This window comes from Actinomadura sp. NPDC023710 (genome assembly GCF_040639875.1).
GTDB classification, from domain to species: domain Bacteria; phylum Actinomycetota; class Actinomycetes; order Streptosporangiales; family Streptosporangiaceae; genus Spirillospora; species Spirillospora citrea.
Genome location: NZ_JBFAGB010000018.1, coordinates 1 through 115343 on the forward strand (window position 1 = coordinate 1; position 115343 = coordinate 115343).

Annotated in this window: 91 protein-coding genes (1 of these 91 running past the window's edge); 49 read left to right on the forward strand and 42 right to left on the reverse strand. The window is 74.5% G+C overall.

The window, feature by feature from the left end; all coding sequences use genetic code 11:
- From AB0H37_RS21570 to AB0H37_RS21600, 7 genes are all read left to right on the forward strand, one after another.
- Positions 1–471 (forward strand): thiamine pyrophosphate-dependent enzyme (locus tag AB0H37_RS21570; protein ID WP_360614641.1); only part of this gene is annotated, 471 nt, incomplete at its 5' end.
- A 45-nt stretch (positions 472–516) separates the two neighbouring features.
- The gene (locus AB0H37_RS21575; RefSeq protein ID WP_360614642.1) at positions 517–1506 is read left to right on the forward strand and encodes a sugar ABC transporter substrate-binding protein; all 990 of its coding nucleotides are present in this window, start codon (positions 517–519) and stop codon (positions 1504–1506) included.
- Complete coding sequence (locus AB0H37_RS21580) at positions 1503–2555, forward strand: ABC transporter permease (protein WP_179836139.1); 1053 nt, start codon at positions 1503–1505, stop codon at positions 2553–2555. The genes AB0H37_RS21575 and AB0H37_RS21580 overlap by 4 nt, the downstream gene beginning before the upstream one ends.
- Positions 2552–3394 carry an ATP-binding cassette domain-containing protein gene (locus tag AB0H37_RS21585; RefSeq protein WP_329088369.1) on the forward strand — a complete coding sequence of 281 codons (843 nt, stop codon included), beginning with the start codon at positions 2552–2554 and terminating at the stop codon, positions 3392–3394. Before AB0H37_RS21580 ends, AB0H37_RS21585 begins: the two co-directional genes overlap by 4 nt.
- Positions 3395–3538: 144 nt before the next feature.
- Positions 3539–6028 carry a LuxR C-terminal-related transcriptional regulator gene (locus tag AB0H37_RS21590; protein WP_360614645.1) on the forward strand — a complete coding sequence of 830 codons (2490 nt, stop codon included), beginning with the start codon at positions 3539–3541 and terminating at the stop codon, positions 6026–6028.
- 111 nt (positions 6029–6139) lie between these two features.
- The gene (locus AB0H37_RS21595) at positions 6140–7609 is read left to right on the forward strand and encodes an AMP-binding protein (RefSeq protein WP_360614646.1); all 1470 of its coding nucleotides are present in this window, start codon (positions 6140–6142) and stop codon (positions 7607–7609) included.
- 65 nt (positions 7610–7674) lie between these two features.
- Positions 7675–8607: an AMP-binding protein gene (locus tag AB0H37_RS21600; protein WP_360614648.1), complete on the forward strand. Its 933-nt coding sequence runs from the start codon at positions 7675–7677 to the stop codon at positions 8605–8607.
- Positions 8608–8652: 45 nt separating this feature from the next.
- Here the strand turns inward: AB0H37_RS21600 and AB0H37_RS21605 are convergent, their stop codons facing one another.
- Positions 8653–10095, reverse strand: a complete 1443-nt coding sequence (locus tag AB0H37_RS21605) for an aldehyde dehydrogenase (protein ID WP_179836135.1) — start codon at positions 10093–10095, stop codon at positions 8653–8655.
- A gap of 130 nt (positions 10096–10225) precedes the next feature.
- Between AB0H37_RS21605 and AB0H37_RS21610 the strand changes: the two genes are divergently transcribed.
- Entirely contained in the window at positions 10226–10822 is a 597-nt protein-coding gene (locus tag AB0H37_RS21610) for a disulfide bond formation protein DsbA (protein WP_329088378.1), read from the forward strand.
- Here AB0H37_RS21610 and AB0H37_RS21615 read toward each other — a convergent pair.
- A complete protein-coding gene (locus tag AB0H37_RS21615) occupies positions 10819–11247 on the reverse strand; it encodes a dCMP deaminase (RefSeq protein ID WP_329088381.1) in 429 nt (142 codons plus the stop codon). The genes AB0H37_RS21610 and AB0H37_RS21615 overlap by 4 nt on opposite strands.
- Positions 11240–11926 (reverse strand): dihydrofolate reductase family protein, encoded by a 687-nt coding sequence (locus tag AB0H37_RS21620; RefSeq protein ID WP_179836132.1) that lies wholly within the window; start codon positions 11924–11926, stop codon positions 11240–11242. The genes AB0H37_RS21615 and AB0H37_RS21620 overlap by 8 nt, the downstream gene beginning before the upstream one ends.
- 116 nt (positions 11927–12042) lie before the next feature.
- Between AB0H37_RS21620 and AB0H37_RS21625 the strand changes: the two genes are divergently transcribed.
- Together AB0H37_RS21625 and AB0H37_RS21630 are read left to right on the forward strand one after the other, a co-directional pair.
- Entirely contained in the window at positions 12043–13170 is a 1128-nt protein-coding gene (locus tag AB0H37_RS21625; RefSeq protein WP_360614651.1) for an exonuclease SbcCD subunit D, read from the forward strand.
- On the forward strand, positions 13167–16190 hold the full coding sequence (locus tag AB0H37_RS21630; protein WP_360614653.1) for an SMC family ATPase: 3024 nt from the start codon (positions 13167–13169) through the stop codon (positions 16188–16190). Before AB0H37_RS21625 ends, AB0H37_RS21630 begins: the two co-directional genes overlap by 4 nt.
- A gap of 26 nt (positions 16191–16216) precedes the next feature.
- Here the strand turns inward: AB0H37_RS21630 and AB0H37_RS21635 are convergent, their stop codons facing one another.
- Positions 16217–16585 carry a PH domain-containing protein gene (locus AB0H37_RS21635; RefSeq protein WP_179836129.1) on the reverse strand — a complete coding sequence of 123 codons (369 nt, stop codon included), beginning with the start codon at positions 16583–16585 and terminating at the stop codon, positions 16217–16219.
- Between the two features lie 47 nt (positions 16586–16632).
- Entirely contained in the window at positions 16633–17085 is a 453-nt protein-coding gene (locus AB0H37_RS21640; RefSeq protein ID WP_179836128.1) for a MarR family transcriptional regulator, read from the reverse strand.
- Positions 17086–17188: 103 nt separating this feature from the next.
- Here AB0H37_RS21640 and AB0H37_RS21645 point away from each other — a divergent pair, with 103 nt between their 5' ends.
- Positions 17189–18211: an SMP-30/gluconolactonase/LRE family protein gene (locus tag AB0H37_RS21645; protein ID WP_360614655.1), complete on the forward strand. Its 1023-nt coding sequence runs from the start codon at positions 17189–17191 to the stop codon at positions 18209–18211.
- Between the two features lie 22 nt (positions 18212–18233).
- Here AB0H37_RS21645 and AB0H37_RS21650 read toward each other — a convergent pair whose 3' ends face one another.
- The 3 genes from AB0H37_RS21650 to pdhA are packed head-to-tail and all read right to left on the reverse strand — an operon-like array spanning position 18234 to position 21716.
- On the reverse strand, positions 18234–19595 hold the full coding sequence (locus tag AB0H37_RS21650) for a dihydrolipoamide acetyltransferase family protein (protein ID WP_360614657.1): 1362 nt from the start codon (positions 19593–19595) through the stop codon (positions 18234–18236).
- Entirely contained in the window at positions 19592–20608 is a 1017-nt protein-coding gene (locus AB0H37_RS21655) for an alpha-ketoacid dehydrogenase subunit beta (RefSeq protein WP_360614659.1), read from the reverse strand. Before AB0H37_RS21655 ends, AB0H37_RS21650 begins: the two co-directional genes overlap by 4 nt.
- Before the next feature lies 1 nt (position 20609).
- On the reverse strand, positions 20610–21716 hold the full coding sequence (gene pdhA, locus AB0H37_RS21660) for a pyruvate dehydrogenase (acetyl-transferring) E1 component subunit alpha (protein WP_360614661.1): 1107 nt from the start codon (positions 21714–21716) through the stop codon (positions 20610–20612).
- Positions 21717–21836: 120 nt separating this feature from the next.
- Between pdhA and AB0H37_RS21665 the strand changes: the two genes are divergently transcribed.
- The 6 genes from AB0H37_RS21665 to paaE all read left to right on the forward strand — a co-directional run bounded on the left by AB0H37_RS21665 (position 21837) and on the right by paaE (position 26252).
- Complete coding sequence (locus tag AB0H37_RS21665; protein WP_179836123.1) at positions 21837–22346, forward strand: Lrp/AsnC family transcriptional regulator; 510 nt, start codon at positions 21837–21839, stop codon at positions 22344–22346.
- A 130-nt stretch (positions 22347–22476) separates the two neighbouring features.
- Complete coding sequence (gene paaA, locus AB0H37_RS21670; RefSeq protein ID WP_360614663.1) at positions 22477–23475, forward strand: 1,2-phenylacetyl-CoA epoxidase subunit PaaA; 999 nt, start codon at positions 22477–22479, stop codon at positions 23473–23475.
- Complete coding sequence (gene paaB / locus AB0H37_RS21675; protein ID WP_089315753.1) at positions 23472–23753, forward strand: 1,2-phenylacetyl-CoA epoxidase subunit PaaB; 282 nt, start codon at positions 23472–23474, stop codon at positions 23751–23753. Before paaA ends, paaB begins: the two co-directional genes overlap by 4 nt.
- An 8-nt stretch (positions 23754–23761) precedes the next feature.
- Complete coding sequence (gene paaC, locus AB0H37_RS21680; RefSeq protein ID WP_360614665.1) at positions 23762–24679, forward strand: 1,2-phenylacetyl-CoA epoxidase subunit PaaC; 918 nt, start codon at positions 23762–23764, stop codon at positions 24677–24679.
- A 5-nt stretch (positions 24680–24684) separates the two neighbouring features.
- A complete protein-coding gene (gene paaD, locus AB0H37_RS21685; protein WP_329098632.1) occupies positions 24685–25191 on the forward strand; it encodes a 1,2-phenylacetyl-CoA epoxidase subunit PaaD in 507 nt (168 codons plus the stop codon).
- Positions 25192–25193: 2 nt separating this feature from the next.
- Complete coding sequence (gene paaE, locus AB0H37_RS21690; protein ID WP_360614667.1) at positions 25194–26252, forward strand: 1,2-phenylacetyl-CoA epoxidase subunit PaaE; 1059 nt, start codon at positions 25194–25196, stop codon at positions 26250–26252.
- Between the two features lie 11 nt (positions 26253–26263).
- On the opposite strand, the gene AB0H37_RS21695 is transcribed toward paaE, so the two are convergent.
- Entirely contained in the window at positions 26264–26893 is a 630-nt protein-coding gene (locus tag AB0H37_RS21695; protein ID WP_360614669.1) for a TetR/AcrR family transcriptional regulator, read from the reverse strand.
- 538 nt (positions 26894–27431) lie between these two features.
- Here AB0H37_RS21695 and AB0H37_RS21700 point away from each other — a divergent pair.
- Together AB0H37_RS21700 and AB0H37_RS21705 are read left to right on the forward strand one after the other, a co-directional pair.
- Positions 27432–28814: an OFA family MFS transporter gene (locus tag AB0H37_RS21700; RefSeq protein ID WP_179836118.1), complete on the forward strand. Its 1383-nt coding sequence runs from the start codon at positions 27432–27434 to the stop codon at positions 28812–28814.
- 24 nt (positions 28815–28838) lie between these two features.
- On the forward strand, positions 28839–28997 hold the full coding sequence (locus AB0H37_RS21705) for a hypothetical protein (protein WP_360614671.1): 159 nt from the start codon (positions 28839–28841) through the stop codon (positions 28995–28997).
- Here the strand turns inward: AB0H37_RS21705 and AB0H37_RS21710 are convergent.
- Positions 28966–30408 carry a PLP-dependent aminotransferase family protein gene (locus AB0H37_RS21710; protein ID WP_360614673.1) on the reverse strand — a complete coding sequence of 481 codons (1443 nt, stop codon included), beginning with the start codon at positions 30406–30408 and terminating at the stop codon, positions 28966–28968. The genes AB0H37_RS21705 and AB0H37_RS21710 overlap by 32 nt on opposite strands.
- An 81-nt stretch (positions 30409–30489) precedes the next feature.
- Here AB0H37_RS21710 and AB0H37_RS21715 point away from each other — a divergent pair, with 81 nt between their 5' ends.
- Together AB0H37_RS21715 and AB0H37_RS21720 are read left to right on the forward strand one after the other, a co-directional pair.
- A complete protein-coding gene (locus tag AB0H37_RS21715) occupies positions 30490–31785 on the forward strand; it encodes an FAD-binding oxidoreductase (RefSeq protein ID WP_360614675.1) in 1296 nt (431 codons plus the stop codon).
- 451 nt (positions 31786–32236) lie between these two features.
- Positions 32237–32560: an Lsr2 family protein gene (locus AB0H37_RS21720; protein ID WP_179836115.1), complete on the forward strand. Its 324-nt coding sequence runs from the start codon at positions 32237–32239 to the stop codon at positions 32558–32560.
- A 33-nt stretch (positions 32561–32593) separates the two neighbouring features.
- On the opposite strand, the gene AB0H37_RS21725 is transcribed toward AB0H37_RS21720, so the two are convergent.
- From AB0H37_RS21725 to AB0H37_RS21755, 7 genes are all read right to left on the reverse strand, one after another.
- Positions 32594–33169 (reverse strand): helix-turn-helix transcriptional regulator, encoded by a 576-nt coding sequence (locus tag AB0H37_RS21725; RefSeq protein WP_179836114.1) that lies wholly within the window; start codon positions 33167–33169, stop codon positions 32594–32596.
- Positions 33170–33299: 130 nt separating this feature from the next.
- Positions 33300–36272 carry a BTAD domain-containing putative transcriptional regulator gene (locus AB0H37_RS21730; protein ID WP_360614678.1) on the reverse strand — a complete coding sequence of 991 codons (2973 nt, stop codon included), beginning with the start codon at positions 36270–36272 and terminating at the stop codon, positions 33300–33302.
- Between the two features lie 143 nt (positions 36273–36415).
- Entirely contained in the window at positions 36416–37711 is a 1296-nt protein-coding gene (locus AB0H37_RS21735) for an MFS transporter (protein WP_360614680.1), read from the reverse strand.
- A gap of 263 nt (positions 37712–37974) precedes the next feature.
- A complete protein-coding gene (gene fabG, locus AB0H37_RS21740; protein ID WP_360614682.1) occupies positions 37975–38679 on the reverse strand; it encodes a 3-oxoacyl-ACP reductase FabG in 705 nt (234 codons plus the stop codon).
- Positions 38676–41057: a beta-ketoacyl synthase N-terminal-like domain-containing protein gene (locus AB0H37_RS21745; protein WP_360614684.1), complete on the reverse strand. Its 2382-nt coding sequence runs from the start codon at positions 41055–41057 to the stop codon at positions 38676–38678. Before AB0H37_RS21745 ends, fabG begins: the two co-directional genes overlap by 4 nt.
- Positions 41054–42088 carry a beta-ketoacyl synthase N-terminal-like domain-containing protein gene (locus tag AB0H37_RS21750; protein ID WP_360614686.1) on the reverse strand — a complete coding sequence of 345 codons (1035 nt, stop codon included), beginning with the start codon at positions 42086–42088 and terminating at the stop codon, positions 41054–41056. Before AB0H37_RS21750 ends, AB0H37_RS21745 begins: the two co-directional genes overlap by 4 nt.
- Positions 42085–43443: a beta-ketoacyl-[acyl-carrier-protein] synthase family protein gene (locus AB0H37_RS21755; RefSeq protein ID WP_329088414.1), complete on the reverse strand. Its 1359-nt coding sequence runs from the start codon at positions 43441–43443 to the stop codon at positions 42085–42087. The genes AB0H37_RS21750 and AB0H37_RS21755 overlap by 4 nt, the downstream gene beginning before the upstream one ends.
- Before the next feature lie 245 nt (positions 43444–43688).
- On the opposite strand from AB0H37_RS21755, the gene AB0H37_RS21760 reads away from it, so the two are divergent.
- Together AB0H37_RS21760 and AB0H37_RS21765 are read left to right on the forward strand one after the other, a co-directional pair.
- Positions 43689–45464 carry an AMP-binding protein gene (locus AB0H37_RS21760; protein WP_179836108.1) on the forward strand — a complete coding sequence of 592 codons (1776 nt, stop codon included), beginning with the start codon at positions 43689–43691 and terminating at the stop codon, positions 45462–45464.
- Between the two features lie 186 nt (positions 45465–45650).
- Positions 45651–47246 carry an aromatic amino acid ammonia-lyase gene (locus AB0H37_RS21765; protein ID WP_360614689.1) on the forward strand — a complete coding sequence of 532 codons (1596 nt, stop codon included), beginning with the start codon at positions 45651–45653 and terminating at the stop codon, positions 47244–47246.
- A 124-nt stretch (positions 47247–47370) separates the two neighbouring features.
- On the opposite strand, the gene AB0H37_RS21770 is transcribed toward AB0H37_RS21765, so the two are convergent.
- From AB0H37_RS21770 to AB0H37_RS21785, 4 genes are all read right to left on the reverse strand, one after another.
- A complete protein-coding gene (locus AB0H37_RS21770) occupies positions 47371–48465 on the reverse strand; it encodes an acyltransferase domain-containing protein (RefSeq protein WP_360614691.1) in 1095 nt (364 codons plus the stop codon).
- 100 nt (positions 48466–48565) lie between these two features.
- The gene (locus AB0H37_RS21775) at positions 48566–49672 is read right to left on the reverse strand and encodes an inositol-3-phosphate synthase (protein WP_179836105.1); all 1107 of its coding nucleotides are present in this window, start codon (positions 49670–49672) and stop codon (positions 48566–48568) included.
- Position 49673: 1 nt separating this feature from the next.
- Complete coding sequence (locus AB0H37_RS21780; RefSeq protein ID WP_360614693.1) at positions 49674–50771, reverse strand: DegT/DnrJ/EryC1/StrS family aminotransferase; 1098 nt, start codon at positions 50769–50771, stop codon at positions 49674–49676.
- Between the two features lie 31 nt (positions 50772–50802).
- On the reverse strand, positions 50803–51081 hold the full coding sequence (locus tag AB0H37_RS21785) for an acyl carrier protein (protein WP_179836103.1): 279 nt from the start codon (positions 51079–51081) through the stop codon (positions 50803–50805).
- Between the two features lie 238 nt (positions 51082–51319).
- On the opposite strand from AB0H37_RS21785, the gene AB0H37_RS21790 reads away from it, so the two are divergent.
- The 13 genes from AB0H37_RS21790 (at position 51320) to AB0H37_RS21850 (ending at position 66290) form a co-directional block, all read left to right on the forward strand.
- On the forward strand, positions 51320–52183 hold the full coding sequence (locus tag AB0H37_RS21790; protein ID WP_360614695.1) for an inositol monophosphatase: 864 nt from the start codon (positions 51320–51322) through the stop codon (positions 52181–52183).
- 78 nt (positions 52184–52261) lie between these two features.
- Positions 52262–52918: a response regulator transcription factor gene (locus AB0H37_RS21795; protein WP_179836101.1), complete on the forward strand. Its 657-nt coding sequence runs from the start codon at positions 52262–52264 to the stop codon at positions 52916–52918.
- A 140-nt stretch (positions 52919–53058) separates the two neighbouring features.
- Complete coding sequence (locus AB0H37_RS21800; protein WP_360614698.1) at positions 53059–54639, forward strand: arylsulfotransferase family protein; 1581 nt, start codon at positions 53059–53061, stop codon at positions 54637–54639.
- A complete protein-coding gene (locus AB0H37_RS21805) occupies positions 54636–55706 on the forward strand; it encodes a hypothetical protein (protein ID WP_360614700.1) in 1071 nt (356 codons plus the stop codon). Before AB0H37_RS21800 ends, AB0H37_RS21805 begins: the two co-directional genes overlap by 4 nt.
- Positions 55696–56328: a hypothetical protein gene (locus AB0H37_RS21810; RefSeq protein ID WP_360614702.1), complete on the forward strand. Its 633-nt coding sequence runs from the start codon at positions 55696–55698 to the stop codon at positions 56326–56328. The genes AB0H37_RS21805 and AB0H37_RS21810 overlap by 11 nt, the downstream gene beginning before the upstream one ends.
- Positions 56329–57687 carry a condensation domain-containing protein gene (locus tag AB0H37_RS21815; RefSeq protein ID WP_360614704.1) on the forward strand — a complete coding sequence of 453 codons (1359 nt, stop codon included), beginning with the start codon at positions 56329–56331 and terminating at the stop codon, positions 57685–57687. It abuts the gene before it with no gap.
- A gap of 43 nt (positions 57688–57730) precedes the next feature.
- Positions 57731–58771 (forward strand): 3-oxoacyl-[acyl-carrier-protein] synthase III C-terminal domain-containing protein, encoded by a 1041-nt coding sequence (locus AB0H37_RS21820; RefSeq protein ID WP_329088436.1) that lies wholly within the window; start codon positions 57731–57733, stop codon positions 58769–58771.
- Between the two features lie 68 nt (positions 58772–58839).
- Positions 58840–59499, forward strand: a complete 660-nt coding sequence (locus tag AB0H37_RS21825; protein ID WP_179836095.1) for a sulfotransferase family protein — start codon at positions 58840–58842, stop codon at positions 59497–59499.
- A gap of 3 nt (positions 59500–59502) precedes the next feature.
- Positions 59503–60252, forward strand: a complete 750-nt coding sequence (locus AB0H37_RS21830; RefSeq protein WP_329088439.1) for an alpha/beta fold hydrolase — start codon at positions 59503–59505, stop codon at positions 60250–60252.
- 205 nt (positions 60253–60457) lie between these two features.
- Positions 60458–62263, forward strand: coding sequence for a glycoside hydrolase family 3 N-terminal domain-containing protein (locus AB0H37_RS21835; RefSeq protein ID WP_360614707.1), 1806 nt, complete (start codon positions 60458–60460; stop codon positions 62261–62263).
- Complete coding sequence (locus AB0H37_RS21840; protein WP_360614709.1) at positions 62260–63654, forward strand: MATE family efflux transporter; 1395 nt, start codon at positions 62260–62262, stop codon at positions 63652–63654. The genes AB0H37_RS21835 and AB0H37_RS21840 overlap by 4 nt, the downstream gene beginning before the upstream one ends.
- A 146-nt stretch (positions 63655–63800) precedes the next feature.
- The gene (locus tag AB0H37_RS21845) at positions 63801–65180 is read left to right on the forward strand and encodes an arylsulfotransferase family protein (RefSeq protein ID WP_329088445.1); all 1380 of its coding nucleotides are present in this window, start codon (positions 63801–63803) and stop codon (positions 65178–65180) included.
- Between the two features lie 21 nt (positions 65181–65201).
- Positions 65202–66290: a glycosyltransferase family 2 protein gene (locus tag AB0H37_RS21850; RefSeq protein WP_360614711.1), complete on the forward strand. Its 1089-nt coding sequence runs from the start codon at positions 65202–65204 to the stop codon at positions 66288–66290.
- Positions 66291–66339: 49 nt separating this feature from the next.
- Here AB0H37_RS21850 and AB0H37_RS21855 read toward each other — a convergent pair whose 3' ends face one another.
- From AB0H37_RS21855 to AB0H37_RS21900, 10 genes are all read right to left on the reverse strand, one after another.
- Positions 66340–67194: a hypothetical protein gene (locus AB0H37_RS21855; RefSeq protein WP_360614713.1), complete on the reverse strand. Its 855-nt coding sequence runs from the start codon at positions 67192–67194 to the stop codon at positions 66340–66342.
- Between the two features lie 241 nt (positions 67195–67435).
- The gene (locus tag AB0H37_RS21860) at positions 67436–69748 is read right to left on the reverse strand and encodes a thioester reductase domain-containing protein (protein ID WP_360614715.1); all 2313 of its coding nucleotides are present in this window, start codon (positions 69746–69748) and stop codon (positions 67436–67438) included.
- 22 nt (positions 69749–69770) lie between these two features.
- Positions 69771–78110, reverse strand: coding sequence for an SDR family NAD(P)-dependent oxidoreductase (locus AB0H37_RS21865; protein ID WP_360614717.1), 8340 nt, complete (start codon positions 78108–78110; stop codon positions 69771–69773).
- A gap of 48 nt (positions 78111–78158) precedes the next feature.
- Positions 78159–79535, reverse strand: coding sequence for an arylsulfotransferase family protein (locus AB0H37_RS21870; RefSeq protein WP_360614719.1), 1377 nt, complete (start codon positions 79533–79535; stop codon positions 78159–78161).
- A 21-nt stretch (positions 79536–79556) separates the two neighbouring features.
- Complete coding sequence (locus AB0H37_RS21875) at positions 79557–80852, reverse strand: glycosyltransferase (RefSeq protein ID WP_360614721.1); 1296 nt, start codon at positions 80850–80852, stop codon at positions 79557–79559.
- Positions 80853–81685: 833 nt separating this feature from the next.
- A complete protein-coding gene (locus tag AB0H37_RS21880; RefSeq protein WP_179836086.1) occupies positions 81686–82006 on the reverse strand; it encodes a co-chaperone GroES in 321 nt (106 codons plus the stop codon).
- Between the two features lie 57 nt (positions 82007–82063).
- Positions 82064–82819, reverse strand: coding sequence for a serine protease (locus AB0H37_RS21885; RefSeq protein ID WP_360614723.1), 756 nt, complete (start codon positions 82817–82819; stop codon positions 82064–82066).
- 17 nt (positions 82820–82836) lie between these two features.
- The gene (locus AB0H37_RS21890) at positions 82837–83784 is read right to left on the reverse strand and encodes a DMT family transporter (protein WP_360614725.1); all 948 of its coding nucleotides are present in this window, start codon (positions 83782–83784) and stop codon (positions 82837–82839) included.
- Positions 83785–83906: 122 nt separating this feature from the next.
- Complete coding sequence (locus tag AB0H37_RS21895; protein WP_360614727.1) at positions 83907–84674, reverse strand: SDR family oxidoreductase; 768 nt, start codon at positions 84672–84674, stop codon at positions 83907–83909.
- Between the two features lie 24 nt (positions 84675–84698).
- The gene (locus AB0H37_RS21900) at positions 84699–86174 is read right to left on the reverse strand and encodes an NAD(P)/FAD-dependent oxidoreductase (protein WP_360614729.1); all 1476 of its coding nucleotides are present in this window, start codon (positions 86172–86174) and stop codon (positions 84699–84701) included.
- Positions 86175–86270: 96 nt separating this feature from the next.
- Between AB0H37_RS21900 and AB0H37_RS21905 the strand changes: the two genes are divergently transcribed.
- From AB0H37_RS21905 to AB0H37_RS21920, 4 genes are read left to right on the forward strand one after another with little or no spacing between them, the layout of a single operon-like run.
- Positions 86271–88451, forward strand: a complete 2181-nt coding sequence (locus AB0H37_RS21905; protein WP_360614730.1) for a DUF4132 domain-containing protein — start codon at positions 86271–86273, stop codon at positions 88449–88451.
- Between the two features lie 49 nt (positions 88452–88500).
- Complete coding sequence (locus AB0H37_RS21910; RefSeq protein ID WP_329088469.1) at positions 88501–89736, forward strand: DUF4132 domain-containing protein; 1236 nt, start codon at positions 88501–88503, stop codon at positions 89734–89736.
- Complete coding sequence (locus tag AB0H37_RS21915; protein ID WP_360614732.1) at positions 89736–92069, forward strand: DUF4132 domain-containing protein; 2334 nt, start codon at positions 89736–89738, stop codon at positions 92067–92069. Before AB0H37_RS21910 ends, AB0H37_RS21915 begins: the two co-directional genes overlap by 1 nt.
- Complete coding sequence (locus AB0H37_RS21920; protein WP_089315791.1) at positions 92069–92461, forward strand: hypothetical protein; 393 nt, start codon at positions 92069–92071, stop codon at positions 92459–92461. The genes AB0H37_RS21915 and AB0H37_RS21920 overlap by 1 nt, the downstream gene beginning before the upstream one ends.
- A gap of 37 nt (positions 92462–92498) precedes the next feature.
- Here the strand turns inward: AB0H37_RS21920 and AB0H37_RS21925 are convergent, their stop codons facing one another.
- The gene (locus AB0H37_RS21925; RefSeq protein ID WP_329088473.1) at positions 92499–93164 is read right to left on the reverse strand and encodes a DNA-binding response regulator; all 666 of its coding nucleotides are present in this window, start codon (positions 93162–93164) and stop codon (positions 92499–92501) included.
- Positions 93165–93258: 94 nt separating this feature from the next.
- On the opposite strand from AB0H37_RS21925, the gene AB0H37_RS21930 reads away from it, so the two are divergent.
- Positions 93259–94113, forward strand: a complete 855-nt coding sequence (locus AB0H37_RS21930; RefSeq protein ID WP_360614734.1) for an aldo/keto reductase — start codon at positions 93259–93261, stop codon at positions 94111–94113.
- Between the two features lie 61 nt (positions 94114–94174).
- The gene (locus AB0H37_RS21935; protein ID WP_179836077.1) at positions 94175–94732 is read left to right on the forward strand and encodes a PadR family transcriptional regulator; all 558 of its coding nucleotides are present in this window, start codon (positions 94175–94177) and stop codon (positions 94730–94732) included.
- An 18-nt stretch (positions 94733–94750) separates the two neighbouring features.
- On the opposite strand, the gene AB0H37_RS21940 is transcribed toward AB0H37_RS21935, so the two are convergent.
- Positions 94751–95737: a diacylglycerol kinase family protein gene (locus AB0H37_RS21940; RefSeq protein ID WP_179836076.1), complete on the reverse strand. Its 987-nt coding sequence runs from the start codon at positions 95735–95737 to the stop codon at positions 94751–94753.
- A gap of 171 nt (positions 95738–95908) precedes the next feature.
- Between AB0H37_RS21940 and AB0H37_RS21945 the strand changes: the two genes are divergently transcribed.
- From AB0H37_RS21945 to AB0H37_RS21965, 5 genes are all read left to right on the forward strand, one after another.
- Positions 95909–96928, forward strand: a complete 1020-nt coding sequence (locus tag AB0H37_RS21945) for an alpha/beta hydrolase family protein (protein WP_360614737.1) — start codon at positions 95909–95911, stop codon at positions 96926–96928.
- Between the two features lie 20 nt (positions 96929–96948).
- Entirely contained in the window at positions 96949–97836 is an 888-nt protein-coding gene (locus AB0H37_RS21950) for an amidohydrolase family protein (protein ID WP_179836074.1), read from the forward strand.
- Positions 97837–97946: 110 nt separating this feature from the next.
- Positions 97947–98087 carry a hypothetical protein gene (locus tag AB0H37_RS21955; protein ID WP_179836073.1) on the forward strand — a complete coding sequence of 47 codons (141 nt, stop codon included), beginning with the start codon at positions 97947–97949 and terminating at the stop codon, positions 98085–98087.
- A 177-nt stretch (positions 98088–98264) separates the two neighbouring features.
- Positions 98265–99779: a cellulase family glycosylhydrolase gene (locus AB0H37_RS21960; RefSeq protein WP_360614739.1), complete on the forward strand. Its 1515-nt coding sequence runs from the start codon at positions 98265–98267 to the stop codon at positions 99777–99779.
- Position 99780: 1 nt separating this feature from the next.
- Positions 99781–101769, forward strand: coding sequence for a glycoside hydrolase family 44 protein (locus AB0H37_RS21965; protein ID WP_360614741.1), 1989 nt, complete (start codon positions 99781–99783; stop codon positions 101767–101769).
- 26 nt (positions 101770–101795) lie between these two features.
- Here the strand turns inward: AB0H37_RS21965 and AB0H37_RS21970 are convergent, their stop codons facing one another.
- From AB0H37_RS21970 to AB0H37_RS21980, 3 genes are read right to left on the reverse strand one after another with little or no spacing between them, the layout of a single operon-like run.
- Entirely contained in the window at positions 101796–102818 is a 1023-nt protein-coding gene (locus AB0H37_RS21970; protein WP_360614743.1) for a cation diffusion facilitator family transporter, read from the reverse strand.
- Positions 102815–103204 carry a metalloregulator ArsR/SmtB family transcription factor gene (locus tag AB0H37_RS21975; RefSeq protein WP_089315800.1) on the reverse strand — a complete coding sequence of 130 codons (390 nt, stop codon included), beginning with the start codon at positions 103202–103204 and terminating at the stop codon, positions 102815–102817. The genes AB0H37_RS21970 and AB0H37_RS21975 overlap by 4 nt, the downstream gene beginning before the upstream one ends.
- A 23-nt stretch (positions 103205–103227) precedes the next feature.
- Positions 103228–104301: a DUF6777 domain-containing protein gene (locus tag AB0H37_RS21980; RefSeq protein ID WP_360614745.1), complete on the reverse strand. Its 1074-nt coding sequence runs from the start codon at positions 104299–104301 to the stop codon at positions 103228–103230.
- A gap of 101 nt (positions 104302–104402) precedes the next feature.
- Here AB0H37_RS21980 and AB0H37_RS21985 point away from each other — a divergent pair, with 101 nt between their 5' ends.
- Positions 104403–105956 (forward strand): serine/threonine-protein kinase, encoded by a 1554-nt coding sequence (locus AB0H37_RS21985; RefSeq protein WP_360614747.1) that lies wholly within the window; start codon positions 104403–104405, stop codon positions 105954–105956.
- Between the two features lie 5 nt (positions 105957–105961).
- On the opposite strand, the gene AB0H37_RS21990 is transcribed toward AB0H37_RS21985, so the two are convergent.
- The 6 genes from AB0H37_RS21990 to AB0H37_RS22015 form a co-directional block, all read right to left on the reverse strand.
- Positions 105962–107098: a VWA domain-containing protein gene (locus tag AB0H37_RS21990; protein WP_360614819.1), complete on the reverse strand. Its 1137-nt coding sequence runs from the start codon at positions 107096–107098 to the stop codon at positions 105962–105964.
- A gap of 53 nt (positions 107099–107151) precedes the next feature.
- A complete protein-coding gene (locus tag AB0H37_RS21995; RefSeq protein WP_360614749.1) occupies positions 107152–109350 on the reverse strand; it encodes a DUF5682 family protein in 2199 nt (732 codons plus the stop codon).
- A complete protein-coding gene (locus AB0H37_RS22000) occupies positions 109347–110417 on the reverse strand; it encodes an AAA family ATPase (RefSeq protein ID WP_179838876.1) in 1071 nt (356 codons plus the stop codon). The genes AB0H37_RS21995 and AB0H37_RS22000 overlap by 4 nt, the downstream gene beginning before the upstream one ends.
- 59 nt (positions 110418–110476) lie before the next feature.
- Entirely contained in the window at positions 110477–111997 is a 1521-nt protein-coding gene (locus AB0H37_RS22005) for a DUF5691 domain-containing protein (RefSeq protein WP_360614751.1), read from the reverse strand.
- Complete coding sequence (locus AB0H37_RS22010; protein ID WP_360614752.1) at positions 111994–113286, reverse strand: SWIM zinc finger family protein; 1293 nt, start codon at positions 113284–113286, stop codon at positions 111994–111996. The genes AB0H37_RS22005 and AB0H37_RS22010 overlap by 4 nt, the downstream gene beginning before the upstream one ends.
- Before the next feature lie 84 nt (positions 113287–113370).
- Complete coding sequence (locus AB0H37_RS22015) at positions 113371–114138, reverse strand: M50 family metallopeptidase (protein ID WP_229810596.1); 768 nt, start codon at positions 114136–114138, stop codon at positions 113371–113373.
- Positions 114139–114407: 269 nt separating this feature from the next.
- On the opposite strand from AB0H37_RS22015, the gene AB0H37_RS22020 reads away from it, so the two are divergent.
- A protein-coding gene (locus AB0H37_RS22020) for a fibronectin type III domain-containing protein (protein ID WP_360614754.1) crosses the window boundary here: on the forward strand, positions 114408–115343 show its 5' end (the start). 1206 nt of this gene lie beyond the right edge of the window; only the first 936 of its 2142 coding nucleotides appear in the window; its start codon is at positions 114408–114410; the stop codon falls past the right edge of the window.

The window sequence follows — 115343 nt, forward strand, 5'->3', positions numbered from 1 at the left end:
TTCGTCCTGGTCGGTGACGGCTCCTACCTGATGATGGCCCAGGAGTTGACCACCGCCGCCGCCGAAGGGATCAAACTCGTCGTGGTCCTGGTGCAAAACCACGGCTACGCCTCCATCGGCAACCTGTCGGAGTCCGTCGGCGCCCAGCGCTTCGGCACCCGCCACCGCCTGCGCACCCCCACCGGCCTGGACGGCGACCCCATCCCCCTCGACCTCGCCGCCAACGCCGCCAGCCTCGGCGCCGACGTCATCCGCGCGGCCACGTCCACCGACCTGCGGGACGCGCTCCAGCAGGCGCGCAAGTCCCCCAGGACCACGGTCGTCCACATTGAGACGGACCCCTTGGCGGGCACCCCCGACAGTGCGGCATGGTGGGACGTCCCGGTCGCGGAGGTGTCGGCGCTGGACTCCACCCGGGAGGCTCGCGCCCGATATGAGAGGGATAGGGGTACGCGCCGTCATCATCTGTGATCAACTCCTCAGACCGACCAATCGGGGAGAAACGGAGAGCAGCCGATGAGAGGCGTTTTCGCGCGTCGGACGTCCAGGGGTCTCGCGGTGCTGGCCGCCGCGGGGCTGCTGGCGCTGAGCGCCTGCAGCAGCTCGGGCGGCAAGAAGTCCGAGGAGACGCCGGAGGGCGCCGGCCCCCGGTTGAAGATCGCGATGGTCACGCACTCCGGCGCGGGCGACACCTTCTGGGACATCGTCCAGAAGGGGGCCAAGGCCGCCGCCGCCAAGGACAACGTCGAGTTCCTCTACTCCGCCGACCCGGACGGCGGCAAGCAGGCCCAGCTCGTCCAGGCCGCGCTCGACAAGAAGGTCGACGGCATCATCGTCACCCTCGCCAAGCCGGACGCGATGAAGGACGTGCTGGCCCGCGCCGCGGCCGCGAAGGTGCCGGTCGTGTCGATCAACTCCGGCGCCGAGGAGTCGGCCGAGCTCGGCGCGGTGGCGCACTTCGGGCAGGACGAGTCGATCGCCGGTGAGGCGGCCGGCACGGAGCTGGCGAAGATCGGCGCCAAGAAGGCGCTGTGCGTCGTCCACGAGCAGGGCAACGTCGGCCTGGAGGACCGCTGCGCCGGAGCGAAGAAGACGTTCGGCGGCGACCTGCAGAACCTGTTCGTCCAGGGCACCAACATGCCGGAGGTGAAGTCGTCCATCACGGCCAAGCTCCAGGCCGACAAGAGCATCGACGGGATCCTCACGCTCGGCGCCCCGTTCGCCGCGACCGCGGTCGACGCGGTCAAGGAGACCGGGAGCAAGGCCAAGATCGGTACGTTCGACCTGAACAAGGACCTCATCGCCTCGATCAACTCCGGCGCGATCGAGTTCGCCGTCGACCAGCAGCCCTACCTGCAGGGCTACGGGGCCGTCGACGAGCTGTGGCTGCTGAAGAACAACGGCAACGTGCTCGGCGGCGGGCGCCCCGTGCTGACCGGGCCCGCGATCGTGACCAAGCAGAACGCGGCTCAGCTGGAGGCGTTCGCGAACCGGGGGACGCGATGACCCAGGCGGTGGCCGGGCCGCCCGCGGCCCGCCCCGACGAGCGCCTGGCCCGGCGGTCGCCGCTGCGGCGGCTGCTGGGCCGCCCGGAGCTCGGCGCGCTGCTCGGCGCGGTGGCGCTGTTCGCGTTCTTCTCGATCGTCGCGGACGCGTTCCTGCGCGCCGGGTCGTTCTCCACCGTGCTGTACGCGGCCTCGACCTTCGGGATCATGGCGGTCGGGGTGTCGCTGCTGATGATCGGCGGCGAGTTCGACCTGTCCGCCGGGGTGATGGTGACGTCCTCGGCGCTGATCGCCGCGCTGACCGCCTACCAGCTCACGCTGAACGTGTGGGCGGGCGTGGTGATCTCGCTGGTGCTGACGCTGGCGCTCGGCATGGTGAACGGCGTCCTGTACGTCCGGACGCGGCTGCCGAGCTTCATCATCACGCTCGCCACGTTCTTCATGCTCGCGGGCCTGAACCTCGGCGTGACGAAGGCGCTCACCGGCAACGTCGCCAGCGACTCCGTCCGCGACATGGACGGCTTCGCCTCCGCCCGCGCGGTCTTCGCCTCCGACGTGGACGTGCTCGGCGTCAACGTCAAGATCACGGTGTTCTGGTGGCTGCTGTTCACGGCGATCGCCACCTGGCTCCTGCTGCGCACCCGCGTCGGCAACTGGATCTTCGCGGTGGGCGGGGCCGCCGGCAGCGCCCGCGCGGTCGGCGTGCCCGTCGACCGCGTGAAGATCGGCCTGTTCATGGGCGTGGCGCTGTGCGCGTGGTTCTCCGGGATGCACCTGGTGTTCGCGTTCGCGACCGTCCAGTCGGGGGAGGGCGTCGGCAACGAGTTCCTCTACATCATCTGCGCGGTCATCGGCGGATGCCTGCTCACGGGCGGCTACGGGTCGGCGATCGGCGCGGCCATCGGCGCGTTCATCTTCGGCATGACGAACAAGGGCATCGTGTACGCCGAGTGGAACCCCGACTGGTTCCGGTTCTTCCTCGGCGCGATGCTGCTGATCGCCACCGTGGTCAACCTGGTCGTGCGGCGCAGAGTGGAGCGGTCGCCATGACGGACGCGAAGGGGGCGCCGCTCATCAGGCTCAGCGGCGTCGGCAAGAACTACGGCAACGTCATCGCGTTGCGCGACGTGGACCTGGAGGCCTCCGCAGGGGAGGTCACCTGCGTCCTCGGCGACAACGGCGCCGGCAAGTCCACGCTCATCAAGGTCGTCGCGGGCCTGCACCGCCACGACACCGGCACCTACGAGGTGCGGGGCGAGGAGGTGAGCTTCGGTTCGCCCCGCGACGCCCTCGACCGCGGCATCGCGACCGTCTACCAGGACCTCGCGGTCGTCCCGCTCATGCCGGTCTGGCGCAACTTCTTCCTCGGCTCGGAGAAGCGGGGGCGCTTCGGACGCCTGGACGTCGGGTCCATGCGCGCGACCACCCACCGGGAGATGGCCGCGATGGGCATCGACCTGCGCGACGTGGACCAGCCCATCGGGACCCTGTCGGGCGGCGAGCGGCAGTGCGTGGCCATCGCCCGCGCCGTCCACTTCGGCGCCGAGGCCCTCGTCCTGGACGAGCCCACCGCCGCCCTCGGCGTCAAGCAGGCCGGGGTGGTGCTGCGCTACATCGTGCAGGCGCGGGAACGGGGCCTCGCGGTCGTCTTCATCACCCACAACCCGCACCACGCCTACCCGGTCGGCGACCGCTTCCTGATCCTCAACCGGGGGCGCGGCATCGGATACCACACCAAGGAGGAGATCACCCGCGAGGAGCTCACCGGCCTCATGGCGGGCGGCGGCGAACTGGAGGAGCTCGCCCACGAACTCGACGCGGCGGGCTCTTCGGCGGCCGCCGCGCAGCTGACCAAGGAGGCCGAGAGCCTGGGCCTCACCGACGACTGACGGCCCCCCGGGCCACCTCCCGTGGCCCGGGGCGGTCCTCACCCGGACCCGGGCGGCGCCGGTCCGGGGCGGACGCGCGGCTCCCCAGACCGAGACCGCGAAACCGTGGCGGATCACGCAGCGCGATGCGACACTCACAGAGCCGTGAAGACCAACCTCCCCGCCGAGCCCAACGCCTTCGTCGGCCGCGAACGCGACGCCGCCGACCTCGGCAGGCTGCTGGAGGGCATGCGCGCCGTCACCTTGTGCGGGGCGGGTGGGATCGGCAAGACGCGGCTCGCGCTGCATGTCGCGCACGCGGTCCTCGACGGGCCCCGGGCGGCCGACGCGCATGACGGGGGCGTCTGGTTCGTGGAACTGGCCGACGTCCGCCCGGACGGGACGACCGGGCCCGTCGCGCGGCGCGTCGCCGCGGTCCTCGACGTGGCCGAGGAGGACGGCCGGCCGCTCACCGAGACCCTCGCCGACGCGCTGCGCGCGCCCGCGGTCCTGCTCGTCCTGGACAACTGCGAGCATGTCGTCGAGGAGTGCGCGAAGCTCACCGGCCTGCTGCTGGCCCGCTGTCCGCGACTGCGGATCCTCGCCACCAGCCGGGAGCCGCTGCGGATGGCGGGGGAGAACGTGTGGCGGGTGCCGCCCCTGGAGCCGGGCGAGGCGGTCCGGCTGTTCCTGGAGCGCGCCAGGGCGGCGCGGCCCGGCTTCGCCGCGTCCGAGGCCGTGCACGAGGTCACCCGGGCCCTCGACGGGATGCCGCTGGCGGTGGAGCTCGCCGCCGCCCGGGTCCGGGTGCTGTCGGCCGAGCAGATCGCGCGCCGCCTCGCCGACCGGTTCCGGCTGCTCAGCGCCGGGGACCGCACCGCCCCCGCCCGGCAGCGGACGCTGCGCGCCGCGATCGACTGGAGCCACGAGCTGCTGGACGGGCCGGAGCGCGTCCTCCTGCGTCGCCTGTCGGTCTTCGCGGGCTGGACGCTGGAGCAGGCCGAGCACGTCTGCGCCGACCCCGCGCCGTCCGGTGCCGCCCCGTCCGGTGCCGCCCTGCCCGCCGACGACGTCCTGGACGCGCTCACCGCCCTCGTCGACAAGTCCCTCGCGACGGTGACCGGGGAGGCGGGCGGGGAGGTCCGGTTCCGGCTGCTCGACAGCATCCGCGAGTACGCGGCCGAGCGGCTCGCGGGCGCCGGTGAGGAGGCGGTGTTCCGCGGGCGGCACCGCGACGCCGTCCTCGCCGACGCCGAACGCGACGGCCGGATCGGGCTCGGCGTCGAGCCCGCGCCCTGGGCCGACCGGGTGGCGCTGTTCCACCGGTACGACACCGAGCTCGGCAACGTGGAGGCCGCGCTGACCTGGTCGCTCGACCACGGCGACATCGCCGAGGGGCTGCGGCTGTGCACCGCGCTGCGGACCTTCTGGATCGCGCGCGGCCGCGTCGCCGAGTGGGCCGACCGGACCGACCGCTTCCTGTCCGCCGCCCGCGATCCCGACCGGCGCGGTCTCGACCCGCGCGTCCTCGGCCCGGCGCTCGCCGGCCGCGCCCAGCTCGCCATGGGGGGCCGCGACTTCGCCCAGGCCGCCCGGCACGCCGACGAGGCGCTCGTCCTCTGCCGCGAGGCCGGGAACGAGTTCATGACCGCGACCGCGCTGATCACCGGGGCCGAGTGCCTCGCCCGCGCCGGCCGCTTCGCCGACGCCGCCCGCCGCCTGGACGAGGCCGACGCCCTCGTCCGCGGGCCCGGCCGGGAGTGGACCCGCGCCTACGCGTGCGCGGCCCGCGGCTACCTGCTGATCCGGGAGTCGCGCCTGCGCGAGGCCCGCGAGCGGCTCGACACGGCCGCGGCCGTCATGCGGGACATCGGCCAGCTGTGGGGCGCCTCCCACGCCATGATCGGCCTCGGCAGGCTCGCCGAGCTGCGCGGCGACCCGGCCGCGGCCCGCGGCCACTACGCCGCGGTCCTGCCGATCCTCACCGAGATCGGCGCGCGGCCGGAGATGGCGAGGGCCCTCGCCGGGCTCGGCCGCGTCGCGCTCGCCCGGGGCGACCTGGCCTCGGCCCGCGCGTCCCTCGCGGAGAGCCTCGCGCTGAGCCGCTCGTCCGGCATCCGGCTGGACATGGCCCGCGCCCTGGACGCGTTCGCCGAGCTGGTCGCGTCCGAGGGCGACGCGCGCGGCGCGGTGAGGCTCGCCGGCGCGGCGTCCGCGCTGCGCGAGGCGACCGGCCGCGAGCCCGGCGCCGGCGCCCGCCGCGAGCGCACCCTCGAACCGATCCGCCGCAGGATCGGGGAACCCCTCGTCGCCCAGTACTGGGGCGAGGGCCGCGCGATGCCCGCCGACGAGGCGATCGCCCACGCGCTCCGCGCCCCCGAGACCGTCCCGCCGCCCCGGCGGCCGGTCTCGGACGCCCCGGTGAAGGACGTCGCCGAACCGGTCACGCCGCCGAGCGGCCTGACGGCCCGCGAACGGGAGATCGCCCGCCTCGTCTCCCGCGGACTCAGCAACCGCGGGATCGCCGACGAGCTGGTCATCAGCCCCGCCACCGTCGCCCGCCACGTCACCAACATCCTGACCAAGCTCGGCTTCTCCTCCCGCGCCCAGATCGCCGCCTGGGCCGTGGACAACATCCCCGCGGAGGATTCCTGACCCCCGCGGTGTGTACACACCGCGTACGCTCCCCGGGCGCCCGTCGAATACGACGGTGGTTGCGCACTTCGGAGCATGCGCGGACGGACTCGCCGACCTAGCGTCGGCGCCATGCTCTCCAGAGGTGCGGACCCCGCCTACCCGGCGGTCACGGTGACCCGCGCGGTCTTCGGCGCGGCACCCGACCCCGGGAAGACCGCGGTGCTGGACGCGTCCTCCGGGCGCTCGCTGTCCCACGGGGGATTCTCCGCCCTGGTCGAGACCGCGGCCTCCGCCCTGGCGCGCGCCGGGGCGGCGCCGGGGGACGTGATCGGCCTGCGCCTGCGCGAGCCCCTGGACCTCGCCGTCGCCCTGCACGCGGTGATCGCGGCCGGCGCCGTCCCCTTTCCCCTCACCGCCTCGGACACGTCCCGCCTCCTCGAAGAGACCGGTGCCCGCTCCGTCATCACCGACGGCCCCCGCGGCGACGACGGCCCCCGCACCGGTGAGGCGGCCCTGCCCCCGCTCACCGATCTGCTCGCCACCGCGGCCCCCGCGGGCGAGGCCCTGCCCGCGGCCGGCGTCCGCACCTGCGGCGACATCGCGCTGCTGGCGTGCACGCGGGGGACCGGCAGGGGGCCCGCCCGGACGGTGCGGCTGACGCACGCGGAGGTCGTGGCGGGCCTGCTGAGGGTCGCGGAGTCGGCCATGTTCGGCGGGGCGGACACGGTGCTGAGCGCGCTGCCGTTCAGCACCGTCCTCGGGCTGAACGGGGTGCTCAACCCGGCGCTGCGGCTCGGCGCCACCGTCGTCGCGTTCTCCGGGGCGGGACGCCACGACCTGCTCCGCGCGCTGCGGGACCACCGGGTGACCGTCGCGGTGCTGCCGCCGGAGCTCCTGGAGGCCCTCGCCCACGAGCGCGCCGTCTGCCGCTACGACCTGCGGGCGCTGCGCGCCGTCGTGGTCGCCGGCGGACCGCTCGCGGCGGAGGAGGCGCGCGCCGCCGCGTCCCGGCTGGGCTGCCCGGTGCGGCAGGCGTACGGGCTGGCCGAGGCCGGCGGGTTCACCCACCTCAACCTGCGCGCGGCCGAGGAGGGGACGCTCGACTCGGTCGGGCGCGGCCTGCCGGGCGTGGCGTGGCAGGTCGTGGACCCGCGCACGGGGGCGGTGCAGCCGTCCTACCAGCCGGGCGAGATGTGCGTGCGGCTCCCGGCGGCGCGGGACGCCGCGGGGCCCGTGCGGTGGCTGCCCACCGGGGACTCGGCGTTCGCCGACGAGCACGGGCGGGTCTTCATCCTCGGACGGCTCGGCGGCGCGCACCGCGAACCGCCCGGCGACCCGGAGGCGGTGCTGGCCGCGCATCCGTCCGTGGGGGACGCCGTCGTGGCGCCCGCCCCCGACCACGATCTCGGGCTCGCGCCCCACGCGTTCGCCGTGCTGGCCGAACCGGTGTCCGAGGCCGACCTCCTCGCCTACGTCAACGGGCGCGTGCCGAGGACCCGGGAGGTGTCGGCGGTGCACGTCGTGGACGAGATCCCCCGCACGCCCGACGGCCGGGTCAGGCGCCGGCAGCTTCTGGAGCGCGCCGGTTTCGGCCCATGACGTACACATACGGCTACACCGTTCTTCGGATGCGGCCCCGGACGCGCGCGACGTACCTTCGCGGCATGCCCGAGGCGAGCACTCCGGTCCACGACGCCACGATCACCGACGTGGTGCTGGAGGCGGCCAGGGACGTCGCGAAGAGAGCCGCCGCCTCCCGGCACGGGGAGCGCCCCGCCCTCGTCGATCCCGCGGGCGGGCTCGGGTACGCGGACTTCGCGCGGGCCGTCCCGGCCGCCGCCGCCGGCCTGCGCCGCCACGGGGTCAGGCACGGCGACGTCGGTGCGGTGCACGTCTCCGGCGTCCGCGAACTGGCCGTCGCCGCCCACACGGTCACCGCCGCCGGGGCCGTGCCGGTCCTGCTCCCGCCCGGCGGCGCCCCCGCCGGGCTCGCGGCGCTGATGAACGACACCGGCGCCCGTTTCCTGCTGACCGGCGAGGAGACCGCGGCCCTGTCGATGGCCGCCGTGGAGCGTTCGTACGTCAGGCAGGTCTTCGCCTTCGGGGACGTCCCCGGCGCCACGCCGTTCCGCCGGCTCCTGGAACCCGGGGCCGCCCCGGCCGGCAGGCCGGCCGACCCGCTCCGGGACGCGGCGCTGCGCGTGCCGGCCCCGCCGGAGGACATCACCCACGCCGCCCGCCTCGCCGACCTCCACCGCCTGTGCGGGACGCTGGACATCTCGGACGGCGACGTGCTCGCCCTGTGCGGCCAGGACGTTTCCGCGCTCACCCGGATGGGGCTGGTGGACCTGTGTCTCATGCAGGGCGCCACGCTCGTGGGCGTCCCCGGCCGCGAGGCGAAGGATCTGCTCGAAGCGATCCTCGACCACCGGGCCACCGCCGCCGTCGTCACGCCGGCCAAGCTCCGCGCCATCGCCTTCGACCACGGCAGCGTCCCCGTCGCGGGGGTCCGCCTCCTGGTGACGGGCGCGCCGTCCGCCGGGGCCGTCCACGCCTGCCGCGCCCGGCACCGCTGGCCGGTCACCCCGCTGTGCTGACGGGCCGTGCCCGAGCGTCCGGGGGACGCGCGGGAACGGCGGGCGTCACCCCGCGGGGGCGGGGTGGGGGATGGACTTGTGCTCCAGGTAGGCGTGCAGGCCCTCGGGGCCGAGCTCGCGGCCGAGGCCGCTGTTCTTGTAGCCGCCGAACGGGGTGTTCGGGTCGAGGGTGTACATGTTGACGCCGCAGCTCCCGGTGCGGATGCGGCGGGCGACGTCGACGCCGTGGTCGACGTCGGAGGTCCAGACCGAGCCGCCGAGCCCGTAGTCGCTGTCGTTGGCGATCCTGATGGCGTCGGCCTCGTCCTCGTAGGGGATGAGGACCAGCACGGGGCCGAAGATCTCCTCGCGGGCGATGCGCATGTCGTTGCCCACGTCGCCGAAGACGGTGGGCGCGACGTACCAGCCGCGGTCGTGCGGGCGGTTCAGCCCGCCGGTGATCAGCTTGGCGCCCTCGTCCTGGCCGATCCGGATGTAGTTCTCCACGCGCTCCTGCTGCCGCCTGGCGACCAGCGGGCCGATCTCGCAGCCGTAGTCGGCGGGGTCGCCGACGGCGAGGCCGCCCACCATGGTCGCGAGGGCGTCGGCGACCTCGTCGTAGCGGCGGCGGGACGCCAGGATGCGGGTCTGCGCGGCGCACGCCTCGCCGTTGTTCATCAGCGAGGCGAGCTTGAAGCCCTCGATGGTGGAGGCCAGGTCCGCGTCGTCCAGGATGATCGCGGCGGACTTGCCGCCGAGTTCGAGGGTGACCCGCTTGAGCTGCTCGCCGCAGACCGCGCCGATCTTGCGCCCGGCGGCGGTGGAGCCGGTGAAGGACACCTTGTCGACGTCGGGGTGCGCGACGAGGTAGGCGCCGACCTCGCGTCCGGCCGGGACGAAGTTGACGACGCCCTCGGGGATGCCCGCCTCGCGGATCCACTCGGCGAGCAGGTAGGAGTCGAGGGGGGTCTCGGGGGAGGGCTTGGCCACGACCGTGCAGCCGGCGATGAGCGCGGGCGCGAGCTTGAGCATCAGCGTGAACTGCGGGACGTTCCACGGGACGATCGCCGCGACGACGCCGACCGGCTCCTGGGTGACCGTGACCGGGCCCAGCATGCCCTGCCGCTCCTCCTCCCAGGTGTAGGAGGCGGCGAGGTCCACGTAGTACTGCAGCACCATCTGCGGGATGGCCGACTGCCCGAACACCGAGAACATGATGGGCGATCCCATCTCGGCGGTCACGAGGTCGGCCATCTCCTGCTGCCGCTCGGCGTAGATCGCCGAGAGCCGGCCGACGACCTCCGCGCGCTCGGCGGGGGTCATCCGCGGCCAGGGGCCCTCGTCGAAGGCGCGCCGGGCCGCCGCGACGGCCGCGTCGATGTCGCCCTCGGTGCCCTCGGGGACCCGCCCGATGACCTCCTCGGTGTGCGGGGAGACGACGTCGATCACGTCGGTCCCGGCCGGTGCGGCCCACTCGCCTCCGATGAACAGCCGATCGTGCTCGCGCATGCTGCTGTGCCTCCCCTGCCCGAGGGCCGACGCGGGTAACCGAATGCTTGCTTGGCCACAGCATCGCATGACGTCCCGGGGCGTTGGCAAGAGGGATGAGACTGGAGTCTCATTTGATAGAACGGGGGCCATGTCCGAGATCGCCGACGTCTGGTTCGACCCCTCCTGCCCCTACACCTGGATCACGTCGCGGTGGCTGCTGGAGGCCGCGAGGGTCCGGCCCGTCGAGCCGCGCTGGCACCTGCTGAGCCTGGCGGCGCTGAACGAGGGCCGGGACGACGATCCCGAGAACGACCCCGAGGGCTACCTGTGGCTGCCCGCCCGGGTCTGCGCCGCCGTCGCCGGCGAGGCCGGGCAGGCGGCGCTCGGCCGCTTCTACACCGCGTTCGGCACCCGCGTCCACGATCGCGGGGAGATGGAGCCGCGGACGATCCCCGACGCGCTGGACGAGGCCGGCCTGCCGGAGGAGTTCGCCGCCGCGGCCCTGGAGGACCGGTACGACGACGCGGTCCGCGCCTCGACCGCCGAAGGGCTCGCGCGGGTCGGGCCGCACGTCGGCACGCCCGTCGTCGCGGTCGGCGAGCGGGCGTTCTTCGGGCCGGTGCTGTCCCGGATCCCGCGCGGCGAGGAGGCCGGGCGGCTGTGGGACGGGACGCTCCTCGTCGCCGGGACGGCCGGCTTCCACGAGCTGAAGGGACGCCCCCACGCCGCCCCCGACCTCTCCTAGAGCAGGTGCGCGTTCGGGCGGCGGGCGCGCCCGGCGAGCTCGGGCAGCTCGACCGCCTCGACGCCCGCGGCCGCGAGGATCTCCGCGCCCGTGCCCGCGGCGAACAGGGCCGGCTCGCGCCAGGCGAACACCACGCGGCGGGCGCCCGAGGCGACGATCAGCTCCGCGCACGTGCGGGGGCGCGACGCGCGGTGCCCGCAGGGTTCGAGCGAGCTGTAGACGGTCGCGCCGGCCAGGCCGCCGCCGGTCCGGGCGAGCGCGGCCTCCTCGGCGTGGTCGTGCGGGTCGTCCTCGCGGGAGAAGCCGCGCGCGACCTCCCGCCCGTCCACCCCGACGATGACCGCGCCCACCGAGAACGCGGTGCGCGAGGGCGGGCACAGGGCCGCGAGGTCGCAGGCCAGGGCCAGCCAGCCGAGGTCATCCACGCGCGCCGCCGACCAGGTAGCGCAGCAGGGCGAGATCGCCGATGCGGGTGGACTCCTCCAGCCGCATGGGGCGCGCCGGCGACTGCGGGAACACCCCGGACCGCACGAAGCGCGGCGCGGACGGGTCGCCGACGAAGAACGGCGCCACCACGAGCTGCAGCTCGTCCACCGCGTCGGCGGTGAGGAACAGCGTGTGGATCCCGCCGCCGCCCTCGACCATCAGCCGCCGGACGCCCCGGGACGCGAGGTCGCCGAGCACCGCGCCCAGCGCGAGCGGGTCGCCGGCGTCCACGACCTCGGCGAGGCCGGCCAGCCGGGCCGCCAGCCCGCCCGCCGTGCCGGTCGGGGCGTACACGAGCTTCGGGGACCCGCCCGTGGTGAAGAACCGCGCGCCGGGGTCCAGGTCGCCGCTCCAGGTCAGCGTCACCTTGGTGAGGTCGGGCGGCAGCCCCCGCGCGACCCGCTGCTCCCGCCGCGCCGCCGACCGGACGAGCAGCCGCGGGTCGTCCGCCCGGACGGTGCCCGCGCCGACGAGGATCGCGTCACAGCCGGCGCGCACCGCGTCGACCCGGTCCCAGTCCGCCGTGCTGGACAGCCGCAGCCGCTCCGGAGTCGCGTCGTCGATGTAGCCGTCGGCGGACATCGCGCAGCTCAGCAGCACATAGGGACGGTCGCTCACGCCGACACCCTACGGGAGCGCCGCGTCCTTGATCGCATCGCTCGCGCAGATCGTTTGAGGCGACTCGGCGTTTCTGCGCCGGATGTGTCGGAGGGGGTGCCTATGGTTGCTGCGACATGCGAATCCTGCACACCTCCGACTGGCATCTCGGCAGATCGTTCCACCGCGAGGACCTGCTGGCCGCGCAGGCGGCGTTCGTCGACCACCTGGTCGAGACCGTCGCGGCGGAGCGGGTCGAGTGCGTGCTGGTCTCCGGGGACGTCTACGACCGGGCCCTGCCCGCCGTCGACGCCGTCCGGCTGTGCAACGAGGCCCTGGAGCGGCTCGCCGCCCACACCCGGGTCGTGCTCATCGCGGGCAACCACGACTCCGCGCGCCGCCTCGGGTTCGGGTCGGCGCTGATGGACGCCGCCGGCGTGCACGTCCGCACCGACTTCGCGACCGTGGGGGAGCCCGTCGTCGTGGGCGACGCCGCGATCTACGGCGTCCCCTACCTGGAGCCCGAGCTCGTCCGCCACCCGTGGGAGCTGGACGAGCGCAGCCACGCCGCCGCGCTCACCGAGGCCATGCGCCGCGTCCGCGACGACGCCGCGCGCCACGACCGGCTCTCGGTCGTGCTCGCGCACGCGTTCGTCACCGGCGGCGAGTCCAGCGAGAGCGAGCGCGACATCTCGGTCGGCGGCTCCTCGCAGGTGTCGGCGTCGGTGTTCGACGGCGTCGACTACGCGGCGCTCGGCCACCTGCACGGCGCCTGGCGCATCGGCGAACGCGTCCGCTACTCGGGCTCGCCGCTCGCGTACTCCTTCTCCGAGGAGAGGCACGTCAAGGGCTCGTGGCTGATCGACCTGCGCGCCGACGGCGTCGCGGCGGAGTTCGTGGAGGCCCCCGTCCCGCGGCGCCTGGCCCGGGTCCGCGGCCGCATCGACGACCTGCTCTCCGACCCGTCTTTCGACGAGGTCGAGGACCGCTGGCTCCAGATCACGCTCACCGACGCGCGCCGCCCGTCCGCCGCGATGGAGCGGCTGCGCCGCCGCTTCCCGCACACGCTCGTCCTCGGCTTCGAGCCCGAGGGCGGCGGCGCGGACGGCGGCCGCACCTGGTCCGAGCGCGTCCGCGAGCGCTCCGCCCTCGACATCGCGGGCGACTTCGTCGCCGAGGTCACCGACGGGCCGGCCACCGGCGCCGAACGCGCCCTGCTCCACGAGGCCTTCGAGGCCTTCCGCCGGAAGGAGGCCATGGCGTGAGGCTGCACCGGCTGGAGATCGCGGCGTTCGGGCCCTTCTCGGGGACGGAGGTCATCGACTTCGACGCGCTGTCCGACGCCGGGCTGTTCCTCATCCAGGGCCGGACGGGCGCGGGCAAGACGAGCATCCTCGACGCGGTGTGCTTCGCGCTCTACGGGCAGGTGCCCGGCGTCCGCAAGGCGGTGAAGGGGCTGCGCAGCGACCACGCGCCGCCTGGCGCCGGGCCGCGCGTGGTGCTGGAGACGACCATCCGGGGCCGCCGGCTTCGCGTCACGCGCTCGCCCGCCTGGGAGCGGCCGAAGCTGCGCGGGTCCGGGACGACGACCGAGCACGCCAAGGTCGTCCTCGAGGAGTTCGAGCACGGCTCGTGGGTCGGGCTCAGCACCCGGCTGGACGAGGCTGGCGACCTCGTGTCGCAGATGCTCGGGATGGACGCGACCCAGTTCTGCCAGGTGGCGATGCTGCCGCAGGGGGAGTTCGCCGGGTTCCTGCGCGCCGGCGTCGACGACCGGCGCAAGGTGCTGGAGCGGCTGTTCGCCGCCGAGGTGTTCGCGCAGGTCGAGAAGTGGCTCGCCGAGCGGCGTGCCGCGACCGGCCGGGAGGCCGCCGAGCTCGGGGCGCGGGCGGTCTCGATCGCTGACCGGATCTGCGAGACGACCGGCGCCGCCCCGCCGCGCGCGCCTCGCCCGGCCGTCCCGGCGCCGCGTCGCGGGGAGCCGGCCGTGGAGCCGTTCGCCGAGGTGGAGGCGCTGCCCGCGTGGGCCGCCGAGCTGGCGGGCGGTCAGGAGGACGTCCGCGCCGTCGTCGAGGAGCTGCGCGCGGGCGTGGCGTCGGCGCTGGGCGCGGCCCGCGAGGAACTGCAGGACGCGCGGGCGCTCGCCGACCGGCGGCGCCGCCACGCCGAGGCGCTCGCCAGGCGCGACGCGCTGGCCGAGCGCGCGGAGGAGAAGTCGGGGCTGGCCTCGCGGCTGGACGCCGCCGCCCGCGCCGACCGGGTCGTCCCGCTGGTCAGGGATGTCCAGGCCCGGTACGGGGAGGCGAGCCGCGCCCGCCGCTGGGCCGAGGAGACCCGGGCCCGGGCCGCCGCCCTGCTGCCGCCGAAGGCGCCGCAGGACGTCCTCGCCAAGGCCGAGCGCGACCGCCGCGACGAGGTCGCGGCGCTGGAGGGCCGCAGGGCCGCCGCCGCCCGGCTCCGGCGGATCGGCCGCGAGCGGGAGGCGCTGGCCGCGGAACTGCTGCGGCTGGAGCCGGAGGACGCGCGGATCCGCGCCGCGCTCGCCGAACTTCCCGCGCTCGTCGAGGGGCGCCGCGCCGAGCTGGACGAGGCCAGGATCGCCGCCGCCGGACGCTCCGGCGCCGCGGCCGCCGTCCGGGACGCCGGGCGCCGCCTCGACGCGGCGCAGCGCCGCGACCAGGTGGAGCAACGGCTCGCCGAGGCGGAGGCCGGGTACCGGACGGCGGTCGACGCGGCCCAGGACGCCCGGCAGCACGTCCTCGACCTCCGGCAGGCGCGGCTGGACGGCATGGCCGCCGTCCTCGCCGAGGAGCTCGCGGACGGCGAGCCCTGCCGGGTCTGCGGCTCCACCGAGCACCCGGCCCCGGTGGCCTCGCTCGCGCTGATCCCGACCGAGGAGCAGGTGGAGGGGGCGCAGGCCGAGGCCGACGAGGCCCAGGACGTCCGGGAGCGGGCCGGGACCGCGGCCGGGGAGCTGCGCACCGAGCGCGACAAGCTGCTGGAGATCGCCGGGGAGGCCGACGCGGACGCCCTCGCCGCCGAGCTCGCCGAGGCGGAGACGGCGCTGGCGGCCGCGGAGGCCCGCGCGGCGGAGGCCGAACGGCTGGAGGCCGCGCTCCACCGGCACGAGCAGGAGCTCGACCAGGTCCGCTCCGCGCGGGAGGAGACCGGCCGCGCCCTCACCGAGAACCGCACCCACGACCGGGAACTGGCCGCCGAGCAGACCCGCCTGTCCGCCGAGCTGGACGAGGCGCGCGGCGGCGACCCGACGCTGGAGGCCCGCATCGCCAGGCTCGCCGGGGAGGCCGACGCGCTCGCCGCGGCGGTCGAGGCGGCCCGCGCGTACGGGCGCGCCGACGAGGAGCTGGCCGCCGCCCGCGCCAAGGCCGCGCAGGAGGCCGAGGAGCAGGGGTTCCGGACGCCGGAGGAGGTCCTCGAAGCCGCGCTGCCGGACGAGGACCAGGGCGTCCTGCGCGACCGGATCCGCAGGCTCGACGACGAGGAGGCCGAGGTCCGCGCCCTGCTCGGCGACCCGGAGCTGGTCGCGGCCGCCGCCGCGCCCGCGCCCGACCTGCCCGCCCTGGAGGCGGCGGTGGCCGCGGCGGACGCGGCGCACACCGGGGCCGCGAACGCCGCCGACCGCGCGCGGCACCGCTGCGAGCGCCTCGCCGAGCTGCGCATGGACCTCGCCGCCGCCGTCGGCGCGTGGCGACCCGCCGCCGGGCGGCACGAGGTCGCCGAGCGCGTGGCCGGGCTCGCCTCGGGCAAGCACGCCGCGAACCGGCACGCCATGTCGCTGTCGGCGTACGTGCTGGCCGCCCGCCTCGAACAGGTCGTCGCCGCCGCGAACGAGCGGCTGCACCGCATGTCCGGGGGCCGCTACGCCCTCGTCCACACCACCGACAAGGCGGCGGGCGACCGCACCAAGGGCGCCGGGGGCCTCGGCCTGCGCGTCGCCGACTCCTGGACGGGCCTGATGCGCGACCCGGTCACCCTGTCGGGCGGCGAGTCGTTCATCACCTCGCTGGCGCTGGCCCTCGGCCTCGCCGACGTCGTCACCGCCGAGGCGGGCGGCACCGAGATCGGCACGCTGTTCGTCGACGAGGGATTCGGCACCCTCGACGAGGAGACCCTCGACGAGGTCATGGACGTCCTGGACGGCCTGCGCGACGGCGGCCGGGCGGTCGGCATCGTCAGCCACGTCGCCGAGCTGCGCGCCCGCATCCCCGCCCAGCTCCGCGTCACCAAGGACCGCGCGGGCTCCACCGCCGCCGTCGTCGTCTGACGCGGCCGAAGGCGCCGGGGCGCCGGTCAGCCGGAGATGTACTGCAGGATCACGTTGTGCACGTGGTGGCTCTTGTCGGCGCCGCGGAACTCGACCTCGTAGGTGTGCGTGCCGACGTTGATCGCGATGGAGCCGGTGGAGAAGTAGGACCCGGCCCACGACTTGTTGCTGACCACGCTCACCGAGGTGACCCTGGAGTAGGGCACGCTGGTGATCGCGTACTTCTTGCCGGCGAAACTGCGGTCCTGGATGATCACCCTGCGGTCGGTGAGCCCGATGAACCCGGTGCCGGCGCCGACCGCGTCGTAGACGGCGATGATCTGCTCGCCGGGCAGCAGCCCGCTCTCGATCTGCTTGAGCTGGCCCGACCTGTCGTGCTGGACCCCGTCGCCCATGGCTCCTCCGGTGCTCGCGGCGTTCGTCCCGTTCCGTAGGGAGTGTCTCAGCCGCCGGGCGCGGACCGGGCGGCTTCCAGGAAGCCGACGCACCGGCCGAGCAGGTCGACCAGCGTCCGCCGTTCGGCGTCGGTGAACTCGGCGGCGAGCCCGCGCTCGACCTTGACCGCGCGGGCGTCGGCGCTCTCCAGGACGGCCGCGCCCTCGGCGGTGAGCCGGGTCTCCAGGATGTTGCGGTGCCACTGGTGCGGGGTGCGCTCGATCAGCCCGCGCTCCTGGAGGTTCTTCAGGACGGTGTTCATCGTCGGCGGGGTGACCGCGCACGCCCGGGCCAGTGCGGCGGCCGACATGCCCGGGTTGTCGTCGAGGTGGAGCAGGGCCGAGTACTGCGGGACCGTGAGCCCGCTCGGCTTCAGTGCCGCCTGCTTGGCGCCGTTGAGCGCCTGCTCGGCGCGCTTGAGGTGCGAGCCGAGCCGCTCCGGGACGGGCAACGAGGTCATCTCCGCATGGTATCGAGCCTTTGAAGAGAAGACCGTTGACGAGTATTAGGGTTCTAACTATCGTATGTGTGCGTACTAATGATGTAACTCGAACGGAGATGTCATGTCGCGCATCCAGCGCTCCACCACGGCGGCCGTGGCGGGCCTCGCCGCCGCCGCTCTCGCCGTCTCCGCCGCGTCCGCGTCCACGGCGGCCGGCCCGCCCGCCGGCGCCGCCGCGGCCCCGGCGGCCGCGTCGCGGATCTCCACGGCCTACGTCCTGCCGGGCGACCGCGTGTACCCCGAGGGCATCGCCGCGGACCCGCGCACGGGCACGATGTACGCCGGGTCCTTCGAGGACGGCACGGTCTACCGCATGCGTCCGGGCCACCGCACGGCCGAGGTGTTCCTGCCCGCGGGCGCCGACGGCCGCCACACCGCCAACGGTCTGAAGACCGACCGGGCCGGACGGCTGTGGGTGATCGACTCCTCGTCCGGCGTCGCGGTCTACGACGTCCGGAGCCGCGCCCTGCTGGCGCGGTTCGTCGTCCCCGGCGCCGGCGCCCGGTTCGTCAACGACCTCGCCGTCGCACCCGACGGCGGCGTCTACCTGACCGACAGCTCCCGCGCCGTCGTCTACCGGGTCACGCCGCGCGATCTGGACGCGGCCCGGGGCGGGATCGGCACGCTGTCGCCCCGGTTCGACCTGGGCGGCCTTCTTGAACCGCATAAGCCGGGCGATTTCACCCTGAACGGGATCGTCGCCGACCCCACGGGGCGGTTCCTGCTGACCGACGACATGCTCGGCGGCGACCTCTACCGGCTGGACCTCGCCACCGGTGCCATCCGCAAGGTCGCTCTGAGCGGCGGCGACATGCACAACGCGGACGGCCTCGAACTCCAGGACGGGCGCCTCTGGACGGCCGACAACATCGACAACGCCCTCACCCGCTGGCGTGTCGCGCCCGACGGGACGCGGGCCCGCCTGGAGCGCACGCTGGTGGACCCGTCCCTCCAGGTCCCGACGACGCTCGTCCGCCGCCACGGGACGCTCTACGTGGTCCGCTCGCAGTTCGACAAGGGCGGTCCGCTCGGCGACGGCACTCCGGAGATCCCCTTCACCGTCGCCGCCGTCCGGGGCCTCTGACCGCCGAACCCGGCCCCTGCCGTCACAGGTTCGTGAGCAGGACGGCGGGGTTCTCCACGCAGTCGGCGACGAACCGCAGGAACCCGCCCGCCGCGCCGCCGTCGCAGACCCGGTGGTCGAACGTCAGGGAGAGCTGGGTCATCTTGCGCGGCACGACCGTGCCGTCCACCACCCAGGGGCGGTCGATGATCCGGCCGACGCCGACCAGCGCCGCCTCGGGATGGTTGATGATCGGGGTGGAGCCGTCCACGCCGAACACGCCGTAGTTGTTGAGGGTGAACGTGCCGCCCGTCAGCGCCTCGGGCGGCAGCCCGCCCGAGCGCGCGAGCCCGGTGAGCCCTGCCAGCTCCGCGGCGATCTGCGCGGTCGTCATCAGGTGCGCGTCCCGCACGACCGGCACGACGAGGCCGCGGTCGGTCTGCGCGGCGAAACCGAGGTTGACATGCCCGTACCGGACGATCTCCTGCCGGTCGGCGTCGACCGAGGAGTTCAGTTCGGGGAACTCCCGCAGAGCGGCCACGCAGATGCGGGCCAGCAGGGCCAGCAGCCCGATGCCGAGTTCGGGGCGGGACCTCCGCAGCGCGTCCCTGGCCTCGACCAGGGCGGTCGCGTCGGCGTCCACCCAGGTCGTCGCGTCCGGGATCTCGGTGCGGCTGCGGGTGAGCTTGTCGGCCACCGCCCGGCGGATCCCGCGCAGCGGGATCCGCTCGGGCATCGGACGGGCCGGTGCCGGCGTCGCGGCGACCGGGGCGCCGGCCGTCTCGGCGGCCGTGCCCGCGGAGGCGACGGCCTGTTCGACGTCCCGCCGCAGGATCACGCCGCGCGGCCCGGTGGGGGTGACGGCGGCGAGGTCGAGGCCGTGCTCGCGCGCGATCCTGCGGACGAGCGGGGAGATCACGCGGGGGGCTTCCGCGCGGCGGGGCGCCGGAGCGGGGGCCACCGGAGCGGGGGCCACCGGAGCGGGGGCCACCGCCGGGGCCTTCGGGCCGCCGGCGCGGCGGCGTCCGCGCCGGCCCGGCCCGTGCCCGGTGCCGTAGCCGATCAGGACGTTGCCGGATCCGGCCTGCTCCTCCTCGCGGTAGCGGGCCGCCTCCGGATGCACGTCCGCGACGGGCGCGGGTCCGGTCGCGGCGCCGGCGGGGCCGACCTCGATGAGCGGCTCGCCGACCGCGAGGATCGCGCCCGCCTCCGCGTGCAGCCTCAGGACGGTCCCCGCGTAGGGGACGGGGACCTCCACCGCCGCCTTGGCGGTCTCGACCTCCACCACGACCTGGTCGACCTCGACGGTGTCGCCCGCGGCGACCTTCCATTCGACGATCTCGGCCTCGGTCAGGCCCTCGCCGAGGTCGGGCAGGCGGAACACCTGCCGGGTGGCGGCGGTCACGACGCCTCCCTGTCCAGGTGCAGGACGTCGGGGGCGTCGTCGAACTGGAGCCGGTCGACGGCGTCCAGGACGCGGTCGGCGTCCGGCAGGTGCGCGTGCTCCAGCTTCGGCGGCGGGTAGGGGATGTCGAACCCGGAGACCCGCAGCACCGGCGCGGCCAGCGAATGGAAGCAGCGCTCCTGCACGCGGGCCGCGATCTCCGCCCCCACGCCCGCGAAGCCCTGGGCCTCCTGGACGACCACGCACCGGCCCGTCTTGCGCACCGAGGCGGCGACGGTGCCGTCGTCGAACGGGACGATGGTGCGCAGGTCCACCACCTCCAGGTCGCGTCCCTCCCGCGCGGCGGCCTCGGCGGCCTCCAGCGCCACCGGGACGCTCGGCCCGTAGGCGACCAGCGTCGCGTCCCGCCCCTCGCGGCGCACCGCGGCCCGCCCGAACCCGGCGGCGCGCCGGTTCTCGCGGGTGACGTCGCCCTTGGCCCAGTACAGCCGCTTCGGCTCCATGAAGATGACCGGGTCGGGGTCGGTGACGGCGTCGCGCAGCAGCCAGTACGCGTCGTCGGCGGTGGCGGGCGTGACGACCTTCAGTCCCGGCGTGTGGGCGTAGTAGGCCTCGCTGGAGTCGCAGTGGTGCTCGACGCCGCCGATCCCTCCCGCGTAGGGGATGCGGATCACCATCGGCAGCGACACGCGGCCGCGGGTGCGGTTGCGGAACTTGGCCACGTGCGAGGCGATCTGCTCGAAGGCCGGGTAGGCGAAGGCGTCGAACTGCATCTCCACCACGGGGCGGAAGCCGCCCATCGCCATGCCCACGGCCAGGCCGACGATCCCCGCCTCGGCCAGCGGGGTGTCGAAGCAGCGGTCCTCGCCGAAGTCCCGGGTCAGCCCGTCGGTGATGCGGAAGACCCCGCCGAGGGGTCCCACGTCCTCGCCGAAGACCAGCACCCGCTCGTCCTCGGTCAGCGCGTCCCGGAGCGCGGCGTTCAGCGCCTGCGCCATCGTCGTCGCGGGCATGTCAGTCCTCCCCGGGGAGCATTTCGGACGCCAGCAGGGCGCGCTGCTCGCGCAGCTGCGGCGTGGGTTCGGCGAAGACGTGGTCGAACAGCTCGAACGGGTCGGTCTCCGGGTCGGCGGCCATCCGGTCGCGCAGGCGGGCCGCGTACTCCTCGGCGGCCTCCTGCGCCGACGCGACGTCCTCCTCCGAGAGCAGTCCCCGCCCCCGCAGGTGGGTCTCCAGCCGCGCGAGGGGGTCGGCCGCCTCCCACCGCGCGACCTCCTCGTCCTCGCGGTACCGGGAGGCGTCGTCGGCGTTGGTGTGGGAGTCCATGCGGTAGGTGTGCGCCTCGACCAGGAACGGGCCGTTCCCGGAGCGGGCGTGCTCGGTCGCGGCGGTCAGGACCGACAGGACCGCGACGAGGTCGTTGCCGTCGACCTGCTCGGACCGGATGCCGTAGCCGATCCCCTTGTAGGCCAGCGCGGGCGCGGCGGTCTGCTTGGCCAGCGGCACCGAGATCGCGTACTTGTTGTTCTGGACGAAGAAGACCACGGGCGCGCGCAGGACCCCGGCGTAGTTGAGCGCCTCGTGGAAGTCGCCCTCGCTGGTCCCGCCGTCGCCGACGAACGCCATCACCACGCCGTCCTCGCCCTTGCGGCGCATCGCGTCGGCCATGCCCACGGCGTGGATCGTCTGGGTGGCCAGCGGCGTGCACTGGGGCGCGACGCGCGTGGCCGCCGGGTCGTAGCCGCAGTGCCAGCCGCCGCGCAGGAGCGTGAGCACCTCGACGGGGTCCATGCCGCGGGCGACCAGCGCCACCGAGTCGCGGTAGGTCGGGAACAGCCAGTCGTCCTCGCGCAGCGCGAGCACCCCGGCGATCTGGCAGGCCTCCTGCCCGCGGCTGGACGGGTAGACCGCCAGCCGGCCCTGCTTGGTCAGCGCGGTGGCCTGCCGGTCGAACCGGCGGCCCAGCACCATCCGGCGGTAGGCCTCGACCAGCGCCCCGTCCTCCGGAGCACGGTATCCGGCCGGGCGTCCGGCGTCCGTCCCGTCCTCGGCGACGAAGCGCACCGGGACGGCGGAGGGGAGAAGGCCCTCGACCTCCTGATGAGGTGTCCGCATGGACATGGCGCCGCTCCCTTCCCGTGGACGGTTGTCGGTTCGATCGTCCGCTCGGACGACGATCTGCTCAAGACATGGGGCACAATGAGCGACAGATGGCTCGTTCAGTGGCTTTGGGGGCACTAAATGTCATCCGATGCGGGCACTGAGGGCGTCCGGCCCGGACGTTCTGCCGCACGGTTGGACGCCGTGGACCGCGCGATCATCGTCGAGCTGCTGCGCGACGGCCGGCTCTCGGTACGGGCGCTGGCCGAGCGCGTGCACGTCTCGCGCGCCAACGCCTACGCGCGGCTCACCCGCCTGATGGACGAGGGCGTCATCACCGGCTTCACCGCCGAGCTCGCCCCGCACAAGGCCGGCCTCGGCACCAGCGCGTACGTCTCGGTCACGATCGAGCAGAACTCCTGGCGCTCGGTCTCCGCCCGGCTCCAGGACACCCCCTACGTCGAGCACTTCGCGATGGTCGGCGGCGACTACGACGTCCTGGCCCTGGTCAGGGCTCCGGACAACGAGGCGCTCCGGCACGTGGTGCTGGAGCGCATCCAGGACATCCCCGGCGTCCGGGCGACCCGCACCTGGCTGGTCTTCGACGAGGCGCGGGGCAGGGGAGCGCAGTGGGAGACCTGGGACGACTGAGGCTTCGGTGAGCCCGCGAGCAGGGCGTTCCTCCGTTCTTGCACGCTCGCGCGGCCTGTGTCACTCTGAATACAGACCGCTCGGTCAGTAAATAGGCCGAGTCCAGCCGGGTCCCCAGCGGGAGGAGCCCATGACGACGCCGCAGGCCGCGCCCCAGCCGGCGCCCGCCGAGCAGTTCGAGGCGACGATCGCGCGCAACGACCGGATCGAGCCGCGCGACTGGATGCCCGAGGCCTACCGCAGGACGCTGGTCCGGCAGATCGCCCAGCACGCGCACTCGGAGATCATCGGGATGCAGCCGGAGGGCAACTGGATCACCCGGGCGCCCTCGCTGCGCCGCAGGTCGATCCTGCTGGCCAAGGTCCAGGACGAGGCCGGGCACGGCCTGTACCTGTACTCGGCGTGCGAGACCCTCGGCGTGTCCCGCGCCGAGCTGACCGAGATGCTCCTCACCGGCCGGCAGAAGTACTCCTCGATCTTCAACTACCCCACGCTCTCCTACGCCGACGTCGGCACGATCGGATGGCTGGTGGACGGCGCGGCGATCTGCAACCAGGTCCCGCTGTGCCGGACGTCCTACGGCCCCTACGGCCGCGCGATGATCCGCATCTGCAAGGAGGAGTCGTTCCACCAGCGGCAGGGCTACGAGCTGCTGATGACGATGATGCGCGGCACCGCCGAGCAGCGCCGGATGGTGCAGGAGTCGGTGGACCGGTTCTGGTGGCCCTCGCTGATGATGTTCGGCCCGCCCGACGCGAACTCGCCGAACTCCGAGCGGTCCCTGGCATGGGGCATCAAGCGCAACGGCAACGACGAGCTGCGCCAGCGCTTCGTCGACATGACCGTCCCGCAGGCCGAGGCCCTCGGCGTCACGCTCCCGGACCCGGACCTGCGCTGGAACGAGGAACGCCAGGCCCACGACTTCGGCGAGCCGGACTGGTCGGAGCTCTCGGCCGTCATCAGGGGCGAGGGCCCCTGCAACGCCCAGCGGCTGGCGCATCGCCGCCGGGCCCACGAGGACGGCGCCTGGGTCCGCGAGGCCGCGACCGCCTTCGCGCGCGGGCAGGCGGCCCGAAGCGAGGAAGCCGGGGGCAACGAAGCAGGGCGCGAGGAAGGAGCCGGGGCATGAGCGAATGGCCGCTCTACGAGGTGTTCGTGCGCGGCAAGCGCGGCCTCAACCACGTGCACGTCGGGTCGCTGCACGCTCCCGACGACGAGATGGCCGTCCGGCACGCGCGCGACGTGTACACGCGCCGCAACGAGGGCGTCAGCATCTGGGTGGTGCGGTCGGACGCGATCACCGCCTCCAGCCCGGACGAGAAGGACCCGCTGTTCGCCCCCAGCGGCGACAAGGTCTACCGGCACCCGACGTTCTACGAGATCCCCGAGAACGTCCCCCACATGTGAAGGCCGCCATGGAAAGTCAGCACGGCTCGGTGTACGACGGGCTCCTGGACGGCGACAGCTCCCAGTGGGCGTTCGGCACCGACTTCGAGGACCCGCTGGCCGGCGTCGACACGACCGTCCCCGACGGCGTCGACCCGCACGCGCTCGCGACGTACTGCCTGATGCTCGCCGACGACGCCCTCGTCCTGTCGCACCGGCTGTCGGAGTGGTGCAGCAACGCGCCCGACCTCGAAGAGGACATCGCCCTCGCCAACATCGCGCTGGACCTGCTCGGCCAGGCGCGGCTGCTGCTCGCCCGCGCCGCCACCGCCGACCCTTCGGTCGTCCCGGCGCTGCCGGAGGGCTCGCCGGTCCCGGCCGAGGACGCGCTGGCGTTCTTCCGGGACGCGGACGCCTACCGCAACGTGCGTCTCGCCGAACTGCCGAACGGCGACTTCGGGCACACCATGGCCCGCGTCCTCGTGTTCGCGACCGCCCGGCTGGCCCTGTTCGAGCGGCTCACCGGCAGCCGCGACGCCGTCCTCGCCGCCGTCGCGGCCAAGGGGGCCAAGGAACTGGCCTACCACCGCGACTTCGCGGGCCGGTGGTTCCTCACCCTCGCCCAGGGCACCGAGGAGTCGCGGCGACGCGTCCTCGCCGGGCTCGACGAGGTGTGGCGCCACCACGACGAGCTGTTCCGCACCCACCCGGTAGAGCGGGCGCTCGCCGAGGCGGGCGTCGCCGTGGACCCGGCCTCCACCGCCGCCGACGCCGGCGCCGTCCTCGCGCAGGTCTTCACCGCGAGCGGCGTCGAGCGGCCCGAGGTGCCGCAGACCGGCCTGCTCGGCGGGCGCGCCGGACGCGACGGCGTCCACACCGAGGCGCTGGGCCTGATGCTGGCCGAGATGCAGGTCGTCGCCCGCGCCCACCCGCTGGGAAGGTGGTGACCGCCGTGCCCGGAACCGCGCACGACAGCACCGCCCGCGCCGTCGCCGCGTCCGTCCGGGACCCGGAGATGCCGATGCTGACCCTGGAGGACCTCGGCGTGCTGCGCCGCGTCGAGGAGCACGGCTCCGCCGTCACCGTGGCGATCACCCCGACGTACTCGGGCTGCCCCGCGCTCGCCACGATGCGCGACGACCTGGTGCACCGGCTCACCGACGCCGGATACGCCGACGTGCGCGTCGAGATCGAGCTGTCCCCGCCCTGGTCCAGCGACTGGATCAGCGAGCGGGGCCGCGCGGCCCTCGCCGCCGCCGGGATCTCGCCGCCCGGCCCGGCGCCGGCGCCCTCCGGGCCCGTCGCGCTCACCCTGGCGCCCACCCGCCGGAGGCTGCGCTGCCCGCGCTGCGGGTCGCCGTCGGTCGAGCTGACCTCGGAGTTCGGCTCCACCTCCTGCAAGGCGCTGTACCGCTGCACCGGCTGCCTTGAACCGTTCGAGCACGTGAAGGAGATCTAGCGGTGGCGCCTGCGACGTTCCACCCACTGAGGGTCGCCGCGGTCGACCGGCTGACCGACGACTCCGCGGCGGTGACGTTCGACGTCCCGCCCGAACTCGCCGGCGACTACGCGTTCGCGGCCGGCCAGAGCCTCACGCTGCGCAGGGTGATCGACGGGCGGGAGCACCGCCGGTCCTACTCGATCTGCGCGCCCGCGGGCGCCCGGCCCCGGATCGGCGTCCGCGAGATCCCCGAAGGCATGTTCTCCTCCTGGCTCGTGCGGGAGGTCCGCCCGGGCACCGAGATCGACGTCCAGGTCCCGTCCGGCAGCCTGCGGGCCGACCCCGCCGAGCCCGGCCGGCACCTGCTGATCGCGGCGGGCTCCGGCATCACCCCGATGATCTCGATCGCCGCCACCGTGCTCGCCCACCCGGACACCCACGTGCGGCTGCTGTACGGAAACCGCACGAGCGGGACGGTGATGTTCGCCGAGGAGCTCGGCGACCTGAAGAACCGCTACGGCCCGCGGTTCCAGCTCGTCCACGTGCTGAGCCGCGAGCCCCGCGACGTCGAGCTGTTCTCCGGCCGCCTCGACGCCGACCGCCTGCGCCGCCTGATCAGCGCCGTGACGCCCGTCGACGACGTCGACCACGTCTGGCTGTGCGGCCCGCTGACCATGGTCACCGGCGCCCGCGACGTCCTCGCCGAATTCGGCGTCCCCCGCGAGAAGGTGCACGTCGAGCTGTTCTACGTCGACGAGCCGCCCCCCGAGGTGCGCCGTGACGGCCCGACCGTCACCGGCGAGACCAGCGAGGTCACCGTCGTCCTGGACGGCCGGTCGAGCACCGCGCCGATGCCGCGCGACCAGCGCGTCCTGGACGCCGCCCAGGCCACCCGCGCCGACCTGCCGTTCGCCTGCAAGGGCGGCGTCTGCGGCACCTGCCGCGCCCGGGTCACCGAGGGCGAGGTCGACATGGTCCGCAACTACGCCCTGGAACCCGCCGAGGTCGCCGCCGGGTTCGTGCTCACCTGCCAGTCCCACCCGGTCAGCGCCGCCGTCACCGTCGACTTCGACGCCTGAGCCGCCCCGGCTCAGGACGGCCGCGCCGCCAGACCGTCGAACGCGATCGCGGTGATGGCGTCCGACAGGGCGTCCGCGCTCACCTCGCCGCCCGGCCGGTACCACTCGACCAGCGAGTTGACCATCCCGAACAGCAGCCGGCTCACCAGCTCCGGCGGCACGTCGCCGCGCACCGCCCCCTCCGCGGCCGCCGCCCGCACCAGCTCCGCCAGCTTCGCATCGATCCACCGCCGCCGCTGGAGCGCCGCCAGCTCCACCTCGCTGTTGCCGCGCACCCGCAGCAGCAGCGTCACCGCCGGCTGGTGGGCCACCAGCACCCGCACGCTCTCCCGCACCACCGACCGCAGCCGCTCGTACGCGCTGCCCCTCGACTCGTCCTGCGCCTCGCGGATCACCGCCGTCAACTCGTCGAGCGCCTCGTCGAGCGCCAGCGCGAGCAGATACGTCTTGCCCGGCACGTGATGGTAGATCGCCGACTTGCTGAACCCGAGCTCCTCCGCGAGGTCACCCATACTGGACCCCTCGTAGCCCTTCCGATTGAAAAGCTCGATGGCCCGGCGCAACACGGTCGCCTGGTCATAACCGGGACGGCCTCTTTTCATTTGCTTTTTTCTCCTCCTTCGGGCCTGGCGGCCCTCCATCGTCGATAAAAGCGGGCGATCGCTGGCATCGCTCCGGCTCGCCTTGCGGCTCGCTGCGCGATCAGATTCTTGCTTCGCTTGAATCTGCCTTCGGACGCGATCGCGGCTGTTGGGGTTGTCGCGGGGTTGCGGTGCGGGCTGAGGTTGTCGAGGTCGTGGGTTCGGTCGGTGTGGTGGTTCGGTCGGTGTGGTGGTTCGGGTGGTGTGGTGGGGTCGGGTGGTGGGGTACGGCTGTGTTTACTGCAGTGCCTCCCCCCTTCGGGCCTGGCGGCCCTCGGTCGTTGGGGGCCGCGGCGGTCGCTGGGATCGCTTCGGCTCGCCTGGCGGCTCGCTCGCGATCAGATTCTCGCAAGCTCGAATCTGCCTTCGGACGCGATCGCGGCTGTTGGGGTGGGGCGGGCCGCTTGCCGGGGGCTTCTTGTGGTCGGTTGACGGGTTGGTGGTGTTGAGGGGTTTTCATGTAGCACGTTTGTGTTTATGGTCGTGGTGTCGGGGGTGCATCAGCTGTCCGGATACGCTCCCGAACCGGAGGCCCGCTGTGGCGCTCTCCTTCCTCGATCTGCGGCACACCGTCGCGAAACCGGGCTACAACCGCTGGCTGATCCCGCCTGCCGCGCTCGCCGTTCACCTCTGCATCGGGCAGGCGTACGCCACCAGCGTCTACAAGACCGCACTCGTCGCGCATTTCGACGTCGGCCTCACCGCGGTCGGCGTCGTCTTCTCCATCGCGATCGTGATGCTCGGCGCGTCCGCGGCGGTCATGGGCACGTGGGTCGACCGCGTCGGGCCGCGCCGGGCGATGTTCACCGCCGCCTGCTTCTGGGCGTCGGGCTTCCTGGTCGCGGCGCTCGGCATCGCCGCCGGGCAGCTCTGGCTGGTCTACCTCGGCTACGGCGTCATCGGCGGCATCGGCCTCGGCATCGGCTACATCTCGCCGGTCTCCACCCTGATCAGATGGTTCCCCGACCGGCCGGGCCTGGCGACCGGCATGGCCATCATGGGCTTCGGCGGGGGCGCGCTGGTCGCCTCGCCGCTGTCGCGCCGGCTGCTGTCGCTGTACGACCCGGGCGGCGACCCCGCGTCCGGCGCCGCCGTCGCCCTGCTGTTCGTCACGCTGGGCCTCGCCTACTTCGTGGTGATGATGTTCGGAGTGTTCACCGTGCGGGTCCCGGCGCCGGGATGGCGGCCCGCAGGGGCCGCCCCCGCGGCGGAACGTTCCCGGGCGCCCGCCGCGCCGCGCGGTGTCTCGGCGGCGTCCGCAATCAGGACGCCGCAGTTCTGGCTGCTCTGGACGGTGCTGTTCTGCAACGTCACCGCCGGAATCGGGATCCTGGAGCAGGCGGGTCCGATGATCGGCGACTTCTTCCGCTCCGGCGGCTCGACCTCGGTGTCGGCGACCGAGGCGGCCGGGTTCGTCGGGCTCCTGTCGATGTTCAACATGGCCGGGCGGTTCGTCTGGTCCTCGACCTCGGACTACATCGGCCGCAAGCCCGCCTACGTGGGTTATCTCGGCGTCGGCATGGCCGCCTACGTCCTGCTCGCGCTCTTCGGGGACGCCTCGACGGCGTTCTTCGTCGCCCTCGCCGCACTGATCATCTCCTTCTACGGCGGCGGGTTCGCCACCGTCCCGGCCTACCTGCGCGACCTGTTCGGCACCTACCAGGTCGGCGCGATCCACGGCCGGCTGCTGACCGCCTGGTCGGCGGCGGGCATCGCCGGGCCGCTGATCGTGAACCGGTTCCTGGACGCCCGCGGCGAGCCGGGCGCGCTCGTGGCCGCCGACTACCGGCCCGCGCTGTTCACCATGGTCGGGGTCCTCGCGATCGGGTTCGCCGCGAACCTGCTCATCCGCCCGGTGGCGGAGCGGCACCACGTGGCGGACGCCGAGCCCCGCGTGTCCGACGCCAGCCCGGCCGCCTGACCCCGACAGCGAAGGAGGAGCACCATGGCCCCAACGCCGGGCCCCGCCCCCGACGAGAGCCGGTCCGCAGACCTCGACAGGGCCGTGCCGCGCCTCGTCTTCTCCTGGTCCGTCGTCGGCATCCCGCTGATCTACGGCGTGGTGGAGACGGTCAGGGCGATCCTGCCCCTCTTCGGCGGCTGACCTCGGGCCGCCGGAGGACCCGCACGAGCGCCTGCAGTGCAGCCCCGAAGGCGTGGTCCGGGGGTGTCGCGTAGCCGACCACCAGGCCGTCCTCGCGCGGGAGGCGGGCGGCGGGGTGGCGGAACGCCGACAGGGCGTCGACCGCCACTCCGGCACGCGTCGCGGCGTGCACGGTGGCGTGCTCGGTGCCGGGCGGCAGGCGCAGGACGGCGTGCAGGCCGGCGGCGATCCCGGTCGCGTGGACGTGGGGCGCGTGCTCGGCCAGGGCGGTGACGAAGCGGTCGCGGCGGTCGCGGTAGCGCTGGCGCATGCGCCGGACGTGGCGGTCGTAGGAGCCCGAGTCCAGGAAGTCGGCCAGAGTCAGCTGGTCGAGCACGCCCGCCCACGCTTCGCGCTCGCCCTTGGCCGTGAGGACGTCGTCCATCAGGCGGTCGGGCAGGACCATCCAGCCGAGCCGGATGGCGGGGGACAGGCTCTTGCTGACGGACCCGATGTACAGGACCCGATCGGGGGCCAGGCCCTGCACCGCCCCTACCGGCTGTCGGTCGTAGCGGAACTCGCCGTCGTAGTCGTCTTCGAGGATGAGCCCCTCTGACGAGGCCGCCCACTCGGCGACCGCCGTGCGCCTGCGCGAATGGAGCGGCCCGCCTGTGGGGAACTGGTGCGCGGGCGTCAGCAGTACGGTGCGCTCGGCTTCGGAGAGCTCGTCGATCCGCGCGCCGTCGTCGTCGACGGTGAGCGGACGGGTGAACGTACCGGCCTGCTTCAGCAGGGCCCGGTGGAAGGGCAGCCCGTATCCCTCGACCGCCAGCGGGCCGTGCAGCACCCCGCCGCCGAACAGCAGGCGCAGGGCGTGGGCGAAGCCGGAGCAGACCACGATGTGGTCGGCGTCGGTCCGCACGCCGCGCGTGCGGGCCAGGTAAGCGGCGAGTGCGCGACGCAGTTCGGGGCGGCCGCGCGGGTCGCCGGGGCCGAAGGCCTCGTTCGGCGCCGCCGTGACCGCCCGGCGCGCCGACGCCAGCCAGGCGGCGCGGGGGAAGGACGCGGCGTCCGGCTGGCCCTGCCGCAGGTCGTGCAGCGGTTCGGGCGGACGGTCCGCGCCGGGCCGCGGCGTGGGGCGTGCCGGGGGCGGCTGCGCGCCGAGCGCCACCCGCGTCCCGGAGCCCTGGCGGGCGGTCAGCCAGCCCTCGGCGACGAGTTCGGCGTAGGCGTCGGCGACGGTGTTGCGGGCCAGGCCAAGGTCGGCGGCCAGTGAACGGTAGGGCGGGAGCCGGGTGCCGGGGGCCAGCCGCCCGGAGCGGACCGCCGCGCGCAGCGCGCGGGTCAGGGCCGCCCGGCGCCCGCCGCCCGGCAGCTCCAGGTGGAGGTCGGCTCCGAGCCCCTCAGCAAGATTGACCCAGTTTTCCGTCATGAGATTGCACCCTATCGCCGGTCTTCTTCCCTCCTAGATTGTGGTGCAGAGCCTGATCGACCTGCTGTTTCGGAGGAAATGATGAACGACTTGCGCGCTGCCGTCCGCGGCCGGGTCCTGCTGCCCGGCGACGCCGGATTCGACGCTGCCCGGCGCCCCTGGAACCTGGCCGTGGAGCAGCCGGTCGAGGCCGTGGTCGAGGCCGCCGACGCCGACGACGTCGCCGCGCTCGTCCGGTACGCCCGTTCCGCCGGGGTGGCCATCGCCACGCAGCCCAACGGGCACGGCGCCACGGGCCGCACCGGGGGCGCGATCCTGCTGCGCACCCGGCGGCTGGACGGCCTGGAGATCGACCCCGCGGCCCGCCGCGCCCGGGTCGGTGCGGGCGTCGCCTCGGGACGGCTCCAGGCGGCGGCCGCGCCGCACGGCCTGACCGGGCTGCCCGGGAGCTCTCCCGTGGTCAGCGTCGCCGGGGTCGCCCTCGGCGGCGGGCTGAGCTGGTTCGGCCGCGCCCACGGCTGGGTCGCCGACAGCGTCACCGCCTTCGAGATCGTCGACGCCGAGGGCCGCCGCCGGCGCGTCGCCGCGGACGCCGATCCCGACCTGTTCTGGGCGCTGCGCGGCGGGGGCGGCGACATCGCCGTCGTGACGTCCCTCGACCTGGCGCTGCATCCGGCGCCGCACCTGTACGGCGGCCGGATGCTGTGGCCGGCCGTGCACGCGCCCGAGGTGATGGACGCCTACCGGCAGATCACCGCCGCGGCCCCGGACGAGCTGACGGTCTGGCTGGACCTGCTGCACTTCCCCGGAGCCGACCCGATGGTCGCCGTGGACGTCACCTACCTCGGCCCGGCGGCCGAGGCGCGCGACCTGCTGCGCCCCCTGGACCGGCTCGCCCGGCCGCTGTCCGACGGCAGGGCGGTCATGCCGGTCTCCGAGCTGGGCGCCATCACGGCCGAACCCACCGACCCCGGCGCCGGCCGCTCGCGTGCCGAACTGCTCACGGAACTGGACGACGGCGCGGTCAAGGCGCTGCTGGCCGACCCCATCGCCCCCTTGCTGAGCGTGCAGATCCGGCATCTGGAAGGCGCGTTCACCCGTCCCTCCGACAGCCCGCACGGCCCGCTCACCGAGCCCTACGCGCTCTACATGTTCGGCATCCCGACCGACCCGGAGACCGCCGATGCGGTTAAGGGCAAACAGGCCACGCTCGCCGACGCGCTTCCCATCAGCGGGCGCAAGCCCTTCACGTTCCTCAACCCCGAGGAGACCGCCGCGAACGCTTTCACCCCCGACGCGCTGGCCCGCCTCCGCCGTATCAAGGCCCACAACGACCCGCACAACACCATCCGCAGCAACTTCCCCGCCAATCCGTGAAGACCATCACCAGACCCCCCGCGCCGACCTCAGCCCGCACAGTAACCCCGTGACGACCTGGGGGACGCGATCGCGTCCGAAGGCAGATTCGAGCGAAGCAAGAATCTGATCGCGACGTGAGCCGCAAGGCGAGCCGGAGCGATGCCGGCGATCGCCCGCAGTGCCCGACGATGGAGGGCCGCCAGGCCCGAAGGAGGAGGGCGCCGCAATAAACACAGCAGGGCCTTCAGGCCCGAAGGAGGAGAAAAAGCAATAAGTTCGCCAAGACAGGGTTCGAATTGCAGAAGCCTCGTGTCCGTGCCGGTCTGCTGCCTTTATACCGGACATGGGGGCGGTGCCTTGCCCGGACGCGGCCATGGCCGGCGCGGCTTCGATGACCTGGCCTGTTCCCCGGCGGCCTAGTATGAACTCGGGACCGTCATTCGTCACTGAACGAGGGGGAAGGCAATTCATGGCGCAGCAGGTCAAGGTTCGCCTGGTCGACGACATCAGCGGCGGGGAGGCGGTGGAAACCGTGTCGTTCTCGCTCGACGGTAAGGCCTATGAGATCGACCTGAACAAGAAGAACGCCTCCAAACTGCGCAAGGTCATCGAGCCTTACCGGGAGCACGGCCGCAAGGCGCGCCGTGTCGCGGTGAGGAGCGCCGCGCGCACGGCGGGCAGCCGCGAGCGCAGCGCCGAGATCCGCCGATGGGCGAGGTCGGCGGGAATCCCCGTCAACGACCGCGGGCGCATTCCCGCCGATGTGATCCAGAAGTTCGAGGCCGCGCACTGACCCGGCGCTCAGGGAGGCGCCGGGGGTGCCGGGTCAGACCAGGTCGGTGGAAGCCAGGCAGATGCCCAGTTCCAGTCGGCTGCGGGCCCCGAGTTGCTCCATCACGTCGTGCACCTGGCGCTGGACGGTGCGCGACGAGATCTTCAGAGCGTTGGCGGCCGCCTGGTCGGTCATGCCCACGGCCAGCTTGCGCAGGATGTTGAGCTGGAGTTCGCTCATCGGCCGCGCCGGGACGGGGGCGATGGGGAACGCCTGCTCCCAGTGGCTCTCGAAGAAGGCGACCAGCCGGTCGATCTCGGCGGGCTGGACGACCCCGGGAGCGAGGTAGGGACCGTTGCGCCTGACCAGGGCGGTCCGGCGGTCCACCACCAGGAGGAAGGCCGGCAGGGTGCCGCCGAGCCGGATCTCGGACGGCCCGGGCCCGGAGGCCGCCTGGAGGCGGCAGGAGCGGGAGACGACGATGCGGGAGCGGGGGCCGGCCGTGGTGCGGCGGCGCAGGTAGGCGTTGCGCAGCGAGGCCGGCCACGCCGGGACGAGCGAGAGGATCTCGTGCCGGGCAGTCGCGAGCAGACGTATGACCTGCTTTTGATCATGTACCGAAAGGTGCATGCGTACCCTCGTTCGATCGGTGTGCGTATCACCAACTTCGGCATTGCCAGTGGGCGGGGGGTGCAATGCGCTTCGACGGTATAACCGCGGCCCTTACCGGACGCTAACCGGCGCGGTGGAGTATTTCTCGTTATTGTCTACCTGTTTGCTGGGAAACCTTTCCCGTCAGGTCGTCCGCCTCGGCTCGCACGATCCCGGCGGCGTCGTGGTCGCCCGCCGCTGCGTAGGCGTCGCCCAGCCGGCGCAGCGTCCGGGCGAGGAACGGGAGCCAGCCGCGGGTGCGCCAGACGTCCACGGACTCCTCCAGGCAGCCGACGGCTGCGGCGGTGTCGCCCGCGGCCAGGTTCAGCTCGCCGAGGATGGCGAGGGCCTCGGCGAGGTGGTGCCCGAAGTTGCCCGCCCGGCTGTAGGCGAGCGCGAGGTCCGCGGTGGCCCTGGCCCGCGCGTCCCCGATCGCGGTGAACAGCTTCGCGAGGTAGATGAGGGAGAACGTCTCGAGGTACCGGTCGTCCAGCTCGCGGGCCATCGTGATCGACCTGTTGAGCATGTCCTGCCCGGTGCCGAGATCGCCCGCGAAGGCGTGGCCCACCCCGAGGAACTGGACGACCGTGGCCTTGAGGCGGGGATTGCCGAGCCGCTCGGCGATCTCCAGGGCGCGCTCCAGGCAGGGCACGGCCCGCAGCGGGTCCTCCTCGCCGTGCGCCACCGCCTGGACCTGGAGGGCCCGCGCCTGCCCGCCCAGGTAGCCGCACGGCTCGGCGAGCCGCAGGGCCCGCGCCGCCGTGGCCAGGGCCTCCTCCTTGGCGCCCTGGGCCACCAGGCCCCAGCTGATCTGGATGAGGGCGTCCGCCATCCCCCGCTCGTCGCCCAGCTCGGTGAACAGCCGCAGCAGCCGTTCCGCCGTCTCCCGCATCACCACCATCGCGGGCTTGGTCCGGCCCTCCGAGGTCCAGGTGATGACCTCCAGGAGGCCCCGCAGCAGGACGGCCTCGCCCCGCTTGTTCCGCGCCGCCCGGCAGAGCCGCAGCGCCCGCTCGTTGGTGTGCCTCCAGTCGTCGTAGGCCCCTCTGATGTCGCAGAACTTCTCCAGGGAGGCGGCGAGGTCCCAGGCCAGCTCGTCGAGTTTGAGGTCGCACGCCTGCCGGGCGGCGGCCGTCAGCGCGGGCAGCTCGGCGGCGAACCACTGCAGCGGGTCGGCGAGCAGGCGCGCGGCGGTGGCGGGGGAGAGGGGCCAGCGCGCCGCGGTGCCGTGCATGGAGGCGTAGGCGGGGCCGGGGATGCGCTCGGCGGCGTTCTCGGCGAGCCACAGCCAGGCCCCGAGCGCCCGGGCGAGGGCGGCGGTGCGCTGGCGGGGGGCGTCCTCCGCCTCCGCGCACTCGCGCGCGTACAGCCGGATCAGCTCGTGCATGCGGTGCCGTAACCCGCCGGTGGCGTCGGTGCCGGTCACGTTCACGAGCTGGGCGTCGATCAGCCTCTCCAGGTGCGGCCGGGCCTCGTTCAGCGGGACGCCGAGGAGCGCGGCGACCGTCCACAGGGTGAAGTCCGGCGCGTCCAGCAGCCCGATCATCCGGAACGCCCGCCGGGTCGCGGGCGGCAGCGGCCGGTAGCTCATCCGGAAGCTCGCCCGGACCGCCAGGTCGCCGACCGACAGCTCGTCCAGCCGCCCGCGCTCGTCGCGCAGCACCTCGGCGAGGTGGGCCAGGGTCCAGTTCGGGCGGCCGGCCAGCCGCCCCGCGGCGATCCGGACGGCCAGCGGGATGTGCCCGCACAGCCGCACGATCTCCACCGCGCCCTCGGGCTCGGCCGCGACGCGGCGCGGGCCGATGACGCGGGTGAGCAGGTCGACGGCCTGCGGCGGCGACAGGACCTCCAGGTCCAGCAGCGTCGCGCCCTCCAGCCCCGTGAGGCGGTTGCGGCTGGTGACGAGCACGGCCGTGCCGGGCGAGCCCGGTAACAGGGGCCGCACCTGCTCCTCGTTCAGGGCGCCGTCGAGGACGACGAGCACCCTGCGCCCGGCGACCCGGCTGCGGAACAGGGCCCCGCGCTCCGCCGGCGCCGGGGGGACGCCCGAGCCGCTCACCCCGAGCGCGCGCAGGAACCGGTCGAGGACTTCCGAGGGCTTGGGCCTGGCGTCGGCGTCGCCGTTCAGGTTCGCGTAGAGCTGGCCGTCGGGGAACGTGTCGGTCAGCAGGTGCGCCACGTGCACGGCGAGGGCCGTCTTGCCGATGCCGCCCATGCCCGCGATCGTGGTGACCGCCACCGTCCGCGCCCGCCCGTCCGCCGGGCTCGTCAGGCTTTCGGCGATGAGCGCCGCCTCGTCGAGGCGGCCGGTGAAGTCGGGGATGCCCGGCGGCAGCTGCGCCGGGACCGGGACGGCGGCGCGGGTGCCGGCGGCCGGCTCCGGCGCGGCGGCGAACGGCCGGTCGCGGTCGAGGACGCGCAGGTAGGCGTCCTGGACCTGGCTGCTCGGCTCGACGCCGAGCTCGTCGGCGAGCCGTTCGCCGAGCCGCCGGTAGACGTTCAGCGCCTCGGCGGGCTGGCCGCCGGCGGCGAGCAGGTCGATGAGCGCCGCGTGCAGCGGTTCGTCGAAGGGCAGGTCGCCGGCCAGGGCGCGCACGGCGGCGATCGCGGGCTCGGGGTCGTCGACGCGCTGGGCCGCGGTCGCCAGGTCCATCACCGCCTCGCGCACGCGCTGCTCGACCGAGCGCAGCAGGACGTCGGCGCGGTCCAGGTACTCCATCCCGGTGAGGACGGGCCCGCGCCGCAGCCGCAGGGCGGACACGAGCACGGCGGCGCGCGGCTCCGGCTCCTCCACCGCGCGGGCCCGTTCGATCAGCGCCCGGAAGCGGTGCAGGTCCAGGTCGTCGCCGGGCACGGCCAGGCGGTAGCCGTCCTCGTAGTCGATCGACGGCCCGCCGTCGCCCAGCTGCCTGAGCCACTTGCGCAGCCGGGAGATCCCGACGTGCACCGACTCCCGGCTCGTCATCTCGGCGCGGTCGGCCCACACCAGCCGCGTGAGCCTCTCGGTCCGCAGCGGCTCGCCCTGGGCCAGCAGCAGCGCGCCGAGCAGCCCCTGCAGGACGTGGGACCTCGGCGGCGGCACTTCGGTCCCCCCGGCGCTCACCGAGAGCCGGCCCAGCACCCGGAAGGCCGGGGCCCGCTCGGGTGCCGGGCGGCTCGCGTCCTCTCTCGGTTCGAAGATGGGACACCTGCCCTCGATGGGTGAGCGGTCTCGGCGAACGACCGTCAGCGGACGGATCTGACCGGCTGGATGGCCAGGCCGCCGGCGACGGCGAGTCCGGCGCCGGCCGTGAAGAGCGCGGAGAAGCCGCCCAGCAGCAGCGTCCCGGCGGCCACGAGCGGGGCGACCGCGACCGCGCCGCTGCCCGCCGCGTTGATCAGGCCGAGGTCCTTGGCACGGTCCCGCTCCAGCGGCAGCACCTCGGTGACGAGCGCCTGGTCGATGGCCAGGTAGACGCCGTGCCCGGCGCCGAGAACGGCCGCCGAGGCCAGCGCCGCGGGCCAGAGGGGGAGCAGCGCCATGCAGGTCAGCGCCCCGGCCATGAGGAGCGAGGCGACGATGACGAACGGTTTGCGCCGTCCGGTGCGGTCGGATCGGCGCCCCGCGGTGACGCTCGCGGCGACGACCCCCGCGGTGTAGAGCAGGCTGAGCACCGCCACGCCCCCGGCGGGATCGTCCACGCGCACCTCGTCGCGCAGGAAGTAGAGCAGGTACAGCGTGGCGAGGGAGATCGACAGCTGGGCGAAGAACCGCCCCGACAGCGTCCAGGCGAAGTCGGGGTGGCGCCGCGGGCTGACGTACAGGTCGGCCAGGAAGACCTTGGGCGACCGGCGCGGGGCGCGCGCTCCGGAGACCGGGGAGGCGGGCCCGTCCGGCGGGCCGCCGAGGCCGGGCGAGCGGAGCGGCGCGTGCTCCTCGAGCAGGACGTACGGGAGGGCCAGCGTGAGCGTCAGCCCGCCCATCAGCGCGTATCCGGCCCAGGTGGGGACCGCCGAGACGAGCATCGTCCCGACGACCAGCCCGACCGGCATCGCGAGCCCCGCGATGCCGGAGACCAGGCCGCGCCGGGCCACCGGGACGCGGTCGGGGATCGCGGCGCACAGGGCCGCGCACATCGCGTTCGCGGCGCCGTGCACGAGGACCCAGCACACGCCGACGCCGGCGACCGTGGTCTGGAGCGGCAGCGCGAACAGGGCCGCGGAGCAGACCAGGGCGGAGGCGAGCACCCAGGGCCGCCGCCGCCCGAAGCGCGAGGCCGTGCGGTCCGACAGGGAGCCGGCGACGGGGGAGGAGACGATGGCGGCGCCCGCGCCGAGGGCGGTGATCAGGCCGAGGTGCCAGACCTGGCGGTCCGGGTCGAGCGCGGCGAGCTGGGCGGGCAGCAGGATCTGCGCCGCCGCCAGCAGGCCGGCCCACATGGCGAGCGTCGCCAGGAAATAGGCGACGATCCAATGGCGGGGGACGGTGGCGGGCGGCGCCGGACGGGCAGGGGCGGATCCTTCTTTATAAGAGATCTCCATTTGAGATGACAGCCCTCGCATCGCGTCGTCTGTTAACAGGAGCTCAAACGCACTGATTCGGAGCGTTCGCAATCCGTGCTCGGACGTCTCTTGATCATATGCGGGGCTAATAAAGGAGTCCGGTGAACATCATGACCATTGGATCGTTGGACTGTCAACCAACTGTCAGTTTCGCTTAAAGCAACGTGTCCCGGCGGAAGCGCCCCGCCCTGGCGGGGCCGCGTCCGGTTTTTCACGGCCCCGCCAGATTCGTCCCGTGGGTGTCAGTGGCCCAGGCTGCCTCCGCCGTCGATGGTGATCACCTGGCCGGTCACCGACGCGGCGCCCGCGGAGGCGAGCCAGACCGCGGCGGCCGCGATCTCGTCGAGCGTGGCGGTGCGCCCGAGCGGGACCTCGTCGAGGATCTGCTGCTTGTAGCGGTCGGTGAGCTCGCTGGTCATGTCGGTGTCCAGCAGTCCGGGCGCGATCACGTTCGAGGTGATCCCGCGGGCGGCCAGCTCGCGGGCCAGGGCCCGCGCGAGCCCGATCAGGCCCGCCTTGCTGGCGGCGTAGTTGGCCTGGCCGGGCACGCCCTTGGTCCCGGCCACCGAGGAGATGAAGATCATCCGTCCGCGCCGTGCGCGGATCATGTCCGAGACCGCGGCCCTGGCCACCCGGTAGGCCCCGGTCAGGTTGGTGTCGATCACGCGGGTGAACGACTCCTCCCGCATGCGCAGCAGCAGCGCGTCGTCGGTGATCCCGGCGTTGGAGACCAGGACCTCGACCGGGCCGTGCGCCTCCCTGATCTCCTCGAAGGCTCGGGCGACCTGGTCCGAGTCGGTGACGTCGCACTTGACGCCGAGCAGCCCGTCCGGGGCGCCGGATCCGCGGTGGGTCACCGCGACCGCGTCGCCTGCGGCGGTGAACGCGCGGGCGATCGCGAGGCCGAGGCCGCGGTTCCCGCCGGTGACGAGTACGGAACGGGTCATGAGTCCCCTCCAGCAAGGGTCGGTCCGGCGGGCGCGGCCACGGAGGCGGCGAGGTCCCCGCCACCGTCGATCGGGTGGTTCCACCAGAAGCGCCCGGTGGCGGCGAACGCGTAGGGGGTGAGTCGGTGCCGCACCCGCTCGCCCGGCTCGTAGAGCTCGTCCCAGTCGGGGTTCAGGCCGTCCCGGTAGAGCGCCGCGACGATCCCGGCCAGGGCGTCGGTCCCGCCGGACAGCAGGCGGAGGCCGTCCGTGCGCTCGCCCATGACCTCGATCAGCCGGACCGGCTCCGACCCCCGTGCCGCCCGGAGCGCCTCGTCGAACCGCGGCCCGCCGTCGGGACGCTCCGTCCAGAACGCGGCGTCCAGCACTTCGTCGTCGAGCCGCCCGCCGCGGCGGGCCGAGTAGAGCGGGGTCGCCGGCGGCCGGCAGGCGAGGTCCGCGGCTCCAGCGCCCGGGGGCTCGGCCGCGCCGTACCCGGCGACGAGCCGGCACGCGTCCTCCAGGTCGAACACGCCGGCCAGCACCGCCGCGGCGTACTCGCCGACCCCCTCGCCGACCGTCCACGCCGGCCTGATCCCCACGTCGGCCAGCGTCCGCCCGGCGGCGTAGGCGACGGCGAAGGCGACCGGCTCGGCGGCGGGCGGCTCCGCGCCGGACAGCAGGGCGTCCCGCACGGACCAGCCGAGGAGGGGCCGGAGCGCCGCGTCCACGGCGCCGAGCGCGCGCCGGTAGGCGGGGACCCCCTCGTGAAGCCGCGCCGGCATGCCGGCGCGCCATGCCGAGCCGCCCGAGATCACCCATCCCGTCTTCGGTCGCGCTCCCGCGCGCCCGGACAGGGCGGCGAGCCGGTCGTCGTCCCCGGCCGCCTCCAGCAGCGCGGCCACGGCGGCCGTGCGGTCGTCCGCCGGGAGGGCGAACCGGACCGGCCCCGACGCCTTCACCATGTTGGACGTCCAGCTCAGCTGCGCGAGCCGTCCGGCGGGTGCCGCCGCGAGGTCCTCGGCCAGCCGGCGGACCGCGCCCCGCAGGCCCTCGGTGTCGCGCGACGACACCGTCAGGACCCCGCCGCGCGCGCGGCCCGGGGGCGCCGCGCCCGGCCGCCCGGCGGCCGCCGGGGCGGTGCCGAGCACGATGTGGGCGTTGGTGCCGCCGAGGCCGAAGCCGCTGACGCCGGCGAAGACCTGGCCGTCCGGCAGCGGCATCGGCTCCTTGACGAGCCGGAGCCCGTTCGCCGCCAGCTTCAGCCGCGGGTTCTCACTGTCGGAGAAGCGGCTCAGCGGGATCACACGGTGGTGCAGGGCCAGCGTGGTCTTGATCAGCCCGGCGATGCCCGCCGCCCCCTCGGCGTGCCCGATGTTGCCCTTGACGGACCCGATCGCGCACGGCCGCTCCCGGGGGACGCCGTGCACCTTGCCGAGGGCGCGGGCCTCCAGCCGGTCGCCCAGCAGCGTCCCCGTGCCGTGCGTCTCGACGTAGGCGATGTCCTCCGGGCGGACCCCCGCGCGCTTGTAGGCCTCCACCATCACGGCCTGCTGGGCGTGCGGGTTCGGCGCGGTGACCGTCGTGCTGCGGCCGCCGTGGTTGACCGCGCCGCCCTTGATGACCGCGTAGACGGGCAGGCCGTCGGCGAGGGCGTCGTCCAGGCGGCGCAGGACGAGCGCGGCGACGCCCTCGGCGCGCCCGAAGCCGTCGGCCTTGGAGCTGAACGGCTTGCAGCGGCCGTCCGGGGAGGCCACCTTGGCCTGGGCGAAGTAGATGCTGGACGAGGGGGTGACGAACATGTTCACCGACCCGACCAGCGCCTGGTCGCAGATGCCCGCCCGCAGCGCGTGGCAGGCCTCCTCGGTCGCGACCAGGGAGGACGAGCACGCGGTGTCGACGGCCATGCTCGGGCCCCGCAGGTCGAGCTGGTAGGAGATGCGGTTGGCGGCCATCGCGTAGCCGTTCCCGGAGCCCACCTGGCCGGTGATCCTGGTGAAGTTGGTCATCAGCAGGCTCATCCACTCCGAGCCCATGATCCCGACGTAGACGCCGGTCCTGCTGCCCGCCAGTGAGCGCGGGTCGATCGTCGCGTCCTCCAGGGCGCGCCACGCGGTCTGGAGCAGCAGCCGCACCTGCGGGTCGGCGACCTCGGCCTCCTCCTCGGCGAACCCGAAGAACTCGTGGTCGAAGGCGTCGGCGTCGTCGATGAAGCCGGCGTAGCGGGTGTTGGTCTTGCCGATGCCCCCGTCCGGGTCGTAGTAGACGTCGGCGTTCCAGCGGGACTTGGGCACCTCGACGATCCCCTCGTCGCCGCGCATCAGCAGCTCCCACAGGGCGCCCGGATCGGGCGCCTTGGGGAAGCGGCAGTCGATGCCGACGATGGCGATGTCCGTCATGTTCCTGGTCCTCCTCGGCCGCCGGTCCGCAGCAAGCAGCACGCGGCGTGCCCGTCGGTGTCGATGGTGGTGATCAGTGCGAGACCACCGGCGGGGTCAAGGGAGGCTCGCTCTCGGCTTGCGTCGCGGACCGCGATCGCGGCGGCGACCTGGAGCGCGGCGGCGGCGCCGAAGGCGTCACCGACGATCTCCGAGGGCCGTACGACGCGGGTGTGCGCCGGAAGGCGCAGGCCGGCGTCCTCCTGCCCGGAGGGCACGAGGAGGCCGACGTTCTCGGGGCCGGCGCCGCCGGTGCGCAGCGCCCTGCGCACGGCGGCGTCCAGCACGGCGGGGGCGTGGCAGGGCTCGTCGAAGACGCGGCTCTCCAGCGCGAGGATCTCGGCGAGCACCGGACGGCCGTGGGACCGCGCCCGGTCCGCGGGCTCGACGAGGAACACGCCGCAGCCTTCGGCGGGCCGGGTCGCGCGCCCGGCGGCCTCGGCGATCGCCGCCCGCCGCTCGTTCAGGTCCTCGAAGGCGCCGCACACCACGGCGTCGGCCCGGCCGGAGGCGAGCAGCCGCCGCGCGTACCGCAGCGCGGCGAGGCCGGTCGCGGCGCCGGCCGTGACGGTCGCGTTCGGTCCCCGCAGGTCGAAGGCCATCGCGGCCTGCGCGCCGGCGTAGTTCATCACGCACGCCGGGACGAGCGCCGGGTTGACGTTGTCGGGCCGTGGGCGGGTCAGCGAGTCCCGGGTGAGCGTCATCGACTGGTCGATCCCGGCGGCGCCGCTGCCGAGCACGAGCGCCCGGCGGTGGGGCGGCCATCCGGCGAGGACGTCCGGGCCGAGGAGGTCGCCGATCGCGGCGAGCGCCATCGCGGAGGGGCGGTCGACCAGCCGGACGGGACGCGCGGACGGGTCGGCGGCGTCGGTGCGGAAGTCCTCGACGGCGCCGCCGGGAAGCGGAACGCCGGCGCGGATCGCCTCGCCGAACACGCCGGCGCCGGCGCCCGCGGGCGACATCAGCGCCATCGCCGAGATGACGGTGCTCACGCGGCCCCCTCCTTCGTGGCGGTCCCCCGGCCGGTGGACGGCTCGTTCTCGACGGACGTCCCGTGCCCGGTGGGCGGCCCGCCCGCGAGGGCGCCGGGGTGGCGCAGCACGACCGCGGCGTTGTTGCCGCCGACGCCGAGCGAGTTGACCACGGCCGTGCGCACCCGGGCGGGACGGGACGCGCCGGTCACGCAGTCCACGGGGCACTCGGGGTCGGGCGTGGAGAAGTTGACGGTGGGCGGGATGAAGCCGTGCTCCATGCCGAGCACCGCGGCGATGCACGCGTGCGCGCCGGCCGCGCCCTGCGTGTGGCCGATCATGGACTTGAGCGCCGTGACGGGCGGCGGCGCGTCGCCGAACACGTCCGCGAACACGGCCGACTCCATCGCATCGTTGATCTTCGTGCCGGTGCCGTGCGCGAAGACGACGTCCACCTCGCGCGGCGCCGCGCCCGCGTCGCGCAGCGCGCTCGACAGGCACTCGGCGACGCGCTCGCGCAGCGGCCTCGTGGGGTGCTCGGCGTCGCAGTTGAGCCCGAAGCCGGCGACCTCGGCCAGGACGGTCGCGCCGCGCCGGCGCGCGTGGTCGAGGGTCTCCAGGACGAGCATCCCGGCGCCCTCGCCGAACATGAACCCGTCCCGGTCGAGATCGAAGGGGCTGCACCTCTCCGAGGCCCACGCCCGCAGCCGGTAGAAGCCGGCGAAGGCCATCCGGCTCACCGAGTCGGCCCCGCCGCAGATCGCGAACTCGGCCTCGCCGCCGCGCAGGGCGTCCAGCGCGTGGCCGACCGCGTAGTTGCCGGCGGCGCACACCGTCGGAATCGTGACGGCCTCCACGTCGGTGAGGCCGAGCTCGACGGCCACCGCGACGGGCAGGCGGCCGGGGTGCACCCGCCGGGCCCGCGGCGCCGGAAGCCGCCCCAGGCCGCCGGCGACCTCGGCGGCGGCCAGCGCGTCCACGTCGAGCGACTCGCCGCAGGTCGTGCCGACGGCGATGACGCCCGGCTCGTCCCGGACCGCCGCTGGGTCGAGTCCCGCGTCCCGCATCGCCATCCGCGCGGCGGCCGCCGCCTGGGCGCCGACCTTCCCGAACCGGCCCGGCTCGATCCGCCGCAGGCGGGTCTCGGGGTCGAACCCGGGCACCTCGTAGGCACGGGCGTACCGGAAGCCCGTCGTGTCGAAGCCGCTGATCGGCGACGCGCCGCAGGCCCCCGCGCGCAGCGCCGTCAGGAAGTCCGCGCGGCCGATCCCGATGCTGGAGATGACGCCCAGCCCGGTGACGACGACCCGGGGCCGGGGATCATCGGCCGGCCCCCGCGCGTGGGGACGGTCATGGGAAACGGCGGATATTTCCAATTTGGCTCACCTCGAAGGGAGGATTTCGTGCCCCGGCGAACGTCTCAATGGCCGATCGCGCGCCCTAACGCGCTGCGCGCATGGCCATGCCCGCCCTGGTATGGCCGAGACACCTGCCCGAAGACGGAGGTGGACCGGCGAAAGAGCGGCCGAATCGGCAGTCCGCGAGCGGGTCGCCGCGTCTAGTGTGCGGGGGCGAAGTCGTCCCGGCAGGTAGAGCCTTTGATGAATGGGATTCGAGTCGCATGGTGAATTCGAGTGGGCGGGTGTTCGCGGAGCCGAGGATCAGCGCCGCCCGGCGCCCCGACGGGACGGTGCTGCTGTCCTCGCAGGTGCCGCTGGAGCCCTACGACGCCGACCTCGCGCGCCCGCTGCGCCGGTGGGCGGCGGAGCGGCCGGGCGCCGTCCTCGCCGCCGAGCGGCGTAGCGGCGGATGGGACGAGCTGACCTACGGCGCCGCCCTGGCGGACGCCGAGGCGCTCGGGGAGGCCCTGCTGGAGCGCGGCCTCGGCCCGGACCGCCCGCTCATGGTGCTGTCGGGCAACTCCCTGCGGCACCTGCGGCTCACGCTCGCCGGGTACCTCGCCGGGATCCCGGTGGTCTCGCTCAGCACCGGGTACTCGCTGAGCGGCGGCCACGAGCGGCTGCGCACGGTCACCGGCATCGCCCGTCCCGGCGCCGTCTACGCCGAGGACGGCCGGGAGTACGGCGCGGCGCTGGCGGCGCTGGCCGGGCTGGCGCCGCGCACCCTCGTCGGCCGGGAGGGCGGCGGGGAGCCCCTCGGCGAGCTGCTGCGCACCGCGCCCGGGGAGCGGCTCGCCGCGGCCCGGGCCGCGGTCGCCCCGGACTCCGTCGCCAAGATCTTCTTCACGAGCGGCTCGACCGGGCGGCCGAAGGCCGTCCCCAACACCCACCGGATGCTGTGCGCCGTCCAGCAGATGATGCGGCAGGTCTGGCCGTTCCTCGCCGAGACCCGGCTGACCCTCGTCGACTGGCTGCCGTGGAGCCACACCTTCGGCGGCAACCACAACCTGCACATGGTCCTGACGCACGGCGGCACCCTCGCCATCGACGACGGCGGGCCGACCCCCGAGCTCCTCCCGCGCAGCCTGCGCAACCTCGCCGAGTTCTCGCCGAACGTCTACTTCAACGTGCCCGCAGGCTTCGCGCTGCTGGCCGAGGCGCTGGAGTGCGACTCGGTGCTCGCCAAGACCTTCTTCGCCCGGCTGGGCCTGCTGTTCAGCGCGGGCGCCCCGCTGCCCGCCGAGCTGCGGGAGCGGATGCTCAGGCTGGCGGAGCGGTTCTCGCCCGGGAAGGTCCGCTTCACCTCCTCGTGGGGCCTGACCGAGACCGCCTCGGCCGTGACCTCCGCCCATCTGGACACCGACGTGCCGGGCGCGATCGGCGTGCCGCTGCCGGGGATCCGGCTCAAGCTGGCCCCGGTCGACGGGCGGCTGGAGATGCGGGCCGCCGGGCCCACGGTGATGGCCGGCTACCTGGACGACCCGGAACGCACCGCCGAGGCGTTCGACGAGGAGGGCTTCTACCGGACGGGCGACGCCGGCGCCCCGGCCGACGAGAACGACCCGGGCCGCGGCCTGGTGTTCCAGGGCCGCATCACCGAGGACTTCAAGCTGACCACCGGGACCTGGGTGCGGGTCGGGGCGCTGCGGGCGGCCCTGCTGGCCTCCGCCGACCAGCTCGGCGAGGTCGTGATCACCGGTTCGGGGCGGGCGCACGCGGGCGCGCTCGCCTGGACGCGGCGCGCCGGCGACCCCGCCGCGGTGCGCCGTGCCCTGGCCGAGGCGCTGGCCAGGTTCAACGCGGGGCAGCGGTCCTCGCGGCGGATCGAGCGGCTGCTGCTGCTCGCCGAGCCGCCGGACCGCGACGCCGGGGAGCTGACCGACAAGGGCTCGGTGAGCCAGTTGGAGGTGCTCCGCAACCGCTCCGCCCAGGTCGATCTGCTCTACCGGGACCCGCCGCCGCCCGAGGTGGTCCTGCCCGCCGACCACGCCGACTGAGCCGGGCATCCCCCCCACAAAGGCCAGGCATGCCCATAAAGGCAGCGCGTGAGCGCGGCGGCATAGGGATTATCCGATACCGGGTGCGCTGCACAGAATTCCGGTACCGGACGCCTGAATGAGAATGGAGTTTGCGCAATGGCGGATAAGCTCTCCGCGGCGTTTTCCTCATCGCATGATTCACCGGTGCTGCCGATCGACGGCCACCGGCTGACCCTGACGGAGACCGTGACGGTCGCGAGGGCGGCGCGCCGCCCTCGCGTCGGCCTGGCCGCCGATGCCGTGGCGCGGATGGACGCCACCACGCGGGCCAAGGCCGACCTCATCGCGGCGGGCCTGCCGATCTACGGGGTGACCGCGGGCTTCGGCGACAGCAACACCCGCCAGATCCACGGGGACAAGAGCGCCGCGCTGCAGGAGAACCTGCTGCGCTTCCTGAACTGCGGGACCGGGGCGACGGCCGAGCCGGACGTCCTGCGCGCGACGCTGCTGGTGCGTGCCAACTGCCTCGCCCGGGGCTACTCCGCGATACGGCCGCGCGTCGTGGAGCTGCTGCTGGACTGCCTCAACCAGGACATCCTGCCGCTCATCCCGGAGCGCGGGTCGGTCGGCGCCAGCGGCGACCTCGTCCCGCTCAGCTACGTGGCCCGGATGCTGACCGGTGAGGGGGACGTCCTGCACGCCGGCGAGCGGCGCACGGCCGCCGCCGCCCTCGCGGACGCCGGGCTGACCCCGGTGGAGTTGGAGGCCAAGGAGGGCCTGGCGCTGGTCAACGGCACGTCGTTCATGTCGGGGTTCGCCGTCCTCGCCGCCCATGACGCCGGCGAGCTGGCGTACACGGCGGAGCTGTGCACGTCGATGGCGAGCCAGGTGCTGCTCGGCAACCCGGCGCACTTCGACGACTTCCTGTTCCAGCAGAAGCCGCACGAGGGCGTCCTCACGAGCGCCCGCACGATCCGGGGGCTGCTGGCCGGCGGGGACGCCGGCGCCGGCCCCGGCGCGGACGAGACGTGGGCGGGGGACGGCTACCGCCAGCTCGAACGGCCCATCCAGGACCGCTACTCGATCCGCTGCGCGCCGCACGTGGTGGGAGCGCTGCGCGACACCCTCATCTGGACCGAGCAGATGCTGGAGATCGAGGTCAACTCCTCCAACGACAACCCCCTTTTCCATCCCGACGGGACGGTCCTCAACGGCGGCAACTTCTACGGCGGGCACGTCGGCCAGACGATGGACTCGCTGAAGATCGCGGTGGCCAGCGTCGCCGACCTGCTCGACCGCCAGCTGGAGCTGGTCGTCGACGAGAAGTTCAACAACGGCCTGACGCCCAACCTCATCCCCCGCTACGAGGCCGGGAGCTGGGACGCGGGCCTGCACCACGGCTTCAAGGGCATGCAGATCAGCGCGTCGTCGCTGGTGGCCGAGGCGCAGCGGTGGACGATGCCCGCGACGTCCTTCTCCCGCTCCACCGAGGCCCACAACCAGGACAAGGTGAGCATGGGCACGATCGCCGCGCGGGACGCGCGGTCGGTCGTGGAGCTGGCGCAGGAGGTCGCCGCGATCCACCTGATCGCCCTGTGCCAGGCCGCCGACCTGCGGGGGCTGGAGCACCTGAGCTCCGCGACCGCCGCCGCCCACACCCTGGTCCGCAAGATCTCGCCGTTCCTGGACGGCGACCGCCCCCTCCAGGACGACATCCGGCGGGTCCGGGAGGCCGTCCGCTCCGGCGAGCTGCGCCGGGCCGTCACCGAGAGCACGAACGGCGTGCCCGCCCTCGGCTGAACGGGCCGCCGACCCGGGGGGTGCGCACGGGGGACCGTGCGCACCGGAACGGCCCCCGCCCCTCCGGTACCACCGGGGAGGGGCGGGGGCCGTTCGGTCGCGCGGTGCTACCGGCCGGGCAGGCTCATCCCGGGTCCACCCAGAACCGGCGGCGCTGCCAGGGCCGGGCGGGCAGCGGGACGCGCCGCCCGGCCGCCCGCACCCGTGACCAGTCGGGCGTGCGGCCCGCGGCGTAGACGGCGCCGAGCGCCGCCAGCAGGGTCTCCGTCTCGGGCTGCCGGCGCACCAGGGACGCCACGGTCCCGGCCGCCGCGCCCGTGGCCTCGATGGCGTCGCCCACCGCCGAGACCAGCAGCGGGTGCGGGCTGATCTCGACGAACAGCGCCGGCTCGCTGCCCGACAGCACGGACCGGACCGCGGGCGCGAACCGCACGGGGCGCCGCACGTTCTCCATCCAGTACCCGCCGTCCAGCTCCGGCCCCGCGACCGGGCGGTCCCAGACCGTCGAGTGCAGCGGGATCGCGGGCGCCTGCGCCCGCACCCCGGCGAGCGCCTCGCGCAGGCCGTCGCGGATCGGCTCGACCTGCGGCCCGTGCGAGGCGTACCCGACCGCCACGCGGCGGCAGAACACGCCGCGCTCCCGCAGCGGCGCGACGATCCGCGCGATGGCCTCCGGGGCGCCCGACAGGACGGTGAAGCGGTCGCTGTTGAGCACCCCGGCGCACACGAGGTCCGCGTGCTCTCCGATCGCCTCCTCGGCCTCCTTCTCCCCGAGTCCGACCGCCCACATCGCGCCCGCCGCGCCGAGTTCCTGAAGCAGGACGCCGCGGCGGCACACGACCGCTGCGGCGTCCCGGACGGAGAGGGCGCCGGCGGCCGTGGCGGCGGCGATCTCGCCCATGCTGTGCCCGATGATGAGGTCCGGCTCGACACCCCAGTCCAGCCAGACCGCGGCGAGCGCCACCTGGAACGCCCAGAGCGTCGGCTGGATCTCCGCCACCGCCGACAGCGGCTCGTCGCTCTCCAGCCGCCGCCGCGGCGACCAGCCCAGCTCCGCCTCCACGGCGGCGGCGCACTCCTCCAGCGCGCCGGCGAACACCGGGCTCGACTCCAGCAGCCCCCGGCCCATGCCCACCCACTGGGCGCCCTGGCCGGGGAAGACGAACACCAGCCGCGGTGCTCCGTCCAGGTCGGCGGTGATCGTGGTGGTCCTGTCCATCGGCGTCACCCTTCTCGCGTCGCCCTTCTCGGACCCGTCCCCGGCCGGGACGGGAAGGGCCGGACCGCTCGCGCGGCCCGGCCCGGTCGTCACCGTGCCGTCACCGGCCGGTCTCGCCGGCGATCCAGCGGACGAGGCGCTCGCGGGCGACCTGGTCGGACTCCTGGGCGACCGCGCGCGGCGGCGCCTTGAACAGCCACGCCGACACCCACTCGTCGACCGCGGTGTCGCCGCGGTCCATGGCCAGCCTGGCGATCCGGGCGGCGTCGATGACGACCCCCGCCGAGTTCGGCGAGTCCGGGACGGTGAGCTGGATCTCCATGTCGATCGGCGCGCCGCCGAAGCCGCGGCCCTCGCAGCGGATGAACGCCTTCTTGGTGTCGCCGAGGAACTTCACGTAGTCCGACGGCCCGATGTGGACGTCGTCCTCGCCGAGCTCGCCGGCGTAGGCGTCGGTGACCGCCGAGGTCTTGGACTCGCGCTTGGAGGCGAGGCGGTCGCGCTCCAGCATGTTGAAGAAGTCCATGTTGCCGCCGACGTTCAGCTGGTACGTCCGGTCCAGGGTGATGCCCCGGTCCGAGAACGCCCGCACCAGCACCCGGTGCAGGTAGGTGGCGCCGAGCTGCGACTTGATGTCGTCGCCGATGAGCGGCAGGCCCGCCTCGCGGAACCGGTCGCGCCAGTGGTCGCGGCGCGCGATGAACACCGGCACGTTGTTGACGAACCCGACGCCCGCCTCCAGCGCGACGCCGGCCCACCACTCGGTCGCCTCCTGCGAGCCGACGGGCAGGTAGTTGAGCAGGACGTCGACCCTGGCGGCCCGGACCTGCTCGACGATCGCGGCGCGGTCGTCGGCCGAGTCGTCGGCGACGGTGATCCGCTCCCGGTACTTGACGCCCGCGCCGTCCAGCGTCGGGGCGCGCAGGACGCGCACGTCCGCGCCGACCGGCAGCAGGTCGCCGCCGATGCCGACGGGGAGGTTCTGCCCCGCCGCGCGGGCGGTCCACAGATCTTTGCCGACCTTCTCGACGTCGACGTCCCAGGCGGCGACGGGTTCCAGGGCGCCGGCGCCGTACGGGCCGACCTCGGGGAACATCAGGCCGGCGGTGACGCCGGGCGAGGAGCGGTAGTAGGCCGTGCCCTCCAGCAGGGCGCGGGCGCAGTTCCCGACACCGATGATGCCGACCCGAACGAGAGGAGTATCCATTTCAGCTTCCTATGATCGTTTCCAGGATGCGGCAGACCTGCTCTACCTCATCGTCGTTCCACGTCATCGGCGGCGCGGCCTCGGTGCCGAGGCACAGGGTGCCCGCCGCCGCGGCCTCCGCCACCGGGGGCCCCGCCCGCCCGGACCCGCCGAAGGCGGGGTGGCGGTTCAGGGGGACCAGGCCCCAGCGGTGCGTCGGGATCCCCGCCTTCGCGAGGTCCCGCTCCATCCGGGCCGCCTCCTCCGGGGCCCAGCCGGGCGCCCCGAAGCGGATCTTGTGCCAGGCGGGTTCCGCCGCCTCCCCGGCCGACTGCCGCCACAGGCCGAGCCGGTCCATGGCCTCGTGCAGGCGGCCGGTGACGGCGCGGGCCCGCGCCGTCCACCGGTCCAGGCCGTCCAGCCGGTGCGCCACCATGGCCATGCTCAGCTCGGACGGGCGCCAGTTGTGCCCGCCGGCCCTGACCACGGCCGCGTTCGAGCGCGACTCCCCGGCCGGGACGCCGTAGTCCCTCAGCTCCCTGAGCCGCTCCGCGATCCCGGCGTCGCCGGTGGTGACGGCGCCGCCGTCCGGCGCGGCGATCAGCTTGGCCGAGGAGAACGACCAGGCGTGCGTCCCGGCCGCGCCGACGTGCCGGCCGTCCAGGACCGTCCCGATCGACTGGCACGCGTCGGTCAGCACGGGACGCCCGGCCGCGCGGACGCGGTCCAGCCCGTGCGGGACCCCGTGCAGGTCGACCGCGAGAACGATGCCGGCCTCCGGCAGGCGGCCGGTGACGTTGAGCGTTCCGGGATCGACGTCGGTGAACGCCATCTCCGCGCCGATGTGCGCGGCCCCGGTGACGGTCCCGGCGAACGTCAGCGCCGGGACCGCCACGCGGGTGCCGCGCACGCAGCCCATCGCGTGGAGCGCGGCGTGCAGCGCCGAGGTGCAGCTGTTGAACGCCACCGCGCAGGGGGCGCCGGTCAGCCGCTCCATGCGGCGCTCGACCTCGGCGGTCCACGGCCCGTCCGTCCAGATCCGGGAGCGCGCCACCTCTGCGAGGAGCTTGAGCTCCTCCTCGGCGGGTTCCGGAGGCCAGCGCCGTTGTCCGAGGTCCATCAGCCGGCGCCTCCGCCGGAGGGGAGGACGGTCACCGGGACGCCTCGGTCTCGGCGGCGGTCCTGATGAGGAAGTCCGCCAGCTTGTCGATCGTGGGGTGGTCCCAGGCCAGGGTGGGCTCCACGACGAGGCCCATCTGGTCCTCGATGTCGTCGCAGAGCGTCAGCGCGGCCATCGAGTCCAGTCCCTGCGCCTCGAAGGTGGCCTCGGCGTCGATCTCGGCCGCGTCCTTCTCCAGGTACTCGGCGATCCGCTGGATGAGCCACGTGCGCAGCTCGTCGGTGGACGTTGTCAGGGTCGAACCCGTCATGGGGTCTCCTCGCCTCGCTTGCTCGTCTCGTCTGAGAGCCGATTAACGGCGATTGTCGCCACCATTTCCAGGGCGGCGTCACCCCTGACCATCCGCGCTTGTGTACTGCCTGGACGGGCATACCTGGGAAACGATATTTCGTCGAATCCTGCCCGGCGCGGAGAATCCCGCCTCCTCGCTCGAAACGGTATGCCCGAATGGGCGGCCGGATTGTCCCGCGTCCGAATAGTGTGCGCGAATGGACTTTCAAGGAATTCACGGGGACGACGTCGAGGCTCTGGTCGGGGCGGCCGCGCGGGCGGCGCGGCGGGCCGGCCGGGCGCTGCTGGACGGTCCGGGGACGATGACGTCCGCGCGCGCCAAGACGGGCACGCACGCGCACGACGTGGTCACCGAGGCGGACGCGGCGGCGGAGGCGATGATCAGGGCGGAGCTGACCGGGGCCTGCCCCGGCTCGGTCGTCGTGGGAGAAGAGGGCGGGGCCGGCGAGGCGGGGGACGGTCCCGGACGGGACGTGCGCTGGTACGTCGACCCGATCGACGGCACGCACAACTTCTCGCGGGGCCTGCCGCTGTTCTGCGTGTCGATCGGCGTCACGCTGCGCGGGGAGCCGGTCGGCGGGTGCGTCCACGAGCCCGCGCGGGACGAGACGTACACCGCCGCCGGAGGCCGGCTGCTGCGCGGGGGCCGTCCCGTGCCGGTGGAGCCGGCGCGGGCGGTGCCGATGGTGCTGACCGACCTGCCCCGGGCCGGGACCGTCCCCGACCCGGCCGAGCTGGCCCTGTTCACCGAGCTGCTCGCCGCCGCCGACGTGCGGCGCATCGGCTCGGCGGCGCTCGCCCTCGCCTACGTCGCCACCGGCCGGGCGGACATGGCCGTCACGCCCGACGCGTTCGCCTGGGACTGCGCGGCGGGCCGGGTGCTCGTCACCGCCTCCGGCGGCACGTTCGCCGCGGTGCCCGCCGAGCCCTCCGTCCACCGCCCCGGCGCGTTCGCCGCGTGGCGGCCGGGCCTGGACGAATGGGGTGCCGCGGTGGTCGCCGCGCTGGAACGGTTCCCGTTCCTCCAAGGGTGGCTGGAAGACGACAACTCTCTGGCCTGAACGTTCGTCGTCGCTTTTGATGGCTGAGGCCCCGCACGAACGGGCGCACGATCCGCCATGAGAAAAGAGCGTGGAGACATGACCGAGAACATCGCGACCGACTGCCTGAACGTCGTGATCTACGTGGACAACGTGGTGGTCGGGCGCGGCCTGGAGGCCGTGCTGGACCTGTTGCCGAGCGTCGGCTCCGTCAGACACTGCACGACCCGGCGTTCGGTGGAGGCCGCCGTCGCCGGGGGAGACGTCGACGCGCTCGTGGTGACGAGCGCGGAGGGCGCGGCGGCGTCCGAGCTCACCGCCGCGCTGCCGCGGACGAAGGTGCTGATGCTGCTGGACGAGCTGGAGGCGTCCGGTTCGTCGTTCGGCGGCGCGGCCGCCGCCGACGGGTTCCTGATCCAGCAGGACCTGACCGCCCCGGACCTCGGGGAGGCGCTGAGCAGGATGATGCTCGGCGAGATGCCCATGCCCGCCCGGGTGGGCCGGGAGCTGCTGGCCCGCGCGGGCTCGCCGGTGCCGTCCGGGTCGGTGCGTCCCGCGGTGCTGACCCCGCGCGAGAACGAGACGCTCGCGCTGCTGGCCGAGGGGCTGAGCAACAAGCAGATCGCGCGCCGCCTCTCGATCTCCGACCACGGCGCCAAGCGGCTCGTCACCAGCGTCATGCTCAAGCTCGGCGCGCCGAACCGGACCGCCGCGGTGGTGATCGCGATCCGGCAGGGGATGATCTCCGCGGCGTAGCGGCGGGCCTGGCCATCCGGACATGCACATCCATCCGGCTGGTCGCGCGTCCATCGGTGCCTTACGCGTCCCGATCTCCCGGGCCGAGCATGGCGTGAGCCGGGCCGGGAGACCGCCCGGCCCGATGGAGGAGAAGACGCGTGATCCGTATCGACCTGGGCTCGTCCGCCGCCGCCGCCGGCGGGCTGAGCCTGTTGATCGTCCTCGGTGGGGCGCAACCGGCCGGGACGCGGCCGGGCGGACCCTCCGCGCCGGCCGCGCCGGTGAGCGCCCCGGCGGGCGACGGCTCGGCGGCGCCCCGCTTCGATGTCCGAAGGCTCCGGCCGGGCACCGCGCCCGGCCTGCTGTTCACCACTCCCCAGCTCTCCGGCCCGCCCACGGACGGGGGCGGCGCGCAGGCCCCGGCGCAGAGCCCGATGCAGGCCCAGGCGCAGGCCCTGGCGCAGGCGTCGCCCAAGGCCCCGGCCGCGGTCAACGGCCCGCACGGTCCGGAGATCCTCGACGAGCACGGGCGGCCGGTGTGGTTCCACCCGGTCCCGGACGGCCAGTTCGCCACCGACCTTCGGGTGCAGCGCTACCGGGGCCGCGACGTCCTGACCTGGTGGCAGGGCACGGTGACCACGCGCGGGGGCGGGATAGGCACCGGCTACGTCGCCGACGAGAACTACCGCGTCATCGCCACGGTGCGGGGCACGACGGCCCCGGCCGACCTGCACGAGTTCCGCATCACCCCGCGGGGCACCGCGCTGGTCACCGGCTACCGGACCGTGCCGGCGGACCTGTCGTCCCTGGGCGGGGCCAAGGATGGCAAAGTGGAGGACAGCGTCGTCGAGGAGATCGACATCGCCACCGGCAGGACGCTGATGAGCTGGAGCGCCCTCGCGCACGTGCCCCCCGCCGACAGCGACGCTCCCCCCTTCATGTACGGCGAGCAGCCCTTCGACTACTTCCACGTCAACTCCGTGAGCGAGGACACCGACGGCAACCTGCTGATCTCGGGCCGCCACCTGTCGACGGTGTTCAAGGTGGACCGCCGCACCGGCCGGATCCTCTGGCGGCTCGGCGGCCGCCGCACCAGCTTCCCGCTCGGCGCCGGGGTGCGGTTCAACTGGCAGCACGACGCGACGCCGGCGGGCCGCGACACCGTCAAGATCTTCGACAACGGCGCCAACCAGCTCCTGGAGGGCTACGAGTCGCGGGTCGCCTGGATCCGCGTGGACCCGGCCCGCAGGACGACCCGGCTCGTCCGGCAGATCACCCACCCCGCGCACGTCTCGTCGACGCACGAGGGCAGTGCGCAGGACCTCCCCAACGGCAACACCTCCGTGAGCTGGGGCGCGGCGGGACGGATCTCGGAGTTCTCGCGGAGCGGCGCCCTGCTCTTCGACGCGACGCTGCCCCAGGGCTGGACCTCGTACCGGCTCTACCGCCAGGCGTGGACGGGCCGCCCCGCCGAACCGCCCACCGTGAGCGTGCGGGACGGCTCCGTCCACGCGGTCTGGAACGGGGCGACCGGCGTCGCCCGCTGGCGGATCCTCGCCGGAGACGCCCGGGACGACCTGAAGCCCTACGCCCGGGCCGGATGGAACGGGCTCGACACCGCGGTCCGCCCGCCCTCCCGGGCCGGTGCGGCGCCGCGCTACCTGAAGGCCGAGGCGCTCGACGCCTCGGGCCGGGTGCTCGGGACCTCGGCCGTCACGCCGAACACGGAGGCGTCATGATCAGGGTCGGCGTCTCGATCATGTACCACCCGCGCCGGGCCGAGCGCATCCCGCCGCTCGTGCGGGCCTGCGCCCCGCTGAACGCCACGCCGGTCTGCGACCCCGACCCGGACGGCGCCCCGAGCCCGCTGCGCACCGCCAAGCGCGCCTGGGCGCGGATCCAGGACGGCGTCACGCACCACATGGTGCTCCAGGACGACATCGCCCTCGCCCCGGGGTTCGCCGAGCAGGTGGTCGAGACGGTCGCCCGGCACCCGGAGGACGGCGTCTCCTTCTACTCCCACTGGAACAGCCCGCAGAACTCCTACCTGGTCCGGCGCGCGGCGGTCGCGGGCGCCTCCTACGCCCCGCTGTCCCTCACCGAGTGGACGCCGTGCCAGGGCTTCGTCCTCCCCGTGGACCGCGCCCGGGAGCTGGCCGCCTACCTGGCGGAGATCCCCGACGACGTCCAGGACGACGACGAGATGGTCGTCGTCTTCTGCCGCAAGCAGGGGATCCCCGTCGTCGCGACGGTGCCGCACCTGGTGGACCACGGCGTGGACGAGACGATCGTCGGCCACCGGGGCGAGCTGCGCGCGACCGTCTTCGCCCCCGGCGAGCGGCCGCCCGCCGCCCACTGGACGGGACGGACCGCCGCCGACCCCGGGCCGTACACGGTCGAGCTGCTGGAGTCGCGGTGCGGCCTGCGCATGGTGGACCGCGACCCGGTCGAGCACAAGTTCGCCTGGCACTGGTACGACGCGTGCTCCCTGGTCGGTGTGGACCCCCGGGCGGTGCTGGACGCGGCCGGGCCCCACATCGAGGGGCTGCCCGACGAGCTCGTGCCGGTGGCCGCCGAGGTGTGGGCCGCGGGGCACCTGCTCGGCGCCGACGCCGCGGGCCACCCGCCGGTCCCGCCCGGAGGCGGGCCGTTCACCCGCCACGCGATCGGGTCGTGGGTCGACTCGGGGCTGGCCGGGCCGGACCGGGCGCTGCTCGGCGGCACCGGCCGTGACGTCCTCGTCGCGATCGGCGTCGCCGCCGTGCGGCACGGCCTCGCGAACCGGGGAGGCCGCGATGGCCGATGAGCTGAGGGAGCGGGCGGCCGCGATGGCCCGCCGCGAGGCCGCCGCCCAGCTGCGGCCCGCGCCGTTCGTCCCCACCGACGGGACCGGGACGCTCGTCGCGGTCCGGCTGGTGGCGTGCCGGTCGTGCGGTGCCCGCCCGCGGGAGCGGCACTGGACGCCGCCGTTCGCGCCGGCCGGGACGGAGGCGCCGGCGCGCGGTCCGGTGCTGGCGATGCTCGCCTGCGAGGCGGTGACCGCGCGCGCCGTGCTGCCCATCGTGCGGACGGCGGAGCGGTTCCCCGAGCTGCGCGAGGCGCGGTTCCGGACCCGCGCCGTCCTGTGGGACGCGCTCTCGCCCGCGACGCCTCCGGCGGAGGCGCTGGCCCTGGTGGACGCCTCGGAGCGGTGGATCGACGCCCCCGGGGAGACACCGGACGGGGAGGCGGCGGCGCCCGGCGGGGAGGCCGCGCGGACGCTGCCCGCCTCCACCCGTCCCCACCGGGGGCCGCGCGGCTGGCGCTGGCACCGGGCCGACCTGGTCCCGCACTTCCTGAGCCCGCACCGGAACCTGCCCACCCGGATCGGCGAGCACTACGCCGCCGAGTTCCGCAGGGCGCTCCGCACTGGACACGAAGGATCGTAGATGACCGAGATCACCGTTCACCGGGTCCCGTTCCGCGGCGCGCGCGGGGGGACCGGCCCGTTCACCTGGGGCCAGCTCGACATGTGGGCGGAGGCGCGGCTCAGCATGGCCGGCCTCCCCTCGTTCGCCAACGTGCTCGGCGGCGGCCCGCTGCCGCCCGGCCTCAAGACCGACCAGGTGCTGGAGGCGTTCGGCCGGCTGGTCGAGCGGCACGAGTCGCTGCGGACCCGCTTCCGGCCGGGGCCGGGCGGCGACGCGGCCCGGCCGGAGCAGGAGGTGCTGCGCGCGGGCGAGCTGGCGGCGGAGGTCGCCGCCGTCGACCCGGACCAGAGCATCTTCGCGATCGTGGGCGGCTGGTGGCCCCAGATGCAGGACACGCCCTACGACCTGGTGGACGGCCTGCCGTTCCGGGTCCGGATCGGGACGGTCGGCGACGAGCCGGTGATGGTCATGTTCGGGATGTCGCACATGGCCTCGGACTTCCTCGGCACCCGCGTGGTGTACGGGGAGCTCCTCGACCTGCTGGAGGGCCGCGAGCCCGAGGGCGGGGCGGCGCAGCCCCTCGACCTGGCGGAGGAGGAGCGGTCGGCGGCCGGGCGGCGGGTCCTGGAACGGGCCCTCGACCATTGGCGGGCCGCCCTGGACGCGGCCCCGCCCGCCATGTTCCCCACCCCTTCCAGGACGCCGGAGGAGGCGCGCTACTGGCGCGGCGACCTGTGCTCGCAGACCGCCGCGCGGGCCCTGCGCCGCGCCGCGGACCGCTGCGGGGCCGGGACCTCGAACGTGCTGCTCGCGCTGACGGCGGCGCTCGTCGGCGCGCACACCGGGCTGGACCGCTGCGCGATGCGGATGCCGTCGGGCAACCGGGGCCGTCCCGAGCTGCGGCGCATGGTATCCACCCTCAGCCAGGAGACGCCGCTCGTCGTCGACCTGCGCGCCGGCACCCTGCAGGAGGTCGTGGCGGCGGCCCGCACCGCCTCCCTGCACGCGCAGCGCAACGCCCGCTACGACCCCGAGCCGGTCGCCGCGATCAGGGACGCGTCGGCCACCGTCCTCGACGTGTGCTTCAACGACATGTGGACGCCGGTCTGCGCCGGGCGGCCCGCCGCGGTGCCGGCCGCGCCGCCGGCCGAGTCCACCTTCGAGTGGAACGAGAAGGTCGACCGCGCGACCGTGGCGCTCTTCCTGGAGGCGTTCGAGGTGCTGGAGGACCCGGAGGCGGTCCGCCTCAGCCTCTTCGCCGACACCGCCCACCTCTCGCCCGCGCGGATCCGCTCCTTCCTGGACGCCGTCGAGCGCCTGCTGGTCGTCTTCGCCGAGCGCGACCTCCGCCTCGACGAGATCGACCCCGTCTCCTGACCCGTCACCCACCGAACGCACCGCATCAGGAAGGGCGTCCGCGATGCCGCCAGCCAGGATCACCCACGTCACCTTCGCCGCGCCGCCCCAGCTCAAGATGGACGAGCTGGCCACGTTCCTGCGGGACGACGAGGGCGGCGACGCGGTCGGCGACATCGTCCGCAACTCCGCCATCGAGACCAAGGGCATGGCGGTCAACCCGCTCGTGGAGGACCCGCGCGCCTGGAGCACCGCCCGCCGGATGCGGCGCGGCCTCACCGAGGCGCGCGCCCTCGGGCGGGAGGCGGTCGGCCGCGCCCTGGAGCGCGCGGGGCTGCGCCCGGACGAGGTCGGCCTGCTGATCACGACGACGACCACCACGCACTCCGCCCCCGGCCTGGAGGCACTGGTCCACGAGCTCGGCATGGGGCCGGACACCGAGTTCCTCTCGCTCGGCCCCATGGGCTGCTACGCGGCGGCCCCCACGCTGGCCGCGTGCCGGAACTGGGTCGAGGTGCACGGCAGGCCCGCGGTGGCGCTGTGCGTGGACCTGTTCTCCCCGCATCTCCAGCCGCCGCCCTACGACAAGGAGCAGGCGGTCGTGCTCACCCTGTTCGGCGACGGCGCCGCAGCCGTGGTGATGCGTCCGGGCGGGGAGGGGATCGCGGGCCTGGACGTGCTCGACTCCGGACTGGTGTCGGTGCCGCGGCACGCCGGGGACCTCCAGGTCCACGTCGGCGACTCCGGCATGGACGTCCGGCTCGCGCCGACCATGCCCGACGTCACCGCCGCCGCCGTGGCCGCCCCCACCGACGCGCTCCTGGCCCGCAACGGCCTCACCCGGGCGGACATCGCCTGGTGGGCGGTGCACCCGGGCGGCCGGCGCATCATCGACCGCGTCTCCGAGGAGCTCGGGCTCCCGGAGGAGTCGGTCGCGGAGTCGCGCGCGGTGATGCGCGAGTACGGCAACACCGCGGCCCCGGCGGTCCTCGCCGTCCTCGGCCGCCTCATGGACGCCCGCCCGCCGCGACCCGGGGAGCACGGCCTCGTGATGGCGTTCGGCCCCGGCGCCACCGTCTGGAGCGTCCTGCTGCGCGGCGCCTGACCGACCGCCCCGGGCACGGCGGATCCGAGGCCCGGAAAGTACGGCAACGACCATCGAAGGAGCCCCTCATGCTCGAAGTCATCGGCGCCGGGTTCGGCCGCACCGGCACCTTCTCCCTGAAGGCCGCACTGGAGAGGCTCGGCTTCGGCCCGTGCCACCACATGCTCGGGATGCTGGAGCGCGCGGAGGAGATCCCGCTGTGGCGGCGCGCGGCCCAGGGCGGGCCCACCGACTGGGACGAGGTCTACCGCGGGTACCGGTCCAGCGTCGACTGGCCGGGCACCCGCTTCTGGCGGGAGTTGACCGAGTTCTACCCGAAGGCGAAGGTCATCCTCACCGTCCGCGATCCGCGGCGCTGGTACGACAGCGCGGCGTCGACCATCCACCGCGCCGCCATGGACCCCACGCCGCCCGCCACCCCCGTCCTCGGCCAGATGCGGGCGATGTCGCGGGAGGTCGTGTGGGACGGCCAGTTCGGCGGGCGGTTCACCGACCCCGACCACGCGCGGCGCGTGTTCGCCGAGCACAACGAGGCGGTGCGCCGCGAGGTGGACCCGGACCGGCTGCTGGTCTTCGAGGTCGCCCAGGGCTGGGAGCCGCTGTGCGACTTCCTCGGCGTCGCGGTGCCCGACGAGCCGTTCCCCCGCTCCAACGACCGCGACGACTTCGAGTCGCTGCTGCGCGAGCACGTCACCGGCGGCGACCCCGACGCCGTCCCGGCGTCCTGAGCGATGCCCGGAGCGCTTGGGGGAGGGGCCGGGTGGTTCCGCCGGTTCCACCCGGCGGACGAGGGGGCGCCGCGGCTGCTGTGCTTCCCCTACGCGGGAGCCTCCGCGAGCGCCTACCACGGCCTCTCCGAGACGCTGAGCCCGGCGGCCGAGGTCACCGTCGTCCAGTACCCCGGACGGCAGGACCGCCGCCGGGAGCCGGTGCCGGTCGACCTCGCGGAGCTGGCCGACCGGCTCGCGGCCGAGGTCGCCGGGCTGCCGCCGGCGGCGTTCTTCGGCCACAGCATGGGCGCGATCGTGGCCTTCGAGGTGGCGCGGCGGCTCGCCGCGCCGCCCCCGGCGCTGTTCGTCTCGGGGCGCCGCTCCCCGGCGCGCAGCCGCCAGGAGCGCACGCACCCCATGGGCGACCGCGAGCTGCTGGACGACATGACCCGCCTCGGCGGGACGGACGCGCGGCTGCTGGACAGCCCGGCGTTCGTCCGGATGATCATGCCGGTGGTGCGCGGCGACTACCAGGCGATCGACACCTACCGCTACCGCCCGGGGCCGCCGCTCGCCTGCCCGATCGTGGTGCTGGCGGGCGACGCCGACCCGATGACCCCGGTCGAGGACGCGCTGGCCTGGCGGGAGCACGGCTCCGGTGACGGCGCCGAGTTCGTCTTCCCCGGCGGGCACTTCTTCCTCGACGACCACCGGGAGCGGATCGCGGAGATCGTGCTCGACCGGCTGGCGGCCGGCCGCGCGGCGGGCTAGCGGGCGGGACGGGCCGCGGGGCGGCCGGCGCCGGCCGGTCGCCCCGTCCGGCATGCCGCCGTGCCCGGCCCCGGGCTGCCCAATGGGGCAGGACAAGAGGAGGAACCGTTGGAGGCTCCTCAACGGCGGCCGTCGCGTGCAGCCTCGGTGTCTTGTGGACGCCATCGAGAACGCCGCCGCCCGAGCAGTGCCCTATGACAGGGCCGTGCCCCATGACAGGCATGTACCCCATGACATCGACCCCCGCCGTGACGACGGACACGCCCCGCCGTACCGCGACCCCCGGGCACCGGTCGCGGCCCGGGTCGAGGACCTGCTGGCCAGAATGAGCCTGGACGACAAGATCGGCCAGATGACCCAGGCGGAGCGCCTGGAGGCCGGGGCGCCGGACGTCACCGCGTACCGGCTCGGGTCGGTGCTGTCGGGCGGGGGATCGGTGCCCACCCCGAACGACCCCGTGACCTGGGCGGACATGTACGACGACTTCCAGCGCGCCGCCCTGGCCACCCCGCTCGGCATCCCGATCCTGTACGGCGTCGACGCCGTCCACGGGCACGGCAACGTGGTCGGCGCGACGCTCTTCCCGCACAACATCGGGCTCGGCGCGACCCGCGACCCCGCGCTGGTCCGCGACATCGGCGCCGCGGTGGCCGAGGAGGTCTCGGGCACCGGCATCACCTGGAACTTCGCGCCGTGCCTCGGGGTCGTCCGCAACCCGCGCTGGGGACGCACCTACGAGTCGTTCGGCGAGCTGCCCGAGCTGCCCATCGCCATGACGTCGTTCATCACCGGGCTCCAGGGCCCGCGCGTCGGCCCCCGGCCCTCGGTCATGGCGACCGCCAAGCACTTCGTCGGCGACGGCGGCACCAAGGACGGCGACGACCAGGGCGACACGCGCCTCGCCGAGGAGGAGCTGCGGGCGCTGCACCTGCCGCCGTTCCTCGCCGCCCTGGAGCGCGGCGTGGGATCGGTCATGATCTCCCACAGCTCGTGGAACGGGCTGCGCCTGCACGGCCACCGGTACCTGGTCACCGAGGTGCTCAAGGAGGAGCTCGGCTTCTCCGGCATCGTCGTGTCCGACTGGAACGGCCTCGACATGATCTACGAGGCCGACGCGTTCGGCCCGGCCGAGGTCCGGGCGGCGGTCAACGCCGGGATCGACATGGTCATGGTCCCCGAGGAGTGGCGGAGGTTCATCGAGACCCTGCGCGCCGAGGTGCTGGCCGGGCGGGTGCCGATGGCGCGGATCGACGACGCCAACCGGCGCATCCTGACCAAGAAGTTCGAGCAGGGCCTGTTCGAGCACCCGCTGACCGACCGCGCCTACACGGGGCGGATCGGCGGCCCCGAGCATCGCGCCCTCGCCCGCCGGGCCGTGGCCGCCTCGCTGGTGGTCCTCAGGAACGAGGGGGGCCTGCTCCCGCTCGATCCCGGCGGAGAGATCCTCGTCGCCGGGCGCAGCGCCCACGACATCGGGATGCAGTGCGGCGGCTGGACCGTCAGCTGGCAGGGCGAGCCGGGGCCCGTCACCGCGGGGACCACCATCCTGGACGGCATCCGCGCCGCCGCGGGCCCCGGCGCCACCGTCCGCCACCACCCGGACGGCCACGGCGTGGGCCCCTCCTGCAAGGTCGCCATCGCGGTCGTCGGGGAGGAGCCGTACGCCGAGGACGAGGGCGACCGCCCGGCCGGGATGGGCCTGGACCCCGTGGACCTGGACACCATCGCGCGGCTGCGCGCCGCCGGGGTCCCCGTCGTGGTGCTGCTGGTGAGCGGGCGTCCGCTGGACGTCGCGGCGGAGCTGCCCGGCTGGGACGCGCTGGTCGCCTGCTGGCTCCCCGGCACCGAGGGGCAGGGCGTCGCCGACGTGCTGTTCGGCGCCGCCGGCGCGACCGGGAAGCTGCCCGTCACCTGGATGCGCAGCGCCGACCAGCTGCCGATCAACCACGGCGACGGCCAGGATCCGCTCTTCCCGTACGGGTTCGGCCTCACCTATCCGGCCCGCCCATGACCGCGCCGACGGCGCAGGCGGCGCAGTCGCCGCAGACGGTGAGGGCGGCGCACCGGCGCCGGATCGCCCGCCTGGCGGCGCCCATGGCGGCCGCGCAGCTGCTCGCCATCATGGTGCCGATCGTGATCGTCGCCATCCTCGGCTGGATGGGCGACGAGGCCATCCGCGTCCGGTCGCTGTACTTCCCGCTGGCGTTCCTGTTCTTCGGGGTGCAGGTCGCGTTCGACGTCACCAACCAGACGATCACGGCGCTGCGGACGGGGCGCGGCGAGCGGGACGTGGGGGCCACGACGATGAGCGTGGCCGTGGTCTGGCTCGGCACGGGGCTCGCGCTCGGGATCGGGCTGAGCCTGGCGGCGCCGGCCCTGGCGGACGTCCTCGGCGCGGACGCGCAGGGCAAGGACCTGTTCGTGCGGTTCCTGCGGTGGATGTCGCTCGCCAACCTCACGCTGGCGTGGCCGGTGCTGTGCGCGTCGGCGCTGCGCGGCACGGGCCGCGCCGGCCCGGCGGCACTGATCATGCTGGTGGGCAGCGCGGTGGAGGTCGCCGGGCTCGCGGTGCTGGGCTTCGGCTGCGGGCTGGACATCGCGGCGCTGCCGCTGGCGACGGCCCTCAACGGCCTCACCGCCGGCGCCTTCGGCATGGTCGTGCTCGCCCGGACGGGACTGCTGAGGGAGTGGGGCTGGCGGCCGGAGGTCCTCGGGTACCTGCTGCGGACCGGCGTGCCGGTCAGCCTCACCAACATCGTGATGTTCGGCATGAACTTCGCGTTCGTGCTGATGCTCAAGCCGTTCGGCCCGGACGTGATCGCGGGGTTCGCGACCGCGACGACGGTCCAGAACCTCGTCATCATGCCGGCCGTCGTGCTCGGCTCCGCCGCGGCCATCCTGATGAACCAGAGCCTCGGCGCGTCCGGCCGGGAGCAGGTCGCCGCGGTGCTCGGCGCCGCGCTGCGGACGACGCTGGCCGTGTACGCCGTGATCGTCCCCGTGCTGTGGCTGCTGCGCGGCGTCATCGGCCACCTGACCGCCGAGAACGAGCGGATCGCCGGCGAGACCGCGCGCTACATCGCGATCGTGGGGCCGAGCTTCGTGGTGCTCGGGCTGGTGCTCACCGCGCTCATGGCGCTGGAGCAGACCGGCGGCGCCCGCCTGGCGCTCGCCGCATCGGCGGTGTACGTCGCCGGTTCGGTCGGCATCGGCGCGCTGGCGGGCCGGGGCGCCGGCGGCCCGGTCCCGCTGTACGTGACGATCGGCGCCATGAACACCGCCGGCGTGCTCGCGGTGCTCGCCGCGGTGGCGTTCGTGCGCGCCCAGGACCGGCGCAGGCGGACGTCGCGCGAGGAGCCCGCCTGGGGCGCCGCGCCCCCGTCCCCCGTCCGCCCGGACTGATCGTCCGCCCGGACGCGCCGCGCCGTCCCGTCCCCTCGAAGGTGCGCCCGATCGGCGCTGGGCGGGCCGCGCGGGCGTGCATAGCGTGAGCCGCGCCTGCCCGTCCGGGCGGCCCTGCCCGGACGCCGCCGCAGCGAGAGGACACCATGGGCGAGACGACCGAACCCGCGACCGCGGCCATGCCGGACTACGCCGGCATCCGGCGGATCAACGTGACGACCCTGCGCGACGGGGTGGCGCCCGGCCACCTGTTCATGTCGCCGCAGTCCATCCTGGAGCCCGGCGCCCCGCACGGCCTCCAGATCGCCGACGACCGGGGGCGCGTGGTCTGGTACCTCCCGCTGCCCGAGGGGGAGTACGCCACCAACCTGCGTGTGCAGGGCTACCAGGGGCGGCCGGTGCTGACCTGGTGGCAGGGCGAGGCGACCAACACCGGCGTCGGCATGGGCACCTGCTACGTCGCCGACACCTCCTACCGGGTCATCGCCTCGGTCCGGCTCGGCGGCGACCTGCCGGTCGACCTGCACGAGTTCCTGCTGACCGACCGCGGCACCGCGCTGGTCGTCGGCTACCGGAACAGGCCGTGGGACCTGTCGCCGGTCGGCGGCTCCGCGGACGGCACGGCGATCGACAGCGTCGTCGAGGAGATCGACGTGGCGACCGGCGAGGTGCTGCTGCACTGGAGCGGCCTGGAGCACATCCCCCTCGGCGAGAGCGACCTGCCCGTCGCGCTGGCCGGGGACGGGCCCTGGGACCACCTGCACGTGAACGCCGTCGGCGTGGACGACGACGGCGACCTGGTGATCACCGCCCGCAGCTCCCAGGCGGTGTACAAGGTCGACCGGCGGACCGGCGAGGTCCTCTGGAAGCTCGGCAGCGGCGCCAGCACGTTCGCGCTCGGCGTGGGGGTGCGGTTCAACTGGCCGCACGACGCGCAGCCCGTCGGCGGGAACGTCCACCGGATCTTCGACAACGGGGCCAACATCGGCATGCTCGGGTACGAGTCGCGGGTGGTGTGGATCCGCGTCGACCCGGGGACGGGCGTGGCGACGCACGTCCGGCAGATCACCCACCCCGAGCACCTGTCGTGTCCCGTGGAGGGCGGCGCGTACGGGCTGCCGAACGGCAACACGCTGGTCGGCTGGGGAGCCGCGGGAAGGATCTCGGAGTTCTCCCCGGACGGCGAGCTGCTGTTCGACGCCGAGATGCCCGAGGGACCCCTCTGGAGCACCTACCGGGTCTACCGGCACGAGTGGCACGGGCGGCCGGACGCGCCGCCGGAGGCGCGCTTCGACGGCGGCCAGGTGCACGCGGTCTGGAACGGCGCCACCGGCGTCGCCCGCTGGCGCCTGTCGGCCGGCCCGTCCGAGGACGGCCTGCGCGAGGTCGACACCGCGGAGTGGGACGGCTTCGACACCGCCGTCAAGCTGCCCGACGCGCACGGGGCCGCCTTCGTCCGGGTCGACGCGCTCGACGCGGACGGCCGCACGATCGGCTCCTCGCCGGTCACGCCGATCGAACGCTGACCGACCGAGCCGGGGCCTGACATGAAGGTATGGGAAACACAGGAGTTCCTTTTCGGCGACGGGCCGGACGCCAGGGTCCTCGACTATCCGCAGTACGGGTTCGAACTGGCTCTGGCGCGCCTCCGTCGGCGCAACCCGCCCGCCGCGCCGTGGTGGAGGAGGTACGTCAGGACGTGGCAGAGCTTCGAACCGGGCCGGGCCTTCCCGAATGAGGGGGACGCCGAGGAGGGCGAGCCGCTCGTCTACGGCCTCTCCCAGGTCTGGAACGAGGACGACGTCATCTACGCGACCGTCAGGAATCTCCTCCTGGAGGGAGCCGACGAGGTCTTCGTCCTGGACGACGCCTCCGACGACGACTCGGCGTCGGAGGCGGAAGCCGCGGGCGCGACCGTCATACGCGACGAGAGCGACGGGAAGTTCGACGAGCTCCGGCGCACCAGGCGGATGCTGGAGGTCGTCGACGAACGGACCCGGGCCGCGGGACGGCCGGTGTGGTGGATCGTCGTGGACGCCGACGAGTTCCCGCGCGGCCCGCGGGGGACCACGATCCGCGACCTCGTCCGGACGCTGCCGCCGTCGGTGGACACCGTCGGCAGCCGCGTCCTGGAGCACTACCCGGGACGGACGTCGGCGCCGAAGCCCCGGCACCACCCGCTGGACGAGCTGCCGAACGCCCGCTGGCACGACAACCCGTCCTGCCCTGCGGGCCACTGGAAGCACCAGCTGCTCCGCGTCCGCGAGCCCGGCTCGCTCCGCTTCATGTTCGGCCGGCACACCGTCGCGGCCCCGCCCGGCAGGAGGCCCGTCGTCGAGAGCGAAGCGTCCCTGCTGATGCACCACTTCCCGCTGCGGGGCCGGGAGTGGACGGAGGAGAAGTTCCGGCTGGCGGGCTCGGCGGCCGGCCGCTACGGCGCGAGCTCGGACTCGTTCGTCAAGCAGCGGCTGGAGAAGCGGCTGCGGATGCTCGGCCTCGCGTACGCGGAGGAGTACCACCTGCTGCCCAACATGTTCCCCGGGGAGCCGAGGACGGGCACGCCGGTGCGCGACTGGCGGGAACTGGTCCCGCCGGCGGAGCGCGCCTGCGCCCACGAGGCCGGCGCTCCCCTGTGAGGAATCGGCGTGATGGCCGGGCGGCCCCCCGAGCCGCCCGGCCCCGCCGTCACCGGCGCTCGTCGAGGAATTCGACGATGTGCCCGAACACGTCCAGTGCGGCGCTCCGGCCGATGAACGGGTCCACGTGCCCGTAGCCGGGGATCTCGACGTAGCGCACGTCGAGCCGCGGGTGCCGGGCCGCCAGGACGTCGTGGCACAGCTTGTTGGCGTCCAGCCAGAGCCCGTTCTCGCTTCCGGACATCAGCAGGACGGGGCAGTCGATGCGGTCCGCGGCGTCCAGGGCGTTCTCCGGCAGCGCGCGGTAGCGGCCGTCGGAGAGGTTCCACCGCACCACGGTGTGGGCCAGTTCGATGCGCCGCAGGTGCGGGATGACGCACATCGGCGCGCTGCCGAACAGGTCGGCCAGCCGTTCGTGGGTGCGCCGGTCCAGCTGGTCGTGGACGAACAGTGACGCGCCCACGCTCCAGGCGGAGTTGTGAAGCATCTGGCAGGTGGGGTCCGGGCAGTCCGCCCCGAGGGACGCCAGGGCGAACAGCGGGGTGTACCTGGACCGGAACCCGGCCTTGCGGAAGTCGACGGGGACGTGCCGGATGCGCCGCCGCAGCACCTCGAAACCGAAGTGCATGCGCAGGCGCGTCGAGGCGGCCAGTTTCGGCGTCAGGAAGACCCCCTGCGCCACCACGCCCGCCAGTCCCGGCACGAGGCCCGCCGTCATGCTGAGCGACAACGACAGCGCCCCGAGGCAGTGCGCCACGACGAACAGCCGCCGCCCGCCGATCCGCTCCCGGACCCGCGCCACCGCCTCGGGGATGTCGTAGAGCGCGACGTCGTCGAAGCTGTAGCCCGCGCGGTCGTCGTCGTTGTGGGGAGCCGGCAGCTGCCGCGCCAGTCCAGCAGCCACGGCTCGTAGCCCGCGTCGAGCAGAACGTCCACCAGGTTGCGGGTCTCCGGCAGGACGAACATGTCGGAGGACGCGGTGAGGCCGTGCAGCAGCAGCACCGCGGGCCGGTCGCCGTCCGCGGCGCCTTCGGAGCCGTTCGCGCGGGTCACGCGGGCCAGCGCGAGGTCGGTCCCGTCGGACGCCCGGAACGGGATGTGCTCGATCGCGGCGGCGCCGTGCCGCGCGTAGAGCCGTCGTGCCGTCATCGGATCTCCCTCCTGCGGTCCTTCACGTCCCGGCGCAGGTCCAGAAGTTCCGCTCCGGCGCGCAGGCTCGGTTCGAGCAGGCCCCAGCCGACCTGGGCGAAGAACCAGCCGAGCCACATCAGCTTGGCCAGGCGCTGCTCCGGCGGCGGCAGCGCGGGATCGACCTCGATGCCGTCGATCTGCTCGCGGACGTAGCCGTCGGCCGGCACGACGACCTCGCCGGTCAGGCTCGCCGGCTCGCCCTCGCGGCCGACCTCGACCGCCAGCGTGCGGGCCTGCCGCCAGAGGTCGCGGCGCGCGCGGGCGGTCTTGACGCCCTCCAGCCACCAGCCCTGCCCGCCCGCGTCGCGGAGCGCGAGCCGGTACCGCAGCAGCGGATGGTGCAGTCCGTGGCGCAGCGGGATCCCGTCCTCGGGGCGGACGACGATGTCGCCCGACTCCACCGTCAGCGGTTCCGGGTGCAGCCGCGCGCACGTCATCTCGCCGCGCACGTCGACGCGCCGTTCCCTGACGAGCTGGTACATCCCGGCGATCGACAGCGTCAGCGACAGCGAGCAGACCGTGTCGGTGACCAGGCCCGCGGGCCCCAGCGTCCCTTCGAGGGTCTCGTGGAACGACAGGTACGGCGGGTCGTCGCGGCCGGGCAGCCGCGCCAGGCCCGCCTCCGCGAGCCGCTCGTAGGTCTTCAGCTGCGCCTGCGCGCCGTAGCGGACCGGTTCGGGCAGGTCGTGCCGCGCCACGAAGGCCTCGGTGCGCTCGCCGGTCGCCGCCGGGCCGAGGAGTGTCGCCTCGACCAGCTTGACGGCCGTCGCGCTGCGCAGGACCCGCGCCAGGAACTCCAGCTCGGGGACCGGGTCGGCCTCCATGGCGGCCAGGAAGGCGGCCCTCCACTCCTCCCAGCCGAGCACGGGGACGTGCATCCCGCCGAGCCGCATGTCGTGCAGGACGTCCGGCAGCGTGTTGGGCCGTCCGGTGAGGTTGTAGGTCGTCCCCCAGCCGTCCGGCTCGTACACCACGGCGGCGGCGACCTGGCTGACCCAGTCGACCGGGGCGGCGTTGACGGCCCGGAACGCGGGCACCTTGCGGAACCGGGAGAACGCCGACAGCAGGCCGCTGCCGATGTCGGTCGGGTTGTGCGCGCCGGTGAGGGTGTGCCCGCCGATGGCGCCCGGACGCATGAGCGTCACGGTCAGGCCGTGCTCGCGGGCCCGCCGCAGCGCCACCTCCGACGCCCACTTCGACCGGTCGTAGCCGGTGGCGAGGCGGTCGACGCGCGCGAGCGGGTCGTCCTCGCCCATGGAGGCGATGCCGACCTCGTTGAACACCGCGACCGAGGAGATGTGGTGCAGCGGCTTGGACGGCCCGGTCGCCGCGAGCTCGGCAAGCGTCAGCGGCCCGAGCACGTTGGCGCGGCGCAGCGAGGGGTAACCGCGCAGGAAGTCGACCGCCGCCGCGACGCTGACGATCGAGTCAACCTCCCGCGCCAGCTCCTCCCACCGGCCGCCGTCGAGCCCGAGCCGCGGCTCGGCGATGTCGCCCGGCAGCACCGTCACCCGCCGCCGGACCTCCGCGGACCACGGCAGCCGGAAGCCGGCGAGCGCCTCGCCGAGGCGCCGCTCGCCCTCCCGCGCGTCGGCGGCCCGCACCAGGCAGACGACGTGCGCGTCGCCTCGCCGCAGCAGGTCGAGCAGCAGGTGCCCGCCGAGGAAGCCGGTCGCGCCGGTCAGCAGGATGCGGCGGGGCGGGGTCGCGTCGGCCGGGCCGGTCCAGGGCAGGCGGTCCGCGCGGGCCAGGTCGGCCGCCACCAGGTCGAGATCCTCGTCCCTGCCCTCGTTCTCGTCGTCGGCGGCGTCGCCGTGCTCCCGGTGCGCCGCCGGCGCGGACGCCAGGCTCAGCCGCGCGAGGCGGCGCGGTCTGGCGTCGGCGAAGACGTCGTCCAGGCTGAGCCGCAGGCCGAGGTCGCGGTTGAGCGCCGCGGCGAACCCGGCGGCGTCGACCGACGTCGCGCCGGCGTCGAAGAAGTCCACGTCGACGCCGATCTGCTCGCCGCCGAGGAAGGGCGCCGTCCGGGCGGCGATGGCCGAGGCAAGCCGTTCAAGATCCCATTCCGCGCCGTCCTCGGCCGGTGCGCCGTCCGTTCCGGTCGGCGGCGGCTCCCCGCCCGGCCGGGCGCCGCCTCCGGATCCGAACCGGGCCAGCAGGTCCGTCACATCGCTCCGCCCGCGGCCGCTCTGCTCCAGCAGTTCGCCCTCGTGGCGGCGGTCGGGGACCGGGGCCAGCCCGGTCCCGTCCGCATCCGCTCCGTTCACCGTCTCCGCTTCCTTCCGTGGTTCACTCACCGTCGGCCTCCAGGGCGCCATCCGTCGCGCCGGACCAGGAGCGGAACGCCCGCAGGCGCTGCGGCTCGACCAGCACGTCCAGCCGCCCGCCGGTGTCCTGCGCTCCCGCGAGGGCGGCGACCAGGCGCCGCGCCGGGGCGTTGCGGGGCGTGTGCTCGGCGATCAGCCGCACGGCCGCGCACCCGAGGGCCCCGGCGCGGTCGGCGAGCCACCGCAGCAGCCGCTCCTCCACCCCGCGGCCGAGCACGCGGCAGCTCAGCATCCAGGCCGCGACCTCCAGCACGCCGCCGTCCGGGCGGATCGCCAGGACGCCGATCTGGCCGTAGTCGCCGAACCGGTCGCGCGCCGAGACCGTCCACACCTCGCCGCCGCGCCGCGCCCGGTCGAGCGCCGTCCGGTCGAGGACGGCGGGGCGCAGGTTGAACTGGTTGGTCCGGCGGCTCAGCTGGACGGACCGCTCCGCCGTCGCCTCCGACAGCGGCTCGACGTCCACCTCCAGTTCGAGCCTGTCGAGGAAATCCTCGAAGCCCGTCCCGGCGCGCGCCTCGTCGCGGTCGCGCTCCTGCCGGTAGAAGTCGGCCCGCGCGGCGTCCTCGCGGGTGGCCGCCCACGGGGTGGCCGGCCAGAGCCGCGCCACGAACGCCGCCAGCTCGTCCGCGGGCGGGCACGTCACCGACAGGACCTCCGGGAGCTCGGCCCGCACCGCGGCGATCTCGGCCGGGTTGTCGTCGAGGAACAGGACGCCGTCCGTGCCGAGGCCCAGCTCGTCCGCGGCCGCCCTGATCCGCTTGGCCTTCGGGCCCCAGCCCGCGGCGATCACGCTGAAGTGCTCGGGCCGCAGGACGCCGTCCGGCCGCTCCAGTACCGCGCGCACCGTGGCCTCGTCGTTGTTGGAGACCAGCACCAGCAGGACGCCCGCGGCGCGCCAGGCGAGCAGCCGCCGGGCCAGGACCGCGCGCGGCCCGGCCAGGTCGACCGCGTCCGGGCCGATCTCGCCCGCGACGCCGCCCCACAGGGTCTCGTCGCCGTCCACCGCGATCACCTTGGGCGCCGGGCGCAGGATCGCCCGGACCGTCTCGGCGGCGGTGAGCGCCACGGCCGCCTGGAACTCGGCGGTGAAGGGCAGGTGGGCGAGGGTCTCGGTGCCCGCGTCGAAGCGGTCGGCGACGGGATGGTCGCGCGTCCAGTCGTCCGGCCGCACGACCGCGACGCCCGGCCGGCCCTCCAGCCGGGACATCAGCTCCTCCTCCCACCGCCGGAGCCCGGCGTCGTCGGTGCGGGAGGGCAGGACGCCGAGGATCACCGGTTTCCGGGTCCGCTCGTGCAGGGCGCCGAGGGCCGCCGGGTACTCCTCGGCCAGCTGCGCCGCCAGTGCATCCGTCACCGGCCCGGACCGGGCCAGGTCGCCGCCGCGCAGCAGCACGATCCCGGCCACGGTGGACGGCCGCGCGAACGGGCCGGCCGGGGCCAGGACGCTCGCCAGGGGTTGCTGGTCCGGCGCCGCGAGGACGACCGGCGCGTCACCGCCGGTCTCGGCGAGGGCGCCGCCGAGGAGGGCGGGCAGGTGCCCGAGGGCGAACGTGGCCGCCACTGCCACCGAGGCGGTGGGCTGGGCGGGCGCGCCCGTGGTGAGCAGGGCGGGCGCGCCCGTGGTGAGCAGGGCGGGCGCGCCCGTGGTGGGCAGGGCGGGCGCGCCCGTTGCAGGCTCCGCCGTGCCCCCGTCCGCCACCTGCGCGAGGAGGTCGAGGTAGCCGCGGCCGAGGCGCGCGGCGGCCGCCTCGTCGAGGATGTCGAGGTTGTGGTCCAGTCGCAGGTGCCCGAGGCCGGGCCCCATGCTGACCATCAGGTCGAGATCGAGGTACCCGGTCCCGGCCGGCACGATCTCCGGCCCGCCCGCCGCAGGCGCCTGCGCCCGGATGTGGTTGAAGTAGACCTCGACCAGCGGCGCGTCCGCCCGGTACAGGCCGGCGCCGGCGAGGGCGGCCATCGCGCCGGAGAACGAGGCCCCCTTCTCCAGCACCCGCTTGAGGCGGGCGTCGGTCCTGGCCAGGACGTCGGCGATCGGCTCGCCTTCGTTGACCTCGGCCGCGAGCGGCACCGGGACCCCGAAGTAGCCGAGCGCGCCGGTGGCACCGGCGTGCATCCGGGAGTCCACCGGGACGGCCAGCACGAACCGGCTCCGGTCCCGTAGCCGCGCGAGGAACACCTGCAGCGTGCCGAGGCAGAGGGCGGCCGGGGTCACGGCCAGCTTCCTCGCCTGGTCCGCCACCCGGTCGAGGAGCCCGCCGGGGATGTCGAGGGCCAGGGTGCCCGCGCGGAACGTCCGCTTCGCCGGGCGGCTCTCCACCAGGTCCAGCCTGCGGCAGCCGGCGAACTCCTCCTGCCATCGCGCCGCCGCCGGCTCCTCGTCCTCCTCCTGCGGCGCCGCCGCCGAGCGGGCCTCGATCAGCAGATCGATGTCGCCCCGCGGGGGCCCGGCCGCCGGGGGAGCGCCGGCCAGCGCGGCGCCGATCTCCGCGACGGCGAGGATGAGCGACTGCACGTCGCTCACGGCGTGGTGGGCGCCGAAGACCAGGACCTGGTCCCCGGATGCGGACTCCACCATCTCGAAGCGCCACAGCGGTGCCGCGGTGAGGTCGAACGGTGGTTCCATCAGCTTCTGGAGCGCGGCCTCGGCGTCCACGTCGTCCACGACCGACCAGCGCAGCAGGTCTCCGGCGGGCCGCCGGTGGACGGCGAACCGCGTGCCGTGCTCGGGGTCCCGCACGATCGCCGTGCGCAGGGCGGCGTGCCGGTCCGCGAGCCCGGTGAGGGCCTGCGCCAGCGCCTCCCGCGTGACGGGCGACCCCAGCCGGACGGCCATGCCGATGTGGTGGGCCACGCTCGGCGTGCCCTGCTGCTCCGTGCGCAGCAGGCGCGTCACGTCCGCCGGGACCGGCCGGAACACGACCTCCGCCCCGTCGTCCGCCGGCTCCCCGGCCGGTTCATCCGGCGCCGTCCCGCCCCCGCCCGCTGCGACCGGAGCCTGGAGGAGCCTGGCGGCGAGACCCCGCACGTCCATGGTCGCCAGCGCCGACAGTGACGTCCCGACGCCGAGGCTGCGCGTGATGGCGTCGTGCAGCACGACGAGCGAGTGCGAGTCGAAGCCGAGTTCCTGCATCGACCTGCCCATGGGCACCTCGGCGACGGCGTCGCCGGTGACCTCGGCCACCGCGCCCCGCAGGAACTCCTCGACCAGGCGGGTGCGCTCGGCGTCCGTCGCCGCGGCGCGGATCCGGCCGGCCACTCCCTCGGCGGCCGGATCGGCGGCGGGGCGACCGGCCAGCTCGGACAGGATCGGATGCGCCGCGGCGAGCCCGGCGGGATGCTCCAGCGCCGCCCGGTCGAGCGCGATCGGCGCGAGGCGGCGCCGGGACGAGCCGAGCAGGCGCTCGAACAGCTCCCCGCCCTCCGCCGGGGACAGGCTCGCCATGCCGGACCGCGCGAACGCCGAGTGCCGGTCGGCGTCCGCGGCCATGCCGACCTGCGACCAGGCGCCCCAGTCCAGGCTCAGGGCCGGTCGGCCGGTCGCGGCGAGCGCGTGGGCCCAGGCGTCCAGGAAGGCGTTCGCGGCGGCGTAGGAGCCCTGCCCGACCGGTCCGAGCAGGCCGGCCGCCGAGGAGAACAGGACCAGGAAGTCCGTGTCCGGCACCAGTTCGGTGAGCAGCGCGGCGCCCAGCACCTTGGGCGCCAGCACCCGGGCGATCCGCTCCGGGGTCAGCGTCCGCAGAGTCGCGTCGTCCAGGACGCCGGCGGCGTGCACGATCCCCGCGACCGGGGGCGCCTCACCGCGCAGGGCGCCGAGCGCGGCCTCCAGGGCGGCGCGGTCCGCGACGTCGGCGCGGACGGTGTGGACGGCCGCGCCCCGGGCGGCGAGCCCGGCGATCCACTCGGCGGCCGCCGCGTCCGGCGCGCCGCGGCCGAGGACGGCCACATGCCGCGCGCCGAGCGCGACGAGCCGTTCGGCGGCCACCCGGCCGAGGCCGCCGAGACCGCCTGTGACCAGGTACGTCCGGTCCGGGCGCAGCGCCGCGCCGCCGCCGTCGGACCGGGTGCGCGCGAGCCGCGGCACCAGCCGGCCCGCGTCGCGCAGCGCGACCCGGGCCTCCTCGTCCGCGCGGCCGAGCTGGGTCCAGAGCGCGTCCGTCCCGCCCGCGGCGGGCATGTCGACGAGCGTGGCGCGCAGCTCCGGGTACTCGTGGGCGACCGTGCCCCCGAAGCCCCACCCGAGTGCCTGCTGCGGGTTGGCCACCCGCGCGCCCGCTCCCGCCGCCTGGCTGCCCCGGGTGACGAGGAACAGGCGCGGGGCGGGGTCCCACGAGCGGTCCGCCAGCGCCCTGACCAGGTGCAGCGTGGTCGTGCAGCACAGCAGGGCGGCCTCCGCCATCGACTCGGCCGAGTCGATGGCCGGCGCGTCCAGGCCGAACAGCTGGACGACCCGTTCGGGCGGGCCGTCGCCGAACGCCTCGTCGAGCAGCCGCGCGAAGTGCGCCGGGTTCCGGGGATCGATCCGGAAGCCGCCGGAGCCGTCGGAGCCGAACGCGGTACCGCGCCGGACGAGCACGTGCGGCACCGGCCCGAGCCGCCGGGCGAGGTCGGCTCCGACTCCGGAGCCGTCGGCCAGGATCAGCCACGGCCCCTGGCCGGGCGCCTGCGCGGCGGGCGGCCGGGGCCGCCATTCGACCTCGAACAGCGACCTGTCCGCCGGCGCGGGCGCGGCCAGCTCGAAGCCCCGGACGTCCAGGACGAGCCGTTCCTCCTCGTCGAGGAGCCGCAGGTCCAGGACCGCCGCCTCGGAGGTCAGCGACCGTATGCGGCAGGTGACCCAGACCGGCTGCGCGCGGACGCCGGTGAAGCGGACCCGGCCGGCCCCCGCGGGCACGAACATGCCGTCGGCCGGGACGTCGCTCGGCAGCGCGCCCGCGCGCAGCGCCGAGTCCAGCAGCGCGGGGTGGAGCAGGTAGGACGACCCTGGCGTCTCCGCCAGCCGCCCCAGCGCTTCGCCCTGCCCTCTCCAGGCCGCCTCCAGGGCCCGGAACGCGTCGCCGTAGTCGATCCCCGCGGTCGACAAGGCGGCGTAGAGGTCCGGGAGCCTCACCTCGTCGGTGCATCGTCTCCGCAGCTCGGCGAGGGGCTCGGTCTCTTCGGGCTCCTGCGCGTCGGCGGGCTCGAACCGGCCCGCGACGTGGTTCGTCCATGGGGCCTGCGGGGCGCCCGAGGGACGGGAGGCGATGGTGAAGGCCCGGTGCCCCGCGGAATCGGCGGGCTGGACGACCAGCTGGAGGCAGACGGGTTCGTCTTCGCGGAGCCGCAGCGGACGCTCGAACCGCACGTCGGCCGGCTGGACGGCGGTCTGGAGGGCGGTGGACGCCTCCAACGCCATCTCCAGGAACGCCGAGGCGGGCAGCCAGACCGTCCCGCCGACGCGGTGGTCGGCGAGATAGCCGAACCGGTCGTCGCGCAGGTCGACGTCGGCCTGGGCGATGTGCCGGCCGGGGACCTCGCTGTCCTCGACGTGCCGGTGCAGGAGCGGCATGCCGCCCGGCTCGGCCGCGGGGGCGGCCTTGGCGGACGTCCAGTAGCGCCCGCGCTCGAAGGCGTAGGTGGGCAGGTCCACGTGGGATCCCGCCGGGGCCGCCTTCGACCAGTCGGGCGTGTACCCGTCGGCGACCAGCAGCGCCAGGTTGTGCAGGACGCGGTCGTGCTCGCCGCCGTCGCGGGTCAGCGAGCCCGCGACCGAGACCTCGACACCGTCCTCGGCGGCGACGGCCTTGATCGACGACAGGAGGGCGGGATGCGCGCCCACCTCCACGAAGTAGCGGAAGCCGTCGGCCAGCATGCGGCGCACGGCCGCGGCGAAGCGGACGGGCTCGCGCAGGTTGCGGGCCCAGTAGCCGGCGTCGAGTGCGTCCCCGGGCACCGGCTCGCCGAGCACCGTCGAGTAGAGCGGCGTCCGGGAGGGCGCGCCCGCGATGTCGCCGAGCCGTTCCGTCAGCTCGCCGCCGACCGGGTCCATGTGGAAGCTGTGCGTGGCGAAGCCCACCGGCACGTCCTGGACGGGGACCTGGTCCTGCTGCAGCTGGGCCCGCAGTGCGATGAGCGCGTTCAGGTCGCCGGAGACGGTGGTGGCCCGGCCGCTGTTGACCGCCGCCACCTCGAGGCGCGTCCCGTACTCGGCGAGCATCTCCCGCACGCCGTCCGCGGGCAGCCCCACGGCCAGCGACCCGCCGAGCCCCGCGACCGGACGCACGGCGAGGCCCCGCCGGGTCACGACGGCGGCGGCCTCGTCCAGCGTGAGGGCGCCCGCGGCGTGCGCGGCGGTGATCTCCCCGAGGGAGTGCCCGACGACCGCGCCGGGCTCGACGCCGAGCGACCGCCACATCCGCGTCAGCGCGCAGCCGAACGCGAACAGCACCGGCTGCGTCACGTCGGGCCGTTCGAGGTCGGGGGCCCCGTCCCCGCCCCGCATGGCCGCGAGCACCGACCAGCCCACCTGGCGGCGGATCGCCTGGTCGCACTCGTCGAGCGCGTCGGCGAAGACGTCCGAGCGGGCCATCAGCTCCGCGCCCATGCCGGTCCACCGCGCGTTGTGGCCGGGAAAGACGAACGCGAGCCCGCCGGTGACCGGTTCGCGGGACGGGGACGGCACCAGGCCGGGGGCCGGCCGCCCGGCCGCGGCGGCGTTCAGGCCGGACACGAGCGTCTCGCGGTCCGCGGCCAGCACGACGGCCCGGCGGTCGAAGTGGCTCCGCCGGTTGGCGAGGGTGTGCGCGACGTCCGGCAGCGGCGCGTCCCGGCCGCCGTCCTCCAGATGGGCCGCCAGCCTGCCCGCCTGGCGGCGCAGCGCGGAGCTGCCGCGTGCGGAGACCACGAACAGCCGTCCGGCGGGCTCCCGCGCCGCGGGCGCCGCGGCCCGCGGCTCCTGCGGCGCTTCCTCCACGATGACGTGCACGTTCGTGCCGCTGATCCCGTAGGAGTTCACCCCGGCCCGGCGGGGACGCTCCCCGCGGGGCCAGGCCATCGGCTCCTCGACGAGCCGCAGGCCGCTGCCCTCCCAGTTGACCCGGCGGGTGGGCCGCTCGACGTGCAGGGTGCGCGGCAGCGTCTCGTGCCGCAGCGACAGCACGACCTTCATCAGCCCCGCCAGGCCGCTGGCGGCCTGCGTGTGCCCGATGTTCGACTTGATCGAGCCGATCCGGAGGGGACGGTCCGGCGGACGGGTGTCCCTGAACACCCGCGCCAGCGCCCTGGCCTCGATGGGGTCGCCGAGCGTGGTCCCGGTGCCGTGGGCCTCGACGTAGTCGATGTCCGCCGGGGCCAGGCCGGACAGCTCCAGCGCCCGCCGGGTCACTCGCTCCTGCGACGGCCCGCTCGGCACCGTCAGGGCCTGGCTGCGGCCGTCCTGGCCGACGGCGCTGCCGCGCAGCACGGCCAGGACCTCGTCGCCGTCGCGCCTGGCGTCGGCGAGCCGTTTCAGCACGACCATCGCGACGCCGTCGGAGAACGCCGTGCCGTCGGCGTCGCCGGAGAACGACCGGCACCGGCCGGTCGGCGACAGGGCCCGCATCCGGCTGAACTCGACGAACGTGTACGGGGTGGTCATCAGCGTGGCCCCGCCGACGAGGGCCTGGTCGCACTCGCCGGCCCGCAGCGCGGACGCGGCGAGGTGCACCGCCAGCAGCGACGACGAGCAGGCGGTGTCGACGGTCATCGCCGGGCCGACCAGCCCGAGGGTGAAGGCGAGCCGTCCCGAGGCCACGCTCAGCGCCGAGCCGGTGCCGACGTAGCCGTTGAACTGGTCCAGGCTCAGCCCGGAGAGGTAGTCGCTGCCGAGCATGCCGAGGTAGACGCCGGTCGGGCTGCCCGCGAGCCGGGCCGGAACGGTCCCGGCCCGCTCCAGCGCCTCCCAGGCCGTCTCCAGCAGCAGCCGCTGCTGGGGGTCCATCGCCGCGGCCTCCCGGGTGGTGATGCCGAAGAAGCGCGGGTCGAAGGCGTCGATGTCGTGCACGAAGCCGCCGTGGCGCGTGCAGGTCCGGCCCGGGGCCTCGGGGTCGGGATCATAGAGCGCCCCGGCGTCCAGGCGGTCCGCCGGGAACTCCTCGATCGCGTCCTCGCCGCCGGACAGCAGCCGCCACAGCCCGTCCGGATCGTCCGCGCCGCCCGGAAGGCGGCACGCCATCGACACCACCGCCACCGGCTCGCAGGCCGGCGGCCCGGTGGGGGAGTCGGCCCGCGCGCCGTGCCGCTCGAAGTCGGCGAGCGCCCGGGTGAACCTGTGCGCTGGTGCGTCCATCGCTTGTCCTCTCGGTGGTCTGCGCGGGGAGCGGTGGGGGGTGCGGCGTCAGGACCCGAGCGCCGTCACGGGGGAGGCGCCCAGGGGCCGGCCGCCGGTGTCGAGCGCCTCGACACGCACGAACCGGACGTCGTCCGGCAGCGGAGCGGACGTGTCGAGTCCGTCCCACTCCACGGTCCCGACGGCTTCCAGAGCGTCCTCGTCGCGGCCCGCGTACAGCCGCCATCGCGCGACGCCGGTGGCCCCGTTCCACACGGCGTGGACGCGCCCGTCCTCGAACCTGACCTGCGGCGGCGTCTCCGGCATGCCGTCCCAGGGGTGCCGGTAGACCCGGTAGGTGGTCCAGCCGTTGCCCGTGGGGGAGTGCGCGTCGAACAGCAGGTCGCCCGCGGGCGAGAACTCGGAGATCCGCGCGGCCCGCCCCCAGCCGACCAGGGTGTTGCCGTTGGGCAGGTCCTGCGCGTTGCCCTCGGCGATGGCGGACAGATGCTCGGGATGGGTGACCTGCCGGACGAACGTCGCCACGCTCGTGGCCGTGTCGGCGCGGACCCACACCACCCGCGACTCGTAGCCGGCGAGCAGTTCGTTCGTCGCGTTGTCGAAGAACCGGTAGACACCGTTCCCGCAGGGCTGCCCGTCGTGCTGCCAGTGGCACCGCGCCCCCACGCCCAGCACGAACGAGCTGTGCGCGCTGCCGAGCTTCCAAATGATCTCGCCGGTGCGCCGGTCCACCTTGTAGAGCGCGGACGACATCCGCGCCGTGATCAGCAGGTCGCCGTCGTCGTCGACGGCGACGGAGTTGACGTGCAGGTGGTCGTAGGGGTCGGCGAGCGCCGCCGGCAGGTCGCTCTCGGCGAGCGGGACGTGCTCCAGGCCGCTCCAGTGCAGCAGCACCTCGCCCGTCTCCACGTCCACCTCCTCGACCACGCTGTCCAGCGCGACGCCGTCCGCGGGACCGCCGATGGAGCTGAGGTCGCAGGGCTTGGGCTGGTAGCTGACCAGCAGCGCGGTGCCGCGCCCGGTCAGCAGGAACTCGTGCAGGTCGAAGGGCTGGTCGCCGCCGGCGCGGACGGTGGCGACGGTGCGGTAGCCGCGGTCGAGGACGTACCCGGTCCCGTCGCCCACGCCCGTCTCGGTCGCCTGGCCCTGCCACCAGGTCAGCACCGGCTCCCCCCGGTACTCCTGCACCCGGACGTTCGTGGCGTACTCGCCCTCGGGAACGGGGTGGAACCAGAGTGTGCGCCCCCGGTCGTCCGCGATCTGCGGGCCGTGGCACTTCTCCGGCTCCAGAAGGGACTGCGGCGACATGAACAGGTACCCCGGCGCGAGGCCGTCCAGCGCCCTCGTCACCCGGATCCGCGGGATCTGTGAGTAGTCCGGCAGGGGCCTGGACTCGGCCCTCGCAGGAATTGCCGTTTTCGTCATGGTCGTCACCTGCACAAAGGCTCAGGGATGGGCAGTGGTGCGAAGCGGGCGGCCGGCCGGGCCCCAGCGCTCCACGAGGTCGGCGGTCAGCGCCACGGCGTCCTCCTTGCGCAGGGCGTCGCCGAGCGCCTGCGCGCGGGCGCGGTACACGGGGTCGAGCACCCGGTCGAGAGCGCGGTGAAGCCGGTCGGGCGTGAGCCGGCGGAACGGCAGCGTGACTCCGGCGCCGAGCCGCTCGATGCGCCAGCCCCAGAACGGCTGGTCGGCGTAGACGCTGGCGACCACCGCCGGAAGGCCCGCCCGCAGCGCCGACGCGGTCGTCCCGGCGCCCCCGTGGTGGACGGCGGCGCGGCACCGCGGGAGCACGCGGTCGTGGTCGAAGTCCGACCGCGCGACGTACAGGTGCTCCGGCAGGTCGTCGGCGAACCGCCCGAGGTCGCTCCACCCCACGCCGACGAGCCCGCGAACCCCCAGCCGGGCCGTCACCTCGGCCAGACTGCGCAGCGTCTCCGCGGGAGAGAGAACCGGGATGCTGCCGAACCCGAAGTAGACCGGCGGCGGCCCCGCGTCGAGCCACGCATCCAGTTCGGCGTCCACGGCCCCCTCGCCGAGACGCTCCCGGAGCGCGGGCCCCAGCACCGGCCAGCCGACCAGCTCATGCCGGGCGGGCAGGTCGGACGGGACGGGCACCACATGGCGGCTGTACAGGTGCAGGGCGGGCCAGTCCTCCTGGCGGGGCAGGCGCCGCACGCGCGGGACGCCCATCGCGTCGCACAGCTCGTCCAGGTTCGCCCTGTTCTGTAGCCAGTACAGCTGGTTCAGCACGCGCGAACTGGTCCGGTTCGCCCACGGCACGCGGAAGTCCCGCACCCGGGGCATGATGCTGCTCGTGAAGTCCCCCGTGGGCTGGATGGGGAAGGAGTACAGGATCCGGCTGGGGATTCCGAGCGCCTCCTCCAGATAGAAGCCGCGCAGCCCCATCGTCAGCGTCGTCAGGATGAGGTCGGCGCCCTCGGCCGCGGCGCGGCAGGCCTCGGTGATCGTGGCGTTGACCTTGCGCTCGTCGGCGGCGATCCGCCGGATGGCGGTCATCGCCCGGCCGCGGGCGAGCATCGAGCGGCCCTCCTCCGAGCTGAGGAACCGGCCGATGTCGGTACCGGTCGGCACCGCCTCCAGCCCCGCCTTGCGCACCCAGGGCGCCAGATCGGAGTTGACGGCCACGACGACCTCGTGCCCGCGCCGCACCAACGCGTCGCCGATGGCGATCATCGGCTGCACATCGCCACGGGTGCCGGCCGAAAGGAACGCGATACGCATCGCTCTCACCTGCGCTCTCTGGGGGAACGCCGAGAACGCTACGGACCGCCGCCACCGCGCACGATGGGCGTTAGACCGGACAAGCGTCCTCCCCACCCCGCCGGACAGTGTTTATTGCAGTGTCTTTCTCTTTCGGGCCTGGGGGCCCGAAAGAGAAAGACACTGCGGGCGATCGCTGGCATCGCTCCGACTCGCCTTGCGGCTCGCTTCGCGATCAGATTCTTGCTTCGCTCGAATCTGCCTTCGGACGCGATCGCGGCCCCCCAGGTTGTCACCTGGTTGCCCTGTCGGCTGAGGTCGCCGCAGTAGTAGGCAGCCGTTAGCGGGCCGACGATCAGGTTCACTCTTTGGCTCGAAAATGCGCTTGGTGCCCCGTTCATCCGAGGTTCGCGGAAGCGCGACCACGTGGTGCAGAAACCTCAGCCCGCTCAGCAACCCCGCGACAGCTCGTGGCTCGTGATCGCGTCCGAAGGCAGGTTCGAGCGAAGTATGAATCTGATTGCCTGCCCGCTGACCGTCACCTGCTATTGCGGCAACCTCGGCCGACCCGGCAACCGCGCGACAACCTGAAGGCCGCGATTGCGTGGGAAGGCGGGTTCGAGGGTGCGAGAACCTGACCGCTTGCCCGCTGACCGTCACCCGCTATTGCGGCGACCTCAGCCGATACGGCAACCGTGCGACAACCTGAAGGCCGCGATCGCGTCCGAAGGCAGATTCAAGCGAAGCGAGAATCTGATCGCGCAGCGAGCCGCAAGGCGAGCCGGAGCGATGCCAGCGATCGCCCGCTTTTATCGACGATGGAGGGCCGCCAGGCCCGAAGGAGGAGAAAAAAGCTAGAGATACAGCCCGGTGCCGTGTTCTGGGCGTTCGCTGGCGATCGCGTGGAGGTCGCGCTCTCGCATGACCAGGTAGTTCTCGCCCTGGATCTCGACCTCGTACTGGTCGCCCGGGTGGAACAGCACGCGGTCGCCCGGCTTGACGATCCGCACGTGGTGGCCGACCCCGCAGACCTCTCCCCACACCAGGCGGTTCTGTTGCTCGACGGTGGCGGGGATGACGATGCCGCCGGTGCTGCGGCGCTCACCGCTGTCCTTCTCGGACTTGATCATGACGCGGTCGTGCAGCATCTGGACTTCGAACTTCGGCGCGGACACGCGGCGAGTTTATCCGTCCGCGCGGGTCGGAACGTTCCGAGGCCGTGTGGCGCCGGGTCAGGGCAGGGAGGTGAGCTTGGCGTAGACGCCGGGGTAGCCGGGCTTGCCGCAGCCGTAGCCCCAGGAGACGAGCGCGGCCACGCGCCCGCCCGCGACCAGCGGGCCGCCGCTGTCGAACTGGCACGAGTCGGCCTTGGCCGACCCGGCGCACAGCATGTCGGACGGGTCGAAGGAGTCGCCATAGGCGCGCCGGCACGCCGCGTCGCCGGGGAGCGGCACGCCGGCCGCCCGCAGGCGGGTGTTGAACAGGTCGTTCTCGGAGGTGAAGCCCCATCCGGCGATCTCGCCCGTGCGGGCGGAGCCGGGGGTGCCGAGGGGGGCGGGCGGGCGGTTCACGCGGCGCGCGAGCGTCAGGACGGCGAGGTCGTGGTGGCTGACGGTCTCGCCCTTGAAGGACGTCTCGCGGTACTTCGGGTGCACGCGTACGGACTTCACCGTGACCGTCTCCCCGCCGCGGCCGGTCAGGTCGTCCCGGCCGAAGGTGGCGGTCAGGACTCCGGGCACCGAGCGGAACATCGACACGCAGTGGCCCGCGGTGAGCAGCCGGTCGGGTTTCACCAGCACGCCGCCGCAGAACTGCCCGGACGGGCGGACGAAGAAGATCGGCGAGCCCACGGCGGCCAGCCACGGGTACCGCGCGGCGGGCGCCGGGGCGCCGCCCACGACGGCGTCGGCGGGGGCGGCGAGCGGCGCGAGCCCCAGGGAGGCTCCGAGTAGCGCGAGACCGAGGGACCGGCGGGACGGCAGGGCCATGGCCGCACTGTAAGCGATCAAGGGGCGGCGCGCACCCGTTTCCCGGCGGCGGCCCGGTGCGCCCGGGCGGCCGGCTCCTCGTAGCGGGGGAAGAGCGCCAGCGCGGCCAGCGCGAGCGCGAAGCCGCCCGCCCGGAGCGCGAACGGCGCGGTGTCCCGCGGCCACTGCTCGCCGAACAGGACGGTGCTGCTGAGGACCAGGTACGTCCGGCCGATGACGGTGAGCACGACCGCGACGATCGCGATCCGGCAGCGCTGCAGCGCGACCTGCAGCTGCCCGAGCGCGATCGCGGCGAGGCCGATCGTCAGGTACGGGTAGGGGGACTCCAGGACCGCCCGCGCGCTGCCGGTGTCCTGGTAGAGGATCGAGATGCCGCGGATGCCGGCCTCGGCCAGCCCGGCGCAGGCCCCGGCGCCGATGCCGTAGGCGACCCCGGCGAGCCTGCGGGCGTGCCGCCCGCCCGCGCGGCGGTCGCCGACCAGCCACACCAGGGCCGCGACGACCACCGCCGGGGCGCACACGGCGAGCATCGTCCAGGGCCGGGCGAGGGTCCCGGTGAGGGTGGCGTCGGCGCGCAGCTCGCCCTCGCTCGTGGCCGACAGCCCGATCAGCCCGGTGGCGAGGACGAACAGCGCGACGCTCGCCCACTCGCGCAGGCCCAGCCGCTCGCCGAGGAACCTCACCGCGAAGGCGACGAGGAGCACCAGGCCGAGGGCGAAGACGGGCTGCGCGACGGCGAGCGGGAGCGCGGAGAACGCGACGACCTCGTAGCCGAGGCCGAGGAACAGCAGCAGGCCGCCGCCCAGCCAGACCGGGTCGGTCAGCATGAGCCGGGCGACGCGGAACGGGCGGCTGCCCCGCAGCGGCTCCATCCGGCGCGCGGAGACGCGGAAGACGAGGAAGGCGATGTAGTAGACGGTGGTGGCGAGCAGGGCGAGGGCGGCGTAGCCCAGGTCGTGACCCATCGGGAAAGACCCTTCGGCGGACGGGGGCGGGATGAGTCGTCCGGCGCGCCTCGAAGCGACTCGCCCTGCCACGATGCCCTCTCGCACCGCCTGTGACAAGGCCGTGACCCCTGACTACATGATCAATCGTATTGACGGCCGGTGGTGGACGACAGGCGGGAGACGAGCCCGCGCGGCAGCAGCCGTGTGACCCCGACGACGGCCTTGTACTGCGCCCCCGGGACGCTGACCTGCACGCCGCGGCGCAGGTCGCGCAGGGCGGCGGCCACGACGTCGTCCTTGTCCAGCCACATGAAGTCCGGGACGCCGGACATGTCCATCTGGGCGCGGTCGTGGAACTCGGTGTGCACGTACCCGGGGCAGAGCGCCATCACCCGGACGCGGCCCCGCGACCGCTTCCGGATGTCGGCGGCGACGCCCTGGCTGAAGTTCACGACCCACGCCTTGGACGCCCCGTAGGTGCCGCGCGTCGCGAACGCCGCGACCGACGAGACGTTGACGACGCCGCCCCGGCCGCGCGCCAGCATCCCCGGGAGGACGGCGTGCGTGAGCCGCAGGACGGCCTCGCAGTGCACGCGCAGCATGGTCAGCTCGTCCGACACCGGGACGTCCAGGAACACGCCCCTGTTGCCGAACCCGGCGTTGTTGACCAGCAGGTCGACGTCCTTGCGGGCGCGCTCCTCGGCGGCGGCCAGCCCCTCGTCGGTGGACAGGTCGGCGGGCAGCGTCTCGGCGCGCACGCCGTAGGTCGCGCGCAGGTCGCCGGCGGTCCGCTCCAGCCGCTCGGCGTCGCGGGCCAGCAGGACCAGGTCGAAACCGTCGGAGGCGAGGCGGTGGGCGAAGGCGGCACCGATCCCCGCGGTCGCACCGGTGATGTAGGCGGTCGGCATGGGACCGAGCCTAGGCCGCGCCCGCTACCGGGCGGCGGCACGCCGCGCGCGGAAATGCCGAGGGTCGGGCCGGCGGGTCGCGCGGCGGTAGGCGAAGGTGTAGCCCGGCCAGTTGTTGACGACCTTCCCGCCCGCCGTCATGTACCAGCTCCGGCAGCCCGCCTCCCAGACGGTCGAGCGCATCCGCTCCTGCATCTCCCGGGTGAACGCGTCCTGCACGTCCGGCCGCACGTCGATCCAGTCCAGGCCCGCGCCGCGCAGCGCCTCCACGCACCCGAGGACGTACCGGAACTGCGACTCCAGCATGTAGATGATCGAGTTGTGCCCGAGGTTGGTGTAGGGCCCGTACAGCAGGAACAGGTTGGGGAAGCCGCTGACGGTGATGCCGAGGTGCGCCTGCGCGCCGTCCCGCCACGCATCGTTCAGCTCCCGCCCGTCCCGTCCGACGATCTTCATGGGGGACAGGAACTCGGTGGAGCGGAACCCGGTCGCGTACACGATGACGTCGGCCTCGTGCTCGCCGCCCGCCGTCCGGATGCCCGCCGGGGTGACGCGCTCGATCGGGTCGGTGACGAGCCGCACGTTCGGCCTGTTCAGCGCCGGATAGTAGTCGCCGGACAGCAGGATCCGCTTGCATCCCATCCGGTATCCGGGGACGAGCTCGACGCGCAGCGCGGGGTCGGCGACCTGCTCTGCCAGGTGCCGGCGGAAGCCGCGCTCCATGATCCCCATCAGCCGCGGGTACCGGATGAAGCCGAGTGCGCGGGCCTCGAACAGCGCGTAGATCCGGGCGCGGCTCAGCGCGTACAGCCCCGGCACGGCCCGCAGCGCGGCCCGCTCCCAGTCCCGGTACGGCCGGTCCGGCTTGTCGATCACGTACGGCGCGGACCGCTGGAACAGCAGCAGCTCCGCCGCCTCCCCGGCGATCTCCGGGACGATCTGGACCGCGCTCGCGCCCGTCCCGATCACCGCGACGCGTTTGCCCCGCAGGTCGGTGCCGTGGTCCCAGCGGGAGGAGTGGAAGGCCGGGCCCGTGAACGACTCGCGCCCCTCGATCGGCGGCAGCTCGGGCCGGTTGAGCTGCCCGCACGCCGAGACCAGGACCCGCGCCGCGAGGTCCCCCGTCGTGGTGGAGATCCGCCAGAGCGCCGCGTCCTCGTCGAACCGCGCCTCGGTCACCTCGGTGCCGAACCGGATCGCCTCCAGCACGCCGTGCTCGCGGGCGCAGTGCCGCAGGTACTCCAGGATCTCCGCCTGCGGCGGGAAGCGGCGCGACCAGTCGATCTTGCGCTCGAACGAGAACGAGTACAGGTGGGACGGGACGTCGCAGGCCGCGCCCGGGTAGGTGTTGTCGCGCCAGGTACCACCGAGGTCGCCGGCCTTCTCCAGGATCACCACGTCGCGCACGCCAGCCCGCCGGAGCCGGATCGCCATCCCGATCCCGCCGAACCCGCTCCCGATGATCACCACGCTGTGCGTCATGGCCGTCCCGAATCTCATTCTGTATCGGTACCCCACGAGCGTAGGTGACCGTGAAGTCACTGAGAAGGTGTCGCGGCGGCGCGTTTTGTCGGCCGGTCCTGACAGCATCCCGGCATGCCCGACGACGCCCTCGCCACCGAAGCGCGCACCGACGACGGCCCCGGCGCCGTCCAGGCGATGATGGCGCGCGCCTGCGAGTCCGAGGAGCAGGGCTCCCGGTTCGCCCTGCTCCTCCAGGAGGCCCTGCCCGCCGCCGAGCGCCTCGACGCCGGGGCCCTGCGCGAGCTGGCGCCGCTGCTGAAGCACGTCACCGGCCGCTTCGCGCGGGCCGACGTCCCGATCGGGTACCGGCAGCGGGTCGACCGCGGCCTGCGGGCGCTGCTGGCGAGCGTGGACGAGGCGTACCTGCCCGAGGGGGTCCTCCCCGTCCACGACACCTGGGCCGCGCCGCTCCGGGAGCGCGTGCGGACGGCGCCGTCGGCCGAGCTGACCCGGTTCGTCCGGCACCTGGCGGGCCTGTCGGCACCGCGCCCCACGCGCACGTGGCATCGCGCGTGCGTCACCCTCGCCGACGAGGCGGCCGCGCGCGAGGACGTCGCCGAGTGCCTCCGCGCGCTCGCCGAGGACGAGCCGTACTGCACCCGCGAGGACGGTCCGCACACCGGCTCGTCCTGCGGATACCACCATGTGGTCCACCCGTACCACGGGGACGTCGCGCGCGGCGCCGTCTGGGCGGCGGCCCTCACCGGCGGCCCGGAGGCCGTGCCCCGCCTCCAGGCGCTCGCGCTGCGCATGGGCACCTCCGGCCGCGACCTCTACGAGGGCCCCAAGCTCGCGGGCGCGGCGATCAACGCGCTGGGCGCGATCGACGATCCGCGCGCGCTGGAGGCGCTCTGGCGCCTCCGCACGCCGATCAGGAACCGCGCGCTGCGCAAGCAGCTCGACACGGCGCTCCAGGCGGCGGCCGAGCGGCAGGGCATCACGCGGGCGCAGCTCGTCGAGCGCACCGTCCCCGCCCACGGCCTGGGCCCGGACGGCTCGGTGGAGCGGACGCTCGGCGTCCACACGGTGCGCGTCGCGGTCGAGGGCGCGGCGGCCGTCCGGATCACCTTCACCGGCGCGGACGGCCGCGCCCTCCGGACGGCCCCGGCCGCGGTCAAGGACGGCTTCCCCGAGGAGCTGGGGCGGCTGAAGGCGCTCGCCAAGGAGGTGCGGGCGACGCTGTCGAGCGAGCGGGCGCGCGTCGAGGGCCTCATGTCCGAGGACCGCGTCTGGCCCTACGCCGAGTGGTGCGAGCACTACCGCGACCACCCGATCACCGGTGCGGTCGTCCGCGGCCTCATCTGGGAGTTCCAGGACGAGGACGGCCGCTGGCGCGCATCCCTCGCCGCTCCGGGCGGCGACGCCGCGCACGTCAGGCTCTGGCATCCCATCCGCGCGGCGGTGGACGACGTGCGGGCCTGGCGGGAACGCGTCGTCGACGAGCAGGTCCGGCAGCCGTTCAAGCAGGCGTTCCGCGAGATCTACCTCCTCACCCCGGCAGAAGAGGGCACTGCGACCTACTCCAACCGGTACGCGGCGCACATCGTCCACTACCGGCGGCTGTACGCGCTGTTCAGGGAGCGGGGCTGGCAGGCCAACTTCCTCGGCCGGCACGAGGGCGGCCTCAACGGCGAGGCGCGCGGCGAGTTCGGCGGCGGCGAATGGCGGGCGTGCTTCCACCACGAGCCGGTGGACGACGCCGACTGGGTGATCGAGCACGCCGCGACCGACCAGGTCCGCTTCGAGCGCAGGCACGGCCGGCGCTGGCGGCAGGCGCAGCTCGCCGACGTCCCCCCGCCGGTGTTCAGCGAGGCGATGCGGGACGTGGACCTGTTCGTCGGCGTCACCTCCATCGCCGCCGACCCGGACTGGGCCGACCGGGGCGAGGACCGCCACGCCGCCTACCGGCGCGAGGCGGGCTTCGGCGCGCTGACCGCGAGCGCCGAGGTCCGCCGCGCGGCGCTGGAGCGCATCCTGCCGCGCACGAGGATCGCCGGACGGTGCGCCCTCGACGGCCGCCACCTGGTGGTCCGCGGAGAGCTGCGCACCTACAGGATCCATCTGGGGTCGGCGAACGTCCTGATGGAACCGGACGGCGCCTACCTGTGCATCGTCCAGGGCCGCCGGGCCCCCGGCACGCTGTACCTGCCGTTCGAGGACGAGCGGCTCTCGCTCATCCTGAGCAAGGCGTTCCTGCTGGCCGCCGACCACAAGATCACCGACGCCTCGATCCGGCGGCAGATCGGCGTGTGATCACCTGGAACGTTCTGGAACCGGCGCCTCCGTCTGGAAAGATCACCTCATGTCCGACGACCTCCGGGCGCCGCCGGCAGCGCTCGACCTTCTGGACCGCCCGCCCGGCCCGGCCGGGCCCGTGCCCGAGCCCGGCGTGCCCGCGCACGGGCTCGGCCGCGACGGCTCACTCGCCCGCGACATCGGCGGTTACCAGGCGGTCCTCGCCATCGCCGACCCGATGACCGTCCGGCTGACCTTCATCGGCGCGGAGGGCCGCGCGCTGCCGACCGTCCCGGGCGCGCTCAGGGGAGCGTTCGCCGCGCAGGTCAAGGAGACGAAGGCACTGGCGAGGCAGGTCCGCGCGACGCTGGCCGCCGAGCGGGCGCGGGTCGAGGCGCTGATGGCGGCCGAGCGGACCTGGCCGTACGGGCAGTGGTGCCGGGACTACCGCGACCACCCGGTCACCGGGCGGGTCGCGCACGGTCTGATCTGGGAGTTCGAGGAGCCGGACGGGCACTGGCACGCCGCCACGCCCGGCGAGGACGTCCTGGTCACCGTGGACGGCCGCGCCCTGCCCGTGCCGCCACGCGGCGCGCGGGTCCGGCTGTGGCATCCGGCGCGGGCGTTCCCCGGCGCCGTCCGGGCCTGGCGGAACTTCGTGACCGGCAACCAGATGGCGCAGTCGTTCCGGCAGGCGTTCCGCGAGACCTACCGGCCCGGCCCGTCCGGCGCCGGGGACCTGCGCCGGGGCCGTTTCGACGGGGAGGCCCGGCGCGTCCTCGCCGAGGGCGCGTGGCGGGTCGGCTGCCACGGGGGCCGGGCGCGGGTGACGTTCGAGCGGCGGGTCGCCGGCCGCTGGCGGGAGGAGCCGCCGCGGGCCGTGCCGCAGCCGGTGTTCAGCGAGGGCATGCGGGAGGCCGACCTGTTCCTGCGCCTCGCGCCGGCCGAGGAGGAGGACCCGTTCGGCGCGCTGTCGGCGACCGCCGAGATCCGCGCGGACGTGCTGCGCCGGGTCCTGCCCGGCACGAGGATCGCCGACCGCTGCTCGGTCGACGGGCGGTTCCTCGTCGTCCGCGGCGGGCTGCGCACCTACCGCGTCCACCTCGGCTCCGGCGGCGTGCTGATGGAGCCGGGCGACGACCGGCTGCTGGTCGAGCCGTCCCGGCGGACGGGGCAGAAGGGCCTGTTCCTGCCGTTCGAGGACGAGGAGCTGGCGCGCGTCCTCGGCACGGCGTCCCTGCTGGCCGCCGACCACCGGATCACCGACGAGGCCGTCCTGCGGCAGATCAAGAAGGGGGCCTGATGGAGCTGGCCGCGCGGCTGTTGCGCGTCATGACCGAACCGACGACGGAGGACGAGGAGCTGCGCACCTGGCATCCCGACCTGTCGGCACTGTCCGACCAGGACCTCGGCACCCTCGTGCCCGCCGCCTACGCGGTCGGCCGGGAGGCGCCGTTCGTGTCGACGTCGGTCCGGTTCAGCGTCGAGGACGAGGCCAAGCAGCGGCAGCCGCGCTACACGCCGGAGGCGTGCGAGCGGATGTTCCAGGCGCTGGTCGGCGGGCTGGCCCAGCGCAGGTGGGCGGACCTCGTGCTCGGTGCGGGCACGCTGGTCCGCTGCACGGGGCCCTGGCCCGACCTCGCCGGCCCGGCACGGACGCTGGCCGAGTACCTTCTCGACCACGAGCGCCTCGACCAGCCGTTCGCGCTGCTCGCGATCGGCGGGCTCGCGGGCGACGGCGTCCTGCGGGCGGTCGCCGACCGTCTCGGCCAGGTCAGGCGGGGGCCGATCGCGCGGGACGAACTCGACCTCGTGCTGCGCCTGGCACCGGCGGAACGCGTGCTGCTGGCCGAGCTTTTCGACACCCGGTCCTTCACCTCCCCGGCGGTCGCGCCCCAGGTGTGGGAGCGGGTCGCCGCCATCCCCGCCTGCGTCGAGTACGCCCGCGCGGCCCTGGAGTCCGCGGCCGACCGCGCCCGCGCCGTCCAGGACGGCGAGATCCCGTTCCGCGCGGACAAGGCGTTCACCGGGGACGAGGTCGCCGCCGTCGGGCACGCCGCGCGCATCGCGCTGCTGCGCGACGAGCCGTGGCTGCCCGGCCTGTTCGACCGTCTCCTGCCCGGCATCTCCGTGGCTCCGACGGACGCGAGGACGCTGCCGTCGCAGGCCCTGCTGTACGAGATCGTCCGGGCCGCGCAGGAGTTCCCGACGCCCGAGCTGGTCACCGCGATCCGGACCGTCCGCGGGAAGGCCCGGCACGCCGGGGTGCCCAAGCAGCTCGACAAGATGCTCAAGAAGGTCGAGGCGGCCCTCGCCGAGCGGACCGAGGTCGCGCTGCGCCTCCCCGATCTGGGCTTCGGCCCCGGGGGCGTCCTGCGCCGGGAACTCGGCGGCTACACGGCCCTCGTCACCGTCACCGCCGGCAAGGCCGAGCTGACCTTCGAGAAGGGCGGCACGGCGCTGAAAGGCGTGCCCGCCCCCGTCCGCCGCGACCACAAGGCCGAGGTCGCGGAGCTGCGCGACCTCGCCAAACGCGTCAGCGCCCAGCTGGTCACGCTCGCGCGGGCGCTGGAGGGCGGCTTCACCGTCGAGGCCGTCCACCCGTTCGGCCGGTGGCGGGACGCGCTCCTGCGCCACCCGATCGCCGGGCCGGTGATGCGCACGCTCCTCTGGCAGGTCGAGACCGCCCCCGGCGACTGGCGCACCGTCCTCCCCGAGGCGGACGAACCGCCGGACGCCGCCGATGACGCGCCCGTCCGGCTGTGGCACCCGATCAGGTCACGGCCGGACGAGGTGCGCGCCTGGCGCGACCTGCTCGTCGAGCGGCGGATCCGGCAGCCCTTCAAGCAGGCGTTCCGCGAGATCTACCTCCTCACCCCCGCGGAAGAGGACACCGCGACCTACTCCAACCGGTTCGCCGCGCACCTCGTCCACTACCGGCGGATGTTCGCCCTGTTCCGGGCCCGCGGCTGGACGAGCGCCCTGCTCGGCCCCTGGGACGGCGGAGGCTCTGACGAGGCGGCCCGGACGCTCGCGGCGGGGGAGTGGCGGGTCAGATTCTCCCACGTCCTGGCCGACTGGCAGGGCGAGCACGAGATCGCCGGGACGAACCGGGTGGTGTTCGACCGCCGCGGCGACGGCGGCGGCTGGCGGGAGGCGGCCCTCGCCGACGTCCCGCCGCTGGTGTTCAGCGAGGCGATGCGGGACGTGGACCTGTTCGTCGGCGTCGCCTCCATCGCCGCCGACCCCATGTGGGAGGACGGCGAGGCCCACGAGTACTGGGTGCGCGCGTGGTACGCCGACCTCGGCGAGTCGACCCGGACCCGCAGGGACGCCCTGGAACGCGTCCTGCCGCGCACGAAGATCGCCGACCGGTGCGCGATCGACGGCCGCTACCTGGTCGTGCGCGGCGAGCTGCGCACCTACAGGATCCACCTCGGCTCGGCGAACATCGTGATGGAACCGGACGACACGTTCCTCTGCATCGTCCCGGAGCGCCGCGCCGCCGGCGCCAGAGTCTTCCTGCCGTTCGAGGACGAGCGGCTCTCGCTCATCCTCAGCAAGGCGTTCCTGCTCGCCGCCGACGACGCGATCGAGGACGAGTCCATCCTGACGCAGATCAAGCGAGGTGCCTGATGCCCGCCGTGAACTTCCGCGACGAGACGGCCGCCGGCGCGCCCGTCGCCGGTTTCCAGGTGGCCGGGCTGCCCGACCGGATGACCGTCCGGGAGCTGATCAGGCTCCGGGTCCGCGAGGAGGTCGCCCGGCACAACGCGCGCCCCTCCGACCGGTTCCACGGCCTGGTCCGCCCGGACGGCGCCGAGGCGGAGCTGAACGGCTACCGGCTGCGCGAGCCCCGCCGCCTGGACTGGGAGCGGCAGGCCGACATCGCCGAGCGCGCCTTCCTCGGCAACGGGTTCTTCGTGCTCGCCGCCGACCGCCAGGTCGAGGACCTCGACGAGGAGATCGACCTCACCGGCGACCCCGACCTGGTCTTCATCAGGCTCGTCCCGCTCGCCGGCGGCTGAGGACCCGACCGGCCGAGGACCCGACCGGGCGAGGGGTTCAGCCGACCAGGCCGAACTCGTGGGCGCGCAGCCCCGCCTGGAAGCGGGAGTCGGCGTCCAGCAGGACGAGGATCTCGGCGACGCGGCGCCGGTAGGTGCGCAGCGACATGCCGAGCCGCCGCGCGGCCGCCTCGTCCTTCAGCCCGCCGCCGAGCAGCCCCAGGATGCGCAGGCTCTCCTCGCTCAGCGCGGGCGGCCGGTCGCGCCGGTGGTCGGCCAGCTCGGTCGCCGTCTCCCACGTCGCCCGGAACAGCGAGACCACGCCCTTCACCACGCCCGGCGACCGGACGACGGTGTACTCGCGGACGCCGCCCTCCACCGGGCCCGCGAGGATGGCGACCTTCCGGTCCACGATGATCGTCTCGTGCGGTAGCGGCGTCGGGCAGATCCGCACCCGCGCGCCCGCGGCGGCGACCGCGAGGAGCCGCCGCTCGGACTCCTCGTCGGCGAGGGCCGCCGGGTTGTACAGCTTGCGGACGGCCGGGGCGGGCCGGATCCGGTGCCGCTCGGCGATGATCCGCTCCCGGAGACCGGGCAGCGCCCACGTGTTCTGGTCCGTCGCGGCGCACGCGAACTCCTCGCAGGCGTAGAACAGCCGTCCGGCGCGCTCGACCAGCTCCGCCTCCCCGCGAAGCACGACGTTCCGGTCCAGATCGACGCTCACGCGCCCAGTCTGCCACGCGGCCCGCCGCGCGGCGCGGTGGCAGCAAGCTGCCAGCCGATCGCCCCGGCCCCGCGGGCCCAGCACAGTGGACCGCATGACACGACACTTCGATCTCGGCGGCGACCTGCGGATCTCCCGGATGGGCTTCGGCGCGATGCGGCTGCCCGTGAGCACCCGCGGCGGACCCGCGAACGACCGGGGCACCGGAATCAAGATCCTCCAGCGGGCGGTCGAGGTGGGCGTGGACCACATCGACACGGCGGCGTTCTACTACCACGAGGGCGGTCCCGCGGCCAACGAGATGATCCGCGCCGCGCTCGCCCCCTACCCGCCCGGCCTGGTCGTCGCCACGAAGGTGGGACCGTACCGGGGACCGGGCGACCCCTACCCGTCCGGGCAGCTCCCGGCGTCGGAGCTGCGCGCCGAGGTGGAGCGCAACCTCACCGAGCTGGGGCTCGACCGGCTCGACCTGGTCTACCTGCGGCCCGGCGGGCTGGAGGCCCCGTCGGACGAGCCGGTCGGGGAGCGCTTCGCCGTCCTGGCCGGGCTGCGCGAGGAGGGGCTGATCAGGCATCTCGGGCTGAGCCACGTGAGCCCCGCCCAGCTGGCGGAGGCGCGCGGGATCGCGCCGGTCGCGGCCGTCCAGAACCGGTTCGACGTGACGCGGTCGCGGGACGCCGAGCTCCTGGCCTCCTGTGAGCGCGAGCACATCGCCTACGCCCCCTACTTCCCGCTCGGCGGGTTCGGCATCCCCGACGACGCGCGCGTCAACGCGATCGCCGCCCGTCACGGCGCCACCGTCCCGCAGGTGCTCCTCGCGGGGCTGCTGGCGCTCTCCCCGGTGATGCTCGCGATCCCGGGCACCGGCTCCCCGGTCCACCTGGAGGAGAACGTCGCCGCCGCGGATCTCACGCTCGCCCCGGAGGATCTCGCCGCCCTGAAGCGGTGAGGACCGCGCGCACGGACGCCGGACCCTCTACCCTGAACAGGTTTGCGATCAGGGGGAGAGCATGTCGACGACGCGGCTGCTGGTGCTCGGCGGGGTGCGCAGGTTCGGGCGGGCGCACGGCTACGAGGTCCGCCGCGAGCTGCTCTCCTGGGGCTCGGACGAGTGGGCCCACGTCAACCCGGGCTCGATCTACCACGCGCTCAGGCAGCTGGCCAAGGAGGGCCTGCTGCACGCCCACGAGGTGGAGGAGAGCGAGGCCGGTCCGCCGCACACCGACTACGAGATCACCGACGCCGGCCGGGAGGAGTTCCACCGGCTGCTGCGCTCCGCCCTCTCCGCGGTGGACGTCCGGCACCCGGAGATGCTGACCGCGGGCCTGGGGTTCCTCACCGAGCTGCCGCGCGCCGAGGCGCTCGCCCTGTTGCGCGAGCGCCTCGACGGCCTGGCCGCCTGGCGCGCCTCCGTCGCCCCGCCCCTGGACGAGCTCGACCCCTCCGACCATCTGCGCGAGCTGCTCGGCTGGTGGGTCCACTCCGCCGACTCCGCCAGGGCCTGGACGCTCGGCGTGATCGAGCGCCTGGAGGCGGGCGCCTACGTCATGGCCGACGAGCGCGGCTAGCGGCGCCGGGCCGGCCGATCAGGTGTCGACGAACGTCCTGGGGACGATCACCCGCAGGGCGTTGCCGCGCAGCTTGATCGACACCGGGGTGCGGCCGCGGACCTCGCCGTCCACGTCCACCTGCATCGGCGGGTCGGTCTCGATCTGCACGTTCGTCGTGGTGAGGAAGGCGTCGTCCTCCAGCGACCGCCACGGGCCGGTGAGGACATGGCGGGCCGTGGCCGACGCCAGCCGCAGCCGCCGCTCGTCGCCGAGTCGGTACACCGCCAGCAGCCGGTCGTCCGGGCTGGCGTCGCGGGCGATGCGCTGCCCGCTGTGGTGCGCGCCGTTGGCGACGTTCAGCTGGTGGGTCGCGACCTCGTGCGTCTCGCCGTCGATCGTGATGCGGGCGGTGAACGCCTCGTGCCGGGGCAGCAGCCCCGCCGCCGTCAGCGCGTAGGCGGGACGCCCGAGGAACCGCTTGAGCATGTGCGGGACGTGCCCTGCGACCTGGACCGACAGGCCGAGGCTGACCATGTTGGCGAAGATGTGCTCGCGCTCGTCGCCCGGCCCCTCGCCCTGCGGGTCGCCCGTCGACTCGAACCAGCCGACGTCGACGTCGGCGACCTTCCCGCCTTCCGGCCGGGCGAGGGCGAGGGTCGCGACCGCGCCCGGCAGGTCCAGCGGCAGCTCCAGGCTGCGGGCGAAGTTGTTGGTGGTGCCGAGCGGCAGCACCCCGAGCGCGATGTCGCGGTGCGCCAGGTGCCCGACCGCCTCGGCGACCGTGCCGTCCCCGCCGCCGACGACCACGAGGTCGGGCTCCAGCGCGAGGACGTCGGAGAACAGCTCCGGCAGCCGGGAGGGGTCGGTCACCGGGAAGACGTGGGGGAACTCCAGCCCCGCCTCGCGCAGCAGGCGGCGGGCCGTGCCGTAGAGCCGCCGGCCCCGCCGGGAGCGGGAGTTGATCACCAGCGCCGCGCGCCCGCCGCCCGCGATCGCCGACTCCAGCTCCGCCTTGCTCCGCATCTGGACGCTCCGCATCTCTTCCGGTCGCCCCCTTCGTCCGCGTCACCCAGGAAGGTACGTGGACCGGAACTCCCGGCCCGACATTTTATAAACCGATTACACAGCGTTGAAACATTCCCGTCAGAGGGAACCTTTACAAGCAGGCATCCTCTGGACGACCGGGGCGGGAACATGCGGTTGCGCGGCTTTGCGGGAGCGGGACTCGTCGTTGCGGTCGCCGGGCTGACCGCGTCCATCGCGGCGGGCGGCACGGCTCCGCCCGGCGCGCCCGCCGCCGACGACGGCGCGACCGTGGTCGGCGAGCGCCGCCCGCGCCGCCGCGTCCTCGACCTGGCCGTGCGTTCCCCCGTCCTCGGAGGCGTCGCCCGCGCCCGCCTCCTGCTGCCCCCCGGCTGGTCACGGGACGCCTCCCGCACCTGGCCGGTGCTCTGGCTCCTGCACGGGGCCTCCGCCGGCCGGGACGGCCACACCGCCTGGAGCGAGCACAGCGACATCGAGGAGCTGACCGAGGGCGCCGACGTGATCGTCGTCATGCCGGACGGCGGCCCGTGCGGCAGCTACACCGACTGGTGGAACCGCGGCGGCGGCGGCGCGCCGAAGTGGGAGACCTTCCACCTCGCCGAACTCCGGCAGATCCTGGAACGCGGATACCGTGCCGGCCCGGACCGCGCCGTCGCCGGCAACGCGATGGGCGGGCTCGGCGCGCTGGCGTACGCGGCCAGGCACCGGGGCCTCTTCCGGGCGGCGGCGTCGTTCAGCGGGCCGGTGCACACGCTGCACCGCGACCCGTCCGGGCTCGACGTCGCCGACCTCGTCGAGCTGAGCGTCGCGATCGGCGCGCCGTCCCTCGACTGGACGGACGTGTGGGGCGACCCCGACGAGCAGCGCGTCGTGTGGCGCCAGCACAACCCCTACGACCTCGCCGGCCGGCTCACGGGCGTCCGCGTGCACGTCAGCGCCGGGGACGGCGCCCCCGGCCCCTTCGACCACCCCGGCCGGGGCGGGCGGGAGGCCGGCCCCCGCGACGCGCTGGAGGCCCTCGCCCACACCGTCTCCGAGGAGTTCGCGGGCAAGCTGAAGAAGCTCGGCGTCCCCGTGTCCACGCACTTCTACCGCGGCACCCACACCTGGCCCTACTGGCGCCGCGAGTTGCGGGCCGCGCTGCCCGCCCTGCTCGCGGAGATCACCTGAGCGGCGGCTAGGGTCGGGCCGTGGCCGAACCTCGTTCTGATTCAGCTGTCCCCGCGTTCTGGCGGTCGCTCGGACTACCCGGCATCATCGACGTCCATGTCCACTTCATGCCGCAGCGGCTGATGAGCGCGGTGTGGGGGTACTTCGACGAGGCCGGGCCCCTGATCGGCACCGAGTGGCCCATCCGCTACCGGGACTCCGAGCAGGAGCGGCTGGACTTCCTGCACGGGCTCGGCGTCCGCGCGTTCACCTCGCTCGCCTATCCGCACCGGCCCGGCATGGCCGAGTCGCTGAACGAGTGGGCCGCCCGGTTCGCCGCTCGGGTCCCCGAATGCCTCCAGACCGCCACGTTCTACCCCGAGCCCGGCGTCGAGGAGTACGTGCGCCGCGCGCTGGACGCGGGTGCCCGCGTCTTCAAGGTCCACCTCCAGGTCGGCGGCTTCGACCCGCGCCTCAAGGAGCTGGACGCGGTGTGGGGGATGCTCGCCGACGCCGGGGTGCCCGCCCTCGTCCACGCGGGCTCCGGGCCGGTCGCCAACGGCTACACCGGGCCCGGCCCGTTCGGCGAGGTGCTCGCCCGCCATCCGCGCCTGACGACGATCATCGCCCACCTGGGCGCGCCCGAGTTCGAGGGCTTCTTCGCCCTCGCCGACGCGCACGAGGGCGTCCACCTCGACACGACGATGATCTTCACTCGCTTCGCCGCCCTGGCGCCCTTCCCGGACGCGCTGCTGCCCCGGCTGCACGAGCTCGGCCTGGAGGGGCGCGTCCTGCTCGGCACCGACTTCCCGAACATCCCCTACGAGTACGCGCACCAGCTGGAGTCGCTGGCCGCCCTCGACCTCGGCGACGACTGGCTGCGCTCGGTCTGCTGGCGCGGCCCGGCCGACCTGTTCGGCCTCTCGTAGCCGGCGGGCCGAAACCGTTGCGGTACCCCCACCATCGCGGACGATCCCCATTGTGGCCGGGGTAAGAGCTCCGACCCTTTTAGAGATAAAACGAGATGGAGTGGATAGATATGGCTGGCAACGGTTTGCCGAAGAAGCGCGACGACTGGGCCGACAAGCAGCCGGTGGTCAGCGGCTCCCCGGAGGACGTCGACGAGGTGATCGACCAGGTGGCGGAGAACCTCGGCGTCGAGCGGGGGAAGCAGGACTGACGAACTGATGTTGTTGGTTGCCTAAACAACTGGCCCCGCCTCGTGCGGGGCCAGTCTTTTTCACGGGTTTTCACGCGGGACGCCTGGTCGCCGGGGGCAACCGCTGGCCGTCCTTGACACGCCGGGCGCCTCCGCGGACGGTGGGAGCGCTCCCACTCGATCGACTGAGGACCCCGCATGAGAACGACCGTGACCGTGAGACTCCGGCGGACCCGCCTCGTCTCGATCATCGTGGCCGTGCTGCTGGCGCTGGCGCTCGTCCAGGCCGTGCCGCGCCCGGCCCGCGCGGACGGCGCCGGCTACTGGCACACCAGCGGCCGGCAGCTGCTGGACGCCGCCGGCCGGCCGGTGCGGATGACGGGCGTCAACTGGTTCGGCGCCGAGACGTCCAACTACGCCCCGCACGGCCTCTGGTCGCGCGGCTACAAGGACATGCTCGACCAGATCAAGAGCCTGAGGTACAACACGCTGCGGCTGCCCTACAGCAGCCAGCTGTTCGACTCCGGCAGCGCCCCGAACAGCATCGACTACGCCAAGAACCCCGACCTGCAGGGCCTGAACGGGCTGCAGATCCTCGACCGGATCATCGCGTACGCGGGGCGGATCGGGCTCAAGGTCGTCCTCGACCGGCACCGCCCGGACTCCGGCGGCCAGTCCGCGCTCTGGTACACCGCCGCCTACCCCGAGTCGCGCTGGATCTCCGACTGGACGATGCTCGCCCGGCACTACGCGGGCGACACCACGGTCATCGGCGCCGACCTGCACAACGAGCCGCACTCCCCGGCCTGCTGGGGCTGCGGCGACCAGACGAGGGACTGGCGGCTGGCCGCCGAGCAGGCCGGCAACGCGGTCCTCGCGGCCAACCCGAACTGGCTGATCATCGTGGAGGGCGTCAACGACCAGGGCGGCGACAACTACTGGTGGGGCGGCAACCTCCAGGGCGCCGCGCAGTACCCGGTGCGGCTGAACGTCCCGAACCGGCTCGTGTACTCCGCCCACGACTACGCCACGTCGGTGTACCCGCAGCCGTGGTTCGACGACCCGTCCTTCCCGTCCAACATGGCCGGGATCTGGGACAAGAACTGGGGCTACCTCGACAGGAACAACGTCGCGCCGGTCCTGCTCGGCGAGTTCGGGACGACGCTGGGGGACCCGCGCGACCAGACCTGGCTGCGCACCCTGATGGCCTACCTCGGCAAGGGCACGGGCGGGATCTCCTTCACCTTCTGGTCGTGGAACCCCAACTCGGGCGACACCGGCGGCATCCTCAACGACGACTGGACGACCGTGAACACGGCGAAGCAGTCCTACCTCGATCCCTACCTGCTCGGCGCCGGCGACCCGGGCGGCGACCCCGGCGACCCGGGCACGCCGGAGACGTCCTGCAAGGTCGCCTACACGGTGCAGAACAGCTGGTCGGGCGGCTTCACCGCCCAGGTCACCATCACCAACAGCGGGTCCTCGGCGCTGAACGGCTGGAGGCTGGAGTTCGCCTTCCCCGGCGACCAGAAGGTCGGCCAGGGGTGGAGCGCGGCCTGGTCGCAGAGCGGCGCCGCGGTCACCGCCGGGAACCTGGACTGGAACGCCTCCGTCGCGCCCGGCGCCTCGCTCTCGATCGGGTTCCAGGCGACCGGCGCGGCGAGCGGCGCGCCCGCCGCGTTCGAGGTGAACGACAAGGCATGCGAGGTGTGACATGACCCGGAAGCCCTGGCTCGCCGTCGTCGCGGCCGCCGCGCTCCTGCCGTGGGCGGCGCCCCCGGCGCAGGCCGCGGACGGCCCCGCGCTGACCGTCGACCCGTCCGCGTCCCGGCACGCGATCAGCCCCTACGTCTACGGCATGAACTTCGCCGCCGAGGACCTCGCCGAAGAACTGCGCCTCCCCGTCCGGCGGTGGGGCGGCAACGCGACGACCCGGTACAACTACCTCTACGACGAGACCAACCGGGGCTCGGACTGGTACTTCGAGAACGTGCCCGGCCCGGCGCCGGACCCCGCGAAACTCCCCGACGGGTCCGAGACCGACCAGTTCACCGACCAGGACCGCCGGACCGGCACCAGTACGCTCCTCACCGTCCCGCTGATCGGCTGGACGCCGAAGGGCCGCGACTACACCTGCGGTTTCGGCATCGCCAAGTACGGGCCGCAGCAGGGCGCCGACACCCAGTGGCGGCCCGACTGCGGCAACGGGGTGAAGCCGGACGGTTCGAACGTCACGGGCAACGATCCGGCCGACACGAGCGTCCCGGCCGGCCCGAAGTACATCACCGACTGGCTGTCCCACCTGACGGGCAAGTACGGCCGGGCCGACGGCGGCGGCGTGCGCTTCTACGACCTCGACAACGAACCCGACCTCTGGCACGCCACGCACCGCGACGTGCACCCGGACGGCGCCGGCTACGACGAGATGCGCCGCCAGACGTACGCGATCGCCTCCGCCGTGAAGGCCGCCGACCCGGGCGCCCAGACGCTCGGCCCGGTCGGCTGGGGCTTCCAGTCGCTGTCGCTGTCGGGCCTGGACAAGCAGACCTGCGACCGGGAGGGCGGCGACTGCTGGTCCGACCCGCCGGACCGGGCGGCGCACGGCGGCGTCCCGTTCGCGGACTGGTACCTCCGGCAGATGAAGGCCTACGAGCAGGAGCACGGGACCCGCATCCTCGACTACTTCGACGAGCACATCTACCCGCAGCAGGCCGGGGTGTCCTCCGGCGACCCCGGCGACGCGGCGACCCAGGAGCTGCGGCTGCGCTCCACCCGGCAGCTGTGGGACCCCTCCTACACCGACGAGAGCTGGATCGGTCAGCCGATCAACTACATCCCGCGGATGCGCGAGCTCGTGAACCAGAACTATCCGGGCACCAAGCTGGCGATCACCGAGTACAACTGGGGCGCGCTCGGCCACCTGAACGGCGCGCTGGCCCAGGCGGACGTCCTCGGGATCTTCGGGCGGGAGGGCCTCGACCTGGCGACGCTGTGGGCCCCGCCGGGCACGTCCGACCCGGGCGCCTACGCCTTCCGCATGTACCGCGACTACGACGGCGCGGGCGCCTCGTTCGGCGAGACGTCCGTCCGCGCGTCGAGCGCCGACCAGGGAAGGCTCGCGGTGTACGCGGCGGAGCGCTCGTCCGACAGGGCGCTCACCCTCATGATCGTGAACAAGTCGCTCACGGACGACCTCACCAGCACGGTGTCGATCGCCGGGCGGTCCGGTCCGGCGGCCGGGCACGTCTACCGGTACGGCGGCGCCGACCAGGCCGCGATCGTCCGCGCCCCGGACGTGGCGGTCGGGGCGGACGGGTTCACCTCGACGTTCCCCGCGTCCTCGATCACGCTGGTCGAGATCCCGGCGGGCGGCCCGGGCGCCCCGGCGTGCGAGGCCGGCTACGCGGTGCAGAGCCAGTGGGGGACCGGCTTCACCGCGCAGGTCACCGTCGCCAACACCGGGACATCGCCCATCGAGGGCTGGACGCTGGGGTTCGCGTTCGCCGCGGGCCAGCGCGTCACCCAGGGCTGGAACGCCGCCTGGTCGCAGAACGGCCCGGACGTGACCGCCCGCGACCTCGACTGGAACCGGACCATCCGGCCGGGAGGCTCGGTGACGATCGGCTTCAACGGGTCGAGCGGCGGCACGAATCCGCCGCCGAGCGCCTTCAGGGTGAACGGCGCCGCCTGCACCGCCCGCTGATCACAGGACGGCGCGGCCGCGCGGCCCTAGTGGTCGCACGGCGCGCCGCCCGCGTGCTCGTGCGGCTCGACGGCCTCCGCCACATGGCGGGGGCCGTGCGCGTCGTCGCAGTGGACGTGGCCGCCGCCGGACGGCTCGTCGACGTGGTCGACCTCCAGCGTGGTGTGCGTGATCGCGTAGGCGTCGCGCAGCAGCTCCTGCAGGTCGCGGCGCACGGCGTGGCAGTCGCCCTGGGAGTCGACGAGCACGTGCGCCGACAGCGCCGGGTAGCCCGAGCTGACCTCCCACACGTGCAGGTCGTGGACCTCCTCGACGCAGGGGCGCCCGGCGAGCCGGGCGCCGAGCTCGGACGGGTCGAGCCCGGCGGGCGCGGCCTCCATGAGCACCCGGCCCGCGTCCCGCAGCAGCCGGTACCCGGCCTTGAGCATCAGCGCGGCCACCACCAGCGAGGCGACCGCGTCCGCCCGGGCGAAGCCCGTCGTCCACACGACCAGGCCCGCGACCGCGGTCGCGATGAACGCGAACAGGTCGTTCAGGATGTGCTGGAACGCGCCCTCGACGTTCAGGCTGCGCCGGTCCGCCCGGCTGATCAGCATGGTCGCCGCGATGTTGACGGCGATGCCCGCGAGGGCCGTCCAGAAGACGAACTGGCCCTCCACGGCGGGCGGCTCGATCAGCCGCCGGACCCCCTCGTACACGAAGTAGACGGTGAGCAGGATCAGCGTCAGCCCGTTCAGCTGCGCGGACAGGATCTCGGCACGGCGCAGGCCGAAGGTGTACCCGCCCTTCGGCGGCCGGGCGGCGATGCGCATCGCGACCAGCGCCAGCGCGATCGCGAACGCGTCGGTCATCATGTGCGCCGCGTCGGTGATCAGCGCCAGCGACCCGGCGAGCAGGCCGACGACCACCTCGCCCGACATGTAGACGATGATCAGCGCCAGCGCGCCGGTCAGCAGCCGCCGGTCGGCGCCCGCGGAGACGGCGTGCCCGTGGCCGTGCCCGTGCCCGTGCCCCCGCTTCCCGGGCGTGTCCTCGCGGTCCCCGATCATGTGCCTTCCTCCCCGTGGCCGACGTGGGTGAGGGCGAGATCGAGCAGCAGCCGGACGTGCGAGTCGTCCAGCCGGTAGTAGGCCATCCGGCCGGCGCGGCGGACGCGCACGACGCGGTTGGCGCGCAGCAGGCGCAGCGCGTGCGAGACCGCCGACTCCGAGTGCCCGCAGGACGCGGCGATGTCGCACACGCACATCTCTCCCCCTTCGAGCAGCGCGGTGATCACCCGTAGCCGGCCGGGGTCGGACAGCAGCCCGAACACCTGCGCCAGCTCGGTGATCGTCTCCCCGTCCGGCAGGGACGCCGAGACGGCGGCGACCTTCGCGGCGTCGACGACCCGGACGGCGCAGGCGTCCGGGGCGACGACATCTGAAGCACTGCTCATATGAACAAAGATAGCGCACGGTGTCAGGAGATCGCGGGCGCGGGCTCCTTCGACGGCGGCAGGGAGACCGGCCCGTGCGCCCCGTCGCCCGGCGCATCCTTCCCACCGGCACCCGTACCCGGGTCCTGCGTGGCCACGCCCGGTGACGGGGACGAGAGCGCGGGGGCCGGGGTCTCCGGCCCGGGGGACTGCGTCCCGGGGGGCTCGGTGCCGGGCGTCTCCAGGCCGGGAGTCCCCGGGCCGGGCGACTGCGTCCCGGGGGACTCGGTACCGGGCGTCTCCAGGCCGGAGTCGGACGGTGCGGGCGAGTCGCTCGCCACGACCTCCGTCTCCGTCCGCGGCAGCGCGGTCGGCGGCCCGTCCGACGCCCCCTCGGTGGCGCGGGGCCGGGCGAATCCCATCGTGGCCTCCGGGTCGACCAGGACGAAAGTGACGATCGTCCCCTTCTGGGAATCCCGCGGCCGGATTCGGGTGACATTCCCCTTCTCGAATCCCGGCCAGGATCGGCCACTGTACGACGCGTTCCGGGTGGAGATCTTTTTGTCGGGCGGAGTGAGGGGATTGCCGCAATTGCACTTCACCGTGGGCACTCCGTAACCATTGACCAGAACGCCCATTCCGGCTTGAAGGACCGCGGGGTCGCTCGTCGCCTCCCCGTCCCGGTACCCGTGGTTGGTGACCAGCGTGTCGGTGCGCAGCAGGACCGGCGTCTGCCGCGACACGTACCGCGGGATGTCGCTCGCCGGGATCCCCTGCACCCGCGCCCACGCCCGCGCCTTGTCGGGGTGGGCCCGCAGGAAGGCGGCGAGCTTCTCCCTGTCGCAGGTCGAGGCCTGGCGCGTCCCGCCGTAGAGTCCCGGTGCGTCCCCCTCCTTCGTGCCGCCTGCCTGCGGCCTCGCCTTCACATCGACCCTGTCGGTGCCGGACGCCAGCGTGTACGGGTCGGGCCCCGGCGATCCCACCGTCAGCCGCGTGATGGTCGCGCCGGCGTCCCCGCAGCCGGTCAGCGCGCCCGCCGCCACGAGGGCCGCGACGGCCCCCGCCAGCGGCACGGCGCCGACCCTGGACCGCGCAATCGTCGAACGAATCTGCAGCATCTTCTTCTCCCGCTTCGGGCTCGCCGAACCTATACTCTTCGATGCCGGGCGGAGCGGTTTTGTGCCCGCGGGAATGCTCAATTTTTTTCGAGGGGGTGCGAATGGCGGGTCCGGTCCCCCTCTCCGCGGCCGATCCCACCCGGCTCGGCCGCTGGGAGCTGCTCGGGCGGATCGGCGCCGGCGGCCAGGGCGCGGTGTACCTCGGCCGGCCCGCCGAGCCGGGGCCCGGGCCGTCCAGGGTCGCCGTCAAGCTGCTGCACGCCCAGCTCGTCGGGGACGCCAACGCCCGGGAGCGGTTCGTGCGCGAGATGGCCGTCCTGGAGCGGGTCGCCGGGTTCTGCACCGCGCAGATGCTCGCCGCCGACGTGGCGGGCGACCGCCCCTACATCGTCAGCGAGTACGTGCCGGGGCCCTCGCTGCGCGCCCTCGTCCGCGACGAGGGGCCGCGCACCGGCGCGGCCCTCGACCGGCTCGCGATCAGCTCGGTGACGGCGCTGTCGGCGATCCACCGCGCGAACGTCGTGCACCGCGACCTCAAGCCGCAGAACGTGCTGATCGGCCCGGACGGGCCGCGCGTGATCGACTTCGGGATCGCGCGCGCGTTCGACGCGAGCGCGACGATGACGAGCCAGGTCGTCGGCACGCCCGCCTACATGGCCCCCGAGCAGTTCACCGGGCGGGTCGGGCCGTCGGCCGACCTGTTCGCCTGGGCGAGCACCCTGCTGTTCGCCGCCACCGGCCGCGACCCGTTCGCGGGCGGCCCGCTGCCCGCGGTGATGTACCGGATCCTGCACGAGACGCCCGACCTCGGCGCCCTGCCCGGCCCGCTCGCCGAGGTCGCCGCCGCCTGCCTCGCCAAGGAGCCGCAGGCCCGCCCCACCTCCGAGGACGTCCTGCTGTGGCTGCTCGGCGAGAGCGAGCGGCACGCCCGGCTGGAGATCCCCATCGAGCACGTCACGGAGGACTTCACCGGCCCGACGGCGCCGGTCCCGGGGCCCGTGCTCGAGATCACGCCGCAGCCGACCGCCGACACGTTCGTCCAGACCTCCGGTGTGCAGACGCCGACATGGCCCGGCCCGCCCACGGCCGCACCGGCTCCGCCTTCGCCCGCTCCGCCCGCGCCCGTTCCGCCGTCGCCCGATCCGGCCTCCCCCGGACCTGCGCTCGGACCTGCGCTCGGACCTGGGCCCGGACCTGGGCCCGGACCTGCGGCCGGACCTGCGGCCGGACCTGCGGCCGGACCTGCGGCCGGGCCCGCTCCGCTGCCCCGGACGCCCCGGACGCTGCGGCGCGGCCCGGCGGTCGTGACCGGGCTTCTCCTCGCCGGACTGCTCGCCGCCGTGGACGTCGCCGCCCTCGCGATCCTGATCGCCCAGCCGTCCCTCAGCGAGGGCCACCGGGGCGGCCTGCTGCCCGTGGTCGCCTCGTCGTTCGCCGTCGTCGCCGTCGTCACCCTGGTCGGGGCGATCCTGGCGTGGCGCGGCAGCCGCCCCGCGGCGGGGACGGTGATGGCCGCGCGCGTCGCCCGCGTCGCGATGTGGGCGGCCTGGGGCGCGCTCGTCGAGATCCAGCCGTCCGCCCTGGCCGGCCACGCCCTGCTGACCGCCCTGGTGGTGGTCCTCCTGGTCCGCGGCCTTTCCCGGTCACCCGTCTGAGGCGGTCACCGGTCTCCCGCGGCGCGCTCGGACCACTCCTTGAGGTCGCGGCGCTCGATGGCGGCGGCCATCAGGCCGGGGAAGGCGTCGGGGGTGCACGCGAAGGCCGGGACGCCCATCGCGGCCAGGGCCGCCGCGTTGTCGTGGTCGTAGCCGGGCGCGCCCTCGTCCGACAGGGCGAGCAGGACGACGACCTGCACGCCCGCCGCCGTCAGCGCCGCGACCCGCTGCAGCATCTCGTCGCGGACCCCGCCCTCGTACAGGTCGCTGATCAGCACGAGGATCGTCTCGGCCGGGCGCGTGACCAGGCTCTGGCAGTACGCGATGGCGCGGTTGATGTCGGTGCCGCCGCCGAGCTGGGTGCCGAACAGCACCTCCACCGGGTCGTGGAGCTGGTCGGTGAGGTCCACGACGCTGGTGTCGAACACCACCAGCGACGTGCGCAGCGACCGCATCGACGCCAGCACCGCCCCGAACACGCTCGCGTACACCACCGACGCCGCCATCGAGCCGCTCTGGTCGATCGCGAGCACCACGTCCCGCTTGACGGCCTGCCGCCGCCTGCCGTACCCGATCAGCCGCTCCGGCACGAGGGTGCCCTGGTCGGGCAGGTAGTGGCGCAGGTTCGCGCGGATCGTGCGGTCCCAGTCGACGTCGGCGAGCCGCCTCGGGCGCAGCACCCGCGCCGACCGGTCGAGGGCCCCGCCGACGGCCGACCGCGTCTTCTGCGCGAGCCGCCGCTCCAGGTCGCGCACGACGGTGCGGACCACCGCGCGCGCCGACTCCCTGGCCTTGTCGGGCAGCACCCGGTTCAGCGACAGCAGCGTCCCGACGAGGTGGACGTCGGGCTCGACCGCGTCCAGCATCTCCGGCTCCAGCAGCAGGCGGGTGAGGTCGAGGCGCTCGATCGCGTCCTTCTGCATCACCCGCACGACGCTCGACGGGAAGTAGGTGCGGATGTCGCCGAGCCACCGGGCCACGGAGGGCGCCGAGTCGCCGAGCCCTGCGCCGCGCCGCCCCGGCCGGGGCCGCCCCTCGTCGCCGCCGGCCCCGTAGAGCCGCTCCAGCGCGCCGTCCATACCGACGTCGTCGCCCGCCAGGGTCACGCCGGTCCCGTCGGCCTGGTCGCCGCCGAGCACCATCCGCCAGCGCCGCAGCCGGTCGTCCACGCTCTCGTCGGTCACGCTCTCGTCGGTCACGACGGCTTCTCCCATCCGAGGATCCGCAGGGCCGTGGCGGCCGCCGACGCCGCCCGGGCCTCGTCGACGTCGTCCTCCGGGGGCCGTGCCCGCCCTGCGGGGGCGCGGCCGCGGCGGCGGAGCCGCTCGCCGATGGCGCGGCGCTCGGCGGCGGGGTAGGCGCCGAACGTGCGGCGCAGGAGGGGCAGGACGTCGGTGAACGCGTCGGCGGGCAGGCCGGCGATCCACTCGTCGACGAGCCGCAGGAGCGCCTCGTCGTGCATGAGCAGGAGGCCGCCGCCCGCGAGGAACCCCTCGACCCAGGCGGCGGCGCGGTCGGGCGCCGCGCCGACGGACACGGCGCGCGCCATCCGGTCGGGGACGTCGTGCAGCCGCCCGGCGTCGAGCAGCAGGCGCGTGAGGCGGCCCTCGATGAGGCCGTGCAGGGTGTCGGGACGGCCGAGCAGGCCCTCCATGGTGCGGCGCCAGCGCTCGATGTGCGCCTCGTCGGCGAGCAGGGCCAGGGCGCCGTGGACGGCGTCGACGTGCCCGAGGAACTCGCGGGCGGCGTCGTCGTCCAGCCCGGTGATCGCGGGCGGGAGCCCGACGCAGACGCGGACGACGAGGCCGTCGACCACCGTGTGGAGCGGGCCGGTGGAGGTGCCGCGGACGTCGCCGTAGCGCAGCGCGCGGACCAGCGCGGGCATCGCCGCCATCAGGTGCGCGACGTCGGTGTCGACCGCGGCGCGGTCGGCGAGGGCGCGCATGACCGCGGGGAGCGCGTCGCCGAGGTCGGCGAGCAGGCAGCGCTCGGCCACGGAGGTGAGGTCGGCGAGGGCGGTGGCGCTCTCGGCCGCCTCCCGCGCGCGGGCGGTGCTCGCACCGCGCACGGTGGTGCCCCACGCGCTCGCCTCGATCAGCTCCACGTCGAACTCGGGCCGCCAGGCCAGCGTCCACGTCTCGCGGAACGTGCCCTTGGAGCGGCTCTCCGACGGGACGCCCCAGTTCACGTCCAGCATGCGGAGCCGGTGCAGCAGGCGGCTGCGCTCCAGGTCGGTGGGCTTGCGCAGGTCGAGGTCCTGCTCCTTGTCGAGCGCGGTCGGCTTCAGCCTGAGCCGCCGCTGCTCGGCCTGCAGGTCGCGCTGCAGCGGCACCATCGGCGTCCGCTCCGGGACCGCGCCGAGCCGCTCGCCGACCACCATCCGGTCCTGGATGAGCCGGACGGGCAGGTCGGCGCCCTCGCACAGGACGGCCCGGGTCGCCTCGGTGACCTCGTCCAGCCCGGCGAGGGGGCGCCCGCGCAGCGCGGCCAGGGCCTCGGCGAGCCGGACGGCCTCGATCACGTGCGCGGAGGAGACGTGCAGGTCCTCCTCGCGCAGGACGCGGGCGGCGGCGGTCAGCCAGCGCTCGATCGGGCGGTCGCGGGCCGCGAACAGGTGGTGGTACCAGCCGGGGGAGCGCACGCCGGCGCCGTAGCCGGACCATCCGGCGAGGCGCCCGTGCGTCCACGGCACCCACGTCATGGCGACCTTGGTCTTCGGCAGGCCGCGCAGCGTGCCGTCGTCGCGGCTCGCGGGGACCTTGGCGCGCAGGGCCGGGACGTGCCACGCCCCGCAGACCACGGCGACCCGCTCGTGGCCCTCCTTGAGGGCGCGGCGCACCGTCCGGCGCATGTGGGCCTCGCGCCGCTCCTCCCCCGGCGCCGGTTCGAGCTCGCCGCGCAGCTCCGCCATGGCCTCGGCGATGGCGGGGAACGGGGACGGGCCGCCGTGGCGGTGCTCGACCACGTCGTCCCACCACCGCTCGGCGTCGTCGTACCCGGCGGCCTTCGCCAGCCAGCCGAGCGGGTCGAGCCTGATGCCCTCCTCGGGCGGCTCCTCCTGCGCCGGGACGAGCTGGTTCGCGGCGGGCAGGTCGCAGAACCGGACGGGCACGCCCTCCGACAGCGCGTACCTGATCGCCTGCCATTCCGGGCTGAACTCGGCGAAGGGCCAGAACGCGGCCCTGCGGTCGCCGTCGGCGGGTGCGGGGGAGTAGGCGAGCAGCGCGACCGGCGGCACCATCCCCGGCTCGCCCGCCAGCTCCACGATCGCATCGGCCTCGGGCGGCCCCTCGACCAGCACCGCGTCCGGCTTGAAGTCCTCCAGCGCACCCCGCAGCGCGCGGGCCGAGCCCGGCCCGTGGTGCCGGATGCCGAAGACTTCGACCTGGCTCAAGAGACCTCCCGGCAGGCGCGGTAGAAGTCCCGCCACTCGGGCCGGTCCCGGACGACCGCCTCCAGGTACTCCTGCCACACGACGCGGTCGGACACCGGGTCCTGGACGACGGCGCCGACGATCCCGCCCGCCACGTCGGCGGCGCGCAGCACGCCGTCGCCGAAGTGCGCGGCCAGGGCCAGCCCGCTGGTGATCACCGAGATGGCCTCGGCGGTGCTGAGGGTCCCGCTGGGCGACTTCAGCTTGGTGCGCCCGTCGGCCGTGGCCCCGGACCGCAGCTCCCGGAACACCGTGACGACCCGCCGGATCTCCTCCAAGCCCGCCGGGCTCTCGGGCAGCTCCAGCCCGGCGCCGATCTGGTCGACGCGCCGCGCGACGATCGCGACCTCGTCCTCGACGGACTCCGGCAGCGGGAGGACGACCGTGTTGAACCGGCGGCGCAGCGCGCTGGACAGCTCGTTGACGCCCCGGTCGCGGTCGTTGGCGGTCGCGATCACCGTGAAGCCCCTGCGCGCCTGCACCTCGGTGTTCAGCTCGGGGACGGGCAGGGTCTTCTCCGACAGGACGGTGATGAGGGTGTCCTGGACGTCGGAGGGCATCCGGGTCAGCTCCTCGATGCGGGCGACGGCGCCGCGCCGCATCGCGCGCATCAGCGGGCTCTCCACCAGCGCCCGCTCCGAGGGTCCCTCGGCGAGCAGCCGCGCGTAGTTCCAGCCGTAGCGGATCGCCTCCTCCGCCGTGCCCGCCGTCCCCTGCACGAGCAGCGTGGAGTCACCGCTGACCGCGGCGGCGAGGTGCTCGGACACCCAGGTCTTCGCCGTGCCGGGGACGCCGAGGAGCAGCAGCGCCCGGTCGGTCGCGAGCGTCGCCACCGCGACCTCCATCAGCCGGCGCGGCCCCACGTACTTCGGGCTGATCGCCGAGCCGTCCGGCAGCTCCCCGCCGAGGAGGTACGTGGTGACCGCCCAGGGCGACAGCCGCCAGCCGGGCGGCCGGGGCCGGTCGTCGTGCTCGGCCAGCCGCGCCAGCTCGCCGGCGTGCTCCTGCTCGGCGTGCGGCCGCAGCACGGCGCCCGCGGTCGGTGCGGGGGAGCCGTCGTCGAGGCCCCCCGGGCCCGCCTCTTCGGTCACTGGTCAAGCTCCTTCAGCATCTCGTCGCGGAAACGCAGGGTCGCGATCAGGTCGGTGACGGCCCGCGGTGCGGCCGGTCCGAGGGCCGCCAGGCGGGTCGCGGCGGCCGGGTCGAGCCGCTGGTCGGCGAGCCGGGACAGCTGCGTGATCAGGTGCTCGTCGCGGCGGGTGGGGAGCTCGGCGGAGGCGTTCAGCGTCCCGACCACCGCAGCCGCGAGCGGCCCGGCCCACGGACCGGGCACCCGTTCCAGGACCCGCAGCAGACCGGGACGCCCCTCCACCCAGCGGATCAGGTCGGCCGCCGCCGGGTCGCGCTCCGGGCCGGGCAGGACCGACAGCAGGTCGGCGAGGGCCTCCGGCTCGTCCACCATGACGCCGCCCCGGAGCAGCGCCCGCGCCCATCCGGTGTCGCGCTGGCCGAGGGCGGCGCGGGCCCAGCCGATGTGGACGTCGCGCCCGTCGGAGTCGGAGACGGGCAGGCACACGATCTCCATGGGCGGCAGCCCGAACAGCTCCGTCCAGGTGGACAGCGGGGTGCGGGCCAGGATCTCGCGCAGCCACGCGGCCCGCGTCCCCACCGGCGAGCCCCCGCCGCGCGGCGCGAACGACCCGGTCGGATGGAACGGGACGCCGTCGCGGGCCAGGTCCTCGTCGTGGGCGGCGGGCGGCTCCACCCGGATCCACGTCTGCTCGCGGCCCCGGACCGTGCGCTCCTCGGCGGTCAGGCAGGCACGGGCGCGCGCCGCCATGCGCTCCCCGTACGCGGAGCCCGGCAGGCGGGCCAGCAGGTCGGACGCCAGTTGCCGCACGTCCTTCCCGCGGTCGCCCAAGGCCGCCTCAAGGAACCCCTCGTCGTCGAGGGAAAGCCCATGCGCGAAGGTGGCGATGAACGCCGCGCGATCGGGCGCCGGTTCCTTGGCCCAGGTCCCCTGGAGGAGCTCCCGCGCGCGCTCTGGCTCGGTCTCGCGAAGCATGGTCAGGTAGGCCACCCGCCGGTTGCGCGACCCGGTCTCCCACACTTCGGGGCCGCCGCCGGGGTCGTCACCGGAACCCACCAGATAGGCCCAGTCCGTGTTCTGCAGGGCCAGCCACACGCCGCGCCGCCCGCACGCCCGCGCGATCGACGGCCGCAGCATCCGGTCGCTGCGCCCCCGCTCCAGCAGGTCGGGAAGCGACTGGGCGGGCACCCGCAGGCCCCGGGCGGCCGCCGCGTCCAGCCATTCGGGCAGCACCCGGATCTGCTCACCGCCGAGGATCCGCCGCAGCCGGGCCGCCGCCGCCCTCGGAACCGCCGGGACGTCCTCCACCGGGGCCAGCGCCACCGGCTCGGGGGCCGAGCCCGACGGGACCTGCCCCGCCCGCCGCCGCACGGCCAGCAGCGCCGCCTGGTCGAGCAGCCGCCCCGCCTTGTCGCCGTCCTGGCCGCCGTCGTCGCCGGGCGCCTCGGCCAGGGCGGGCGGGTCGCGGCGCTCGGTGCCCAGCAGCGCGGCGGTGACGTGCTCGTCCCACGCCGTCACAGGATCACCGTCCCCTCGTCCTCGTGCCACGCGGTCAGCGGGCGCAGGCCGCGCGGGCGCCACTCCCCGGCCAGGGTGACCGCCCCGCCGCCCGACAGCGCGAGCAACCGCCACGGATCGCCCATCCGCAGCGGCAGCGCGTCCCCGGCGCCGTCGACGACGTGCAGGTCTCCGCCTCCGGTGCGCGCCAGGCGGACGTCCTCCAGCGTCGCGGGCCAGCGGTCAAGCCACGGGTCGAGCGCGAGCGCCGCCGCGTGCTCGTCCAGGAAGCCTCGGACCGACGTCCCCGCGGGCGTGCCCCGCATGGGCGCCCCGTACCGCTCGGCGACCAGAGCCCGCAGCGGCTGCGCACCCGGGTAGAAGGCCAGCTCCGCATCGACCTGCGTACCCGCGACGAGCGAGCCGTCCAGGGATGTGCCCGGTGCGGCGAAGGACAACACGAGCGCGGGGCGCCCGGTCCGGCTCCCGCGGAGCCACACCCGCCGCGTGGTGAGCAGGTCCTGCGCGGTGTCGCGCGACCCGGTCACCGACCACAGGTCCCGGACGCGCTCGCCGCCGGACAGCACCTCTTCCTGCGGGACGGTGAACCCGACCCGCGAGCGGACGGTCTCGCGCAGCCCCTCGGGCAGCTCCTCCTGCCGCCGGTAGGCCCGGACGAGCAGCCGCAGCAGCGCGTACTCCTCCAGCAGGCGCCCCGGCCAGCCGGGCCGGCGTGGGATCGCGGCCAGGCCCCTGACCGGCCCCGCGAGGGCCCCCGCCTGCGCGTCGACGAGCCGCCGCGCCGCGTCGTCCCACAGCCGGTAGGGGGCCTTCTCCGCCTGCGCGAGCCCGTGCGCGACCTGGTCGCGGAGCCACTGGTCCAGCTCGGCGAGCCCGTCGTCGACCCGCCTGGCCCGCCGCTCCGCCGTCTTCGGATCGCGGACCCTGGCCGCCGACGCGGCCCGCCGCTCGGCCGCCCGGCCGGCCCGCTCCCGGCGGTCCTCGACCCACTCCGCAACCCACCCGGGACGACCCTCCGCACCCCCCGGTGCGCCTTCGGCTTTTATGAGGCCGTCCGCCCACATGAACAACAGAGCCAAGGCGTGCTTGCACGGGAACTTGCGGCTCGGGCACGTGCACCGGAACGCCGGGCCGGTCAGGTCGGCGCACGTCCGGTAGGAGGACCTGCCGCTGCCCTGGCACTCGCCCCACACGGCCTCGTCGTCGCACCCCGTGCCCGCCCACTTGGCGGGCTTGGCGACGCCGCCCGCCGCCTTGGCGGACGACGCGTCGGATGCGAGCCCGAGCACCTGCTCACGAGACCACCGATCCCTCACACCACCGAAACTATCGGCGCCCTCGGACAATCGGGGGCCTGGCGCCCCGGTCCGGCGTCAGCCCACTCCGCCGAAGCCCGGCGGGGTGGGGAGGTCGGGCAGCGAGACGTCCGGGACGAGAAGCGCGCCGCCCGCCAGCAGGGCCACCAGGGCGGTGGCGGCGAACAGGCCCACCCAGGCGAGCCCGGGGACGCCGGTCAGGTGGTGGAGCTGGTCGGCGTCGGAGCTCGGCGCCATGTGCCGGGCCCGCATCCGCTGCAGTTCGATCACCGGGCGGGTGCCTGCCAGCAGCAGGAACCAGGCGGCCAGATAGGCGAACCCGGCCTGCACCGTGGCGCTCCCCAGCCACGACACCGCGAAGACCATCGCGCCCGTGACGATCACCGACAGCGCGCCGTAGGCGTTGCGGATCATGATGAGCATCCCGGCGAGCAGGGCCAGCGAGAACCACAGCATCAGCGTGATGCGGCCGTCCTCCAGCAGCAGCGCGAACAGCAGCCCGAGCAGCGGCGGCGTCACGTACCCCGCCATCGCCGTGAAGATCATGCCGAGGCCGTGCGGCTTCCCGCGGGACACGGTCACGCCCGAGGTGTCGGAGTGCAGCTTGATGCCGTCCAGCTTGCGGCCGAAGAGCAGCGCGACCAGCGCGTGCCCGCCCTCGTGCGCGATCGTGACGGTGTTGCGCGCCATCCGCCAGGTCGGGCCGTGCACCACCGAGGCGAGCGCCACGAGGCCGACAAGGGCCACCAGCCACCACGGCGGATCCGGCTGCGTTCCCGTCACCCGGTGCCACAGGTCGGCGATGCTCACGTTTTCCACGTCCACCTCGGAGTCGTCGTCGCGATGCCCAACATTAGGACGTCCCGGATAACGTTCGCGTTCGGTTCTCCGACCGACGGACGGGGCATTCCGCCTCCTGCCGCCCATGTGTGATCAATGTCATAGCCGATCACCCGTAACCCGCCGGACCGGCATCGATCCACCAGGCCGATCTCCGCAATCCCGTTCCGGAGCGCCCCGTATTGCCGTTAAGGTGCCTTCGCGCCCCGGGCCAGCGGCTCCCGCTCCCGGCGCGCCGAGAGGGTGAGCGGGGATTGAACGGGGACCGATCCTCCGCGCGGACCACCGGCCCGCGCGGTCTTTTCCGATTCTTCCGGCGTGACAGGCTGACGGGCCAGATCGCCGCCGGGCTGGTCGGCGTGCTCGCCGTGGGCGCGGTCGTCTACGGCGTGGGCACCGCCAGCGCGCGGTACAGGCTCTCGGACGTGGGGGCCTGGCTGAGCGCGAGCGGCAAGGGCCTGGTCGTCCACGCCAACGGGCTGGCCGGCAAGGTCGACGGCAAGGCCCCGGTGGTGCCGCAGATGCGCGGACACCACATCAAGGTCGTCCAGGACGGCACGACGGTGCTGCTGGTCGACGAGGACACCGGCGTCGTCAGCCGGATCGACCCCTCCCAACTCAAGATCACCAAGAGCCGGCAGGTCGGCGGGCCGGGCATGCAGGTGCTCTCCGGTGCCGGCGCCGCCTACACGGTCGACCTCGTCAAGGGCACCGTGCAGCAGATCGACCCGGTGTCCCTGGCACCGGTCGGCAGCCCCGCGACGCTCACCGCGCCGCTCGGGCAGGCGGGCATCGACGCCGACGGCGCCCTGTGGGTGCCCGTCCCGCAGACGGGCCACGTCATCCCGTTCAGGTCCGGCCGCCAGGGCGAGCCCGTGGCGGCCGGGAAGGCCGGCGACCGCCTCGCGCTGACGATGGCCGCCGGGAGGCCCGTGATCATCGACAGCACCTCCGCTGCGGCGGTGATCGTCCGCCCCGAGGGCACGCAGCGGATCAACCTTCCCGCGCCCGTCGCGCGGGCCGCGAACGGCGTCAAGGTCCCCGCGGTCGCCGACGGGCAGATCGTCCCGATGCTCGGCGCGGGCGGCTCCCTCTACCTGCTGGACACCGGCGTCGGACGGGTCGACTCGGTGGCCCTGCGCGTGCCGGACCACGCCTTCGAGCCGCCGAACGTCCTCGGGCAGCGCGTC

Excerpts from the sequence above, each read along its gene's own strand:
- AB0H37_RS21575 (WP_360614642.1), top strand. The coding sequence starts at position 517 with ATGAGAGGCGTTTTCGCGCGTCGGACGTCCAGGGGTCTCGCGGTGCTG.
- AB0H37_RS21580 (WP_179836139.1), top strand. The coding sequence starts at position 1,503 with ATGACCCAGGCGGTGGCCGGGCCGCCCGCGGCCCGCCCCGACGAGCGC.
- AB0H37_RS21585 (WP_329088369.1), top strand. The coding sequence starts at position 2,552 with ATGACGGACGCGAAGGGGGCGCCGCTCATCAGGCTCAGCGGCGTCGGC.
- AB0H37_RS21595 (WP_360614646.1), top strand. The coding sequence starts at position 6,140 with ATGCTCTCCAGAGGTGCGGACCCCGCCTACCCGGCGGTCACGGTGACC.
- AB0H37_RS21600 (WP_360614648.1), top strand. The coding sequence starts at position 7,675 with ATGCCCGAGGCGAGCACTCCGGTCCACGACGCCACGATCACCGACGTG.
- AB0H37_RS21605 (WP_179836135.1), bottom strand. The coding sequence starts at position 10,095 with ATGCGCGAGCACGATCGGCTGTTCATCGGAGGCGAGTGGGCCGCACCG.
- AB0H37_RS21610 (WP_329088378.1), top strand. The coding sequence starts at position 10,226 with ATGTCCGAGATCGCCGACGTCTGGTTCGACCCCTCCTGCCCCTACACC.
- AB0H37_RS21625 (WP_360614651.1), top strand. The coding sequence starts at position 12,043 with ATGCGAATCCTGCACACCTCCGACTGGCATCTCGGCAGATCGTTCCAC.
- AB0H37_RS21635 (WP_179836129.1), bottom strand. The coding sequence starts at position 16,585 with ATGGGCGACGGGGTCCAGCACGACAGGTCGGGCCAGCTCAAGCAGATC.
- AB0H37_RS21640 (WP_179836128.1), bottom strand. The coding sequence starts at position 17,085 with ATGACCTCGTTGCCCGTCCCGGAGCGGCTCGGCTCGCACCTCAAGCGC.
- AB0H37_RS21645 (WP_360614655.1), top strand. The coding sequence starts at position 17,189 with ATGTCGCGCATCCAGCGCTCCACCACGGCGGCCGTGGCGGGCCTCGCC.
- AB0H37_RS21655 (WP_360614659.1), bottom strand. The coding sequence starts at position 20,608 with ATGCCCGCGACGACGATGGCGCAGGCGCTGAACGCCGCGCTCCGGGAC.
- pdhA (WP_360614661.1), bottom strand. The coding sequence starts at position 21,716 with ATGTCCATGCGGACACCTCATCAGGAGGTCGAGGGCCTTCTCCCCTCC.
- AB0H37_RS21665 (WP_179836123.1), top strand. The coding sequence starts at position 21,837 with ATGTCATCCGATGCGGGCACTGAGGGCGTCCGGCCCGGACGTTCTGCC.
- paaA (WP_360614663.1), top strand. The coding sequence starts at position 22,477 with ATGACGACGCCGCAGGCCGCGCCCCAGCCGGCGCCCGCCGAGCAGTTC.
- paaB (WP_089315753.1), top strand. The coding sequence starts at position 23,472 with ATGAGCGAATGGCCGCTCTACGAGGTGTTCGTGCGCGGCAAGCGCGGC.
- paaC (WP_360614665.1), top strand. The coding sequence starts at position 23,762 with ATGGAAAGTCAGCACGGCTCGGTGTACGACGGGCTCCTGGACGGCGAC.
- AB0H37_RS21695 (WP_360614669.1), bottom strand. The coding sequence starts at position 26,893 with ATGGAGGGCCGCCAGGCCCGAAGGAGGAGAAAAAAGCAAATGAAAAGA.
- AB0H37_RS21705 (WP_360614671.1), top strand. The coding sequence starts at position 28,839 with ATGGCCCCAACGCCGGGCCCCGCCCCCGACGAGAGCCGGTCCGCAGAC.
- AB0H37_RS21710 (WP_360614673.1), bottom strand. The coding sequence starts at position 30,408 with ATGACGGAAAACTGGGTCAATCTTGCTGAGGGGCTCGGAGCCGACCTC.
- AB0H37_RS21715 (WP_360614675.1), top strand. The coding sequence starts at position 30,490 with ATGAACGACTTGCGCGCTGCCGTCCGCGGCCGGGTCCTGCTGCCCGGC.
- AB0H37_RS21720 (WP_179836115.1), top strand. The coding sequence starts at position 32,237 with ATGGCGCAGCAGGTCAAGGTTCGCCTGGTCGACGACATCAGCGGCGGG.
- AB0H37_RS21725 (WP_179836114.1), bottom strand. The coding sequence starts at position 33,169 with ATGCACCTTTCGGTACATGATCAAAAGCAGGTCATACGTCTGCTCGCG.
- AB0H37_RS21735 (WP_360614680.1), bottom strand. The coding sequence starts at position 37,711 with ATGGAGATCTCTTATAAAGAAGGATCCGCCCCTGCCCGTCCGGCGCCG.
- fabG (WP_360614682.1), bottom strand. The coding sequence starts at position 38,679 with ATGACCCGTTCCGTACTCGTCACCGGCGGGAACCGCGGCCTCGGCCTC.
- AB0H37_RS21745 (WP_360614684.1), bottom strand. The coding sequence starts at position 41,057 with ATGACGGACATCGCCATCGTCGGCATCGACTGCCGCTTCCCCAAGGCG.
- AB0H37_RS21760 (WP_179836108.1), top strand. The coding sequence starts at position 43,689 with ATGGTGAATTCGAGTGGGCGGGTGTTCGCGGAGCCGAGGATCAGCGCC.
- AB0H37_RS21770 (WP_360614691.1), bottom strand. The coding sequence starts at position 48,465 with ATGGACAGGACCACCACGATCACCGCCGACCTGGACGGAGCACCGCGG.
- AB0H37_RS21775 (WP_179836105.1), bottom strand. The coding sequence starts at position 49,672 with ATGGATACTCCTCTCGTTCGGGTCGGCATCATCGGTGTCGGGAACTGC.
- AB0H37_RS21780 (WP_360614693.1), bottom strand. The coding sequence starts at position 50,771 with ATGGACCTCGGACAACGGCGCTGGCCTCCGGAACCCGCCGAGGAGGAG.
- AB0H37_RS21785 (WP_179836103.1), bottom strand. The coding sequence starts at position 51,081 with ATGACGGGTTCGACCCTGACAACGTCCACCGACGAGCTGCGCACGTGG.
- AB0H37_RS21790 (WP_360614695.1), top strand. The coding sequence starts at position 51,320 with ATGGACTTTCAAGGAATTCACGGGGACGACGTCGAGGCTCTGGTCGGG.
- AB0H37_RS21795 (WP_179836101.1), top strand. The coding sequence starts at position 52,262 with ATGACCGAGAACATCGCGACCGACTGCCTGAACGTCGTGATCTACGTG.
- AB0H37_RS21805 (WP_360614700.1), top strand. The coding sequence starts at position 54,636 with ATGATCAGGGTCGGCGTCTCGATCATGTACCACCCGCGCCGGGCCGAG.
- AB0H37_RS21810 (WP_360614702.1), top strand. The coding sequence starts at position 55,696 with ATGGCCGATGAGCTGAGGGAGCGGGCGGCCGCGATGGCCCGCCGCGAG.
- AB0H37_RS21815 (WP_360614704.1), top strand. The coding sequence starts at position 56,329 with ATGACCGAGATCACCGTTCACCGGGTCCCGTTCCGCGGCGCGCGCGGG.
- AB0H37_RS21820 (WP_329088436.1), top strand. The coding sequence starts at position 57,731 with ATGCCGCCAGCCAGGATCACCCACGTCACCTTCGCCGCGCCGCCCCAG.
- AB0H37_RS21825 (WP_179836095.1), top strand. The coding sequence starts at position 58,840 with ATGCTCGAAGTCATCGGCGCCGGGTTCGGCCGCACCGGCACCTTCTCC.
- AB0H37_RS21830 (WP_329088439.1), top strand. The coding sequence starts at position 59,503 with ATGCCCGGAGCGCTTGGGGGAGGGGCCGGGTGGTTCCGCCGGTTCCAC.
- AB0H37_RS21840 (WP_360614709.1), top strand. The coding sequence starts at position 62,260 with ATGACCGCGCCGACGGCGCAGGCGGCGCAGTCGCCGCAGACGGTGAGG.
- AB0H37_RS21845 (WP_329088445.1), top strand. The coding sequence starts at position 63,801 with ATGGGCGAGACGACCGAACCCGCGACCGCGGCCATGCCGGACTACGCC.
- AB0H37_RS21850 (WP_360614711.1), top strand. The coding sequence starts at position 65,202 with ATGAAGGTATGGGAAACACAGGAGTTCCTTTTCGGCGACGGGCCGGAC.
- AB0H37_RS21865 (WP_360614717.1), bottom strand. The coding sequence starts at position 78,110 with ATGGACGCACCAGCGCACAGGTTCACCCGGGCGCTCGCCGACTTCGAG.
- AB0H37_RS21870 (WP_360614719.1), bottom strand. The coding sequence starts at position 79,535 with ATGACGAAAACGGCAATTCCTGCGAGGGCCGAGTCCAGGCCCCTGCCG.
- AB0H37_RS21875 (WP_360614721.1), bottom strand. The coding sequence starts at position 80,852 with ATGCGTATCGCGTTCCTTTCGGCCGGCACCCGTGGCGATGTGCAGCCG.
- AB0H37_RS21885 (WP_360614723.1), bottom strand. The coding sequence starts at position 82,819 with ATGGCCCTGCCGTCCCGCCGGTCCCTCGGTCTCGCGCTACTCGGAGCC.
- AB0H37_RS21890 (WP_360614725.1), bottom strand. The coding sequence starts at position 83,784 with ATGGGTCACGACCTGGGCTACGCCGCCCTCGCCCTGCTCGCCACCACC.
- AB0H37_RS21895 (WP_360614727.1), bottom strand. The coding sequence starts at position 84,674 with ATGCCGACCGCCTACATCACCGGTGCGACCGCGGGGATCGGTGCCGCC.
- AB0H37_RS21900 (WP_360614729.1), bottom strand. The coding sequence starts at position 86,174 with ATGAGATTCGGGACGGCCATGACGCACAGCGTGGTGATCATCGGGAGC.
- AB0H37_RS21905 (WP_360614730.1), top strand. The coding sequence starts at position 86,271 with ATGCCCGACGACGCCCTCGCCACCGAAGCGCGCACCGACGACGGCCCC.
- AB0H37_RS21910 (WP_329088469.1), top strand. The coding sequence starts at position 88,501 with ATGTCCGACGACCTCCGGGCGCCGCCGGCAGCGCTCGACCTTCTGGAC.
- AB0H37_RS21915 (WP_360614732.1), top strand. The coding sequence starts at position 89,736 with ATGGAGCTGGCCGCGCGGCTGTTGCGCGTCATGACCGAACCGACGACG.
- AB0H37_RS21920 (WP_089315791.1), top strand. The coding sequence starts at position 92,069 with ATGCCCGCCGTGAACTTCCGCGACGAGACGGCCGCCGGCGCGCCCGTC.
- AB0H37_RS21930 (WP_360614734.1), top strand. The coding sequence starts at position 93,259 with ATGACACGACACTTCGATCTCGGCGGCGACCTGCGGATCTCCCGGATG.
- AB0H37_RS21935 (WP_179836077.1), top strand. The coding sequence starts at position 94,175 with ATGTCGACGACGCGGCTGCTGGTGCTCGGCGGGGTGCGCAGGTTCGGG.
- AB0H37_RS21940 (WP_179836076.1), bottom strand. The coding sequence starts at position 95,737 with ATGCGGAGCAAGGCGGAGCTGGAGTCGGCGATCGCGGGCGGCGGGCGC.
- AB0H37_RS21945 (WP_360614737.1), top strand. The coding sequence starts at position 95,909 with ATGCGGTTGCGCGGCTTTGCGGGAGCGGGACTCGTCGTTGCGGTCGCC.
- AB0H37_RS21955 (WP_179836073.1), top strand. The coding sequence starts at position 97,947 with ATGGCTGGCAACGGTTTGCCGAAGAAGCGCGACGACTGGGCCGACAAG.
- AB0H37_RS21960 (WP_360614739.1), top strand. The coding sequence starts at position 98,265 with ATGAGAACGACCGTGACCGTGAGACTCCGGCGGACCCGCCTCGTCTCG.
- AB0H37_RS21965 (WP_360614741.1), top strand. The coding sequence starts at position 99,781 with ATGACCCGGAAGCCCTGGCTCGCCGTCGTCGCGGCCGCCGCGCTCCTG.
- AB0H37_RS21970 (WP_360614743.1), bottom strand. The coding sequence starts at position 102,818 with ATGATCGGGGACCGCGAGGACACGCCCGGGAAGCGGGGGCACGGGCAC.
- AB0H37_RS21975 (WP_089315800.1), bottom strand. The coding sequence starts at position 103,204 with ATGAGCAGTGCTTCAGATGTCGTCGCCCCGGACGCCTGCGCCGTCCGG.
- AB0H37_RS21980 (WP_360614745.1), bottom strand. The coding sequence starts at position 104,301 with ATGCTGCAGATTCGTTCGACGATTGCGCGGTCCAGGGTCGGCGCCGTG.
- AB0H37_RS21985 (WP_360614747.1), top strand. The coding sequence starts at position 104,403 with ATGGCGGGTCCGGTCCCCCTCTCCGCGGCCGATCCCACCCGGCTCGGC.
- AB0H37_RS21990 (WP_360614819.1), bottom strand. The coding sequence starts at position 107,098 with ATGGTGCTCGGCGGCGACCAGGCCGACGGGACCGGCGTGACCCTGGCG.